This is a genomic window from Catenulispora sp. MAP12-49, assembly GCF_041262705.1.
Classification (GTDB): Bacteria; Actinomycetota; Actinomycetes; order Streptomycetales; family Catenulisporaceae; genus Catenulispora.
The window spans coordinates 110,481-197,717 of the sequence record NZ_JBGCCP010000020.1 but is presented as its reverse complement, the minus strand read 5'-3'; the positions used below and the strand labels follow the sequence as shown (position 1 = coordinate 197,717).

62 protein-coding genes (1 of these 62 cut by a window edge) are annotated in these 87,237 nt (G+C 71.5%); 24 read left to right on the top strand and 38 right to left on the bottom strand.

Features of this window, described 5'->3' with window-relative positions; translation table 11 throughout:
* Positions 1-303: 303 nt before the first annotated feature.
* Positions 304-1,320 (bottom strand): cytochrome d ubiquinol oxidase subunit II, encoded by a 1,017-nt coding sequence (gene cydB, locus ABIA35_RS31530; protein WP_370360293.1) that lies wholly within the window; start codon positions 1,318-1,320, stop codon positions 304-306.
* Between the two features lie 27 nt (positions 1,321-1,347).
* A complete protein-coding gene (locus tag ABIA35_RS31525) occupies positions 1,348-2,730 on the bottom strand; it encodes a cytochrome ubiquinol oxidase subunit I (protein ID WP_370360292.1) in 1,383 nt (460 codons plus the stop codon).
* Between the two features lie 245 nt (positions 2,731-2,975).
* On the opposite strand from ABIA35_RS31525, the gene zwf reads away from it, so the two are divergent.
* Both zwf and ABIA35_RS31515 read left to right on the top strand, forming a co-directional pair.
* Entirely contained in the window at positions 2,976-4,373 is a 1,398-nt protein-coding gene (zwf, locus tag ABIA35_RS31520) for a glucose-6-phosphate dehydrogenase (protein ID WP_370347343.1), read from the top strand.
* Between the two features lie 140 nt (positions 4,374-4,513).
* A complete protein-coding gene (locus ABIA35_RS31515; protein ID WP_370347340.1) occupies positions 4,514-5,206 on the top strand; it encodes a WXG100 family type VII secretion target in 693 nt (230 codons plus the stop codon).
* 74 nt (positions 5,207-5,280) lie between these two features.
* Here the strand turns inward: ABIA35_RS31515 and ABIA35_RS31510 are convergent, their stop codons facing one another.
* The 15 genes from ABIA35_RS31510 to eccCa all read right to left on the bottom strand — a co-directional run bounded on the left by ABIA35_RS31510 (position 5,281) and on the right by eccCa (position 37,726).
* Complete coding sequence (locus tag ABIA35_RS31510; protein ID WP_370360291.1) at positions 5,281-6,744, bottom strand: ricin-type beta-trefoil lectin domain protein; 1,464 nt, start codon at positions 6,742-6,744, stop codon at positions 5,281-5,283.
* A complete protein-coding gene (locus ABIA35_RS31505; RefSeq protein ID WP_370360290.1) occupies positions 6,744-7,943 on the bottom strand; it encodes a hypothetical protein in 1,200 nt (399 codons plus the stop codon). Before ABIA35_RS31505 ends, ABIA35_RS31510 begins: the two co-directional genes overlap by 1 nt.
* Complete coding sequence (locus tag ABIA35_RS31500) at positions 7,940-18,532, bottom strand: hypothetical protein (RefSeq protein WP_370360289.1); 10,593 nt, start codon at positions 18,530-18,532, stop codon at positions 7,940-7,942. Before ABIA35_RS31500 ends, ABIA35_RS31505 begins: the two co-directional genes overlap by 4 nt.
* Entirely contained in the window at positions 18,529-18,882 is a 354-nt protein-coding gene (locus ABIA35_RS31495) for a WXG100 family type VII secretion target (protein WP_370347333.1), read from the bottom strand. The genes ABIA35_RS31500 and ABIA35_RS31495 overlap by 4 nt, the downstream gene beginning before the upstream one ends.
* Positions 18,883-18,920: 38 nt before the next feature.
* Complete coding sequence (locus tag ABIA35_RS31490) at positions 18,921-19,370, bottom strand: YbaB/EbfC family nucleoid-associated protein (protein WP_370347331.1); 450 nt, start codon at positions 19,368-19,370, stop codon at positions 18,921-18,923.
* Between the two features lie 96 nt (positions 19,371-19,466).
* A complete protein-coding gene (locus ABIA35_RS31485) occupies positions 19,467-22,367 on the bottom strand; it encodes a WXG100 family type VII secretion target (RefSeq protein WP_370360287.1) in 2,901 nt (966 codons plus the stop codon).
* Between the two features lie 107 nt (positions 22,368-22,474).
* Positions 22,475-23,146: a hypothetical protein gene (locus ABIA35_RS31480; RefSeq protein WP_370347327.1), complete on the bottom strand. Its 672-nt coding sequence runs from the start codon at positions 23,144-23,146 to the stop codon at positions 22,475-22,477.
* A gap of 3 nt (positions 23,147-23,149) precedes the next feature.
* Positions 23,150-23,440: a WXG100 family type VII secretion target gene (locus tag ABIA35_RS31475; RefSeq protein WP_370347325.1), complete on the bottom strand. Its 291-nt coding sequence runs from the start codon at positions 23,438-23,440 to the stop codon at positions 23,150-23,152.
* A 32-nt stretch (positions 23,441-23,472) separates the two neighbouring features.
* Positions 23,473-23,817, bottom strand: coding sequence for a WXG100 family type VII secretion target (locus tag ABIA35_RS31470; RefSeq protein ID WP_370347323.1), 345 nt, complete (start codon positions 23,815-23,817; stop codon positions 23,473-23,475).
* A gap of 131 nt (positions 23,818-23,948) precedes the next feature.
* Positions 23,949-24,809 (bottom strand): DUF6065 family protein, encoded by an 861-nt coding sequence (locus ABIA35_RS31465; protein WP_370360286.1) that lies wholly within the window; start codon positions 24,807-24,809, stop codon positions 23,949-23,951.
* On the bottom strand, positions 24,809-28,081 hold the full coding sequence (locus ABIA35_RS31460) for a right-handed parallel beta-helix repeat-containing protein (RefSeq protein WP_370360285.1): 3,273 nt from the start codon (positions 28,079-28,081) through the stop codon (positions 24,809-24,811). The genes ABIA35_RS31465 and ABIA35_RS31460 overlap by 1 nt, the downstream gene beginning before the upstream one ends.
* Positions 28,078-30,846, bottom strand: a complete 2,769-nt coding sequence (locus ABIA35_RS31455) for a hypothetical protein (protein ID WP_370360284.1) — start codon at positions 30,844-30,846, stop codon at positions 28,078-28,080. The genes ABIA35_RS31460 and ABIA35_RS31455 overlap by 4 nt, the downstream gene beginning before the upstream one ends.
* Complete coding sequence (locus tag ABIA35_RS31450; RefSeq protein WP_370360283.1) at positions 30,831-32,306, bottom strand: type VII secretion protein EccB; 1,476 nt, start codon at positions 32,304-32,306, stop codon at positions 30,831-30,833. Before ABIA35_RS31450 ends, ABIA35_RS31455 begins: the two co-directional genes overlap by 16 nt.
* Before the next feature lie 9 nt (positions 32,307-32,315).
* Complete coding sequence (gene eccD, locus ABIA35_RS31445; RefSeq protein ID WP_370360282.1) at positions 32,316-33,731, bottom strand: type VII secretion integral membrane protein EccD; 1,416 nt, start codon at positions 33,729-33,731, stop codon at positions 32,316-32,318.
* Positions 33,732-33,754: 23 nt separating this feature from the next.
* The gene (eccCa, locus tag ABIA35_RS31440) at positions 33,755-37,726 is read right to left on the bottom strand and encodes a type VII secretion protein EccCa (protein ID WP_370360281.1); all 3,972 of its coding nucleotides are present in this window, start codon (positions 37,724-37,726) and stop codon (positions 33,755-33,757) included.
* A gap of 306 nt (positions 37,727-38,032) precedes the next feature.
* Between eccCa and ABIA35_RS31435 the strand changes: the two genes are divergently transcribed.
* Positions 38,033-38,980, top strand: coding sequence for a pyridoxal-phosphate dependent enzyme (locus ABIA35_RS31435; protein ID WP_370360280.1), 948 nt, complete (start codon positions 38,033-38,035; stop codon positions 38,978-38,980).
* 65 nt (positions 38,981-39,045) lie between these two features.
* Here the strand turns inward: ABIA35_RS31435 and ABIA35_RS31430 are convergent, their stop codons facing one another.
* Positions 39,046-39,552 carry a hypothetical protein gene (locus ABIA35_RS31430; RefSeq protein ID WP_370360279.1) on the bottom strand — a complete coding sequence of 169 codons (507 nt, stop codon included), beginning with the start codon at positions 39,550-39,552 and terminating at the stop codon, positions 39,046-39,048.
* Positions 39,553-40,065: 513 nt separating this feature from the next.
* Here ABIA35_RS31430 and ABIA35_RS31425 point away from each other — a divergent pair.
* A complete protein-coding gene (locus ABIA35_RS31425; protein ID WP_370360278.1) occupies positions 40,066-40,770 on the top strand; it encodes a hypothetical protein in 705 nt (234 codons plus the stop codon).
* An 18-nt stretch (positions 40,771-40,788) separates the two neighbouring features.
* On the opposite strand, the gene ABIA35_RS31420 is transcribed toward ABIA35_RS31425, so the two are convergent.
* The 3 genes from ABIA35_RS31420 to ABIA35_RS31410 all read right to left on the bottom strand — a co-directional run bounded on the left by ABIA35_RS31420 (position 40,789) and on the right by ABIA35_RS31410 (position 44,050).
* Positions 40,789-42,183 carry a tetratricopeptide repeat protein gene (locus tag ABIA35_RS31420; protein ID WP_370360276.1) on the bottom strand — a complete coding sequence of 465 codons (1,395 nt, stop codon included), beginning with the start codon at positions 42,181-42,183 and terminating at the stop codon, positions 40,789-40,791.
* Between the two features lie 40 nt (positions 42,184-42,223).
* Positions 42,224-43,012 (bottom strand): response regulator transcription factor, encoded by a 789-nt coding sequence (locus ABIA35_RS31415; protein WP_370360275.1) that lies wholly within the window; start codon positions 43,010-43,012, stop codon positions 42,224-42,226.
* Between the two features lie 273 nt (positions 43,013-43,285).
* Positions 43,286-44,050, bottom strand: a complete 765-nt coding sequence (locus tag ABIA35_RS31410) for a LuxR C-terminal-related transcriptional regulator (protein ID WP_370360274.1) — start codon at positions 44,048-44,050, stop codon at positions 43,286-43,288.
* 195 nt (positions 44,051-44,245) lie between these two features.
* Here ABIA35_RS31410 and ABIA35_RS31405 point away from each other — a divergent pair, with 195 nt between their 5' ends.
* On the top strand, positions 44,246-44,794 hold the full coding sequence (locus ABIA35_RS31405) for a response regulator transcription factor (protein ID WP_370360273.1): 549 nt from the start codon (positions 44,246-44,248) through the stop codon (positions 44,792-44,794).
* Here ABIA35_RS31405 and ABIA35_RS31400 read toward each other — a convergent pair.
* The 4 genes from ABIA35_RS31400 to ABIA35_RS31385 form a co-directional block, all read right to left on the bottom strand.
* On the bottom strand, positions 44,788-47,736 hold the full coding sequence (locus ABIA35_RS31400) for a BTAD domain-containing putative transcriptional regulator (RefSeq protein WP_370360272.1): 2,949 nt from the start codon (positions 47,734-47,736) through the stop codon (positions 44,788-44,790). The two genes, ABIA35_RS31405 and ABIA35_RS31400, sit on opposite strands and share 7 nt — an antisense overlap.
* Before the next feature lie 296 nt (positions 47,737-48,032).
* Positions 48,033-48,872, bottom strand: a complete 840-nt coding sequence (locus ABIA35_RS31395) for a hypothetical protein (protein ID WP_370360271.1) — start codon at positions 48,870-48,872, stop codon at positions 48,033-48,035.
* Positions 48,873-48,996: 124 nt separating this feature from the next.
* Positions 48,997-49,851, bottom strand: a complete 855-nt coding sequence (locus tag ABIA35_RS31390; protein ID WP_370346718.1) for a HEAT repeat domain-containing protein — start codon at positions 49,849-49,851, stop codon at positions 48,997-48,999.
* A 475-nt stretch (positions 49,852-50,326) separates the two neighbouring features.
* Complete coding sequence (locus ABIA35_RS31385) at positions 50,327-51,376, bottom strand: protein kinase family protein (RefSeq protein WP_370360300.1); 1,050 nt, start codon at positions 51,374-51,376, stop codon at positions 50,327-50,329.
* Here ABIA35_RS31385 and ABIA35_RS31380 point away from each other — a divergent pair.
* The gene (locus ABIA35_RS31380) at positions 51,375-51,941 is read left to right on the top strand and encodes a DOMON-like domain-containing protein (protein WP_370360270.1); all 567 of its coding nucleotides are present in this window, start codon (positions 51,375-51,377) and stop codon (positions 51,939-51,941) included. The genes ABIA35_RS31385 and ABIA35_RS31380 overlap by 2 nt on opposite strands.
* Before the next feature lie 18 nt (positions 51,942-51,959).
* Here the strand turns inward: ABIA35_RS31380 and ABIA35_RS31375 are convergent, their stop codons facing one another.
* Positions 51,960-53,075, bottom strand: a complete 1,116-nt coding sequence (locus ABIA35_RS31375) for an alpha/beta fold hydrolase (RefSeq protein WP_370360269.1) — start codon at positions 53,073-53,075, stop codon at positions 51,960-51,962.
* An 18-nt stretch (positions 53,076-53,093) separates the two neighbouring features.
* A complete protein-coding gene (locus ABIA35_RS31370) occupies positions 53,094-55,220 on the bottom strand; it encodes a SpoIIE family protein phosphatase (RefSeq protein WP_370360268.1) in 2,127 nt (708 codons plus the stop codon).
* A gap of 160 nt (positions 55,221-55,380) precedes the next feature.
* On the opposite strand from ABIA35_RS31370, the gene ABIA35_RS31365 reads away from it, so the two are divergent.
* Genes ABIA35_RS31365 through ABIA35_RS31355 form a run of 3 tightly spaced genes read left to right on the top strand, consistent with a single transcriptional unit; the run spans position 55,381 to position 58,723 of the window.
* Positions 55,381-56,880 carry an FAD-dependent oxidoreductase gene (locus ABIA35_RS31365; RefSeq protein WP_370360267.1) on the top strand — a complete coding sequence of 500 codons (1,500 nt, stop codon included), beginning with the start codon at positions 55,381-55,383 and terminating at the stop codon, positions 56,878-56,880.
* Positions 56,881-56,890: 10 nt separating this feature from the next.
* On the top strand, positions 56,891-58,114 hold the full coding sequence (locus ABIA35_RS31360) for a hypothetical protein (protein WP_370360266.1): 1,224 nt from the start codon (positions 56,891-56,893) through the stop codon (positions 58,112-58,114).
* Between the two features lie 12 nt (positions 58,115-58,126).
* Positions 58,127-58,723, top strand: a complete 597-nt coding sequence (locus ABIA35_RS31355; RefSeq protein ID WP_370346701.1) for a TetR/AcrR family transcriptional regulator — start codon at positions 58,127-58,129, stop codon at positions 58,721-58,723.
* Positions 58,724-58,770: 47 nt separating this feature from the next.
* On the opposite strand, the gene ABIA35_RS31350 is transcribed toward ABIA35_RS31355, so the two are convergent.
* On the bottom strand, positions 58,771-59,427 hold the full coding sequence (locus tag ABIA35_RS31350) for a TetR/AcrR family transcriptional regulator (protein ID WP_370360265.1): 657 nt from the start codon (positions 59,425-59,427) through the stop codon (positions 58,771-58,773).
* Between the two features lie 143 nt (positions 59,428-59,570).
* Here ABIA35_RS31350 and ABIA35_RS31345 point away from each other — a divergent pair, with 143 nt between their 5' ends.
* The 3 genes from ABIA35_RS31345 (at position 59,571) to ABIA35_RS31335 (ending at position 61,593) form a co-directional block, all read left to right on the top strand.
* Positions 59,571-59,954 carry a DoxX family protein gene (locus ABIA35_RS31345; RefSeq protein WP_370360264.1) on the top strand — a complete coding sequence of 128 codons (384 nt, stop codon included), beginning with the start codon at positions 59,571-59,573 and terminating at the stop codon, positions 59,952-59,954.
* Between the two features lie 81 nt (positions 59,955-60,035).
* Positions 60,036-60,632, top strand: coding sequence for a cation transporter (locus ABIA35_RS31340; protein WP_370360263.1), 597 nt, complete (start codon positions 60,036-60,038; stop codon positions 60,630-60,632).
* 61 nt (positions 60,633-60,693) lie between these two features.
* On the top strand, positions 60,694-61,593 hold the full coding sequence (locus tag ABIA35_RS31335) for an oxygenase MpaB family protein (RefSeq protein WP_370346692.1): 900 nt from the start codon (positions 60,694-60,696) through the stop codon (positions 61,591-61,593).
* 277 nt (positions 61,594-61,870) lie between these two features.
* Here the strand turns inward: ABIA35_RS31335 and ABIA35_RS31330 are convergent, their stop codons facing one another.
* Together ABIA35_RS31330 and ABIA35_RS31325 are read right to left on the bottom strand one after the other, a co-directional pair.
* A complete protein-coding gene (locus tag ABIA35_RS31330; protein WP_370360262.1) occupies positions 61,871-62,455 on the bottom strand; it encodes a hypothetical protein in 585 nt (194 codons plus the stop codon).
* 155 nt (positions 62,456-62,610) lie between these two features.
* Positions 62,611-63,060, bottom strand: coding sequence for a response regulator (locus tag ABIA35_RS31325; protein WP_370346688.1), 450 nt, complete (start codon positions 63,058-63,060; stop codon positions 62,611-62,613).
* Positions 63,061-63,337: 277 nt separating this feature from the next.
* Here ABIA35_RS31325 and ABIA35_RS31320 point away from each other — a divergent pair, with 277 nt between their 5' ends.
* A complete protein-coding gene (locus tag ABIA35_RS31320; protein ID WP_370360261.1) occupies positions 63,338-64,927 on the top strand; it encodes an ATP-binding protein in 1,590 nt (529 codons plus the stop codon).
* Positions 64,924-66,111 (top strand): PP2C family protein-serine/threonine phosphatase, encoded by a 1,188-nt coding sequence (locus ABIA35_RS31315; RefSeq protein WP_370346684.1) that lies wholly within the window; start codon positions 64,924-64,926, stop codon positions 66,109-66,111. The genes ABIA35_RS31320 and ABIA35_RS31315 overlap by 4 nt, the downstream gene beginning before the upstream one ends.
* A gap of 38 nt (positions 66,112-66,149) precedes the next feature.
* Here the strand turns inward: ABIA35_RS31315 and ABIA35_RS31310 are convergent, their stop codons facing one another.
* Positions 66,150-67,325: a pyridoxal-phosphate dependent enzyme gene (locus tag ABIA35_RS31310; RefSeq protein WP_370346680.1), complete on the bottom strand. Its 1,176-nt coding sequence runs from the start codon at positions 67,323-67,325 to the stop codon at positions 66,150-66,152.
* Positions 67,322-67,945: a TetR/AcrR family transcriptional regulator C-terminal domain-containing protein gene (locus ABIA35_RS31305; protein ID WP_370360260.1), complete on the bottom strand. Its 624-nt coding sequence runs from the start codon at positions 67,943-67,945 to the stop codon at positions 67,322-67,324. Before ABIA35_RS31305 ends, ABIA35_RS31310 begins: the two co-directional genes overlap by 4 nt.
* 95 nt (positions 67,946-68,040) lie before the next feature.
* On the opposite strand from ABIA35_RS31305, the gene ABIA35_RS31300 reads away from it, so the two are divergent.
* Entirely contained in the window at positions 68,041-69,528 is a 1,488-nt protein-coding gene (locus ABIA35_RS31300) for a DHA2 family efflux MFS transporter permease subunit (protein WP_370360259.1), read from the top strand.
* 91 nt (positions 69,529-69,619) lie between these two features.
* On the opposite strand, the gene ABIA35_RS31295 is transcribed toward ABIA35_RS31300, so the two are convergent.
* Positions 69,620-70,003 (bottom strand): hypothetical protein, encoded by a 384-nt coding sequence (locus ABIA35_RS31295; protein ID WP_370346673.1) that lies wholly within the window; start codon positions 70,001-70,003, stop codon positions 69,620-69,622.
* 174 nt (positions 70,004-70,177) lie between these two features.
* On the bottom strand, positions 70,178-70,909 hold the full coding sequence (locus ABIA35_RS31290; protein WP_370346671.1) for a response regulator: 732 nt from the start codon (positions 70,907-70,909) through the stop codon (positions 70,178-70,180).
* Between the two features lie 223 nt (positions 70,910-71,132).
* Between ABIA35_RS31290 and ABIA35_RS31285 the strand changes: the two genes are divergently transcribed.
* Positions 71,133-71,888 carry a DUF4118 domain-containing protein gene (locus tag ABIA35_RS31285; RefSeq protein WP_370346669.1) on the top strand — a complete coding sequence of 252 codons (756 nt, stop codon included), beginning with the start codon at positions 71,133-71,135 and terminating at the stop codon, positions 71,886-71,888.
* 31 nt (positions 71,889-71,919) lie between these two features.
* On the opposite strand, the gene ABIA35_RS31280 is transcribed toward ABIA35_RS31285, so the two are convergent.
* Together ABIA35_RS31280 and ABIA35_RS31275 are read right to left on the bottom strand one after the other, a co-directional pair.
* Positions 71,920-73,224 carry a nitrate/sulfonate/bicarbonate ABC transporter ATP-binding protein gene (locus ABIA35_RS31280; protein ID WP_370346667.1) on the bottom strand — a complete coding sequence of 435 codons (1,305 nt, stop codon included), beginning with the start codon at positions 73,222-73,224 and terminating at the stop codon, positions 71,920-71,922.
* 32 nt (positions 73,225-73,256) lie between these two features.
* Positions 73,257-74,987: an ABC transporter permease gene (locus ABIA35_RS31275; RefSeq protein ID WP_370346665.1), complete on the bottom strand. Its 1,731-nt coding sequence runs from the start codon at positions 74,985-74,987 to the stop codon at positions 73,257-73,259.
* A 608-nt stretch (positions 74,988-75,595) separates the two neighbouring features.
* On the opposite strand from ABIA35_RS31275, the gene ABIA35_RS31270 reads away from it, so the two are divergent.
* The 3 genes from ABIA35_RS31270 to ABIA35_RS31260 all read left to right on the top strand — a co-directional run bounded on the left by ABIA35_RS31270 (position 75,596) and on the right by ABIA35_RS31260 (position 82,365).
* Entirely contained in the window at positions 75,596-78,394 is a 2,799-nt protein-coding gene (locus tag ABIA35_RS31270; protein WP_370360258.1) for an RICIN domain-containing protein, read from the top strand.
* A gap of 37 nt (positions 78,395-78,431) precedes the next feature.
* Entirely contained in the window at positions 78,432-79,934 is a 1,503-nt protein-coding gene (locus ABIA35_RS31265; RefSeq protein ID WP_370360257.1) for a discoidin domain-containing protein, read from the top strand.
* 187 nt (positions 79,935-80,121) lie between these two features.
* Positions 80,122-82,365, top strand: coding sequence for a beta-galactosidase (locus tag ABIA35_RS31260; protein ID WP_370360298.1), 2,244 nt, complete (start codon positions 80,122-80,124; stop codon positions 82,363-82,365).
* 258 nt (positions 82,366-82,623) lie between these two features.
* Here ABIA35_RS31260 and ABIA35_RS31255 read toward each other — a convergent pair whose 3' ends face one another.
* Positions 82,624-83,151, bottom strand: coding sequence for a hypothetical protein (locus ABIA35_RS31255; protein WP_370360256.1), 528 nt, complete (start codon positions 83,149-83,151; stop codon positions 82,624-82,626).
* Between the two features lie 179 nt (positions 83,152-83,330).
* Between ABIA35_RS31255 and ABIA35_RS31250 the strand changes: the two genes are divergently transcribed.
* A complete protein-coding gene (locus ABIA35_RS31250; protein WP_370360255.1) occupies positions 83,331-84,110 on the top strand; it encodes a class I SAM-dependent methyltransferase in 780 nt (259 codons plus the stop codon).
* A 61-nt stretch (positions 84,111-84,171) separates the two neighbouring features.
* On the opposite strand, the gene ABIA35_RS31245 is transcribed toward ABIA35_RS31250, so the two are convergent.
* Positions 84,172-84,987 (bottom strand): MBL fold metallo-hydrolase, encoded by an 816-nt coding sequence (locus ABIA35_RS31245; RefSeq protein ID WP_370360254.1) that lies wholly within the window; start codon positions 84,985-84,987, stop codon positions 84,172-84,174.
* Positions 84,988-85,128: 141 nt separating this feature from the next.
* On the opposite strand from ABIA35_RS31245, the gene ABIA35_RS31240 reads away from it, so the two are divergent.
* The 4 genes from ABIA35_RS31240 to ABIA35_RS31225 form a co-directional block, all read left to right on the top strand.
* Entirely contained in the window at positions 85,129-85,257 is a 129-nt protein-coding gene (locus ABIA35_RS31240) for a biotin/lipoyl-containing protein (RefSeq protein ID WP_370360253.1), read from the top strand.
* Positions 85,258-85,426: 169 nt separating this feature from the next.
* Positions 85,427-85,648, top strand: a complete 222-nt coding sequence (locus tag ABIA35_RS31235) for a hypothetical protein (protein ID WP_370346652.1) — start codon at positions 85,427-85,429, stop codon at positions 85,646-85,648.
* A 196-nt stretch (positions 85,649-85,844) separates the two neighbouring features.
* Entirely contained in the window at positions 85,845-86,591 is a 747-nt protein-coding gene (locus ABIA35_RS31230) for a hypothetical protein (protein ID WP_370360252.1), read from the top strand.
* 310 nt (positions 86,592-86,901) lie between these two features.
* Positions 86,902-87,237, top strand: the 5' portion of a protein-coding gene (locus ABIA35_RS31225) for a helix-turn-helix domain-containing protein (protein ID WP_370360251.1). Its footprint extends 282 nt past the window's final position; 336 of the gene's 618 nt are visible here — the first part of the coding sequence; it begins with the start codon at positions 86,902-86,904; the stop codon falls past the right edge of the window.

Genomic DNA, 87,237 nt, shown 5'->3' with positions numbered 1-87,237 from the left:
CAGCGTCCGCCGCCTAGCAGCGCGACCCCCACTCCCCGGAGCGAGGCCGCTCGCCGCGCAGGCGCCGCCGGAGGCGCTCTTGACTGTCGCTCTTGCTCTTGACTGCCGCAGTAGAGCCGCCCACCTACCCACACCACCACCGCCCCACGAAACCAGCGCCGCCCACGACCCGCGCCACCAACGGATCCCGCCAACCATGCGCGAAGCCGTCAAGAAACGCCTGTAAACCACCCACCCCAGCCGCACCCGCACCCGCACCCGCACCCGCACCCGCACAAGGAACTGACCACTCCTACACAGCAATCAGTCATGCGCGGCTCCCGGACCCTGGAAGCGCTCGGCGGACACCCGCATGCGGAAGACGTGATAGGTCCAGGCCTGATAAAGCAGGACCACGGGCAGCAGCACCGCGACGATCACCGTCATGACCTTCAGCGCGTACTCGCCCGACGCGGCTCCCTGCACCGTGAGGTTGTACGCGGGGTTGGTGCTGGAGACCATGACGTCCGGGTAGAGCTCGACGAACAGCGAGGCGATGGTGGCGGCCATCGCCACGGTGGTGGCGGCGAACGACCATCCCTCGCGGCCGGTGGCGGTCAGGGCCGCGGCGGCGAAGGCGGCCATGATGGCGATCAGTTCCGGCACGTTGACCAGCACGCCCTTGCCGGAGACGGCGTGCGTCCAGGCGAGGAACCCCAGCACGGCCGCCGCGGTGACCGGTGCGACCCGCCGTCCGATCAGGGCGGCGCGTTCGCGCACCGCGCCGGTGGTCTTCAGGGTCAGGAAGGTCGCGCCGTGCACCGCGCACAGCAGGGTGATGGTGATGCCGGCGAACACCGAGTAGCCGGTGAACAGGTCGCCGAGGTTCCCGGTGTATTCCCGATCGGACCCGATCGGCACCCCGTGCACGAGGTCGGCGAGCGCGATCCCGATCACCAGCGGCACCAGGACGCTGCCCGTGGTCATCAGGGCGTCCCACGTGGTGCGCCAGCGGTGGCTGCCGATCTTCCCGCGGAACTCGAAGGAGACCCCTCGGATGATCAGTCCGGCCAGGAGCAGGACGATCGCCAGGTAGAACCCTGAGAACATCGTCGCGTACCAGTCGGGGAAGGCCGCGAACATCGCGGCGGCGACCACGATGAGCCAGACTTCGTTGCCGTCCCACAGCGGGCCGATGGTGTTGATCGCGGCACGCCGGCCGGCCTCGTCGCGGGCCACCACGGCGTGCAGCATGCCCACCCCGAGGTCGAAGCCCTCCAGGACGAAGAAGCCGGTCCACAGGACCGCGATGAGGATGAACCAGAAGGTGGCGAAGGCCATGGGGACCTCGGGGGCGGCTCGGGCCGGTCAGTAGGCGACGGCGGGGACGGGTTCGTCGAGCGCTGGCGGCGGCGCCAGCTGTTTGCGCGCGTAGCGGATCATGAGGATCGCGGCGACCACGGCCAGTGCGGCGTAGATGAGGAAGAACGCGATGATGCTGATCGTGACGGTCGCGGTGTCCACCGACGGCGACACGCCGTGTCTGGTCAGCTGCAGGCCCTGCACGACCCAGGGCTGCCGACCGCTCTCGGTGAGCAGCCAGCCGGCGGTGTTCATCAGGAAGGGCAGGATCACCGCCCACGTGGCCACGCGCAGGAACCAGGCCTTCGTATACAGGCGCTCGCGGCGCAGCAGCCACAGGCCCACCAGCCCGATCAGCAGCGCGATCGCGGCCAGGTAGGCCATCACCCGCATCGACCAGTACTGGATGAACACGTTGGGCACGTAATATCCGGGCCCGTACTGCTGCTGGTATTGGGTGTTGACCTCGTTGAGCCCCACGACCTGCCCGTTCCAGTGGTTGGTGGCCAGCAGCGAGAGCAGATGCGGGATCTCGATGATCTTCGTGGGGGTCTGGTCCCGGTTCCCGCCGCCGACCTGGATCACCGAGAACGAACAGGGCTGGCAGGTCGTCCACTGGGCCTCGGCGGCCGCGATCTTCATCGGCTGGTACTTGCCCTCGGTCACCCCCAGCTCGCTGCCGACCAGCATCGCCAGCAGCAACGCGGGCACCAGGACGGCCAGGGACAGCTTCGCGGCCGGCCGGAAGGCTTCGCGGTCGCTGCCCCGCCGCAGCTGCCAGGCCGCCACGGCGAGCATCACCAGCGATCCGGTGACCAGGGAGGCGAGCAGGACATGGACGTAGCCGCGCAGGAAGACCGGGTTGGTGAACAGCGCCCACACGTCGTTCAGCTGCGGGCGGCCGGTGGCCGTGTTGATCTTGTAGCCGACCGGGTGCTGCATCCAGGAGTTGGCGGCCATGATGAACAGCGCGGACAGGGCGCCGCCGAAGGCCACGGCCCAGATCGTCGCCAGGTGCACGCCCCTGGGCAGCTTGTCCCAGCCGAACAGCCACAAACCGAGGAATGTGGACTCCAGGAAGAACGCTGCCAGGCCCTCCATCGCCAGCGGCGCACCGAAGACGTCACCCACCGTGCGGGAGTACTGCGACCAGTCCATCCCGAACTGGAACTCCTGGACCAGCCCGGTGACCACGCCGACCGCGACGCCGATGACCAGCACGGTGCCGAAGAACCTGGTCAGGCGCAGCAGTTCCGGACGCCCGGTGCGGTGCCAGCCGGTCTGCAGCAGCGCGGTCAGGAACCCCAGCCCAATGGTGACGGGCACGAACAGGAAGTGATAGATCGACGTCATGGCGAACTGCAGCCGGGCCAGGTCGAGTTGGCTCATCGTTCGCTCTCCGACTCCCCTCGGGCGCTCCCGCACCGGGACCGCCCTGCTGTGGCGACTACGCCGACCTGCTCGAATTCGCCCAGCCCTTTTTAGGCGGGAACCGTCTTCGGGAACGGGCAGCCACGCCGGGAGCGTCGGGGGCCGAGGCGGAAATCACCCGGCTGGAGTAAGCCGGGTTTAGTGGCACGGCGACCGGCCATAGGCTCGAACAGCTGACCTCGGGAAACCTGAGAGGAAGGCTGATGATGGAACACTCTGGCTCGGTGCGATCAGACGACGTCGATGCCCTCGTGATCTTCGGTGCCACCGGCGACCTGGCGAAACTCGAGACTTTCCCGGCCCTGGTCGGCCTGGTGGAACGCGGCGCGCTCAGCGTGCCCATCGTCGGAGTGGCCAAGAGCGGCTGGGACCTTCAGCAGTTCCGTGACTACGCCGTGGCCTCGCTCAAGCTCAACGGGATGGACCCGGGCAGCCCCGCGGCCGTGAAGATGCTCGGCCTGCTCCGCTACGTCGACGGCGACCTGGACGACAACGCGACGTACGCCGCGATGTCCGAGGCGATGGGCCCGGGCGACCGTGCCCTGTTCTACCTCGAGGTGCCGCCGGTGCTGTTCGGACGCATCGCCCACGGCATCGCCTCCGCAGGCCGCGCCGACGGTGCCCGGGTGATGGTGGAGAAGCCGTTCGGCCACGATCTGAACAGCGCCATCGACCTCAACACCACGATGCACCAGGTCTTCCCGGAGGACGCGATCTACCGCGTCGACCACTGGCTGGGCCTGGATCCGCTGGAGAACGTGCTGTTCACCCGTTTCGCGAACTCGGTTCTGGAACCCCTGCTCAACCGCACCCACGTCGACAGCGTCCAGATCACCATGGCAGAGTCCTTCGACGTCTCGGACCGCGGCGCGTTCTACGATCACACCGGCGCCGTCCGCGACGTCCTGCAGAACCACATGCTCCAGGTCCTGGCCAGCGTGCTGGCCGAGCCTCCGGACAGTCCCGGTGCGGGCGGCACGTGGCCGCGGGACAAGGCGCGCCTGCTGGCCGCGATCAAGCCCGTCTCACCGTCCCACGCCGTCCGCGGACAGTACGAGGGCTACCACGACGTGGCGGGCGTCGCGCCCGGATCGACCACGGAGACGTACATCGCCGTACGGCTGGCCGTCGACTCGTGGCGCTGGGAGGACGTGCCGGTCATGATCCGCGCGGGCAAGTGCCTGCCGGTGACCGCCACGGACGTCACCTTCCACTTCCGCAAGCCGCCGCACGACCTGTTCGGACTGCACCCCTCGGCCACGGCCAACGCACTGCGGTTCCGCATCTGGCCCGAGGCCGCCGTCGCCTTCACGCTCGCCGGCAAGAAGCCCGGAGCCGGATGGCAGGCCCAGCGCGAGGACCTCGTCTTCAGCCAGCAACCGGGCTCGGACATGCGGCCCTACGACCGGCTGATCGGAGCGGCGCTGGAAGGCAAGCGCTGGCTGTTCACGCAGCAGGAGGCCGTCGAAGCCGCGTGGGAGATCGTCCAGCCCATCCTCGATGGAGATTCGCCGCACACCTACGAGCGCGGCGGCTGGGGACCGAAGGAAGCCGACCAGCTGCTGCCCGAGGGGATCGTCTGGCACGACCCTCAGGCCTGAGCCATCAGCCACCGGGGTGCCGATTCGGGCAGCCTTCGATGACTCGACGGCCCATATCCGGGCCGGCGTACTGCTCCCGCCGGCGAAGCGCACCTAGTGTGCGACGGGCGTACACAGGTTCCGGGGAACGGAGGGTCGTTGTGACGACCTCGGTCGACGTCCAGGGCATGCAGCTGGCCCAGGAGGACTTCCAGCAGGCGCTGGACCAGATGAACTCGGTCTACAGCGCGATGAGCGAGGAGGCGGACAACCTTTCGGCGAGCTGGTCCGGGATGGCGGCGTCGGCGTTCGGGCAGGCTTTGGGCGCCTGGTTGGACGACCTGTACCAGATCCGGCAGGAGCTGGTGGTCATGACCGAGAGTCTGTCCACGCACACCGGGATCTACAGCGACGCCAACGAGTCCTCGCAGGAGGTCGTCAACGCCTTCCAGCACGGGCTTCAGGGTCTTGAAACGCTGCCGGCCCAGCCGATGGTCGCGATGCGGGCCGTGGAGGACCGGCTGGCGCCGGAGAAGGGCGTCCTGGCCCGGCGGGAGACGGTGCAGGGCAAGGTGCTGCCGGCGCTGCCGGCTCGGGAGGACGTCCCGCAGACGCGGAACCTGCCGTCGCAGGCCGTGCTGGACGACTCGGTGGAAGGCACGCCGGAAGGCGTCGTCACCTCCGAGATACAGCCCACGTACATGGACCGCGAGCAGGCCTTCCTGCCTGCCCGGCGGTTGGAGGACATGCCGGAGCAGCCGCTGCTGCCGGAGGAACCGCTGCAGCCGACGAGGCTTCTGCTGCCGGAGGAACCGCTTCGGCCGGTCCTGCGCGACCTGCCTGTTGATTCCTGACGCGGCAACGTCGCCGGTCCGCAGGCTGACCCGCGGACCGGCGACGTTGTGGACCGGCGGACCGGCGGACGGCCTTACGGCAGCTGCCACCGCTGGTTGTTGCCGCCGTTGCAGTCCCAGATCTCCAAGGCGGTCCCCCGGTTCGTGGAACCCTGCGGGTCGTCCAGGCACTTGCCGGAGTTCGGGTTGAACAGCGTCCCGTCCGAGCGCGGGATGAAGACCTGCGCACTGGTTCCGTTGCAGTGGTAGAGGTCGACCGTGGTCCCGTTGTCCTTGCCCGAGCCCTGCACGTCCAGGCACAGCCCGAGCAGGTGCAGGGTGGACCCGGACTCGACCCACGAGAAGGACTGTGCGCCGGTGCCGTTGCAGTCCCACAGGTCGATCTCGCTGTAGTCCGCGGTGTTCGACGCGTAGTCGTCCACGCACATCCCGCCGATGCCGGTGATCTGGCCGGTGGCGTTCGGGACCGAGATCGCCACCGGGCCGGTCGGCGCCTTCACCGGCGCCTGGACGACCGGCTTGCTGCTGCTGGCCGGCGGCGGGGCGGCCTTGCTCTTGGTGACCGACGGCGGGGCCGCGGTCTTGGTGACGAAGACCCGCACGGCCGTGATGGTCGGGTCCGGCGTCCCGGGCAGGTGCGTCGTGACCACGACCGGCGGAGCCTGCACGACGGAGACGGCCGTGGAGGTCGCGGTCACGGTCACCACCACCGGCGGCACGGCGGCGGACGGCGCACCGCTGGTGGCGTCGGACCCCGCGGCGGCCACGGACGAGGACGTGGAACCGCTCGACGCCGCCGCGAAACCGTCGCCCGCCAGGCCCGCGGCCGCCCCGGAGGTGGACCCGCCGGGTCCGGCCTTCGCCCCCTGGGCGGCCTGGTGGGACGACGACCCGCCGCTGCCGACCGCGGCCGCCACACCGACCGCGGCCAGCAGCAGCACTGCCGCGCCGCCGACGGCGGCGACGCGGGAGACATTGCCGGAAACATTGCCGAAGAAGGAATTGGGGGCGGCGGTGTCCGAGCCCTGATCCGAGGACTCGGCGTCATCAGGGGCCTCACCGCCGGGGAGCACGAGGACGGCCTCCGGCGCGGCGCCCTTGCCCTCGCCCTCGCCCTCCCCGAGCGGAGCCGAGGCCCGCAGATCGGCGAGCACGGCCGCCGTCCCCTGGGCGACCGTCTCCGGCGCCGGGAGCAGCAGGTGCGGATTGCCGTCCAGGGCCAGGTCGGTCAGCTCCAGCGTCCCCAGCTGCCAGGGCACCTCCACGAGCCGGTTGCGCCGCAGGTCGAGCACCCGCAGCTCCGGGAACGTGGCGATCCACGGCGGCAGGGCGGTCAGCTCGTTGTCCGACAGGTCGAGCTCGCGCAGGCCGATCAGGGCACGCACCTCGTCCGGCAGATCGCGCAGACCCAGACCGGACAGCACCAGAGCCGGGTGACCTCCGGCGCTGGCCTCCTCTACGCGGCGCAGCGCGGTCTGGACGGATGCGGCGGCAGAATCGGTATCAGTCCCGGTGTCGGTACCGGCTTGGGCTTCCATCACTGGCTCCTGTCAGGCGGGCGGGTCAAGGCGGCGGTGGCGCGGAACAAGGCGACGGCGTCCGGCGGCGCCGACGGTTCCGTTCGCCGGCGGTCGAGGTGTCCGAGCAGGTCGGCCACCGGCGCGACACCGTGGGCACGCAGGTAGTAGGCGACGGCGTCGCTCCAGACCCACGACCCGTCGGTCCGGAAGCCGGCCGGCACCCGGCCCCGGCCGTCGGCGGGGTCCAGAACGTCGTCCAGGCGGGCCGTGGTGGACATCAGCACGCTGCCGCCGTCCAGCGCCGCCGCGACCGGCTCGCGCTCGGGCGCGGTGAGGCGCGCACGGTCCAGGTCGAACAGGGGTGTGCCGTCGGCGGTGACCCCGTCGTAGACCGGCGCGAGACGGATCGGCTCGGGGCGGCCCGGGGTCCACAGCAGGGCCGAGCGTGCGCGGGCCGAGCGTTGGTAGGCCGGGAGGTCTTCCTCCAGGGCGAAGGCCTCGACCTGAGGATCGGGCTCGCCGAGGTCGGCCAGGGCCTGCTGAAGCGCGGCGGCGGCTTGGAAGGGCTCTGCCTGCGCGGCCAGGGCCAACAGGAAGACGCGGCGCGGCGGCGGCCACGGGGAGCCGTCGGACGGCGTGCGCCAGGTGCGCCAGAGCGCGGCGGCGCCGGGGAGGTCTGCTGCGGCGGCGACGGCGGCGCGGTCCAGGTCGTCGGTGAGGTCGGCAGCGCGGTCGGCAGCTCGATCCAGGTCATCGGTCAAGGCCGCAGCCCGGTCGGCGGCGCGGTCCAGGTCGTCGGTGAGGTCGGCAGCGCGGTCGGCCGCCACATCCCCAGCACCACCGCCCTCGGTCAAGTCCAAGCAGGGCCCGAACTCATCGCCCCGCACCGCCATGACCTCGGCCGCGGCCGGCGTGAAGACGTGGGCGACAACCCCCTCGGCCGGATCGAACCCGGTCTGGACCGGGATCCGTGCCACCACCGCGACGTCCATCCCGGCGCCCGTGAGAATCCAGCCCAGCAGCCCGGCGTCCTCGGCGGCCAGGGTCAGGCGCGCCGCCGCCGCGTGTGAGGCTACCGCGCCGGCCATGCGCTCCGGTTCCAGCGCGGCCAGCCAGGTCCGGCTTTGGCTCAGCAGCCCGTCCGGGACGCGTCCGGCCAGCCGCAGCAGCATGCTGTGACAGGCGTCGGTCAGGGTGGTGACCTCGATGTCGGTCACGGCTGTCCTCCGATCCAGGGGCGGCGGGGCACCTTCGGCGGCGCGTCGAGAGCGGCCAGCAGGGAGGCGAGGTCCGGGTAGGGCGCCAGGCGCACCGGCCGCCCGTTGCGGTACACCACCAGCCCCGGCGAGTTCGCCCCCTGGTTCAGGAAGCGGTCGCCGAGTCCGGTGACCCACCCGGTCCAGGTCCCGCCGTCGGTCAGCTGCGCGACCGTGCCCCGCACGCCGACCACGTCGACCGGCGGCAGCACCGCCTCGGGCGCGCCGCCGGCGGGCAGGGCCTGGTTGGCCGCCGTCCGCCGCTGGTTCTCGGCGCTGATCGCCCGCGCCAGCGCCGCGCTGTTGTCGCCCTCGATGAAGATGCGGCGCGGCACCGGGTCCGGCGAGGCGGCCAGCTGCTCGATGATGGCCGCGGCCATCTCGTCGCGGGTGGCGGCGGCGCCGCGGATCGAGTAGTTGCCCGCCGCGTTGGGCGGGGCGCCGATCGAGACGGTCAGTGTCTCGTGCTGCTGCGGCCGCTGCATGGCATTGGCCAGGTCGGTGTTGTCGCGCGGCACTGCGAAGCCGGAGGGGGTCGACTGCCAGGCGGCTTGCACCGCGGCCTGCGGCGTGGCGCTGCCGGACAGGTCGTCGCGGTGTTCGGCGGTGGCGGTCTGCGCGGTGCCGGTGGCGTGGGCGGCGCCGGTCGAGCCGGTGTGGCTGGTCGCGGCCTGGGCGGCGGCGGCCGGGATCTCGTCGAGGCTGGTCTGGGCCGCGTCGACTTGGTCTTGGGCGGCCTGGTTCTCGCGGTTCGCGGCGTCCACGGCCGGGGCGAGCCTGGTGACGTCGCCCTCCAGCGCCGCGCGCTCACCGGCGATCCGCTGAGCCTGCTCGAGCTGGCCTCGGGCGTCCTGTTCGGCCTGGACCAGCGCCGGATCGGCCGGCTGCGGCGGATCCTGGTTCGCGCGGTTCGCCGTGTCCCGGTTCAGGTTCTGCGCGGCCCGCTGATGGGCCTGGTCGAGGTTTGTGACGTGCTGGTCGAGGTCTCCGGGGTACTGCGTCCGGTGGTCCTGCAGGGCCTGGTCGGCGTCGCGGCCCTGCTGCAGGGTCGGCGCGTTGCGCAGCTGGGTGTCCTGCTGGGTCTGCTGCTGGTCGCGCAGCGCCTGCTGCCGGGCGGGCTGCTGGGCGTCCAGGGTGCGCTGGTGCGCGGCGTCGTTCACCGCGCCCTGGTGGCCGGGGTCGGCCGGGTCGAAGACGTGGTGCTCCAAGTGGTGGGCGCCGCCGCCCTGGTAGTGCACCAGCGTCAGGTCCACCGACCGGCCGGAGGCGATGGCCAGGTCGCGCGCGCCCCGCAGGTGGTCGTCGGCCGTTGAGGTGCCGTTCAGGTCGGCGACGACCCGGTGCGGCTGGCCGTCCGGCGGCGGGGTGGCGGCCAGGGCCGTGATCTCGTCGGTCCGGGCGGCCGGGTCGTCGGACAGCGGCCGGGCGTGCGGGTGGACGACCTGGGTCGGATGGTTCTGGGCCAGCTCGACGGCCCAGCCCTCGGGCAGCAGCCCTTCGAAGTCCCTGGTGGAGTCGATCTTCATCGACCAGTCGTGGGGGCCGTTGAGCAGGTAGGAGACCTTGCCGCCGTAGATGTGCGAGTCCTGCGCGTACATCCGGTTGTACTCGACGTAGTCGCCGATGTTGGCCTCGGTCTCCACGCCCCGGCGGCGGTCGGCGTCCCCGCCGGGGACCCCCGCGCCGTCGTTGGTCTTGCCGCCCATCGACAGGTCGGCGGACCAGCCGCTGCCCTTGCTCTCGCTGAAGGTGGGCTCGTCGGCGCGCTCGGTGAAGGTCATGCCGTTGTACTTGGCCGGCTTGCCCAGCGGCCTGATCACCCCCTCGACCTGCGCGCCCAGCTTCGCCGGCTCGCCGTGCGGCGAGGGCAGCCCGAACTCGCCGCGGAACAGATCTCCGGAGTTGTCGCGGACGTTGCGGTTGGCCAGCGAGGTGTTCAGCCGGATGCCCAGGTCGTTGTGCAGGGCGTAGCGGCCCAGGTGCGGCGGCGCCGGCGTGCCGCCGAGCCCCGCGCCGCTGCCGTCCATGTAGGGCGCGGCCTTGGCGCGCGGCAGGGTCACGGCCGGAGCCCAGGCCGCGACGTGGCCCAGGTCCGGAAAGCTCAGGCCCTGCAGATGCTCGGCGAGTTCGTGGTCGAGCGTGCTGGGCTTGGTCCGCTCGCCCGGCCCGGCGGCGCGGACGGCGGGCTGGCGCGGCGGCGCGGGGGCGGCACGGGCCGGCGGGGGCGGCGGGCCCTCGTCGGCGAAGTGGTGCGGCACCACGTTGCGCATCGTGATGTGCGAGCCGGGCGCGGTCCGCAGCGTGACCGCCGGGGTCGGCGGAGTCCGCGAGACGCTGGTGTTGGGAATGCGGGCCAGCGGCTCGGGGATCTCGTGGCCGACGTAGATCTCGATCTTCAGGTTCAGCTGGTGCGCGAACTCCTCGCCCTCGCCGGAGGTCGGGGTGCGCTCCTCGCGGATCTTGGTCTCCTCGGCGCTCTCGTTCTCCTTACGCTCCGGGGCATCGCCGCCCTTGGCCCGGACCGCCGCCGAGGTCCGGCGGATGTCGCGGATCACGGCCTGCGTACCGGTCGACTTCTCCACCCCGGTCGACCACTTGATCCCCAGGTCGGTCTGGCCGCCGCTGTGGCCGTCCTTGGTGAACTGCCCCTCGACCTTGCCGGTCACCGAGAAGTCGTGCGCCGAGTTCTTCTGCGAGCCGTGCTGCTTCAGCGACTGCCCGCCGAAGGTGACGGCCCCGCGGTCCCGGGAGCGGACGTGGTCGGTGTCGACGCGCTCGGCGGTGACCCGCACCGTGACCTGCGTGGTGCTGCCGGCCGGGCCGGGGAACTCCGAACGGTGGACCACGCCGGTGTCGAACAGGTCGTCCGGGTGGGTCTTCAGCTCGCCGGGGTCGTACTTGTGCGAGATCGACCGCCAGATGTCCGAGGCGTCGGTCAGGTGCTCGTCGCCCACCGAGCCGGTGGTCTGCAGGCCGTGCTTGATCGCGCCGAGGATGCCGCCGCCGGCCGGCAGCGGCACCGCTCCCCCGGGATGCTTGGGCCCGCTCTCCTCGAACACCGCGCTGTGGTCGTCGAAGTGGGTGGCGAAACCGGCCGCCATGGCCGCGCCGTACCGGGTCAGGTGCAGCGGCTGCTCCGCCTTGGGCGGCGGGTCCAGGTGCGTCGGCGCCGGCGGCACCGGCGGGTTGGCGTGCGGATCGCCGTGCAGGGTGCTGACGTCGTGGTGCAGCGTCGTGCTCATCGACAGCTCGGCGGCGTGCTCGATGAGCAGGTGGTGGAACTGCGGCGTGCTGTCGTACGCGGACTTGCGCAGGTGCCGGCCCAGGAACCCGTTGATCATCCCGGCGTCGACCGGCTGCCGGTTCGAGGTGACCTCCAGGACCAGGTGCGCCCGGCTGAACTGCTGGCCGGTGTTCTCCGTCAGCAGCGAGACGTCGATGCTGCCCTTGGTCGTGGAGTCGGTGTGGCTCTTGATGGTCCCGGAGGCCTCGACCCCGATCGAGGCGCCGACCTGGTCGGCCACGCCGCGCTTGGTCGTCGAGGCGTGCTGGCCGTCGCCGGGGTCGCTCCCGCTGGGGTCGGAGGTCTCGTCCTTGCCTCCGGCGGCTGCGGCGTCCTCGACGTTGTGCCGGTAGGCCCCGCCGATCGCGCCGGAGACCTTGTAGTTCACGTGCGTGGTGTCGTTGTCGGTCTGCTTCAGGTCGTGCTCGGCGTAGCTCTCGTTCGCGGCATCGGGCGCCTCGTGGCCGGCCGCCGGGTCGGCCCGCAGGAAGAACCCCTTCACCGTGAACGAGCGCTCGTAGTTCGGCAGGCCGGGGCCCCAGTGGAACTCCTTGGGCAACGGGATCGGGATGCCGCTGTCGCCGAGCAGCCGGGGCTGGTTGGAGCGCAGGAAGCCCTCCGACAGGGCTCGTTCCACCTCGGCGACGTATGTGGGGTGCTTCCACGCCGAGGCCGGAATCTCAGGGTGCTGAGCCCGGGCCTGGGAGATCACGAAGTCGGCGGAGGAGCGCACCGCCTTGTCCAGTCCGGCGAAGGTCGCGTGCAGGCCGTCGGTGCCGGACTTGCCGAAGTCGATGACGTCCGGGTGGCTCTTCAGGTCCTGATATTCGGTGCGAGTCAGGACGCTGGTACGCCCGATGTTCGCCGCGACCGCCTTGTGCGCCTGCGTGTAGGCCGGCTTGGCGGCGTCCTCCGCTTTCGGCCGCAGTACTTTCGGCACCAGCGCCGGAACGGTGGCGCCGTCCCCTTCGATGATGCGGCTGACCGTGCGCTGGGAGGTGAACCCGAAGCGGGACTTGGTCTCGGTGACCGTGACCTGGTACCGGGCCCCGTACTCGGGCCGGAACGCCTCGCCCTTCGGCGCGCGCAGCCGGGAGTAGTTCTTGGAGGCGGAGCCGTCGGACTCGGCGTGCGTCTTGCCCCCGGACACCCCGCCGCTGAAGTCGCCGATGTCGATCGCGCCGCCGTGCGGGAGCTCGACGCGGCCGGCGATGCCGCCGCCGGTGCCGACCGTCCAAGAGCGCTTGGTCGTGGTGCCGCTGCCCCGCGTGCCCTTGGTCTGGTGGTCGATCGCCACGTCGGCTTCGGAGGGGATGTCGCCGTGCGGGCGGTTCAGCATCACCTGCTCGACGGAGATCTGGTACTTGCGGCCCCGGTAGGTGATCTCGTCCTGGTGCCCGGCGTCGAAGCCGCGGCCGCGCGCGCCGCGCAGCTTGGGCGTGCCCAGGGAGAGCTGGAGTTGCTTGTCGGCGCGGTAGCGCAGCCGCGCCGCGTGGTTGTCGTGGCGCGAGGTGGCTTTGGGGTCGTTGGAGGCCAGACCCCGGCGCATGCCCTTGTAGTTGGAGGACAGGTCTGTGATCATCCCGCGCGCGGTCGCGTGGATCTGCTCGCTGCGCGGCAGCTCCTTCACCGCCGCGCTGCCCAGGCCGACGCCGGCGACCAGCTCAGGAGTCTCCTTCTCCGGGTCGGACTCGTGGACGGCGCGGCGCACGTGAGGGGCCTGTGTCCCGTCGTCCTTCCACGTCACGGTCCGCAGCGGCGCGCCGTCGGAGGTCCGGATCGCGCGCTCCTCGCCGAGCTTCAGCGAGGTGTCGACGTACTTGTCCGAGACCACCTCGGTGTGCCGGCCGATCTGGTTCCCGGTGTCGTCGACGTCGGCGACCTCGCGGACCGTCTCGCGGGTGTTGAGGTCGTGCGAGGCGATGCCGTGCTCGTCGACGATGCGGACCGAGCGGTCCGAGACCAGCATCTTGAGCAGGTCGTCATGCGGCAGGCGGTCCAGGCCCGCGCCGTCGTTCTCGCGCGCGGTGCTGATCCGGTTCTGCAGGTCCCGGCGGTCGTTGAGGGCCTGCTGGTCGGTGTGCCAGTCGTCGTTCGGGCGCAGCGCGGTCGCGGCGTTGCGCAGGTCGGTCTCGAACCGGCTGCCGCGCGGCACGACCAGTTGCAGGCCGGTGCGGCCGGCCTGGCGGGTCAGGTCGACCAGCGCGGCGTGGCTTCCGGCGTCGTCGGCGCCCCAGGTGTGCGGGCCGCCACCGCGCCAGCCCCAGACCACGTGGCCGGCGGGGTTCACGACGTAGCCCTCGTCCGGGAGGTGCGGGCTGCCGAGGATGTCGTGCTCCGAGGGCAGGTTCGTGACGGTGACGCGGTCGTTGGTGCGCACCCTGTTCAGCGAGGTCTGCAACGCGCCGCCGGGACGCGCCGGGGCGACCAGGCCGAGATCCCGGGGCGGTGCTGCCGGCGGCGCGCCCCGGGAGCCGAGGTCGGCGACGGTGTGGATGCTCTCCACCGGCGGCGCGACACGGGCCGGGGGCGGCGTGACCCGGGAGGGGTTCGGCTGCGAGAAACCCTTGTCGCTCCAGCCGTCGGTGACACCGTGGTCGTCCAGGTGGTAGCCGCGGGGCTGGGAGAAGGCGGCGGCGTGGTCGGAGGCGGCCCAGCCGGTGGTGTAGCGCGGCAGATGCGGGCCGAGCGGGATCGACCCGTCGGGCAGCGGAGCCGGCGGCGGGTTGTGGGTGACGGTGAGCTCGCGGGGCTGGCCGTGCGGATCGGCCGGGACTTCGAAGACGCGGACCCCGTGGCCGTTCTGCACGGTGTGGATGTGGGCGAGTTCGGCCTCGGTGAAGGTGTGGCCGGGCCGGACGTGCACCGCGGCCTGGCCGCCGGAGGTCCGCAGATGCTGGTAGAGCACGCGGTTGTCGGTGCTGTCGCGCAGGCCGTTGTGCGGGAAGGGCGAGGGGCGGGACTGCACGGCCGCGTTCAGCTTCACCAGCTTCTGGTAGGTCTTCGGGTGGTTCACCGCGGTGATCTTGTTCAGGCCCGGGGTGCGGGTCGGCGCGCCGCCGGTCCGGTTCATGGCCCGGCGCGCGCCCGCGGCGGTCACCGGTTCGCGGTGCGGCACCGGGGCCGGGGTGGCGGTGCGGACGATGTCGCGTTCGAAGGCGGCGGCCTGGTGCTCGGGCACCATGAGCTCGCCGGTGACGTCGGAGTGGAAGTTCACGACCGCCGGGGAGCGGCTGAGGTCGGACTGGATGCGGCGGTCGGCGTCGACCCGGCCGGTGACGCGGAAGACCGCCTTGTACCTGACCTTGTCGCCGTCGTGGGTGACGGCGGTCTTGGCCTGGCCCTGGACCTGGTTGCCGCGGGCGTGCTTGGAGGCCATGCCGCCGCTGAAGGCGTCGACGGTCGCCGTGACGCCCTCGACGAAGCCGAACTCCGGGCCGACCCTGATCCCGACGCCCTGGCCGTGTTCCGTGGTGTGCTTGATGGTCACGGTCTCGGCGATGTCGTTGCGGATGCCGCCGTCCTTGGTGCTGCCGACGCGCTCCACGGAGACCAGCTCGGCCTTGAGCCCGGTGTATCCGGCGAAGCCCTTCGTGCGCACGAAGTTGGCCGGCAGGGAGTCGGTGAAGGCGGCCTGCGCGCGGTCGCGGAACGACTTCTCGTCCAGGACCTCCTCGGCGGCGCCGTGCACGACCTCGGCGGCCCGGTGCGGGGCGACCTTGCCGGGGCCGATCAGGGCCTTGAGGTAGGCGTCCTCCAGCGGCTTGGTGTCCAGGGCGCCGAGGGTGTAGTCGTAGCGCTCCATCGCCTTGGGGTCGGTGGCGTGGATGACGTTCGCACCGTCGGGGGTGCCGGCGCCGTACGCGGCGGGATAGGCGGCGGTGACGTTCTTGCCGGTGACGTCATGGGTCGCGGCGGCGGTGTGCCCGGCCGCGGTGTGCGCCTCGACCTCGATGCGGACCTGGTGCGTGACACCGACCCGGGCGCCGTTGGTGGCCCGGCTGCCGAGCTGCACCTCGTGGGCAAGGCCGTGCATGGTCTTGGAGGTGACGCTGACACCCGGGCGCACCATGATCGTCAGACTGGAGAGCTTGGAGACGAAGGTCTTCATGTACTCGGCCAGGAAACCCATGCCGCGTGAGGTGTCCACGACATCGGTCTGGTCCTGCGCGATGTCGCCGTACTTGGACAGGAACTCGCGCAGCACCGGATCGGGATCGCGAGCCACCGGCGCCTCGGCCCCGCCGGTGAGGCGGAAGCGGGCGCGCAGGACGGTGTCGCCGTCACCGACGGTGATGCCGGAGCGCAGGTGCTTCTCCCACTCCCGGGGATCGGTGGTCTCCAGGGCCTTGGCGACTTCGTGCTCGAAGTCGCGCGCCAGGCGCGGAGTGATGTGGCTGCCGACAGCACCGGTGTCGGCGCCGGCGGCGTTGGTGAGGCGAGCGGTCTTGACGTTCTCCAGCAGGGTGTGGCTCTGCGCGGCCGGATCGTGCGGCCGGTCGGTGTTGACGACGGACATGTCGCCGAGCGCATGGGTGCCGCCGGCCGCGCCGGGGCGGTTGTACCAGGGGACGAGGGGGTCGGTCAGGGCATTGTTCTCGTCGCGCACGGCCGGTTCGTAGGGCCGGGACCATTGGACGACATCGCTCTGCCAGCGGGGGTGCCCGGCGCTGTCGGTGAGGGCCGCTTCGGCGGGGTGGTGGGTGGTGTCGGGGAGGGTGGGGGGCTGGTGTGCCCCGGCGGGCGGAGGCGCCTGCTTGGTCGCCGGATCGGTGATCTGATGATTCGGCTGGTGGCTGGGGAGTTGGGGCGCGGGCTCGGTGGGCTGGTGGCCACCGGGCTGGCGCTGGGGTTGCGACTGGGGTTCGGTCCCGGGCTGACGCCGAGGCGCGGGCTCAGTGGCCAGGTGATCGCTCGCCTGACTCCGGCTCTGACTCCGGCTCTGGCTCTGACTCTGGCTCTGACTCTGGCTCTGACTCCGGCTCTGGCTCTGGCTCGGCGGCTCGGAGATCCGGTTCACCGCGGGCGGGGTGTTGCGCGCCGGCTCCGGCACCTGGCCGGTCGGCTCGGAGGTTCGCTCGATCGCGGGGGCGTGGTCGGGCGCCGGTGCGAAGTCGTGGAAGGCGCCCTGCGAGCCGTACTTCGGGAAGCCGGGGCGCAGCGGGTCCGGTGCGGCGACCATCGCCACGCCGTCGTGGGAGGTCCAGACCTTGTTGTCGGGCGCCGCCACGTGGATGCCGAGCTCGGTTGCGACCTGCTGGGCGTACGCGTGCTGGCCGTCGGCCGGGGTGGCGCCGGTGTCGCAGATGATCAGGCGCAGACCGGACTGCTGGATCTGCTCGAAGTCCGGGTGCTCGCGGATCAGTTGGGCGAAGGCCTTCGGCCCGAGTTCGTGGCCGCCCACGGTGACGCTGCCGGAGTCCCCGTGCGCCGCGACCGTGAGCCGACCGTTGGCGTCGGGGATGAGGGAACGCGCCGCGCGTGCCTGGTCGGCGGCACCGGGCGCGGACTCGTCCTGGAGATGAAGGGTGCCGCCATGGCCGGAGCCGTAGTGGGACAGGAAGGACGCGGCGTGGGTGGCGTTGTCGAACGTGTCGATGTGCTGAGACGCCGACTCCGGACGGGAGGTCCAGGTGTGCGGATCGGCGGCCGGTGGCGGGAAACGATAGCTGGACGGGGCGCCGGACCTGTTGGAGCTGACGGGCAGCGGGGCCGGCTCGGTGGAGTGGACGACCGGCGGGTTGGTGACCGGCGTGGTGCTCTGATGCTGGGTGCTCTGATGCTGAGTGGCCGCCGGGGGCTGCGCAGGCTGCTGGCGAACCTCAGTGGCCTGCGGCTGCTGGCGCACCTCGGAGGCCGGAGGTACCGCGGATTGCTGCTCATGAACTTCAGGAGCAGGCGGCGGCTCCTCCGACTGCTGCCGAACATCAGAGGCGGGTGGAGGTACCTCGGATTGCTGCCGCACCACCGATGTCGGCGGCACCTCAGCCGGCTGTTCCTCAGCCTCCTGCCGAACTTCAGGGTCCGGCAGCGGCTCCTCAGCCTCCTGCCGCACCTCCGTATCCGGCAGCGGCTCGTCCACCCGCGCCACCGGTTCCGGTCCCACGACCGGCTCCGGCACCTCCCTGTCGACCGGCGCGGGCTCGACCGGCCCGGGTTCAACCGGCACAGGCTCGACCGGTTCAACCCGCTCGACCGGCCCCGGCTCCGGCTCCGGCTCAACATGCTCAGGCGGCTCCGCCGTCCTCCGCACCGGCTCCGGCTCGAAGCCCGGCAGTCCACCTCCGCCGCCGCGATTGTCGTTGCCGCCAGGGTTGTCGTCGCTGCGGTTATCGCCGCCACCTAGGGGCCTGTTATCCGTCACACCTTCCAGCCCCGGCCCGGGCTCCTTGATCTCATGCGCCAGCGCCGCCAGCTTCGCCAGGGCGCTGGTGTCGATCGGCGGCTCCTTCGGCGGTTCCTTGCCGCCTTTGCCGCCGCGGCCGGCGAACATGCTGCCGGCTGCTCCCGAGGCGAAGGCCAGGCCCAGGTCCTGGTTCGCGCCGAAGGCGCCGTTGGAGATGCCGGCGACCGTCACGCCGGTGACGCCCGCCAGGATCAGCTTGCCGCCGAGGTCCTTGGTCAGGTCCGGGGCGACGATGTGCGCCACCTCGTGCAGGGCTCCGCCGACGCCGCCGGCCAGGGCTCCCATCTCCACCGCGCCGATGGTGCTGGAGGTGTCCCAGTGGTCGCGGTCCTTCAGGATGAACATCTGGAAGGCCTGGACCAGGACGTCCATGCCGGTCTGGATGGCGGTCGCGGAGATGACCGACATCGCGAAGCGTTTGGCGATCTGCTGGATCACCAGGCGGCCGACGGCTTCGATCTCCGGGACCACGGCCAGGCCCCAGATCGTGCTGGACCACTCGATGATCTGCTCGGCCATCCACATCAGCTGGGCCAGGATCATCAGCTTGGAGTACTGGACCTGGACGGCGGTGTCCTTCGACATGCCGCCGAGCTGGCCGGTGGTGTCGACCAGGAGCGGCATGGTGTCGTTCAGCTGCTTGACGAAGGAGCCGAACTGCTCGGCGGCCGGTCCGCTGAGGCTGTCGGACAGGCCGGCGGCCATCGGCGCGATCTGGGCGTTCACCGTCGAGAGCTGGTCCCGGGCGTTGTACCAGACGTCGCCCTGCTCGCTGAGCTGGTCCTCGTCACCCTGGGGCCAGGACTGGCCGGCGGCGATCTCCACCACCCAGTTCAGCTCCGGGGGGATCTGGATGCTCACGGCTTCGTGTGGCCCCCGGGCTTGTCCGGCGGCGGGTTGTCGCTGCCGAAGTGCGGCACGGTGTTGTTCTCCTCGGTGGACTCATAGCCCCGCACCATGGTGTGGATGCCGGTGACCATGCCGTCGGCGATCGTGCAGAAGTCCAGCAGCGCGCCGAGCACCATGTCCCGCGTGGGGTTGTAGGACTCGTAGAACGCCTTCGCGGCGGCGTCGTCGGTGCCCGCGGCGTTCGACAGCGGGGCGAGCTGGCCGACCAGGCCGGTATGCACGCCCTTGGTCTGGTCGCTCAGGTGCTCGACCTGCGGGATCACCGTCCCCATGTGGTCGGTGTCGACCCAGACCTCACTCATCGCGGACCTCGATCATTGCTGCCCCACCCGTCGCTGCCTCACCCATCGCCGCCTCCCGCTGCTCGTCCCGGCATCCGGCCGGAGTCGATGTACTCGCGCACGGCCTCGGGCATCGGCGGCTCGTCGGGCAGCGCCTTGGTCATGTCGGCCCGGCCCTGCAGCAGGTCCGCGACGTTCATGCCGCGCGGCAGCTCCGGCTGCATGAGCTCGCTCAGGGCCTCCAGCGCCTTGCCCTTGGCCTCGGCGACGGCCGCCATGACGGCCTCGGCCAGCTCGTTGGGCGCCATCCGCTTGTACGCGCCGGTCGGGAACTCCAGCGCGAGCAGGCCGCCCTGGGCGTCGACCTTCACCTTGACCGTCTGGCGCGGCGTGACGGCGGTACCGGAGATCTCACGGATCTGCCGCTGGAGCTCGGCGGTGCGGGCCCGGCGCTTGCGGTACTCGGCCATCAGCGCTTCGAGCTCGCTGTCGAAGGGCAGGCTGCTCATGGCTCCCACGCTAGGACGCGCTCCGGGACCGATCACGGTCCCGGAGCACGCCTTGCCCGAACAGACATCACCGTCTTCCTTTTCCGGTCGCGCCGCTCACTCCAGCGAGCTCAGGTCGTCGGTGCGGCGGCCGTTGCCCCGGCCCCACGTCGACGAGTCCTGAGTCAGCAGCTTCGCCGCGACGGTGCCGGCGTCCTCCTCCGATTCCTCGTCTTCCCCCTCCAGGAGTTCGTCTTCCTCCTCCGGCGGGGCAGGCGGCACGTACCCACGCGGGAAGCGGCCCGAGCGCAGGTCCTGACCACGGCTCGCGGTGACCGGCGCCGCGCCGCCGGCGGTCCGGCGCCAGGTGGCCATCTCGGGTTCGCCCTCCGGCGGGGCGACCGGCGGGTCGTCGTCGATCCAGGCGTCGGTCTCGGAGGAGATGATGCGGGCGTCGATCTCGCGATCGTCGGGGTCGCCGCTTCGAAGCAGACCGCTGAGTCCCAGCAGCGCCGAGGCGGCCGAGGCGCCGACCTCCCAGGAGCTGTGGTCCTCGCCGCCGGCGGGCTGGCCAAGGACCGGGACGATGTCGGGCGCCGGACCGGACTTGGGCGCAGCCTTCTCCTTGGCCTTCTCCTTCGGCTCCTCCATGGGCTCCGTCTCGCCCTCGCCCGCGCTCACCGCACCGGGGAGCCATCCGGTGAGCCCCACTCCCCCGGCGACGGTCCCGTCCTGCGAACCCGCCTCGCCGGCGACCGCCTCGACCCCGTCGCCGGACCACGGCTCCTGAACCCCGCCGAGCAGCCCCGAGGAATCAGAGCGCTCGGTATTCGAGTTCTGCGATCCGGCGCCGGAACCCGGCGGCATCATCGGCATGCCGGGCTCGCCCGCGCCCGGACCGCTGCCGGTCAAAGATTCCTCGCCGGGCAAACCGGATTCGTTCGGCAGGCCTTCAGTCGGAAGCGCGGACTCCGTCAGCGGGCCGTCCTGCAAGCCCTTCAAGCCATTCAAGCCGTTCAGGCCCAGCCCGCCGGAAGGCGCCCCGCCCTCGGCACCCGGCTCCTTCACCGAACCCGGCGCCGCCGACTCCAGCCACGGTGCCGCGCCCTCGCGCAGCAGCCCGGCGGCATCCGGACGCTCGTCCTTGTTCTGCGAACCGTTCTGCCCGCCCATCGGCGGCATCATCGGCATCCCGCCCTCGCCGGAGCCCGGACCGCTGCCGGTCAGGGACTCCTCCGTGGGCAGCCCGGACTCGTTCAGCCCGTTGGGCAGCTCGGACTCCGTCAGCGGACCGGTCTCGACCGGCCCGGCTGGAACCCGGCCCGTGGCGTCGTTCAACCCCAGGCCGCCCTTGGGCGCCCCGAGCTCCGACCCGGGCTCGTTCACGGACCCGGGCGGCGCGGACTCCAGCCACGGCGCGATCGACGACCGCAGCAGGCCCGAGGCGTCCGGACGCTCGTCCTTGTTCTGCGAACCGTTTCCCCCGCCCATCGGCGGCATCATCGGCATACCGCCGGCGTTGCGATCGGTGGAATCCGGACCGGTGCTCTGCAACGGCACGTCCAGCGGAGGGCTCAGCGGACTGGTGACAGGAGGCTTGGTCAGCGACAGGTCCTTGGGCAGTCCGTCCGCCCCGACCCCGTTGTTGTTCCCGTTCCCCTTCAGCGCGTTGCCCGGGTTCAGCACCGAGTCCATGTTCGGATCCAGCGTCCCGGGCGCGTGCACGCCGGAAACCCGGTCCTCCGGCAGGTTCTCCGGGTTCGGGAGGCTCCGGTTGGTGGTCACCGGCAACGGCACGCCGTCCGGGCCGACGCTCTTCACCGGCGGCGGCACGACCGAGAGCGGAGGCGGCAGCTGGTTGCCGGCGCCCGAATTGGACCCGGTGGAATCGCCCGGCGGCGGCACGACCTTCGCCGGGGGCACGGAAACCCCGTCCGGCGGCGGCACGACCGAGCCCGGCGGTGGCACGACCGATCCCGGGGGCGGCGCGATCGCCTTCGTCTGAAGCGGAGGCGGCACGACCGAACCCGGAGGCGGCACGACCGATCCCGGAGGCGGCGCGATCGCCTTCGACTGCAACGGCGGCGGCACCACGGAGCCCGGCGGCGGCACCTTCATCGGAGGCGGCACGGTCTCCCCCGGCGGCGGCACCTTGGCCGGCGGCGGTACCTGGGGCGGCGGGGGCACCTTCGCCGGCGGAGGCACCTGCGGAGGCGGCGGCACTTGGGGCGGCGGCGGAACCTTCGGAGGCGGCGGTACCTGCGGCGGCGGGGGTACCTGGGGCGGCGGCGGAACCTGCGGCGGGGGCGAGATCGGCGGCTGCTTCGTGGGGTCGTTGACCGGCGGCGGCGCGTGCACGCCGTCGATCGTCACCTGGTAGTCGGCGGCCAGGTCGGTCAGGACCTTGCGCATGTCGCTGGTCATCATCTTGACCAGCTCGGGCTTCTCGTGGATCATCACCAGGCCGTTGACCACCGAGGCCGGCGGCTGCATGTTCAGCGCGGCGTTCGCGTAGTAGTTGTCGATCGACGACATCTGCGACTGGGCCCAGCTCAGATAATTGCCGTTGTTCACCAGCTGGTTCGGGACCGAGTCGGCCCCGGTCGGCCCGCCGGCCAGGGACTGCGCGACGGCCAGCACCTGGTTGGAGAACGTCGTCATCGCGGTCAGGAACGCGTCGGCGGCCGCCCCGGTCCACGGGCCGTTAGTGCCGGCCAGCGCGTTCGCCTGGTCGATGATGCTCTGCCCGACCATCTGCAGCGTCGCCTGGACGTTGTAGAAGTCGTAGCCGGCGTCGATGAGGGTCTGCGGATCGGCGATGCCCTGAGCCCGCGACTGGGCGTCGGTGTCGCCCGGCGGCAGCTCGGAGCCGCCGAGGATGGCGGCCTCGATCTGGTGCCAGTCCCAGCCGGCGTAGTCGTTCTTGGACCCGTGGGTCGCGGGGTTGCCGAACAACCCCCCGTTGGGGCCCTCGACGAACCCGCCGCCGCTGGTCTCGCTGTTGCTGCTGTCGCCCATACCCTTCCGTCTCTCACTCCGCTGTCCCTGCCGCCGCGCCAGGGCCGCGGCACACCGTGCCCGACCATCCGGCGCGGCGTGCCGCGGCCCGGTCTGTCCGGTACCGCTCAGCTGCCGCCCGGCGGGCTGCCGCTGCCGCCGGTGTCGCTCACCACCCCGCTGAAGTACCCCTGGGCCCCGTTGAAGGCCTTCTGGACGTCCCCGGCGTCGGCCTTGTTGGCCTCCTCCGTGGTCTTGTACTTCAGGGTCAGCGCGCTCACGGCGTTGTGCACGCTGATCAGGCCGTTGCCCAGGTCGCTCAGGGCCGTGTGGTACTTGGCCTGGATGCCGCCGTCGCCGTTGTCGCCGCTGATGTTCGTGCGGATCGCGTCGGCGTGGTAGAAGGCGCCCGGCTGCACCGGGGTCATCTTCTTGAGCGTCGTCACCAGGTTGTTGACCGGGTCCTGCAGGGATTTGATGTTGACCGCGAACGCGTCCAGCGACGGCGTGTCGACCGAGGTGGTGCTGGAGTTCGTCTTGCCGCCGGGGATCTTCGGCGGGTTGGGGCCGGTCCCCTTCGGCAGCGAGGACGGCGGCGGCCGGTTGGCGTCGTTCGGCGACCACTGCAGGTTCGGAGGGTTGAGCCCCTTGGGGGGATCGCACTTCTCCCAGTCGTAGTAGCCGCCGGAGTCGCCGAACCCTGGCTCGTACGTGTTCGCGTACCAGGTCTTATCGGTGTAGTCATACAGGTACTGGCCGTCCGGGGACAACCAGTTCATGTCGCTGGTGGGATCGCTCACGGCTCACTGCTCCCAGAGGCCGAGCCCCTGGTACTCGGCGTTGGCGTAGGCGTCGTTGATGTTGCTCAGCGAGTTCATGGCGTTGCCGGCCTGCACCGCCATGTCGGCGGCCTTGGCGTCCCAGACGGCCTTGGCGGCGTAGTACGCCTGCTGGGAGTCCGACGTCCACTGCGCCAGGTGCATCTTCGAGCCGTCGTCGAGCTCGGAGAGCAGCTGCTGGATGTGCTGGGAGATCACGCCCATCTGCGCGGCGACCTCCTGGACGTTGCTCATGTTGACCGTGTACGTGGCCATGGATCAGTACCTTTCGGTGTCGGGCGCCGGGCTCACAGGCCCTGCAGGCCGGGCAGGCCCTGCATGAAGGCGGAGGCCATCTCGGAAGACTGCTCGTGGGTGTTGGTGTAGACGCCGGTGTGGGACGAGAGCTTCTCGCACATGCCGGCCAGCTGCTTCTGCACGATGCCCAGGTCGTCCAGGTAGGCCGCCAGGGCCCGGCCGAAGGTCGAGGCGGCCTCGCCGGTCCAGTTCGCCATCAGCGTCGACTGCTCTTCGGACATGTCCTGGAAGGCCGTGTTGACCTGGTCGAGGGCGTTCTGGAAGTCCTGCTGGGCCGAGACCATGCCCTGGACGTCGACGGAGGTGTTCGCGGAGCCCGTGGTCGGGGTGGACACGGGGCCTCCTTCCTGTGGAGGGACGCGGCCTGCGGGCCGCTTGCCGAGTTCATGGTCGGGCGCGCGCCGGGGCGGGGACCACGGGTTGCGGGCAGCCGTGCCCGACTCACCATGGAGCCCTGCCCAAGCGGTCACCGGTCGCCGTGCGGCACGGGCGGCCTTCCGCAGGACGGCGCCGGCGGCGGCTCGGCGGCGCCGACGGGCTCCGGCGTGAACTCCCGCAGCCGCAGCCGGCGCTGGTGCTCGGGGAAGCGCCCGCCCTCCGGCGCGGTCCCGGCCATGTAGTCGCGCTGCCACTGCGGCCCGTTCGGATCGGCGCCGGGCAGCTCGCGGCCGACGAGGAAGTCGAAGCGGCTCGCGGTCCAGGCCCGGTAGGCGGACTCCTCGGGCATGGCCTCCATCGGGACCCGCGTCGGTTCGAAGAGCTCCAGGTCGCCCCGGCGCTGCGGGACGATCATCGCGAACGGTTCCCCGGCCCGGAACTCGATGTCGGCGTCGGGCCGGGTGAGCTTCCAGTTCATGGTGAACGTGGCGACCGCCCAGTCGGTCTCGACCACGCCCTCCAGCGGCCAGGCGCCGTCCTTGGACAGGTTGGCCGGGCCGCGCACCAGCAGGTTCCAGCCCGGCGGGGTGCGGATGAGCGCCGGAACCCGCCAGGTGACGATGCCGTACCCGAAGTGGCTGGAGGCCTCGTGGTGCCGGGCCACGCCCTCGTACTCGATGTGCAGGCTGGAGACGTTGTCCCCGCCGTCCCAGCGGGCGACGAAGGTCTCCGAGTTGATCAGCCACCAGCCGGACTGGTTGGCGATCAGCAGCGGCAGGCAGCGGTTGACGAAGCGCTCGCTGGTCGCGTCCATCCACTCCCGGCGGATCGGGGCGGCCGTGATGTCCAGGTGGGTGCGCGAGACGCGGTAGGCGATCAACGGCAGCGAGTCGTCCCCGCTGCCCTCGGGCAATTCAAGGTTCTCCGGCATCTCGGTCTGTCCGGGCATCAGGACACCAACTCCGGCCGGCGCTCGGACATGTGCTCAACGGCCCGCCACACGTCCTCGGGTTCCAGGACCGGCGATCGCGCCAGATCCCCGACCCGCGCGGCCAGCGCGAAGGCCTCGGGCACCCCGGTGTCGGCGGGTGTGTCGGCGAAGCACTCGGCCAGCGCCGTCATCCCGGCCTCCCCGATCTGGTATCCGCGCCGGGCCAGATGGCGCGCGCTGAGCAGAGCCAGGTCGGGCGGGGAGTAGTCGGCCAGGACCAGCGACTCGGCGAAGCAGTCGAGCAGATCGGCGCGGCCGCGCAGCAGATCGGCGGCGTGCTCCGGCTCGACGGCCAGCACCACCGCCACCCCGGGGTGGTCGGCGACGGCCCGCGGCAGGGCCTCCAGCACGGCGGCGCGGGCCTGCTCGCCGGACGCGGCGAACGCGTCGTCCAGCCGCAGCAGCAGCACTCCGGCCTCGGCCTCGGCGAACACCGACCGGGCGAAGAACGCCGGCTGGCCGGCCCAGCGTGCCGGGAACTCGCTGAGGGCGGCCTCGTGCACCGCGCGGGAGCGGATCAGGCCGAGGTCGGCCAGACAGTGTGCGTAGATGCGGGCGACAGCTCCGCGCCCGGAGCCGGGGCGTCCCTCCAGCACCAGGTTGGCCAGGCCCGTGGTGGGCTGGCCGCTGTCGCGCAGCCGGACCAGTCCGGCCAGCCGGGCCCGCAGGGCTTCGCGCACCTGGTCCAGCCCGGCCAGCGCGGCCAGGCGGCGCATGCCGGGGGTGTCGTCGAAGCCGTCGCGCAGCCCCGCCTCTCCACCGCTGGCGGCTGCCGCGCCGAGGTCGGCCGCGGTGAAGCGGCTCAGGTCGGAGTCGTGCGCCTCGGGGTGCGAGGCCAGCCGGGTGGCCTGGTTGCCGACCATCTCCTCGAAGACCTTGCGCGCGACGCGGCCGTTGCCGAACGTCGGGCCCTTGGGGGCCTGCTCGAAGTAGCGCGTGAGCGCGGCGAGCGTGTCGTCGCCGAGGTCGTACCGGTGCGCGGCGCACATGCCGCGCACGATCGTGACGAGCTCGGCGACGCTGTAGTTCGGGAACTCGATCGTGCGCGAGAAGCGCGAGGCCATACCGGGGTTGGAGCTCAGGAACTGCTCCATGTGCTCGGAGTACCCGGCCGCGATGACCACCAGCTCGTTGCGGTGGTCCTCCATCATCTTCATCAGGGTCTCGACCGCCTCGCGGCCGAAGTCGGGGCCGGCGCCCTTGGACTGGTTGGTCAGGGTGTAGGCCTCGTCGATGAACAGCACGCCGCCCAGCGCCTTGGTCACCACCTCGGTGGTCTTGATCGCGGTCGCGCCGACGTACTGGGCGACCAGGTCGGCGCGGGCGACCTCGATCATGTGGCCGCGCGGCAGCACGCCGAGCTCGGCCAGGACCGCGCCGTAGATGCGGGCGACGGTGGTCTTGCCGGTGCCGGGAGGGCCGGCGAAGACCAGGTGGCGGCTCATCGGCGGCATGGGCAGGCCCATCTCCTCACGCCGCTGCGCCATCTTGATCAGGTCGATCAGGCCGTTGACCTCCTGCTTGACGTTGGTCAGGCCGACCAGCCCCTCCAGCTCGGCCAACGGGCCGGTGCCGATGTGGCGGGCCAGGCCGGGGGCTTTGGGGGTCTCGGGGCTGTCGGGGTCGTCGGGGTCGGCAGAGTCGGCGGAGTTGGCGGAGTCTTTGGGCAGCTCACGGACTTCGCGAATCTCACCGGCCTGGCGGACCGGCCGCGACTTCCGCGCTTCGCCGCCTTCGCGCCCTTCGCGGATCTCGCAGTCGCTCAGGTCGACGGCGCCCTCCGGGGCGTGGACGGCCTCGTCCTTGTTCCCCGCGATGCGGCAGCCCCGCAGCTCGGCGCGGCCTCCGTCCTGGACGTCCAGGCCGTGGCCGCCGGCACCGGTCAGGCGGCAGTCGGTCGCGGTGAACGTCGCGCCCTCGTGCACCGTCACGGCCGAACGCGGGGCGTCGCAGAACTCTGTGTCGTGGGCGGTGACGGCCGAACCGGTGGCTGTGAGGCCGCAGGCGCGCAGCACACACGATTCCAGCTCGGCCTTCGCGTCCTCGACCGCGATCAGGCCGTTGCCGTCGGCGGCACGGATCTCGACCCGGCCGAGCTCGACGCTCGCGCCCCCGGACAGATCCACGCCGGGCCCTTGCGTCCGCAGGTCGCCGCCGCGGACCTGGAGCACCGCGCCGGCCTGCGCGCGGATCCCGGAACCGTCGGCCACCACCGTCAGCTCCTCGAACTGCGCGGTGGCCGCGCCGGTGGCGAACACGGCGCTTTGCGCGGCGTCGCGGATCTCCACGGCGATGAACAGCCCGTCGCTGCCGCCGTCGACCAGGACGCCGATCGGGCAGCCGGTGATCTGCCAGCGGTCGAAGCGGGGCCGGGCCTTGCCGGTGACGTAGACCGCCCCGGCGGCGTCGGCGACGGTGCAGTCGGTGAGGACCGGCGCGGCGGATTCGGCCACGTAGACGGCCTGGCCGGCGGAGCCGGTGAACCGGCAGCCGGTGACCTCCACCTCGCCGCGGGAGGCGATGTAGAGGTCGAGCGCGGCGCCGCCGCTGACCCGCACCGCGGTCAGGCGCGCGCCGGCGGCCTGCTCGACGGCCAGCGCGGGCTTGCCGCACGCGGTGAGTTCGCAGTCCTCGACGACGGCCTGCGCGTTGCCGTTGACGACGATCCCGTTGCCGACCGGGCCGGTGACCGTGCAGCCCTTGGCGGTCAGCCGGCCGGTCTCGGCGACCACGATCGCCGAGGAGCCGACGTCCTCGATCACCGTGTTCTCCACGATATTGGCCAGGCTGGCGCCGCCGGAGGTCACCACGATCCCGGCGCCGGTGCGGTTGGTGACCCGGCAGCCGCGCACCGCGAGCGTCCCGAGGTGGTGCGCCAGCATCGCGGCCCACGCCGCGCCGCCGACCTCGCAGTCGTCGAACGCCGCCTCCCCGCGCCGCACCTCCACCGCCGGCGCCTGGTCCCCGGCGCCGATCAGGACCAGGCCGGAGAGCTGGACGGCGTCGGCGTCCACGATCAGGGCGCTGCCCTCGGGCCCGCCCTCGATCCGCACGCTGCCCGCGGCCTGCTCGGCGGCCAGGGTGACGACCCGGTCGAGCACGACCTGCTCGGGGTAGGTGCCCGGGGCGATGGAGACCAGGGCGCCGTCGCGGGCCTGGCGCAGCGCGGCGGCGATGGTCGGGTAGGCGTCGGCGCGGTCGGGGGCGACCACGAGCTTCTGGCGGGTCATGAGGCCGTGCCTCCAGGTGCGGTGGCCGGGGGCCGGTTGGTGGTTGCGGTGGCGGTTCTGTTTTCGGTCGCGTCCGCGGCTGTGGTCGCGGCTGTGTTCGCGGCCGTGTTCGCTGTTTTGTCGGAGCCGGTCGGGGCGATGACGATGAGCCCGGGCGGGCTGCCGAAGCGTCCGTGCAGCGCTTCGGGCAGATCCTCGGACGACTCCTCCTGCCGCCACCGCTCCCCCGCCTCGGCCAGGCCGGCGAGCGCCACGTCGTCCAACGGCACCCGGCCCGGCTCGATCCGGCCGTCGGCGCCGACCTCGGACGCGGACAGCTCCCGCAGCAGCACCCGCGGACCGTCCTCGGTGGTGGCACTGAGCACCTTGAAACTGGTCCCGGGCAGGAAGACGACCTGATCCGGATGCTCGGGGGCGACCAGATGGGTCCGCCGGGCGGTCATCGACCAGATCAGCACCTCGGCCGCGCCGGGCAACCGCAGCCGCCCACCGGTGACGCAGGGCGCGAACCCCCACTCGGTGACCACCTTCCGGCCGCCGTACCAGCGCACATCCCGCTCCCCCAGCGCCGCCCGCACCAGCACCGGCCCCCGATGCGAAGGCAGCCGCCGCAACCCCGAGGCGATGCACCGCGCCAGCGGCACATGCGGCCCACCGGTCGCCGAGCGCACCAGATCGTCGAAGCGCCGGGTGTGCCCGGCCAGGTAGAGCTGCACCGCGACCAGGTCGACCAGCACATCGGCGGTCGGCGCACCACCCGCGCGCAGCCCGGGGAACTCCGACAGGATGCGGGCGACGGAGCCGACGGTGGCGTCGTACTGCCCGCCGAGGTTGCGCCGCAGCCACTGGCGCTCCAGATCCAGGGAGCGCGACGGCGGGACGGCCGTGGTCTCGGCGCTGGGGACGGGCTGGACGCGCGCGCCGGTGCGAGGGGCGGCGGGCGCTTTGGGTGTTTTGGGCGCCGGAGGCTGTGCCGGCGCGGCCGGCACGCGGATCGGTTCGGGAACCGGCGGCGCGACGACCTCGGTCGGGGCGATGGTGTGGCCTGGGGCAAGGGGCTGCGAGACCGGAGCCGCGACGGCGGTCGCGAGGACGGGAGCCGGTGCCGCGGGGGCGGGCAGTGGGAGGTCGAGCGTGGGCGGACCGCTTTCGAGGCTGAAGCGGCCGATCGGCGGCAGGGCGGAGGCCGGGCGCGCGAGGATCGGCGCGGCGGCTACTTCGGGGACTGTCTCGGCAACCGGCTCAGCAACCAAGCCAAGAACCGGGACCGCTTCGGAAGACTCCTCGATAGTTGCTTCGGCAAGCGCCGGGACCGGTGCTCCTTCGATATCTGCGACAGCTGGCCCCGCAACCAGGCCAAGGGTCGGAAGCGCTTCGGCAGGCTCTTCAACAGTCGCCGGTTCGAGAGCTTCTTGCTCTTCCGCCTCCCAGGCCGCCACCGCCCCCGCAGCCGCCGGATCGGCCGCGGCCCGGATCAGCGTGATCGCCGCCGTCGAGGGCAGCACCTCGGCGAGCTTGCGCACCTCGGTCTCCAGGCGCGGCAGCACCTCGGCGGCCAGCCGTCGCATGCGTTCCGCGACCGCTGCGGTGCCGGTCGCGGCATGGAACACGCGGCTGCGGCCGGGGTCGATCGGTGCGGAGCGCACCGCCGAGGCGTCGCGGGGTGGTTCCGGGGGCCGCATCCACAGGCCGCTGCGGGTCACCTCCAGGACTGCGTCCGGGGCGTACTCATACACGCCCGAGGCGACCTCGGCCAGGCCTTCGATCGGCGCGCGATAGCCGACCGGTTCGGGGTCCTGGGCCTTGCCCTCGGCGCGCGGGAGGTAGCGCAGGTCCCAGACATAGGGCCGCCAGTGCATCGCGCCGTTCGGCAGCAGTACGCGGATCCGCGAGCCGCCCGAGCCCCACGGTGCCAGCACCGGGACGCCGGTCGCCGCCACGACCGGGGTGGCGAACAGGTCCGCGAGGGCCTGGCCGAACGAGTCGGCGCCTGGGTCCGTCGCGCCGTCGGCCAGTTCATCGGCGGAGTCCGTCGCGCCGAACTCGGCGAAGCGCACCATCGGCTTCGTCTGCTCGTCGAGCTGCTCCCAGAAGTCCTGGACCGCGGCGAGCGGCACCGAGGCGGGTCCGGGATGGCCGACCACGACCCGCGGGTAGCCCGGATCCATCTGCAGGCCGCCGGTCAGCCACTTGCGGAGCGAATCAGCAGCCTGCGGCGCTCCGGGCCCGGTGATCCAGGCGCCGGCCGGCAGCGGTTCGACGCGTACGCCGCCGCCGAGTTCGCGCGGCTCGGCGAAGGGCCGGCCCTCCCAGGCCGGGGTCGGCAGTCGGCGGGAGTGCGCGACGGGGATGCGGCCGGGTTCGTAGCGGGTCCAGCCCGCGCCGGCGGTGGCCGGGACGAACCAGCCGTCGGCGACCTCGGTCGCGTCGCCGTCGGGGGCCGAGACCGAGCGGCCCAGCAGGTGCGAGAGCCATTCGGCCAGCGTCGCCGCCGCCGTGCGGTCCTGCCCGACCGGCACCAGCCGCAGCTCCCCGGGCCGATCGGCCAGGCACGCCGCGACGGCGCCCCGGTCGCGCACGCCCGCCGTCGGCGGCAGGTCCAGGAAGACGAGCGTGGGCTCGTGCCGTGCGGCCAGATCCGCGCACCGTTCGAGCACCTGCGGATCCGGACCGGCCACCGGATGCAGCAGCACCGCGCCGCCCAGGTCCGTCCAGGCCAGCGCGGCCGACCCGCCGCGGCGCCGCGTGCTCAGCCCGCGGACCACGGCAGCTCCTGACGGGCCGCGGCGACGCTGAGCGCGGGCCCGGCCGGCAGCAGGCTGAGGATCGGGTCCGGCACGGCGTGCCCGACGGCCCCGGTGTACCCCAGCGCCCCGATCGAATCGCTGCCCTGCAGCTCGAACCGCTTCCCGGCGTCGGTGATCAGGAACACCCGCGGCGACCCGGTCTGCGGGTCCGCCTCCGCCGTCTCGGCCAGCAGCCCGGCCCCCGCCGGAACCTCCACCGGGGTGTTCGCCGGCAGCAGCCGGTCGGCCTCGGTCACCAAGGTGATCGGCGGCATGCTCTGCTGCGAAGCCGACGTCGGTATCGGCGGCGCCGGTTGGAGCACGCACAGCCGCACACCGTCCGGCGTATAAGGAGTCGAGGACAGCACATCCGGCAACCGCCGCAGCAGCGTCTGGTCCGACGACGCCGGCGCGGCGGCGATGTCGGCGGGCCCGACCTGGACCGGCGGATGGTAGCCCGGAGCCGTGGCGAACAGCGCCGCCTCGGTCCGGGTGATCGGCGCCAGACCGTCGGTGCGCAGGACGTAGAACTGCGCGACCCCCGCCGCCGTCGCCTGGAACAACTGCCCGACCGTGGTCGGCGCCCCGGCGATCTTCGGCCCGCGCGAGCCGGCGCCCGGAATCGTCGCCGGGCCGATGGGATCGCCGGTGTCGAGCACGGCGAGCCACGCCGCGTCCGCCGGCACCGGCGCCTGGTCGCCGAGCCCCAGCGCCGCCAGCACCGAGGCGCTGGGCACCGGGTACTTCTTCGCGCCCCAGAGCACGTACTCCCCGGCGATCCCGGCCGTGCCCAGCGCCGTCTTCGAAGCCGCCGCGACCGTCGTGACCAGGATCGGCCGCTGCGGCGCCGGGTCGGTGCGTCCGGCCGGGGCCAGATCGGTCACGGTCCCGCCGGACGCGGGCCCGGACCCGGCACCAGACCCACCACCGGGCCCAGCACCGGAACCAGCACCGGACCCAGCACCGGACCCAGCACCTGCCGGACCCAAGCACAGCGCCCACGCTCCGTTCAGCAACGCGGTCGGCGCCGGCAAGCCCTCCGGCGCCCCGGCGATCCCGATCCGCGACCCGACCGGCGTCCCGGCCAACGCCGAGTGCGCGACCATGCTCACCGGCTTGGAACTGCCGGCCAGCCGCGCCGAGGCGTAGTTCGCGGCCGGCCGCAGCGTCCCGCCGAGCAGCACGTACCGGCTCCCGGTGTCCTTGTCGACGATGATCGAGCCCTGAGCACGCCAGGAGAAGTCCGGCGCCGGAGAGATCAGGCCGAAGACCACCGCGCCGCCGGACAGCAGCACGGCACTCACCAGGCCGAGCACCACACCGAGGTTGGCACGCCGCATCGGCTGCTCCCCGGTCCCGGGATCGCCGGCGGTCAGCGCGTGGACCAGGCGGCCGGTGGCGAACTGGTAGGCCTGGATGTGGTCACGTCGGGTCTGCATGCGGCCGCCCTACTTGATGAGCGCCCGGAAGTGGGCATAGACGTGGAACACCTGGAGCAGCAACGGAAGCAGGGCCAGGGAGCTGAGCAGCTCCAGGTTGTCGGCGAGCTGGCCCCAGATCGGGAGCAGACGCCGTCCGGGCAGCTCGCCGGAGGCGGCCAGCAGCCCGACGGCGCACAGCAACAGCACCAGCAAGCCCGGCGTGCGCCCGGACGAGCCCAGACCCGAGATCACCTTCAGCGCCACCAGCGCCAGCCCGGCCGTCCCGGCCAGCGCCAGCGGCACGCGCTGCCAGGCCAGGTTCAAGCCTCGGGCCCGCAGCAGCACCGCCACGCCCAACGCCGCCGCCAGCGTCACCCCGGCCCAGCCCGGCTGGCGCACCAACTGGACGAAGGCCGCGCCGTACACCAGCGCGCAGGTGATGAACAGCGCGTCCAGATGCGCCACCGCGCGTCCGGTCTGCTTCGTGACCTGGGCTTCGGGCACCGGATCGATGTCCTGCTGAAGCTCCTCGGCGGTGCGTGGAAGCAACGCGACCCGCAGCCGGGCCACGCGCAGCGCGATCCGCAGGTTGACCGTCGTGGCCGCGAACAGCACCACCGCCAGGATCGCGGCGATCGCCGTGGCGCTCGCGCCGAACGCCGTGGCCAGCGCCGCACCGCCGGCGGCGCACACCCCGGTCGCGGCCACCGCGCCGAACGCGCCGGTGGGCAGCCGGCCGCCGACCGCGACGCCGATCGCGACCGCCGCGACCGTGCAGCCGGTGATCATCAGGGCCTGGCGGTCCACGGTGAACAGCCCGTGGACCCCGTGCCGGGCGGCGAACCCGGCCAGCGCGGCGAACCAGCAGGCGCCGAGCCCGACGACCGTGGGGCCGATCCGGTCGGTGCCGCGCCGGTTCTGCACCACGGCCCCGGCCGCGAGCAGCACGCAGGCCAGCGCGTACAGCGTGATCCGCGTGGAGACCGTATGAACTCCGGCGACACCGATCGCGAACGCGGCCGCCGCCAAGGCCGAGACCGCCGCCAACAGCACCCTGCTGAAGGCCGGGCGCCACCGGTCGGCGCGCGCCGTGACCGCGTGCGCGACGCCGACGCTCACGTCGTCGAAGTCGAACTCCGGCAGCGGCGTGCTCTGCGGGCTCAGATACAGCACCTCGCCCTCGTGCAGGTCGAGGGATTCGGCGGTGGCGCCGAAGTCGAGCACGGCCCCGCCGAGCCGTTGCAGCACCCACGCCCGGTCGGCGGCGTCGGGCCCGGCGGTGTGCCGGACCATGACCGGCAGCAGCTCGCCGACCGTCGCGCTCGCCGGGATGGCGAGGTCGACCCGGCGTTCGGGGCCGGCCACGGTGATGCGGCACTGGTCGGTCCCGCCGGGGGCGAGCCGGGGCGTGGCGGCGCCGGCGGTGGGGGCAGCGGCGTTCATTCAGGTCTGCTCTCTCAAGGCTGTCAGGAGTCGAGGCCGACCAGGCCGGTCTGGATCAGCCGGATGTCGCGGCGGGTGACCAGCTGGGCGCGGCCCGGCGGCAGGGAGCGGGGCTTGGCCTCGCCGATGAACTTGCCCTCCTCCTTCGGGTAGGAGAGCAGCACGGCCGGGGTGTTCAGCTCCCACAGCCGGCGCAGAACGGGGTCCATCATGGCCCGCATGGCGCCGGAGGCACTGCGCGCGAGCACGATGCGCAGCCCGATGTGCGCGCTGCTGCCGAGCAGCCGCACCAGCGGACCCATCGGGCCGCCGGCGCCGTTGCCGGTGGTGAACAGGTCGTAGTCGTCGATGACGACGAACAGCTTGGGCCCGTGCCACCAGTCGCGGCGTTGCAGCTGCTCGGGGGTGACGTCCGGGCCGGGCAGGCGTGCCGTCATCGACACCGCGGCGCTGCCGGCCAGGGAGGCCAGGGAGTCGGTGTCGACGGCGTACCCGACGCGGTACTCCTCGGGCACCATCTGGTGCAGCCCGCGGCCGGGGTCGCCGAGCAGGATCCGGGCCTCGGTCGGGGTGTAGCGGCCGGTGATCGCCTTGATGGCCAGGCGCAGCGCGTTGGTCTTGCCGGTCTGGTCGTCGCCGAACACCAGCAGGTTCGGGGAGTTCTCGAAGTCGTGCCACACCGGCTGCAGGCGCTTCTCGTCCCAGCCCAGGCACATGCGCAGGTCGCCGGTCGGGGCGGGCAGCCGGTCGGCCGGCAGCCGGGTCGGCAGCATGCGCACGCCCGGCGCGCGCGGCCCGGTCCAGAACAGGTCGAGCTCGCCGGCGGCGGTCTTGGTGGCGGTGGTCAGGTCCTCGGTTCCGGCGGCGCCGTCCAGGCGCGGCAGGGCGGCCAGGAAGTGGTGCCCGGACTTGGTCAGGCCGCGGCCGCTCTGCTGCGGCACGGTGCCGGCCGGCCGGCTGCCGATCTCGGACTCCATCGGGTCGCCCAGGCGCAGTTCCAGCTTCGTGCCGAACAGGTCGCGAAGCCTGGGCCGGAACTCCGACCAGCGCACCGCGGCGGCGGCCAGGTGCACGCCGAAGGACAGGCCGCGCGCGGCGATGTCGTTGACCCGCGCCTCCAGGTCCTCGAAGTCCTGGCGCAGCGTGGCCCAGCCGTCGATGACCAGGAACAGGTCGCCGAAGGGGTCCTCGAAGTCCCCGCGCGCCCGGGCCGCGCGGTAGGCGGCCATCGACTCCAGGCCGAGCTCGGCGAAGCGGGCCTCGCGCACCTCGATCAGCGCCGCGACCTCCTCCACGGTGCGCAGCACGCGGTCGCGGTCCAGGCGGGTGCCGGTGGAGCCGACGTGCGGCAGGCCCGCGGTGGAGACCAGGCCGCCGCCGAAGTCCAGGCAGAAGAACTGGACGTCGCGCGGGGTGTGGGTGAGCGCCAGGGAGAGCATCAGGGTACGCAGCAGGGTCGACTTGCCGCTCTGCGGCGCCCCGGCGATGCCGACGTGGCCCTCGGCGCCCATCAGGTCCGCGACCAGCAACTCCCGGGACTGCTCGTAGGGCCGGTCGACGATGCCGACCGGGACCCGCAGCGCGCCCAGCGCCGGATAGCCGGTGGCGTGCAGGCCGCGCGCCGGGTCCGGGACGATGCCGGGCAGCAGCTCGTCCAGGCTCGCCGCGCTGGTCAGCGGCGGGAGCCAGACCTGGCGGGCCGGGGGGCCGGCGTCGGCGAGGCGGTCGACGAGGACTTCCAGGAGGCTGTCGGCGTCTTCGGCGGCTGCCGGGTCGGTTTCCGGGGTTACTTCGGGGGCTGCGATGGACGGCAAGGGGCTCGCCGGAGCCAGCCGGGGCTGAGGCCGGCCCACGCCGAACTCCGCGACCTCGGCGGCGACCGCGTCCGCGGGGTCGCCGGCGCCGGCCGTCTCGGGCGTGGCCGGACAGGGCCCTGAGACGTAGGCCGCCTTGAACCGCACCAGGTTCGTCGTGTCGATCTTGAGGTAGCCGTTGCCCGGGGCCGAGGGCAGCTCGTACGCGCTGGACACGCCGATGACGCTGCGCGACTCCATCGAGGAGAACGTCCGCAGCGCGACCCGGTAGGACAGGTGCCCCTCGACCCGGTGGATGCGGCCCTCGTCCAGGCGCTGGGAGGCCAGCAGCAGGTGCACGCCAAGGCTGCGCCCGACGCGGCCGATCGTCACGAACAGCTCGATGAACTCCGGCTTGCTGGCCAGCAGTTCGGAGAACTCGTCGACGACCACCAGCAGCGAGGGCAGCGGGGCCAGCCGCGCACCGCCGGCGCGGGCCTTCTCGTAGTCGAACTGGGAGGAGTAGCCGCTCTCCCGCAGCAACTCCTGGCGCCGGATCACCTCGCCGTTGAGCGAGTCCTGCATCCGGTCCACCAGGTGCAGCTCCCCGGCCAGGTTCGTGATCACCGCCGAGGTGTGCGGCAGGCGGTCCATGTGCATGAACGTCGCGCCGCCCTTGAAGTCCACCAGCACCAGGTTCAGGACCTCGGAGGAGTGGGTCGCGGCCAGCCCGACGATCAGGGTGCGCAGCAGCTCGCTCTTGCCGGAGCCGGTGGCGCCGATCAGCAGGCCGTGCGGGCCCATGCCGCCCTGCGCGGACTCCTTCAGGTCCAGCTCGACGACCTCGCCGGCCTCGGTGACGCCGATCGGCACCCGCAGCCGCGCCGCCTGCACGGCCCGCGGGCGCCACTTGGCCGCCACGTCGAAGGCACGCGGGTTGCGGATGCCCAGCAGCGTGGTGAGCTCGAAGTCGCTCTCCAGCGGCTTGTCGGTGAGGTCCACCGCGCCGCCGGTGCGGAACGGCGCCAGTACGCGGGCCAGCGACAGGGCCGCGCCCGGGGTCAGGGTGTCGGCGTCGGCCTGGGCGGTGTCGTCCCCCACCGGGAAGTCGACACAGCCCTCGTTCATGTGCAGGCGCAACACTTTCGGTCCGCCGGTCATCGCGCCGGTGGCGTCGAAGAGCACTGTGTTGCGCAGGCCCGAGCCCAGCAGCCGGGAGGTGCCGGGCAGCGCGGTGCGGTGCGCGACCACCACGACGAAGGGCTCTGCGACCCCGGGCACCGCGGCCCGGTCGTGCTCGCCGCGCTCGTCGACCTCGGGGCCGAGCAGGTCCACGAGGGTGTCGTGGTCGGTGGTGACCAGGGCCAGCGGGCCGGCGGCGTCCTCGCGCCGGGGGTGCGCGGCGTGCGGGAGCCACTTGACCCAGTCCCACTCGGCCAGGCCGGGCTCGTCGGTGAGCACGGCGATGCGCAGCTCGTCCGGCGAGTGGAAGACCGCCAGCTGGCCGAGCATCGAGCGCATCAGGCCCAGGGCCGCCGCGCCGTCCCCGGCGAACTCCACGGAGGTGAAGTTGCGCAGCCCCAGCGCGATCGGCACCCCGGCCACCGTCTGGTGGGCCCGGCTGAAGCGGCGCAGGGAGATCGCGCAGAGTGGTTCGAGGTCTTCGATCGGCTTGGTCTGCGGCGGCACGAACTCCAGCGCGGCCCGGCGCTCGCCGAGCCCGATGCGCACGCGGGCGAAGTCGTCATGCGTACCGCGCCGCTCCCACAGCCGGGGCCCGACGGCCAGCGACCACAGCGCGGCCGGATCCGGATGGTCCCAACCCACCGCCGCCCGCTGCGCCTCGGCCGCCTCCAGCGCCTGCCGCCGCAACTGCGCCAGATAGCGCAGGTAGTCACGACGCTCGGCGCGCATCCGCCGCTTGCGGTCCAGACCCTGCCGCCCGACCTGCCCCAGCCCCATGAAGACCATGGAGCCGCCCATCATGCCGGACATCAGGTACGTACTCGTCGACCCCTTGGCCGCCGAGAACATCAGGGCCATGGTCCCCATCCCCAGGGCCATCGGCATCATGCCCAGCATCGACCCCAGATCGGCGGTGGCCGGCTCGCCGAGCACCGGCGGCTCGGCCAACTCCACCTGCCCCTCCGGCAGCGCAGGTGCGGCCACGCGCGGAGGCCGCTTCACGATGATGGTGCCCATAGGGTGATGTGGCCTTCTGGCAGTGGGGATCTCGACGCCGACGCCGACGCTATGCGCCGACGCGGCCGCTTTGGTGTTCCGGCCCGAAGGGTTGCCCGATCGGACACCGGCCGGTGCCCGGCTGCGCGCGGCGGGGCGGGCGGACTGCGAGCGGCGGGCCGTGCGGACTGCGCGCTCATGCACGCCGACGGATCCATACCGAGCTATCCGTGCAATCGCCTCGCAATCGCCACGCGGTCGACCGGCCCTACCGTGATCCACATCGGGCATCACTCGGCCTTCCAGCACCGACCCGAAGAGGTGGACATGCACGAACCAGGACCCGAGGACCTCACGAAGGCGGCCGATCGGCTTGCCGGCGTCGTCAGGCCCCTGACCGTCCTGCGCGCCGACGCCGCGACGGTGCCGGGGGCACGCGTGCACCTGGCGCTGGAGTTCCTGCAGCACACGGGTTCCTTCAAGGCGCGGGCCGCCGCCAACCTCGTGGCCGCGCTGCTGGAGGACGGATCCATGCCGGCCGCCGGCCTGGTGACCTCCACCGGCCGCAACGCCGACCTCGGCGCCGCGTGGGCCGCACAGCGGTACGGGGTTCCGCTCCGGTCCTACCTCGGCGAGAGCGCCGCGCCGTCGATGGCCGCGCGGCTGCGCGCCCACGGTGCGGACGTGCGGATCGTCGGTGCCTCACAGACCGACGCGCAGCGGATCGCGGCGGACTACATCACCGAATCCGGGGCCGTCGACGCCTACACCCACGACGAGCGCCTGACCTCGGCCGGCGCCGGCACCATCGGTCTGGAGCTGATCGAGACGCTCCCGGACCTGGACACCGTCGTGGTCGCCGTCGGGGCCGGCGGGATGTTCTCCGGGATCGCCGCGTCCGTCCAGCCGCACGGCCTCCTCATCGTCGGCGCCGAGCCCGAGGGCAGCCAGGCCCTGCGGGCCGCACTGGACGCGCACGAGGTCCGCGACGTCGACGTCGACTCGATAGCGGCCGATTCCCTCGGCGCGCCACGGATCTCGGCGGCCGCGCTGAACTGGGCCCTGACCGCGAACGTGCGCTCGGCGGTGGTGGACGACGCCGCGATCGTGGCGGCCCGGCGCCACCTATGGGACCGGTACCGGCTGGTGGTCGAGCACGGGTCGGCGACGGCGCTGGCGGTGCTGCGTGAGGGTGCGTACGTGCCGCGGGACGGGGAGCGGATCGGTGTCGTGCTGTGCGGCGCCAATACCGATCCGGCCGATTTGAGATTATGAGGCGCCTCTGACCGGGTATCTGCGTTACGCCGTATATTGCGGTACGCCGATGGACGTGGCAGGCCCTATCGGTACAGAAAGGTGTCGCCTGAGCCAATGACGCGCAGGCCCATACTTTGCAGTGACTTGTCTCTGGGCTGACGTGCATCGAAGTCGCGGAACGTCGCTTGCGCGCCGGTGGGCAGGTCCGGGCCGACCACATCGAGAAGCTCGCCCATGCTGCGGCCGAGCACGTCCGCACTGTGATTCACCGCCGCCAGGACAATCAAGTTGCTTCGGTAATCCTCGAGCCTGCCGTCGGCCAAGCCCATGGCGATGAGCCCACCCATCAGGATGTCCACAGACTGGGTTCGAACGGCCATCGAGGCAGCCCGCTGGCCATAGCAAGACAACACCCCGGCGACACGCGGAGTGATCCGATCAAGGATCTGACGCCGTGTGGCATCCGCGCCGCCCCGATAGTCCTCCACCACGCTTACGACGACGGAGTCCAGCTCATGCGGCAGCCTGATTCGCAGGTACCCGTTGAACTCTCTGCCCAACAACCGACTGACGGTACTCAGCTCGAACACCCCCCGAACCTGTTCTCCACGACGCCCGCGACCAGGGTAGCGGCGCGATCCCGGCCGAACCAGCCACGAACCGTCTTTAGAGGCGCCGCCCTGATGTATGCGTGGGTCGGGTTGGGGGCGCTGGTCCGGTTGGTGGGTGGGTTTTTGAAGGCTTTTACGGCTTCGCGCATGGTCTGCGGGATCCGTTGGCGGCGCGGTCGTGGGGCGGTGCTCATCACGCGTCGGCGGCTGATGGTCTGGGTAGGTGGTGCTGTCTACTGCGATAGTCAAGATCAAAAGCGACAGTCACAGGCCACAGTCACAGGCGACAGTCAAGGGCGCCTCCGGCGGATCCCGTAGACCATGCGCGCACCAGCCAGCCGCCAGGAGCCGTGCTCAGAGCACCGATACCGATGAGCTGCCGGCGACCACCGGGACGCTATGGGCAATCGGCTCAAAGTGAATCAGAATGCTGATGAACCTCGTTCGGTTCGCAGCAAGTGCGGAGCTCCCTCAAGAAAGAGGTAGAAGCACATGCACAGTCTCAAGGCATTCGCCGTAGCGGCGGCCGCGACCCTGCTGGCCACGGGTGCGGTGATCGGGACCGCCGCCGCGGCCGCCGCGCCGGCCGCCGCCGCCCCGGTCAACGTCCTCACCTACGGTGCCCCGGGGCCGGGTGGCCCCAATGTGCCGCCCGGTCACGTCCTGACCGGTAACCTCCAGGCCGGGACCCAGGCCACGTTCCTCACCGCCCCCGGCGGTCCCGTGGGTACTCGGTGCTCGGTGTCGAACATCGGGGTGCAGGTCCTGGGGAATCCGGTGGCGCCGGGGGTCGCGACGACCAGGCTGTCCGCCCTCGGGTTCGGCGGGTGCGTCTCCACCATTCCCGGGTCGACGGTGTTGGGCGTGACGGAGAACAATCTTCCGAACAACAACGTCCTGTTCAACGACGCGGCCGGGTTCCCCGTCCAGTTCGTTCCGGCCGGTGCGCCGGTGCAGCTCACGATTGTGGAGTCCGTGCCGGGCGCCGTGCTCAACTGCGTGTGGCAGCCGGTGGGCAGCATCTACCAGGGGAACTTCGCGAACCCCGGGAACCGGCTGATCGTCGCCAACCAGAGGATTCAGCTGGTCGGCGGGCCCGCTGGACCGTGTGGCGGACCGTTGCAGTTCATGTCGTTCACCTACCAGCCGGTGGTGGAATCGAGCATCCCTGGAACCCCGCCGGTGTTCGCGAACTAGCCGCCGGGACGCAGTCAGTCAGCTCCCGGAGACCGCCCCGCCGTCGAGCGCCGCCAGGAACGCGCGGACGTCCTCGGCTTCCGGAACGGACAAGGCGGTGTAGCAGCTCAGCGCATCCTCGGCCGCGGCACGCGCCGCCGTGAGCTCGCCCAGAACCCGGTGGGCCCGCGCCAGACCGTCGTGGGCGCGGGCCTGCTCGGGGCGGTTGCCCGTGTCGCGGGCCAGGGTGAGGGCCGTGCGGTGTTCGGCGATGGCGCGGTCGGGATCGCCGGCTGCCAGGGCTGTCTCGGCCACGCCGTTGCGGGCGGCGGCCTCGTCGCTGCGGTTGCCGATGCGGCGGTAGAGTTCGGCCGCCTCGCGGTGCCGGGCGTCGGCCAGGCCGTACTCGCCGCGGCCGCGGTGGTTCAGGCCGAGCTTGTCCAGTACCAGGGCCTCGCCGCGCTGGTTGCCCAGTTCGCGGTGCAGGGCCAGCGCCGCCGCGGCGGAGGGGTCGATATCGCGCCCCGGCACCAGGCCCAGAAGCCGGAACATCCCCCGCTGCCCGGCGGTCAGCTGCTGATAGGACAGCGTGAAGGCGGCGGCCACGCCGCGGTCGGCGGTGGACAGCTCGGTCAGCCGGCGGCGTTCGTCGCGCAGCCGGTCGGCGAGGTAGGCCACGGTCCAGCGCGGCCGGTGGTTCAGCCGGGCCGCGGCGATGCGGACCGCCAGCGGCAGGAATCCGCACAGCTGCAGGACATCCAGGACGGCCAGCGGCTCGGCGTCGGCCCGCCGCCCCACGACGCCGCCGAACAGGGCGACCGCGTCGGCCGGCGGCAGCAGCTCCATGGACAGCGCCCGGGCCCCGTCCAGGTCGACCAGGCGCCGGCGGCTGGTCACGATCACCACGCTCGCCGAGGCGCCCGGCAGCAGGGGCCTGATCTGGTCGGCGTCGGCGGCGTTGTCCAGGACCGCGACGACCCGGCGCCCGGCGAGCCACACCCGCCACAGGGCGCTGCGCTCGGCCGTCGAGGCCGGGATCCGGTCGGCCGGGACGCCGGACTGCCGGAGCAGCACCTCCAATGCCGCCCCGGGCGTGACCGGCGTCTGGCCGGCGGTGTGCGCCCGCAGATCGACGAACAACTGCCCGTCCGGGTATCGGTCCGCGAGCCGGTGCGCGGCGTGGATCGCCAGGGCCGTCTTGCCGATGCCGGCCATGCCGTCGATGGCCGCCACCGTCGCGCACGGAAAGGAGTGACCGGACTGCTCGGCGTGCGACGTCCCAGTGGAGAGCAGCCGATGCAGTTCCTCGGCCCGGCCGGCGAAGTCCGGGATGTCGTAGGGCAGGAAGTTCCAGCGGTGGTTCTGCGCAGCCGCAGAACGGCGTGGTCGTCGACGAGCGGTAGCGGTGTCGGATCCACGGGGCGTCTGCCGCACCCGCGCTCGAGGGGGAGCGCGGGTGTGGCGGACGCCTGCCTCAGATCGCCCCGTTGCGCAAAGCGAAAGCGACAGCGTGCGCCCGGTTCCGCAGCCGCCACCGCGTCAGCACCCCGTGGATGATGTTCTTCACGGTCCGCTCCGAATAGTTCAACCGCGCCGCGATCTCCGGCGTCCCCAGCCCTTCGGCCAGCAGCCGCAGCACGTCGGCCTCCCGGGCCTCCAGGCCCGCCGCGGTGACGCCCAGCGGCTCCAGCACCTCGTTCTGGATCGCCCGGACCTGGTCGACCAGCCAGCCCAGGGCCACGTCCGGCATCTCCAGCCGGTCGGCGCGCACGGCCTGGATGGCGCGCAGGATGCGCTCGAAATCAGCCTCCTGCCGCGGGATGACGCTGACCAGGCCGTAGGTGACCGCGCGCAGCACGTCCGGCCCCCGCACGCCGTCCCCGACCAGCACGAACCGCACCTCCCGGCGCGCCCGGTCGGCGGCCTGGCGCATCCATTCCAGGGCCTCCTCGGTCACCCGCGAGACCAGGATCAGCACCACCTCGGCCTCGTGCTGGCGGTCCACCGGCAGGACCCTGACTCCGGGACTCGAAGACAGGAACGCCGCGGCGCCCTCGCCGGTGATCGGGTCGCCGGCGAGCACGGCGACGGTGACCGGGCCCGCCGACACCTTCTCGGCCGGCGCCGGCGGACGCGGGTGGGGCGGCGCGGTCGGCAGCTTGGCCGGTGGCTCGGCCGCCAGCTGGGCCACCGCAGCCGCCGGAGCCACTGGAACCGCCGGAGCCACCGCGGCCACCGCGGGGGCCGGCACCGGGGCCGGCATCCGCGGATGGTCGGCGGGTCGCGGTGTGCGCTGACGGATCATCGGCGTGGTTTCCATCACTGCGGTCGAACCCTCCCAAGCCCTCGGCATCTCACGATCATGGTGCGAGGCGGCGGCAACTCAGGCGTGTCAGTGAGCTGTCTTGCCATGAAACGGGTGAAGGCCGGGAAATGTCTACAAGCTCGCGCACATTTCTCAAATGTTTTGCAAAGTGTTAATCCAGGCCCGGACTCGCAGGGTGCCGCACCCCACGCGGCGGCGCCTCACTGCGCCTCACAGCGCACCGCTGCGCAGCGCGAAGGCGACGGCGTGCGCGCGGTTGCGCAGCCGGCACCGGGTCAGCACCCCGTGGATGATGCTCTTGACCGTGCGCTCGGAGTAGTTCATCTCCTGGGCGATCTGCGCGGTGTCCAGGCCCTCGGCGAGCAGCCGGAGCACCTCGACCTCCCGGGTCCCCAGCCCCGCGGCGGTCAGCCCGCGCGGCTCGAGCACGTCGCGGTGGATGGTCTGCAGCCGGGCGACCAGCCAGCCGACGGCGTCGTCGGGCAGCTCCAGCCGGCCCTGCGGGACCCCCACGATCGCGCGCACGATGCGGTCGGTGTCCGCGTCCCGCCGGGCGATGACGCTCAACGGTCCGTGCGCGATGGCGCCGAGCAGGTGGTGCGCCCGCAGGCCGTCGCCGACGAGCACGAACCCGACCTCGTGCGAGGCGGACACCGATTGCCGCATCCGATCGAGCGTGCCGTCGGTGACCTGCTCGGCCAGGACCAGCACCACCCGCGCGGGATCGGCATCGACGCTGTTCAGGACCCTGATTTCCGGCCGGGGCCGCAGACAGGCGAGCATGGCGTCCCGGGTCACGGCGTCGTCGGCCATGACCCGGACCGGGATCGGCGCCGGGACTGGGGCCGCGCCGCGGGACGCCGTCGTCCCGGCCCCGATGAACACGGGATCGGCGGGGAAGGCCGGCCACACCGGATCGGCGCCCGCCTCCGCACCGGAGGGTGCGTAGCCGCGCAGCGTGGCACGATGCGGCACAGTCAGCACCCTGTCATCCCCTCGGCGTCAAGGATCGTCGTACGGGACGGCGGGCCGTCCCCACCGATGGTGGGTTGCCTGCCCGAGCGGCGTCAAAGCACGTTTGGGGGGTTTTTAGGCCCTTGGACCCACCGGCGGAGCCGCCGTGGAGGATCCGTGAAGAATGCCTGAAGCCCGATACGGAACGCTGGTTCCATGACAGTCGCCGCGCACCGCGCACCGAACGGCGACGGACACCTGCGGATCGCCATCACGAGCCCCGACATCCTGGCGCAGATCCGGCGCGTGTTCGCCGGCAAGAACCTGGCCGTGGACATCGTCGGCATGCCGTATGTCGAGGTCACCGTCCGACCCGCCGGCGGCCCGGTGAGCCCGAGCACCAGCACGAACCCCAGCCCCAACCCCAACCCCACGGTGCTGCGGGCCGAGTACCAGCTGAGCGTGATCCCGGCCTACGACGCCTCCGAGGACCGGCCCGAGGGCACGTACCGGCTCCCGGGCCCCGACGGCCGCGAGATCACCCTGTCGCAGCGCCAGCGCGAAGTCATGACCCTGATTTCCCGCGGCGCGCGCAACGCCGAGATCGCCGAGACGCTCCACGTCACCGAGAAGACCGTGAAGAACCACATCAACCGGATCTTCCGGGAGCTCGGGGTGGACGGCCGGGTCGAGGCGGTGTTGCTGTGGCAGCGTTTGCAGGCACCGGCCGGTGGCGCCAGGCGCTGGGACGGAGAAGGTCAGTAGCCTTCCAGCTCGCGCAGGAACTCCGCGACCTCGTCGACGTCTTCGGCATCCAGGTCCTGCAACAGCACCAGCGCCCGCCCCGCCAGGTCGGCCGCCGCCGACCGCCGCCCTTCGGTCCGGTGCACCCTGGCCAGGCCCAGCAACGCCCTGGCCGCGTGGTAGTCGTCCCCCGATTCGCTGACGGACAGCGCCTCTTGGAAGTGCTCGACGGCCGTTTCGGCGTTGCCGAGCCCGTGCTCGGCCGCGCCCATGGCTATCAGGATATTGGCTTCCAGCATGGGAGTCTTGCTGGCCCGGGCCGCTTGTCTGCCCGGCTCCCCCACGCGCAACGCCTGGGCGAACTCGCCGAGTTCGACGTAGAGCTCGCACAGGACGTCGGCCGTGCCGGCCTCGTAGTAGGGCAAGCCGTTGCCCCGGGCCAGCGCGGCAGCCTGTTCGGCATAAGGCAGGGCCGCCGCGTAGTCCTTGGCCTCCCGGAGCGTGGAGGCCAGGTTCCCCAGGATGCTGATACGCAGCCCGTCCCTGTCGAGGTTCTCCGCGAGCGCCAAAGCGCTGCGCAGCTCGCGCACCGCGGCGTCGTTCTGCCCCAGCCGGGAGTAGGCGACGCTGAGATGGTTGTGCAGCACGGCCTGGGCCAGCCGGTCCTGGAGCAGGTCGGCGCTGCGCAATCCGAGTTGCACGATCTCGGCCCAGTCGCGGGCCTGCCCCGCCGCGTAGAAGTACTCGAAGAGCAGGTAGCACAACTGCCACGCGCGGTCGTGGCGTCCGATCTGCCGGGCGGCGACGACCAGCGCCATGATGTTGTCCCGCTCCTGGCCGCACCAGGCGACCCGTTCCCCCTGGCCTTCCAGAGCCGCCACCGCATAGGGAAAGTCGTCGTCGAGGGTGAAAGGGATCCGGACGGAGCCGTTTTCGTAGCGTCCCGCCAGGAGCCGGACGTACCACTCGAGCAGCCGTTCGAGGGCCTGCCGCCGGGCGTCCTCCGGCTCGCCGAGGCGGGCGGCCTCCTCGGCGTAGATGCGCGTCAGGTCGTGCATCCAGTAGGTGTCCGTGGTGGTCCCCAGCAGATGCTGCCCGACCATGTCCCGCAGGATGTCCGCCGCTTCCGCCGGCGCCAGCGCCAGCAGCGCCGCGGCCGGCTCGGGCCGGATGCTCACCCCCGGGACCAGGCCCAGCAGGCGGAACGCGCGGGCGGTCTTGGCGTCGAGCCTGGTGTACGACCAGGACAGGACACCGCGTACCGAGGACAGTTCGTCGTCCGGCAGTTGCAGGGCGTCCAGCCGGCCCCGCACGTCCTCCAGGTCGTCGATGACGTCGCCGATCTTCACCGCGGGCCCCGCGGACACCTGCTCGGCGGCGATCCGCAACGCCAGCGGCAGGTGGCCGCACAGCTCGGCCAGCTCCCGGGCCGCCGACAGCTCTCCGGCCACGCGAACGCTGCCGATCGAGGTGAACAACAGCGTCAGGGACTCGTCCGCGGACAGCGGGCTCAGGGCCACCCGGCGGGCCGCGTACCGAACCGACAGACCGCTGAGACGGTTGCGGCTGGTCACGACGACGAAGGAGGGCCCGCCCCCGGGCAGCAGGTCCTCCACCTGCTCGGCGGACTCGGCGTTGTCCAGCACGATGAGCATGCGCTTGTCGCGCACGATGCTGCGCCACAGGGCGGCCCGCTGGTCCAGGCCCTCGGGGATCCTCCGCACGTTCACGGAGGCGAGCAGGTGGTGCAGCACGTCCGCCGAGGAGCGCGCCGGGTGTCTGGGGTCGAAGCCGCGCAGGTTCACGTGGAGCTGGCCGTCGGGGTAGGCGGCGGCCAGCAGGTGGGCACAGCGCACGGCCAGCGCGGTCTTGCCAATGCCGCCGGGACCGACGATCAGCACGATCTGCGGGCCGTCGGCATCGGCGTCGCCGTGGCCATGGCCGTGGCCGGTCACTGCTGTCGCTGCGGCGCCGTCCCCTGCCGCGGCGGTGCGGGCCGCCTCCAGCACCTGATGGATCGCCGCGACCCGGCCGACGAAGTTCGCGTCGACGCGCGGCAGCTGCGCCGGCCGGACCGGCGGAGCCTGCGGCTGTGGCTGTTGCTGTGGCTGGCGCTGTTGCTGGGAAGGCTGCGGGGAAGACGGTGTGACGACGGCGGCCGGCTTCGGCGCGGCGGAAGCGTTACCGGTGTTACCGACGTTCCCCGAGCTACCGGCGTTGTCGGCGAGGATCGCGGCGTGCAGCGCCTGCGACTCCGCGGACGGATCGATCCCGAGGTCGTCGGCGAGCAGTTTGCGGAGCTCGCGGTAGTGCGCGAGCGCGTCAGCGGTCTGCCCGCTGCGATGCAGCGCGCTCATCAGGAGTCCGCGCAGCCGCTCGTGGTACGGGTTGGCACGGACATGGTCCTGAAGCTGCTCGGCCACCGCGGCGGGCCGCCCGAGCTCCATCGACACCTCGGCGCGCTCCACCAGGAGCCGCAGCCGCAGATCGGCCACCCGCGCCCGGTGCTCGGCGGCGAACGGACCGGGCAGCCCGCCGAGCGCCGACCCCGGACGCCAGCACGCCAGCGCCTCGTCGAACGCCGCGACCGCACCGGGCAGATCCCGCTCGGCCCGCGCGGCGCGCGCCCGCGCCGCGACCCGCTCGGCCACCACGACGTCGAGCCCGTCGGCACCGAGCCGCAACGAGTAGCCCGACCCGGAGCTGCCGACCGCCTCGCCCCACGGACCCAGGGCCCTGCGAAGACCGGACATGTACGTGTGCAGATTCCCGGCGGCCGTCGCGGGCGGCGACTCGCCCCAGACGTAGTCGATCAGATCGTCGCGCGCGACGACGTTGTTCCGGCTCACCGCGAGCACAGCGAAGACCGCCCGCTGCTTCGGCGGCCCGAGCACCACTTCCCGCTCGCCGACGAACGCACGCAGCGGCCCAAGAGCCTCAACCCTGAGGCGCCCGTCCTCCATGCCAGTTCAACGTCCTGCCATAGTGCACTCGCTCTGCACGTGTTTCTTGTCGCGCCTGCATGGTCTCCGAACATTGCGGATGGGAAGGAAACAGCCCGCGACAAACAGGCGAAGACGGATTCCCTCCAACCCGGCGCGCCCCGAGGGCTCGACCGGCACCTCAAGATACACCCGGGTCCGGTCGGCCACTGAGCGCGGCCAGGACGAGTCCGTCACACCCAGGCCCGAACAGCCGGGTCGCGCTGGTCCAGCCCTCCCGACGGAGACTTTTCAGCCTTGAGGAAGCGGGCTGGGCCCTATTCGCGACGGAACACGATGTCGCAAGGGCTGTCGAGGTCGGCTTGCGCACACAGGTAGTCGATCGATGAGGCCTGATACAGGGACAGTTCCAGGAAGCGGTCCTGGGATGGCCGGAGCTCGACCGAGTCCAGACGATCAGTTCCGGAGTCGGTCAGATCCCATTGCCCGGTCCCAGGAGGGAAAAGCGTGTTGTCGTCGAAGTTCGCCGCCGTCAGGTCCGAGGCGCTGTAGGTGCCGTCGGAGCGGAGGGTGATCGTCATGCCGCCGGCGCGCCAGTCGCCGACGACCGCAGAGCCCGACGCCCCCGACACCGGGTGCAGTTTGGCGGCGTGCGCCCTCAGTCCCCACGCCGATCCGGCGACGGCGACGGGCACCGCAAGCACCGCGGCGACGATCCGCGCCGCGATCAGGCGACGGCGCGCGTTCGGGTCCGCCGGCTTCGGCCAGATCTGATCCTTGCGTGCGAGGCGCCGAGGCCAGACCGCGAAGGCCACCGCCGCTGCCGTCACCGGCACGGGCCAGACGTAGCCGAGCCACACCCCCGCCAGACACCACCCCACCCGCGCCGACGATCCGGTCCCGCCGAAGCGCGTCGTCGCCCGAGCACCCCAATACAGGCCGAAGATCCCGATGCCGACACTCCACACGGCCCCGACCACCAGGTACCAGTCCCAGCCATGGTCTGCCCCCGAAATGGGGGCGTGACCGGATGTCTTCGCCCCGGCGTAGGAGAGGCACAGCAGCACGATGTGCACCGCGATGCTGATGCCCGCCAGGATCGACAGCGGGCGCGGTATGACGGGGCCGCCGTCATCTGTTTTCGCGAGAGTCGTCACACCCCCAGGATGATCACGCTCCAGGGGGCGGCCTTACCTGCGGGTTCTGCTTTCACGAATCCCTTACAGCGACCGGCAGGCGGCCGGCAGGCTGCTGGCAGCCGACCGTCGGGCGACCGGTGGCTCAGGACTCTGCCTCCACCGGCTCCCCGAGCGACTCCAGAGCCTCGGCGAGCATCCGCCGGGCCGAGGGCTTGAAGTCGTCCCGGCGCTGCCACAGACGGCGCAGCGGCGGCAGCGCGTCGTTCGTCTGTGCGATGGCGGCGGCCTCGAACAGCAGCGTTCCGGGGGCGATGGTGTCGCCGTCGGCGAGCTGGTGCAGCTGGTCGAGCAGCGGGGCCGTCGCGCGCGGGTCGCCGCGTCGGGCCAGGCCCATCAGGGCCTCCTCGCCGGCGTCGTCGCAGCTGTCGTCCAGCCGGGCGGCGAGGGCTTCGCGGATCTCGGGGCCGTCGGCGTCCAGTTGGGTGCCGAGCCCGAACGTGGCCCAGTCGCGCACCTGCGGGTCCTCGTCGCGGGTCAGCGTGATCAGGGCGTCCACGGCCTCCGCGAGCGGCTCGTCGGGGTCGGTCAGCGCCGGCACCGCGACGGCCACGGCGAAGCGGACCGCGTCGCTGGCGTGCCCGACCCGCTGGAGCACCGCCGCCAGGCCGCGCGGGTCGCCGACGTGGCCGAGGGCGGTGACCGCCGAGGCCACGACTTCGGCGTCCGCGTCGCCGACCGCGCCGAGCAGGACCGGCACCGTCTCCTCGGCGAAGGGACGGTTCGCCGCGTAGCCGATCTGCCCGAGCGCGTCCAGCGCCACCAGCCGCCGCGCCCGCTCATCGGACCCCGCGGCCGCCACCACCGCGTCGAACGCGTCCCGGCCGGTACTGCGATGCAGCTCGCCGATCAGCTGCCAGCGCGCCTCAAGGTCGTCTTCGGCGGCGTCCGGACCCGCGTCGAACGCGGCGGCGCGGGCGATGACACGCTCGTAGTCCACCGGGGCAGCCTACTTATGGCGCCAATAGAGTGAACACACCCCGCCATCCACGGTGCTTCGTCCTCACCCATACGGAGTGTTGATCCAATGGCGCATACCCGCAGTGAGGAACCGAACGCGGCGCGACCACAGGATCAGGGGTAAACATATGAAGTTGAAGCTCCGCATCGGGCGGCAGCGGACCGAGCCCGTCCGAGCCGACGAGGTTCGGACCGACGGCAGTCTCACCGACCGTGCACAGCCTCGACCCGTGACCGACGTCGCCGCACCCGTTCCCGCCCCCGCACCCGCTCTCGTTCCGGCCCCCGCACCGGTACCGGTCCCCCGCGCGCAAGAACGCCGTGTGGTCCGCGCCGGCTCCTTCTGCCGCGCGAGCGAAGTCGGCCAGAGCGCGGTGACCGAATCAGGGCGCGCCGTCGTCTCGGTCCCCACCGCACGCTGCGGCCGATGGGTCTTCGCCGACCAGCGGTGAGCCTTATGCCGCCGGGTAGGGCGCCTGCCTGCTCTCCTTCATCAACCGACGCAGGAAGTCCGTCATCACCACGGCGGTAGGCGCGTCGCGGACGACCATCGCCGCGGCCGTCTCGGGAATCCCCGTCGGCACCTCCCCTTCGGCGTAGGCACGCAGCCGCGCTTCACGGTCCTGCGCCCCGGACCCGAACAGTTCGGTGACCAGCCATTGCGCGCGATACATCGCCGCGAAGCGCCGGTCGTAGTCGTGGTGCTGCTCGAAGAACGCGGTCTCGTCCCGCGACAGCGCGAACCGGGAGGAGATCGCCAGCCCGTAGTCCGCGAAATACAGGCGCCTGCCATCGGTCAGCAGGTTCTCGAAATGGGCGTCGAAATGCAGCAGGCCCTGCGCGTTCATGAACGAGATCCCCGCCGCCAGATCGCGGTCCACCAAGGCGCAGGCCCGCTCGGCGGCCTCACCGCCGATGCCCAGCTGCTCGCCGAGCCACCGGAACACGTTCTGCGGGACGTACTCCAGGAACAGCGCGATGCTCGCCGAGGAGTCACGCAGTTCCTCAAGGCGACGGCGCACCTGCGCCCCGCCACCCCAGAAGTCGACCACGGCCTCGACGTCGGACAGCTCCTCGGGAAGCGGCGTCGAATCCGGGACCACCCGCCAGTGGTACATCAACGGAAACCCTTCGCAGTCCCCGGCAAGCACCCAGTCGGTCGTCATCGTCTGCACGGCCAGCTCCCGCCACGCCCCGAATCCGGGCCCGCCGATGCCGTAGTGGCAGAAGGCCGGCAGCTCGAACAGATTCGCTGTGGAGCGAACGTTCTCCGGCCGCCGTTCCAGATCGGTCAGCGGGACCCGCTTGACGAAGACGGGCGTCCCGGCGACGTCCAGCAGCGCCGACTTCCCGCCGATGCCCGATCCGATCGGGTCCGCCGCGTCCAGCATCCGCTGCGCGTCGCGATCGCTGAGCAGCGCCAGGGATGTCGAGACGCCACGGTAGGCGGCCAGACGCGAGGCGCGGGACGAGGCATCGGGCACGGAATCGATAATATGGATCATGCCTTCACGCGTCCCGCGCAACGCCCCGTTGGCGCCTTTCGCGCCTTCGACCGCCAATGCCGCTAGAGCGCTTAATGTTCACCTTCAGGAGACTAGTCACGGTTCCCTGTCTCTGCGCTACGTTCTCGACGCGGACCTTTCCCAGATACGGATACCGGCTACACGCACACCGCGCCAGGCGGACGAATTATGGGAACACACCTGCTTCGAGGCGTTCATCCGCACAACAGCGGACTCCCCCGCCTACTACGAGCTCAACGTCTCGCCGTCGACGGAGTGGGCGCTATACAAGTTCGACGACTACCACCTGAACATGACACCGATTACTCCGGACCGGGCCCCTCGGATAAGCGTCACCCGCGACGCTCACCGGCTGGAACTCGAAGTGGATCTGGATATTCTCAGCCCCGGCCCAACACCAACACCAACACCAACACAGACCGGCGCTCTGGCACTGGCGGCGGTTGTCGAGGACGCCGACGGCGAACTCGATTACTGGGCACTGAACCACCCCGCACCGAACCCTGATTTCCACCACCGCGACAGCTTCATCATCTCGGCCTGATCGCCACGGGTCCCGCCGTCAACCGGCGCGCGTCTCCAGCGCCGCGACCGCCTCGGCGACGGCTTGCGGACTGTTCACCGAGGTGAGGTGCGCAGCCCCGGGGATGATCGTCGGGGCGGGCGCTCCGATGCGCGCGGCGGTGCTCTCGGGCGAGTTCGGATCGTAGGCGGAGTCGGCGCCGCCGAACACGACCGCCTTCGGAAGCGGCATCGTGGCGAGCTCGGCCAGACGCCCCGGCGGCAGTCCCGCGACCCCGAGATCCACCATGCTCCACAACGATTCCTCGGCGCCCGGGACCTGCAACGGCCGACGCCACTGGTCCAGCCCGGCGGCGTCCAGCTCGGGACACGTCGGGCCGCACGTGGCGCCGTAGATGGCGCGGATGACCGAGTCCGAACGGATCGCCAGCCGCATCAGGGTCGTGCGATAGGGGTTGAGGAACAGGTGTGTCATCGGCGTCTTCTGGCCCGCGCCGGTCGCCAGGCCGTCGCCGTCGAGGAACATCAGGCCGGAAGCGTCGGCGGGCTTGTCCAGGACGGCCAGGGCCGCCACGGCGGCGCCGCTGGAGTGGCCCACGAGAACCGGATGATCCAGGTGCAGCGCCTCGATGAAGGCATCGAGCTGGCGTGCCTGATGGCCGACGTCGAACGGCCCCACGCGCTGGGTGTAGCCCCAGCCGTCGATGTCCAGGGCGTAGACCCGATGCCCCTGCGCGGCCAGGATCGGAGCGAGGTACTGCCAGGTGTCCGCGTCCTCGATGAAGCCGTGGACCAGGACGATCGGCGTGCCGCTGCCGCCCCATTCGCGGTACCGGGTCAGCACGTCGCCTGCCTGCACGTACGTCAGCCCGGCCGGGACCGAGGCACGCGCGTCGGTGGCGGCGTTGTACACGGTCGACAGGAAGGTGCCGGCGACGAACAGCACCGCGACCGTCTTGGCCAACCGCCGCAGCCAGCGTCGCCGGCGACCGCGGTACGGGATCAGCGGTGCGACGTCATCGGGCAGGGCGGCGGCCACCGGATCGGCGTCATCGGGCAGGGTCCCTGCCACCGGATCGGCCTGATCGGGCAGGGCCCCCGCCACCGGATCTTCGGGCACATCCTCGTTGAGCAGACCCGGCGCACTCACATCCACCCGCCCGACGATAGTCCCTCAGAAGAAGTCGCCCACGGCCAGACCGATCTCGGCCCAGATGGTCTTCCCGACGGCGTGGTGCCGCGCCCCCCAGCGCTGCGCCACCTGCGCCACCAGCAGCAGCCCGCGCCCGCCTTCGTCGAAGGTCATGGCCTGCCGCAGGTGCGGGGAGGTGTTGCTGCCGTCGGAGACCTCGCAGATGACCGCCGCGTCGCGGATCAGGCGGAGCTGGATCGGCGGGGCGCCGTGCCGGATGGCGTTGGTGACCAGCTCGCTGACCACCAGCTCCATGGCGAAGTCGGCCTCCTCCAGCCCCCACTCGGCCAGCTGCCGCGCCGCCCAGGCCCGGGCGTCGGCCACCACCGCCGGGTCGCTGGGCAGGTTCTGGACGGCGACGTGGGACGGACCCAGGACCCGGGTCCGGGCTATGAGCAGGGCGACGTCGTCGGTGGGCGGAGCCGGCAGCATCGCGTCCACCACCGCCGTGCAGGTCTTCTCCAGCGTGTCCTGGGGCTGCTCCAGGCTGCGGCGCAGCAGGTCCAGCCCGGTGTCGATGTCGCGGCCGCAGGCCTCGATGAGGCCGTCGGTGTACAGCACCAGCAGGCTGCCCTCGGCGACGTCGAACGTCATGGCCTCGAACGGCAGGCCCCCGACGCCCAGCGGCGGACCCGGCACGACGTCGACGACGTCCACCGATCCCTCGGGCGTGACCACGGCCGGCGGCAGGTGGCCGGCGCTGGCGACGGTGCAGCTGCGCGAGATCGGGTCGTAGACGACGTACAGGCAGGTCGCGACGATGTCCGAGACGGTGTCCAGGTCCGGGTCGATCACCTCGTCCTCGGTGGCCGCGAGGTGGGTGACCAGGTCGTCCAGGTGCGTCAGCAGCTCGTCGGGCGGCAGGTCGACGTCGGTCAGGGCGCGCACCGCCGTCCGCAGCCGGCCCATCGTGGCCGAGGCGTGCAGCCCGTGTCCGGCCACGTCGCCGACGACCAGGGCGACCCGGGCCCCGGACAGCGGGATCACGTCGAACCAGTCGCCGCCGATGCCGGCCCGGGAGTCGGCGGGCAGATAGCGGAAGACCGCCTGGACCGTCTCCTGCCCGGTCAGCCGCTGCGGCAGCAGGCTGCGCTGCAACGCCAAGGCCGTGCTGCGCTCGCGGGTGTAGCGGCGGGCGTTGTCCACGGCCACCGCGGCCCGCGCCGCGATCTGCTCGGCCAGGAGCAGGTCGTCGGGCCCGAACGGAACCGGGTTCTGGTGCCGCACGAGCAGGCTGACCCCCAGGACGGCACCGCGGGCCCGCAGCGGGACGATCATGATCGAATGGATCCCCCGGGCCTGGAGCACCGCCGCCCGCTGCGGATCAGCGGCCTGCCACTTGGTGACCGCCGTGTCCGGGACGTTGTGCAGCGCTGACTTCCCCGTGGCCAGGCACTGGGCCGGCGGCGAGTGCTCCGGGTAGTAGTCGACCTCGCCGGGCTCGATCAAGGCCTCCGGGGTCCCGGGCAGGACGGACTGGTGCGCGGCACGCCGCAACACCACCCCTTCGCCCGAGGACTTCGGCTCCAGCCCCCGGAACAGGGAGTCCAGCAGGTCCACGGTGACGAAGTCGGCCAGGCGGCCGACCATCACGTCGGCCATCTCGTGCGCGGTGGTGGCCACGTCCAGCGTGGTGCCGACCTTGACGCTGACCTCGTTCAGCACCGCGAGCCGGTCCCGGGCCTGGTGCAGCTCCGTGACGTCGACCGCCGTGAGCTGCACGCGGTGGACCCGCCCGGCACGGTCCCGCAGGGGCGACAGGGTGACGGACCATGCCCTGGGGCCGCCTGCGGAGGTGCCGGTGCCGGTGCCATCGCGGTCGCCGGCGCCGTGCACCCGCACGTCCAACTGGTCCGACACGCCGGTGTCGAACACCCGGAGTATCCCGTCTTCGACTCCGGCACTGGCCGGACCGAACAGCGCGCCGACGCCGCGGCCGGCCCGGACCTCGTCTTCGGTGAGCCCGGCCTCCCGGGCCATACCCCGGCTGGCCCGCACGATCCGGAGCGCGCCGTCGTAGATCGCCGCCGGGATCGGGCACTGGGCGAACGCCTCCTCGGCGGACCCGTCGTCTGCCTGCCCGTACTGCTGCTCTGCGGGTGTGGCCACGGTTGGGGCTCCACGGTCGACGGCCGAACCTGCGGGTCTAGCTTCACTGTCTATCGCTTTTTCAGCGTTCCCGCAGTCCGAATGCCGCTTCGGCCATGGCTCTTGACCTCTCCCGCCGCCAATCATACATTCACTCACTGGTTGTATGATTGGAGTGGAGATGAGCCGGGAAACGGCGGTCGTGCTGGGCGGCAGCGTCGCGGGGCTGTGTGCGGCCGGAGTACTCGCCCGGCACTTCGAGAAGGTGATCGTCCTCGAGCGGGACCTGCTGCCGCCCGATGCCGAGCACCGGCGGGGCGTGCCGCAGAGCAAGCACCCGCATTTCCTGCTGAACTCGGGACGGCGGGCCATCGGGGAGATCTTCCCGGGCTTCCAGGACGCCCTGATCGCCGCGGGCGGGATGCTGCTGATGCCCTCGATGGACGCGGCCTACTGCGAGGACGCCGGCTGGGCACCGCGCAAGAGCGGTTCGATGACCATGGTCTACAGCTCCCGGGTGCTGATCGAACGAGTGCTGCGCGCCATGCTCCGCGAGCTGCCCGGCGTCGAGCTGCGCGAGGGCGTGACGGTCACCGGACTGCGATCCGCCGGCGGCGGCACCGCGAGCGGGCGTGTCACAGGCGTCGAATACCGGACGGCCGCCTCTCACCATGACGCCCACCATGACGCCCACCATGACGCCCACCATGACGCCCACCTGGCCGCCGACCTCTTCGTCGACGCGCTGGGCCGCGGGTCCTCGACCGCCGACTGGCTCGCCGCGGCGGGCTGGACCGCACCCCCGGAGAAGACCCTGGACGCCCGGGTCACCTACAGCTCGCGCTGGTACGACCTGCCGCCGGCCGGCGAGCGGCCCGCGGCGTGGTGGTGGAAGCACCTGGTCATCGCGCCGACCCAGAACGCGGGCAGCCACCCGGCGGAACACGAGTTCCTCAGCAACTTCTTCCCGATCGAGGGCGGGCGCGCCATCGTCTGCATGGGGTCGTGGGGCATCCCCATGCCGCGTGACGTGGACACCTTCGAGACCGCCGCGGACCGGGTGCGGGCCACGGCCTTCGGCCGGGCGGCGCGCGCCTGCACCCCGGTGTCCCCGGTGCACCTGACACGTTCGACCGGCAACAAGTGGCGCCGCTTCGACCTGCTCGACACGCCGCCGATCGGACTGGTCTGCGTCGGGGACTCGATCTGCGCGTTCAATCCCTTCTACGCGCAGGGCATGAGCTCGGCGGCCCGGTCGGCGCTGATCCTCGGCGACCTGCTGGGCGAATACGGGGTCTGTGATGCGGCGTTCTTCCGGGAGTTCCTGGCCCGCCAGCGCAAGTCGCTGGCCGTGCCCTGGATGCTCGCGATGGCCCGCGACCAGGCGTACGAGTTCGCCACCGGAACGGAGACCGCCCCGCGCTGGCGCCGGCGGCTGACGGCCCGCCTGAGCTGGCCTGTGTTCAACGCCATCAACGCCGCCAGCCGCGAGGACGCCTACGTCGAGCGCACGTTCGCGCAGGTGTTCAACATCGACAAGTCCCTGCAGCAGTTGGCCGCCGACCCGCGCTTCTGGTTCGGCGTGCTCCGGTACAAGCTCCGGCAGCGGCTCGGCCGCACGGTCGTGCCCAGCGGGTTCGACCCCCGGCAGGATCCGCCCGGCACCGACTACACCCGCTGAGGAGCCCGCGGTGGACCAGAGCTGCGATCAGACGGCCGAGCGCATCGCCGAGGGCCTCGGATTCTCCTGCCGTCACGCCGATCCGGTCGTGACCTTCCGGGACCCGTTCAGCCTGGCCAACGGCACCATGCCGGTCCTGGAACTGCTCATCATCGGCGGCGCGGTGTTCGCCCTGGTCCACGCCCGGCGGCGGTGGCGGCACGACGGCGACCCGGTCAACCTCACGCTGTGGTTCGCCTCGGTCGCCTACCTGGCGGTCATCGAGCCGCCGTTGTACTTCCCGGGCTGGTTCGGCCTGGACAAGCAGGTCGGCTTCATCTTCTCGCACAACGTCTTCACCGTGCAGTTGATGTACGACCGGCTGCCGCTCTACATCGTGGCCTTCTATCCGGCGCTGTCCCAGCTCGCGTACGAACTGGTGCGGGCGCTGGACGTGTTCGTACGGCGCGGCGCCGTGGCCGGCGCGCTGGCCGTGGCGTTCGTGTGCCAGGTCTTCTACGAGGTCTTCGACCAGCTCGGCCCGCAGCTGCGGTGGTGGGCCTGGAACCCCGGCGACACCAAGGTGAACCAGCCCGCGCTGGCTTCGGTGCCGATGAACAGCATGTTCCTGTTCGCTTCCGTGTCCTTCGGCGCGCTGGCTTATCTGGTCGTCCGGTTGTGCGGATCCGGAGGTGGGACCGGAGCTGCGACCAGAGCTACGACCGGAGCTACGACCGAAGCTAGAACCGGAGCTAGAACCGGAGCTAGAACCGGCGCGGGGATCGCCTGGCGGTCCGTGGCCGCGGGGGCTCTGGCGCCGCTGGCGATGGTCGTCGCGGGTGCACCCGCGGGCCTGTTCCAGGGCGGCGGGCACCTCGGCGTCCAGCGGGCGATCATCGGCGTCGAGCTGGGCGTCGTCTGGGTCATCGGGCTGTGTCTGCTGACGGACGCCTGGCGGGCATCGCGCACCGGAGCCATGGTTCCCATGCCCCTTATGCCCTCGCCGACGTTCGCCCGGACCTATCCCCCGTTCTACCTCGGTGTGCTGATGGCCTTGTGGCTCATCGCATTGCCCGACTACCTGGCCTCATCCGGCGGCCTGACCAAGCAGGGAGCCCCGATCGGCAGCCTGTGGTACTCCACGCTGTGCGCGGCCGCGGCGGCGGGCGTCATCCTCGCCGCACGCCGTGCCACCGCCTCAAGCCCTGCCACCTCTAGCCCCGCCGCCTCAAGCCCTCCCGCCTCAAGCAGCTAATATCCTGATTCCATGGCGCACCACGGTTGGGGCGGCCGCCCTCCGGCGACGGAGGCCGAGGCCCGGCAACGCATCATCGATGCGACCGCCCGCTGCGTCGACCGCCACGGCGTCGCCAAGACCACCCTGTCCGACGTCGCGACCGAGCTGGGCGTCACCCGGCAGACCGTCTACCGGCACTTCACCGGCATCGGCGACATCGTCGGCGAGGTCGCGGCCCAGGGTGCGGACGCGTTCGTGGAACGGATGCTGGAGCACCTGCGCAACATCACCGATCCGGCCGAGGCCGTGGTCGAGGGCATGGTCTTCTGCGTCCAGACCATCCCGGCCGAACCCCGCGTGAGCCTCCTGCTCCACCTCGGCGACCCCGACGCCTTCGGCCGCGGCGCCACCACGGCCACCACCATCGGCTACGGCGCACGCATGCTGCGGCGCTTCCCCGTCGACTGGACCACCGCGGGCCTGTCCGACGCGGACCTGCCCGGCCTCGCCGAGATCATCATGCGCCTGCTCACCTCGCTGCTCCAGCACCCCGGCACCCCGCCCCGGGACGAAGCCCAGCTGCGCGCCTTCCTCGAGCGCTGGCTGGCACCCGCACTGCGCGGGTAGCTCCGGGCCGGCTGCTCCCCTGGCCGCTCGCCAGCCCGCTCACCCACTCAGCCCTCGGCATCGCGCGCCGCGTCCGTCCCACTCTCGGCGATCGCCGCCGCCACCAGCGCCCGCGCCCCCCAGATCACCGCCTCCAGCTCCGCCTGCGGGTCCAGGCCGCGCACGTCGCGCAGGGCGACCTGCGCCTCCCAGCCGACCACCGTGCACAGTGCCGAGATCAGGCGCTCGAAGGCCTCGGGGCCGAGCGGTTCGCGCAGCGGTTCGCAGGCCTGCTCCAGCCAGCCGATGCGCCGCGGGCTGCGGCGCGGGGCGGTCTGGGCGCGGGAGGCGTCCGGGGGCGGGTCGACGGTCAGGCGGATCAGGCGGCGGCCGAGGGGCAGCGAGTCCGGTTCGGCCGGCAGCAGGGTTCTGATGAGCGTCTCGACCCGGGCCGCGGCGTCGGTCGCCACGGCGGGGTCGGCCAGGGCGGTCTCCACCGCGGGCTCGTTCAGTGCGCCCAGGGTCGCCTCGATCAGCAGCTGGTCGAGGCTTGGGAAGTGCAGGTAGACCGTGCGGCGGGAGACGTCGGCGGCGGCGGCGATCTCGTCGATGGACGGGGCGCCGCCGTCGGCGCTGAGCCGGACCGCGGCGTCCACGATCGCCTTGCGGGTGCGCCGGCGCTGGGCCTCGCGACCGCCGGGACGGGCCGGGTCGGTGGTGGTCATCGCGTTCCTCTCACTGGGCGGGCCGCACCGGCGGCTGCTTGACCGGTGGCCCGGGAGAAGAGTATACCTTCATGCATTCAGTGCACAGTAGTGTAGTGAATGCACAGGACTGCTACCAAAGCACACCGTTGAAGGGAAGACCCGTGAACCTCGCACTGTGGATCGGCGCCGCGCTGCTCGCCGTCGTCGCGTTCGTCGGCGGCATGAGCAAGACGTTCGTGCCCAAGGAGAAGCTGGCCACGGTGCCCGGCGGCGAGTGGACCGCCGGGGCCGGCGCCGGATTCGTCAAGACGCTCGGAGGCCTGGAACTGCTGGCCGCCATCGGCCTGATCCTGCCCGCCGCGCTCCACATCGCCCCGGTGATGGTCGCGGTGACGGCCACCTGCTGGGTGGCCCTGATGGTCGGCGCGATGATCACCCACGGCCGCCTGGGCCAGGCCAAGTTCGTCGCCCTGAACCTGGCCTACCTCGCCCTCGCCGCGTTCATCGCCTGGGGCCGCTTCGGCCCCGGACACTTCACCGGCTGAGCGCTCCGACGCAGTGTCAGCAGTGTCAGCAGTGTCAGCAGACGTGACCACGCCGTGACCCAGGCCTGGGATGATCCACCCGTGAGGACCACGGACACCGAACACTCAGCCCTGCTGCGCCGCGGCTTCAGGCTGGAGTACGCGACCCTGGCCTGGAACCTCGTCGGCATCTGGATCCTGGCCGTCGCGGCGATCAGCGCCAGGTCCGTGGCGCTGGCCGGGTTCGGCCTGGACTCCCTGATCGAGATCGGCGCCTCCACCGTCGTGATCTGGGAGCTGTCGGGAACCGGCGAGGACCGGCAACGGCGGGCGCTACGGCTGATCGGGACCGGGTTCGCCGCCCTGGCCGCCTACCTTCTCATCCAGTCCACCTGGGTCCTGGCGGCCGGATTCCACCCGCGCCATTCGCCATCGGGCATCGGGTGGACCACGATCACCGCCGTCACGATGTTCGCCCTGGCATTCGGCAAGGCCACCACCGGAAAGGCTCTGCAAAATCCCGTGCTGCAGACGGAGGGCCGGGTCACACTCGTCGACGGCCTGCTGGCGACGGCGGTCCTGCTCGGGCTGGCCCTCAACGCCTCCGCCGGCTGGTGGTGGGCCGATCCACTCGCCGGATACGTCCTGGTCTACTACGCGCTCCGCGAGGTCAGGGAGATCTTCACCGGCGAGCACTGACCGGCTGTGTGTGCCGCCTCCGGCACCGGCGTTCGCGAGCCCGCGAAGTTAGCATGGGTGAATGCTGCTGGTGTCGAACCTGCCGGGCGCTCAAGCCGTCCGGCACCGGCTGCGGGCCGAACTGTTCGGCCGGGTAGCCGGTCCCGAGGGCCCGGCGGCCCGGACGCGCATCCACGACACGCCCGGGCCCCGCTGGTTCGCCCCCGACAGCCCGATCCGCACCGTCCACGGCGACGCGTCCATGTTCATCGGCGGCCTGCGCGCACTGCTGTTGCAGTCCCTGCACCCGCTGGCCATGGCCGCCGTCGCGGGGCACTCCGGCTACCGCAGCGACCCGTGGGGCCGCCTGCAACGGACGAGCACCTTCCTGGCCTTCACCACGTTCGGCACCGCCGAGGACGCACAACTGGCCGTGGACAAGGTCCGCGCGGTCCACGAGCGTGTCCGGGGCACGGTCGACGGCCAGCCCTACCGCGCCTCGGACCCGCACCTGCTCGGCTGGGTCCACGTCGCCGAAGTCGACAGCTTCCTGCGCGCCTACCAGCGCTACGGCCGTCATCGCCCCCTGAGCCCCGCGCAGGCAGACGGCTACATCGCCGACGCCGCCTTCGTCGCCAGGGCACTCGGCGTGCTCGACCCGCCGACGAACAGGGCGCAGCTCGTTGAACAGATCCACGCCTACCGGCCCGAGCTCAGGGCGACTCCGCAAGCCCGTGACGCCGCGCGGTTCCTCCTGGCGGACCCGCCACTGCCCTGGGTGGCCAGGCCGCCGTACGCCGTCTTGGCCGCCAACGCTGTCGCGCTGCTGCCCCGCTGGGCACGCAAACCGCTGCGTCTGCCATACCTGCCGGTCGCCGAACGCGCCGGGGTGCAGCCGGCGGGCCGGGCGCTGACGGGCCTGATCCGCTGGGCGATGGAGCCGCCGCCGGCGCAGGGCCGGTCCGCAGCCGCGGGACCATGAACTCCCGGGCGAAGCGCTGGAACTGGACGTAGCGCATCGGGACCTCGGTCCCCCACCGTCTGACGTGCGCCTCGTAGACCGGCGCGAAATCGGGATGGCGCTGCGAGAGGAACTCGCCCACGTTGGCGTCCGTGATCACGTGTGCTCCAGGGCCGGTCAGGCTACGGGGTCGATTTCTGGGATCTCCGGCAGTTCGCCACCAGGGTCGATATCCCCACCGTCGCCGCCTTCGTTCACCGCATTCGCCGGCGGAGCCGGTGGCAGCCGGGGCAGGCCGTCAGCCGAGGACCAGTCGTACTCGCCCGGGTCTCCCATGATCGTCGCCTGGGATCTGCGAGGCCTCGCCAGGCCGTACGCCCTTGCCGCCGGCCTGCTTCGTGATCCGGGACGCCATCGCCGTCGCATCGTGGATGGCGTCCAGGCACGCTTTGCGCGCCGTGGCCGTCTGGGCGATCAGCGTCTCCAACTGCCCGCGCCTGAGGCCGGCCGCGTCGATGACATGGGTCCGGACCTTGTCGGCCGCGCCGCTGAGGAACCGGTCGGCCCCCAGCGAGCTGTGCGGCGCGACCGCCATGAGGGTGCCAGACAGCTGATCGGGATTCATGATCAGCCGCCTGGCGTCGGCCGCGGGCAACCCGCCGTCGTTCTCGATCCCCTGGAGTAGGCCGAGACACCGGGTGCACAAGCCGTCGAACTGCGGCTGCGGGTTCCGGACCCGGCCGCTGAAGACCTCCCAGGCGTCGCCGATCTCCCGGTAGGCCTCGGTCGCGGTACCGAGCATCGCAGGGTACGGAGTCAGGACGTCGAAGAACGCCTGCCCCGACTGCCCGAGCCACCCGGTGACGTCCGTCGGGCGCGCCATCACAACCCCCGCCGCCGATGCTCGTGACCGCTGTGAGTGATCGGAAGATCTCACTCGGTAGTCACCGTAAAGACGCCGGGGAAACCCGTCAATTAAAACTAAGCGCCGATATAAGGACTCTGCTTAAAAGCGACACCGCACCGGGATGCGCGCCGTCAGAAAGTCTCCTTGCCCGCACGCGGCACCCGCGTCGCGGTGTCCAGGAAGAAGGTGTCGATGCTCTGCACCGCCGAGACGAAGTCGTCCAGGTTCACCGGCTTGGTGATGTACGCGTTCGCATATCCCTCGTACGCCGCGCTGACGTCGTCCGGCGCGGCCGAGGTGGTCAGGACCACCACGGGGATCGACTTCAGGGCCTGGTCCGCCTTGAGGACCGCGAGGAGCTCGCGGCCGTTCATGCGCGGCATGTTCAGGTCCATCACGATCAGGTCCGGGTGCGCCAGGCCCGGGTCGTTCAGGTGCGCCAGGGCCGCGACGCCGTCCTCGACCTGGGTCACCACGTGCTCGGTCGGGCGCTCCAGCAGGGCGTCCTGGATCAGCATCGCGTCGGCGGCGTCGTCCTCGACCAGCAGGATCCCGTAGGACCGGGTGGCGGCGAAAGTCATGTCTGGCTCCCTCGGCGGCATTCGCCATGGTCGGATCGGGTGACGCCTGCGAATTCGCCGGGAGTCCGTGGAACGGTGGTCGGCCCGTCCTCCCGGTCGGCGAGCAAGTTCACGAACAAGGAGGTCGGCCCGCGCTCAGGGTAGCGCCGCCGCGGCGCCGGCGACAACGGACGTCCGCAGGCCCGGGGTACCCGCGCCCTCGAACATCGGTATCGTTTCCGACGCCGTCGTGCCCGTGTGGGCCGCGCGGTCCGGCCTTGTGAGCGATGGAGTGTGGATGGCGGCGCCGCGCACCACCCGGTACTGGCTGCGCCTCGGCACGGCGGTGGCCTCGCTCGTCCTGGCGGCGCTGGCCGGCCTGGCCGTCGCGGCGTCCTCGCACGCCTCCGACGCGACGCACACGATGGCCGACCGCGACTCCCCGGCCCTGACCGCCGCGGTGAGCCTGGGGTCCGCGCTGGTCAACCAGGAGACCGGGGTCCGGGGTTACGGCCTGTCCGGCACGGTCGACTTCCTCCAGCCCTACCAGCAGGGCATCACCGACGAGCAGAGCGCGGTGGCGGCCCTGCGCAGCGCGGCCGCCGGCGGCGGCGAAGGACAGCAGCGGCTGGAGGCGGTCCTGGCCCTGGCCCAGTCCTGGCAGACGTTCTACGCCCAGCCGATCGCCGCGGCCGCCCCGGCCCAGGCCCGCGCCCTCAGCAACGAGCGCCTGGACCGGGCCAAGACGCAGTTCGACGCGCTGCGCACGGCGATGAGCGCCCAGCAGGACCAGCTCCAGCGGACCGAAGAGGCGGCGCGCCGGGACCTGGCCGACGCCGAGCAGCTGCGCGACGGGGTCTTCATCGCCGTCGCCGGGGCCATCGTCATCATGATCCTGCTGGTCTTCGAAGGCCTGCGACGCGGCGTGACACGTCCGCTCACGCAGCTGTCCGCCGACGCCCGCCAGGTCGCCGCCGGCGATCTGACCCATCCCATCTCCCCCAGCGGCCCGGCGGACCTGCGGGCCCTGGCCGCCGACGTGGAGGCGATGCGCCGACGCCTGGCCGGCGAGCTGGCCGCCGTCGAGCAGTCCCGCCGGATGCTGGACGAGCAGGCCACGGAGCTGGAGCGCTCCAACGCCGAGCTCGAGCAGTTCGCCTACGTCGCCTCGCACGACCTGCAGGAGCCGCTGCGCAAGGTCGCCAGCTTCTGCCAGCTGCTGCAACGGCGCTACGCCGAGCAGCTCGACGAGCGCGCGAACCAGTACATCGAGTTCGCCGTCGACGGCGCCAACCGCATGCAGACCCTGATCCAGGACCTGCTGGCGTTCTCCCGCGTCGGCCGCACCTTCGACGCCGACGGCGTGGTGGACCTGGAGGCCGTCTTCGACCGCGTCCTGGACACCTTGAGCATCACGATCGAGGAGACCGGCGCGCAGGTCACCCACGACCGGCTGCCGACCGTCACCGGCGACCAGACCCAGCTGGGCATGCTGCTGCAGAACCTGCTCTCCAACGCCGTGAAGTTCCGCGATCCCGAGCGCCCGCCGCGGATCGCGGTCACGGTCACGCGTGCCGAGGCCGACGCCAGTGCCGGTGCCGGTGCCGGTGCCTACTGGGAGATCGCCGTCACCGACAACGGCATCGGCATCCCGGCCGAGTACGCCGAGCGCGTCTTCGCGATCTTCCAGCGGCTGCACTCCCGGGACGCCTACCCCGGCAACGGCATCGGGCTCGCCGTCTCCCGCAAGATCGTGGAGCTGCACGGCGGCCGGATCCTCATCGACCCGGACCAGAAGACCGGCACCCGGATCGTCATCACCTTCCCCGTCCGCGAAGCAGAACCGGGCGAACCCGGCGAGCCCGATGAAAGCGCCGAAACGCCGTGAACCTCGAGAGCGCGAACCGGCCGGACACCGGCCCGCCCGCCGACGACGGCTTCCACGTCCTGCTGGTCGAGGACGACCTCGGCGACATCGTCCTGGTGGAGGAGATGCTCGCCGACACCGGACTGCGCCACACCCTGACGGTGGCCCGCAGCCTGGCCGAGGCCCTGGACCGGCTCGGGCGCGAGTCCTGCGACTGCGTCCTGCTGGACCTGCACCTGCCCGACGCCAGCGGCCTGCCGCTGCTGCGCGCGGTGCAGCAGACCGTCCCGGACGCCGCGGTCATCGTCCTGACCGGCTTGGCCGACCCGCACAGCGGCGAGGCCGCGGTCGCCGCCGGCGCCCAGGACTACCTGTCCAAGGGCCAGGTGGACGCGCAGATCATGCGGCGCGCACTGCGCTACGCGGTGAGCCGCAAACTGGCCGAGCGCGCCACCTCCGAGCTGATGCGCAACCAACTGCGCGCCGAGGAGAACGTCCGCCTGGAGCGCGGCCTGCTGCCGGCGCCTCTGCTGGACTCCCCGCGCGTGCGGGCCACGACGCGCTACCTGCCCAGCCGCGAGGCGGCACTGCTGGGCGGCGACTTCCTGGACATCGTCCAGGACGCCGACGGCGCGGTGCACGCCGTCATCGGCGACGTCAGCGGCCACGGCCCGGACGAGGCGGCCCTCGGCGTCTGCCTGCGCATCACCTGGCGCGCGCTCACCCTGGCCGGCCACCGCGACCTGGAACTGCTCGCGCTGCTGGAGCAGGTCCTGGTCGCCGAGCGCACCCACCCGGCCATGTTCGCCACCTGCACGATCCTGAGCGTCGACCCGCACTCGGGCACCGCCTCGGCGATCCTGGCCGGCCACCACGAGCCGCTCCTGATCAGTCCCACCAAGGCCGAGAAGGTCCCCGCCAAGTACGGCATGGCCCTGGGCATAGCCCCCGGCCACGGCTACTGGCACCGCACCGAGTTCGCCATGCCCGCCACCGGTGCCCTGCTGCTGTACACCGACGGGCTCATCGAAGGCCACGTCGGCCAGGACGGCGAACGCCTGGGCACGACAGGGCTGGAGGACCTCATCACCCAGGCGCCGCCCCTGGAACCGGGCGATCTCCTGGACCACCTCATCGCCGCCGCGCAGACGCTGAACGCCGACCGGCACGCCGACGACGTCGCGATACTGCACCTGGCCTGGTAGACAAGAGCACTGATTTAGCGGAGAAGGTCCGAGCTTCTTCAGCCACGCGTCCCGACACCGATGTCCTTGAACCCGCTGGACGTGCTGATGCACACCACCGGACCCTCGATATCACCGGCCTCACCGGCCTCGCCAGCCACACCGATGTCACCAACCTGCCTGAGCCCTGCCAGACCCGCGGCACTGGACACCTCGACCCACAAACCGACTCGCCCCAACTCAGCCTGCGCCGCCCGCATCTCGCCGTCGTTCACCAGCAGCGATCTCCCGCCGCTGTCCCGGACCGCGACGACCGACCGGTATCCCCCGACCCGGCAGTTGATCGCATACGCATCCGAAGGCGTGCGGGAGACAGCCGCCGCCGGGACGCCCTCGGCCAGGGCCCGATGCAGCGCCCCGGCAGTGGCCGGCTCGCAGGCGACCATGCGCGGCGTGGCCACGGCGAGTCCCAGGCGCTTCAACTCCGCGAAACCCTTCCACACACCGAAGAGCAGCTCGCCGTATCCGGTCGGTACGAACACCGCGGCCGGGACACCGATGTCCTGAAAGATCTCGTACGCGATGGTCTTGTAACCCTCGGGGCCGAATCCGTGCCCGGTGTGCGTCGAAGTCAGGTTGCTGACCGGGTGATATCCGAGCTCTGCGACGATACGCCGCACCACCCCGACACGCTCCTCCGCCGGCGCCATCAACACCTCCGCGCCGTACGCGCCGACGAAGTCCATCACCGCCGGCGGTGCCCCGTCCGAGACGACGACCACGCACCGCAGCCCGGCCCGCGCCGCGTATGCCGCCGCCGAGGCCCCATGGTTCCCCGAGGAGGCCACGACCACGCCCCCGGATCCCGCACCCACGGCAGCGCTGACAGCACAGCGATTCAGCCTGTCCTTGTGGCTCCACGTCGGATTCCTGGACTCGTCCTTGATCCAGACACCGTCGCCGATCTCGACCAGCGGCGTGCCGCCCTCCCCGAGCCCGGGCGCGAGCAACGGCGGAAGCAGCGGCGCCCAGCGGTCGAGGCCCTGCCCTGAGTGCCCTCTGGCATCGAAAAGAGAAGAGTCCACCCGGTCGTAGTCATAGTCGACCTCCACCGGAAAGGAGACCTCTGCCGTACTGGTCACCGGACAGCCCTCCACGAGGGCCGGCCACAACGGAAACCGGACGGCCGGATCCCCGAGCGATTTCTGGCCCGATGCCAGGGATCGCTGCGTCACAGGTCGCCCACCTGCGCTCGAGCCCCGTCGATGAAGACCTTCATCCCGTACTCGAACCGCTCCTCCTGGCTCGCCTTCGCCAGCTCCAGCAGCGTCTCCTGATACAGGTCGCCGCGATACCCCGGATCCTTCATGATGCGCGCGGCCCAGTCGTGCTCGGGCCCCAGGGCGGCCGCCGCCTGTTCCTCGATCACGTGGCCGAGGACGAAGTGGAACATCGCGAAATGCAGCGCGCCGGCCTGGCTCGGCTTGAAGCCCGCGTCGGACAGGATCTGGAACGCCAGCCGGCCGACGGCCTGGGTGTTGGGCCCCGAGGTGTACGTCCCGGCCACGACGCGCGCGGCGTCGCGCCGCGTCAGCAGCTTCTGGCGCAGGTGGCGGCCCAGGAACCGGAGCCGCTCGGGCCACGGGTCGTGCGGCCGGTCGGCGTCGGCCACCCCTTCGAGCAGCTGCTCGGCCATCGCGTCCAGCAGCGCCTCCTTGCTTGGGAAGTGCCGGTAGAGCGCGCCGCCCCGCACGTTCAGCCGGGCGCCGAGGCGCCGCATCGTGAGCCCGTCGAGTCCGTCCTCGTCCAGCAGCTCCAGGGCGCCCTGGAGCACGTCCGGCTGGTGCAGCAGCATCCACCTTCTCCTCGGTGTGCGAGTTGACCGGCTCCCAGTATAGGCCTAACGTGAACGGCGTTCACGGTGAACGCTGTTCACGTTGGGAGGTCCCCATGTCCGTCCAGCCCGCGCCCTTGTCCGGCCACACCCAAGACCCCTCGTCGACCACGTCCGCACCTCCACCACCGACGGCCCGTCCCGCGGTCCGCCCCGTCTCACCGGCCGTGGTCACGGCGGTCGGCTGCATCGCCCAGTTCATGATCGTTCTGGACTCGACGATCGTGACCGTGGCGCTGCCGGCCATGCGCTCGGCCCTGAACCTGTCCGCCACCTCCCAGCAGTGGGTGGTGAACGGCTACCTCATCGCCCTCGGCGGCCTGCTCCTGCTCGCCGCCCGGCTCGGCGACCTGTTCGGCCACGCCCGGATGCTCCGCGTCGGCGTCGTCCTGTTCACCCTCGCCAGCCTGGTCGGCGGCTTCGCCCCGAACGGCGCGTGCCTGATCGCGGCGCGCGTCGTGCAGGGCGTCGGGGCGGCGATCCAGGCGCCGACCGGCTTGAGCCTGATCAACACCGCGCTGCACGACGATCCGCCGCGCCGCGCCAAGGCGGTCGGCCTGTGGTCGATGATCGGCGGCTTCGCCGGCGCGGCCGGCGTGGTGCTCGGCGGCGTGCTCACCGAGTACCTGGACTGGCGGTGGGTCCTGTTCGTCAACGTCCCGATAGGCGTCGGCTTGTACGCACTCTGCTTCAGGGGGCTGCCTTCGGCCCCGCGGGGCACCCGCCGCTCCGGCCTCGATCTGCCCGGCGCGCTGACCGTCACCGTCGCGAGCGCCGCGCTGGCCTACGGAGCCTCGCAGGCCTCCGCCGACGGCTGGGGCTCGGCCACGGTGCTCACGGCGCTCATCGGTGCGGCAGTCCTGTACGCGGCGTTCGCGCTCTTCGAGGTCCGCAGCCCGCGCCCGCTGGTTCCGCCGGCCTTCATCCGCCTGCGCGGCCTGGTCTTCGGCAACTTCGTGGCCCTGTGCCTGGGCGCGAGTATGACCTCGGGCATGGTCTTCATCTCGATCTACCTCCAGCAGACCCTGGGCTTCAGCGCCCTGCGCACCGGCATGTGCCTGCTGCCGATGACGGCCGCGCTGGTCGCCGGCGGACTGCTGGCACGCCGCCTGGTCGCCACGGTCGGCCCGCGCGTGCTGGTGCCGGTCGGGAGCCTGGTCACGGCGGCCGGCCAGGCGTGGACCGCCTTCCTGCCGGACCACTCGGCGTACGCCTCGCACGTCCTCGGCCCGACCGTGGTCATCGGCCTGGGCGTGAGCTGCACCCTGCTGGGCGTGACCGTCGCCTGCACCGCGGGCATCGCCCCGCAGTACGCCGGCTCGGCCGCGGGCCTGCTGAACACCGCACGCCAACTCGGCGGCGCGATCGGCCTGGCCGCCCTCAGCACCATCGCCCTGACCGCCGCCGCCCACGACCACGCGGCCGGTCCGCTGGACGCTTCCGTGCACGGCCTGCGCGTCGCGCTGCTGACGAGCGCCGCGGTCATGGTGGTCGCCGCGGCGGGTTCGCTGGCGCTGCCGCGGCGGTCGGCGGCGGGGCGGTAGCTCAGTTCAGCTCTGCTCGGCTCAGCACGCCGAAGCCCGCCGAAGGGTGACCACGTCACCCCGGCGGGCTCCGGCCACACCCGGCCCCGGCTCAGCCGCAGTTGTCGGTGAACTGGTGGAACGAGTTGCTCGACCCGTCCGGCGAGAAGATCGGCCCGACCTGGTAGGTGTTCGGCGTCGTCCCCACGCAGTTGTACGTGACCCCGTTGTGCGGGTAGGGCGAGTTGCTGTCGGTCACGTACTGCCAGCCGCCGCCGGCCGTCTGCCGCTGAAGGATCATCCACGGCTGCGGCGCGGTGCCCCCGCACTCCCACGTCGCGGTGACCTGGATCTGGGTGCTGTTGATCGAGTAGTTGTACGACCAGTCGTAGCACGACGCCGACTGCGCCCGCACGGCGGCGTGCGCGCCGGCGGCAGAAGTGAGGGCCGAGGCGCCGAGCGCGACGGCGAACAGGACGGGGGCTGTGCGTCTCATGAGTACCGACCTTCGTGGCGATGGGAGGTGCGGGAGGCGCGGGAGGGCGGGTTGCAGCCCTCTGCGATGAGGACGCTAATGCAGTCGATACAATCGCGCAATAGATGAGCTGCACGCTGCAAATTGCCGACATCGACTCCAAATAACTGGACAGTTCACGGGCGCACCGGGCGATCAGTCACAGGCTGCCGCGTCAGAGGCGGCCACAACCGGCGCCCCCGGAACGAAGCGGTAGCCGGTCCCGAACTCGGTGAGCAGGTGCACCGGGTGCTGCGGGTCGGCTTCGAGCTTGCGACGCAGCCGGGCCATGTGGAAGCGCAGGTGACCGCCGTCCATGGAGGCGCTGTGGCCCCACACCTCCGCCAGGATCCGGCCTACGGTGACCAGCTGGTTCGGACGCCGCATCAGCAGCTCCAGCACCGCCCATTCGGTCCGGGTGAGCCGCACGTTCTCACCGTCGCGGGTCACGGTGCGCCGCGCCAGGTCCACCTCGCTGGTGCCGATGACGTAGTGCGCGACGGCCGGCACCGCGGCCTCGGCGCCGAACTCACGACGGCGCAGCACCGCCCGCAGCCGGGCCAGCAGCTCCCCCATCGCGAACGGCTTGGTGACGTAGTCGTCCGCGCCGGCGTCCAGGACCCGGACCTTGTCGGACTGGTCGGCGCGCCCGGAGAGCACGACGATCGGCAGGTCGGTCCAGCCCCGCACGCCGAGGATGACGTCCAGGCCGTCCATGTCCGGCAGGCCGAGGTCCAGCAGCAGCAGGTCCGGCGGCCGCCGCGCGACGGCCGCCAGCGCGTCGACCCCGCGCTCGACGGTCTCCACCTGGTAGGAGCGGGCTTTCAGATTGATCCGCAGGCCCCGCAGGATCTGCGGCTCGTCGTCCACGACAAGGATGTGCGTCACGGCGCCGTTGCCTTCCGGTTGCGGGCTTTTCCCTTTCAGTGAACCTGTTGTCACTGGTCGCGACCGTCCTGCTCGCACAATGCAAACGGAGTCCGCGGGGATGCACTCGCCCTGCCCGCGCGGCGAACGTCCCAGGGGTCAGGCCGCCGGCCATCAGTGGACGCGGGGAAACGCACACGCGACGCAAACAGCCGGCCGGCCCCGGCGGAGGTACACAGGAGGTATGAGGTATTTCGGTCGTGCGTACCGCGACCGGTGGGCACTGTTCGGCGCCGTCGTGGTGCCGCCCGCAGTGGCGGCGGTGCTGGTGCCGTGGCGTTCGTCGCTGGCCAACACCGATGTCGCGCTGCTGCTCGTGGTGGTGATCGTGGCGGTCGCCGCGAACGGCCACCGGCTGGCCGGAGTGCTGACCGCCCTGTCGGCCGCGGTCTGGTTCGACTTCTTCTGGACCCAGCCCTATGAACGGTTCACGATCACCCACGGCGCCGACGTGAGGACGACGGTCCTGCTGCTGGCCGTCGGCGCCGCGGTGAGCGAGCTGGCCTTCCGGGGCCGCCGTGCCCGCCGCACCGTCGCCTTCGACACGGCTTATCTCAGGGAGCTGCGCTCGGTCTCCGATCTCGTCGCCGAAGGCGGCGACCCCCTGGCGGTCGCCGAGCACGTACGGGGACTGCTTGTGGCGCTGCTCGGGCTGCGCGAGGCGCGTTTCGAGCGCGGACAGCTGCTGGGGCACCCGCCCCAGCTCGCCGAAGACGGCAACCTGCGCTGGGGCGGCGCGGTCTGGAAGGTCGAGGAATACGGCCTGCCTGCCGAGGACATCGAACTTCGCGCACGGTCGGCGGGCACGACGGCCGGCCGCTACATGCTGACGCCGACACCCGGAACCGTGCCCTCGCTCCAGGCACGTCAGGTCGCGTCAATGCTCGCGGCATACGTCGGCGTGGCGTTCACCCGGCAGCACTCGCGGCTCGCCGTCTGAGGTCTTCCTCGCCCGTCCGTCACGCCGTCCGTCACACCACGGCCCCGATCGCCCCGACCGGCTCGACGCCTTCTTCCAGCAACAACTCGCCGCGTTCGGCGTCGTACTCGAACAGCTCGGCGTAGCGGCCCCAGTCGATGGCGATGTCCAGCTGCCGCCGCGCCTCCTCGGCGGAGAACCCGCGGCGCAGCAGGTCCAGGAAGAACCCCTCGCGCAGGGAGCCGTCGGCGGTGGCGTGCAGTGCCTTCTCGATCGCCCCGACCAGCGGCGCGTGGGCCGCGGCGGCCTCGGCGAACAGCCGCTTGCCGGTGTCGATGTCGGCCGCGGCGAAGGCCAGGCCGGAGTCGGCGATCGTGATCTGGGCTCCGCCGACCGTGGCCATGCCGAGCATCTCCGCGGCGTCGACCAGCGGCAGCAGGTCGTCGATCTCGAAGGTGAAGTCCTCGGCCAGCTCGGCCAGGCCGGCGGTGCCGCCGCGGGCGGTGAGGATCTCCAGCAGGCCGGACAGCCCGCCGGCCGAGACCTCCGGCAGCGGCAGATCCGCCGGAGTCGGAGCGTGCACGACGGGGTGGCCCGTGGACAGGACGGCCTCCAGCTCGTCCTCGCGCCCGGTGAGGATCCCGTACACCGTGTCGACCAGAGCTTCGAACCTAGGGTCGCGGCGGTCCCGGGGCCGGGCCATCGGGACGTCCAGCTCGGCACGGATGCGGCCGGGGTTCGAGGACAGCACCAGGATCCGGTCGGCCAGCTGGACGGCTTCCTCGATGTTGTGCGTGACGATCAGCACGGCGTTGGTGGGGAACTCCCCGCCGGCCCACAGGCGGGTCAGCTCGCCGCGCAGGTTGCCGGCCGTCAGGACGTCCAATGCCGAGAACGGCTCGTCCATCAGCAGCGCGTCCGGGCGGACGGCCAGGCCCCGGGCGAATCCGACGCGCTGGCGCATGCCGCCGGACAGCTCCTTGGGGTAGGCGGACTCGAAGCCGTCCAGGCCGATCAGGTCGATGGCGGCCAGCGCCCGCGCGGTGCGCTCGTCCTGCGGCACGCCCCGGGCCTGCATCGCCAGCTCGACGTTCTGCTGCACGGTCAGCCACGGCATCAGCGCGAAGGACTGGAACACCATGGCCACGCCCGGGTTGGCGCCGTTCAACGGTGTACCGCGGTAGCTGACCGTCCCGGACGTCGGCGCGATCAGCCCGGCGATGCACCGCAGCAAGGTGGACTTGCCGGAGCCGGATTTGCCGAGCAGCGCGACGATCTCACCCTCACACACCTGCAGCGAGATGTCGTCCAGCACGGTCAGCTCCCTGCCGTCCGGGGCCGGGAAAGACTTGGTCACGGTGTCAACGCTGATGATCGTGCGATCGGCGGTCACAGGGAATACCTCGTCTCTGCCAGGGCGTACAGGCGCCGCCACACCAGGCGGTTCAGGCCCACGACGTACACGCTCATCACGGACACCCCGACCAGCACCTCGGCCAGGTCGCCCGAACCGGCGGCCTTCGCGATGTAGGCGCCGAGGCCGGTCGCGGTCAGGTGGTGCGGGCCGTAGTCGACGACCTCGGCGACGATCGAGGCGTTCCACGCCCCGCCCGCGGCGGTGATGCCGCCTGTCACGTACGCCGGGAACACCGCCGGCAGGATGAACCGGCGCCAGCGCAGCGAACCGCGCAGCCCCATGCTGCGGGTCGCCTCGCGCAGGTCCGACGGGATCGCCGAGGCCCCGGCGATGACGTTGAACAGGATGTACCACTGCGCACCCAGGGCCATCAGAAGGATCCCGCCGATGTTCAACGACAGCCCGGCGGCGACGAAGAACGCCGCGGCGAACGGGAACAGGAAATTGGCCGGGAAACTGGCCAGCACCTGAACCACCGGCTGGGCGATGCGCGAGACGCCGGGGTTCATCCCGATCCACACCCCGATCGGCACCCAGACGACGCTCGCGACAGCCACGAGCACCACGACCCGGCTGAACGTGATCGCCCCCAGGACGAACGCGTGACCGAACTCGCTCAGGCCGGTCCGGGCGTCCACGTAGGACAGCGCCCGCCACGTCCCGAACGCGACCGCCGCGGTGAGGGCACCGGCGAAGACGAGGTCGCCGGTGCGCCGGCGGGACTCGGGCACGAGCAGCGGATGCTCCGCCAGGCCGAACGGGCGCGTCGCCCGGTCCAGGAACCGGCCCACCGGACGCGCGGGGCGCGCCGCCAGGCCCGGCAGCGCCGAGCGCCGCAGCAGGTCCAGGACGGCGCTGCGGGACTTGTCGCCGGAGGAGGAGTCCTCCACCCGGAACCGTTCGGCCCAGGCGACCATCGGCCGCCAGAACAGCACGTTGACCGCGATGACCATGACGACCATCACGACGATCGCGATCCCGACCTCGGACAGGTCGCCCCGCTGCATCGCCGCGGCGACGTAGGAGCCGATGCCCGGCAGCGCGTAGGTGTGTCCGAGCACGGAGATCGACTCCGAGGCGGCCAGGAAGAACCAGGCCCCGCCGAAGCTCATCATCCCGTTCCACACCAGCGGGATCATCCCGCCGGGCACGTCGAGCTTCCAGAACCGCTGCCACTTGGTCAGCCGCATGACCCGGGCGGCCTCGTCCAGATCCCGCGGCTGGGCCATGAGCGAGTGGTAGAACGCGAACGTCATGTTCCACGCCATCGCGGTGAAGATCGCGAAGACCGCCGCGGCCTCCAGCCCGAGCGAGGAGCCGGGGAACAGGCTGATGAAGAACGTGACCACCACGGTCAGGAAGCCCAGCACCGGCACCGACTGCAGGACGTCCAGCACCGGCACCAGGACCTTCTCGGCCCGGCGCAGCCGAGCAGCGGCCTCGGCGTAGGCGAAGGCGAACACCACCGACAGCACGAGCCCGACGAACATCCGCAGCAACGACCGCACCGCGTAGTACGGCAAATGCGACGGCGCCGTCGACACGGTGGAGGGAGCCCGGCCCGGCAGGAACGGCGCATCGAGCGCCGGGGCCAGGCGGACCAGCCCGAACAGCAGGACGACCAGCCCAGCCAGCACGACCACGTCCACCGGACGCGGGGCCGGCCGGCGCCACACACCACGCGACGGGAAGACCGACGCCATCCAACACCTCCGCACCCGACGCACTCGACGCACCCGACGCACTCGACATAGCGATCACCCACGACCGCGCACACACTCTCATGCCGCAACGGCCGGACGGCGGATGTCCGGCCCGCTCAGATCCACCGTCTGCGCAGGTCACAGCATTTGATAGGGCTGAACGGGTCAGCGCTCGGACGAAACGCAAACACCAGGCTCGCGGCGGCGCGACGCTTCGCACACGCGGAAGCCTTTGGCGGCGGCTCACGGCCTTCAGTTCGCGGGCACGGCCACCAGCACGCCGACTCGCACCAGCACCCTGCCCGCCGCGCAAAAGATCGGAGCTTTGCGTATCGGCGGGATGTTCCCGGGGTGGCCATGCCAGCCAAATTCCAGGTAGACGGCTGACATTCGTTAACCCTCAGTACTAAATCATGCGGGTTGACGGTTAAGACATCGGAGGTTAACGTCCGCTGCGGCGCTCGCCCATTTCCCTCGATGCCGAGCGAGCCCCTCTCCTCCAACGGTTCTCTCCCATGCCAGGAGACCTCATGACGCAACCGCACTCGTCGGATCCACAGCGCCCTGAGCCGGGCCCGTCCCGCAGAACCCTGATACAGGGTGCTGCGATGTTCGGGACACTGCTCGCCGTACAAGCTCCGGTCTTCACGCCCCGTGCGGCGGCGAGTCCGCTGGACGCCGCAGCCACCCCCGCCACCCCGGCGGTGCCGGTGCCCGCCGGCCAGGCGATCACCGTTTGGTACACCTCGCCGGGCACCGAATCAACGATGACCGCCACCGGCCTGCCGATCGGCAACGGAAGGATTGGCGCCCTGCTCACTGGCGATCCGAGCCATGAGGCCTATTACGTCACCGACGTGACGTGCTGGGCCGGCGGCGCGAACGCGTCCCTGGACACCGAAAGCGGCCTGACCGGCCAGTTCCCTTACGGCACCGGCGATTTCGGCACACAGCAGATGCTGGCCAAGGCCTACCTGAGCATCCCCGCGCACACGGCCTCGGCGATCAGCGGCTATCAACGGCAGCTCGATCTGAGCAACGGCCTGGTGTCGGCGTCGTACCAGTACAACGGCGTGACCTACCGCCGCGACGTGTACGCCAGCCATCCCGACGACGTCATCGTCGTCCACCTCAGCCAGAGCGGCGGCGGCACGTTCACCGGCAGCCTGGCGCTCAACGGCACCCGTTCGGAGAGCGCGGCGACCGATGCCTCGGCCGTCACCGCGTCGTTCACCGGGACGCTGGCCAACGGTCTGCGCTACGCGGCGCTGGCCCAGGCCTCCAGCACCGGCGGGACGCTCGGCGTATCCGGAGCTGGCACGTCCGGTGCGACGGTGACCTTCACCGGCTGCTCCGAGGTGCTGCTGGTGCTCAGCGGCGGCACGAACTACTCGGCGGGCGCATCAGGGTTCATGGATACCTCGATCGTTCCGAGTGCCATCGCCAGCAGCCAGGCGTCGCGGGCCACAACGCTCGGGGCCTCGGCGCTGCTCGCCAACCACCTGGGCGACTACCAGGCTCTCGCCGGGTCGATGTCCGTCAACCTCGGCGTGTCCACTCCCGCCCAGCGTGCGCTGCCCACCGACCAGCGCCTGGTCGCGGCGGCGGCCTCCGGCTCGGCACCGGACCCCGAGCTGCACGCCGCCTACCTGCAGTTCGGCCGCTACCTGGCGATCTGCGGCTCGCGCAGCAGCCTGCCGATCAACCTGCAAGGGCCATGGCAGGACTCGAACTCGCCGGCGTGGATGAGCGACTACCACACCGATATCAATATCCAGATGAACTACTGGCTGCCGGACCGCACCGGGTTGTCCGCCTGCTTCCCGGCGCTCGCGAACTACTGCGTCAGCCAGCTCCCGTCGTGGACGCAGCACACGCAGGCTCTGTTCAACGATCCGAGCAACGGCTTCCGCAACTCGACAGGCCGCGTCGCCGGTTGGACCGTGGCGATATCAACGAACCCTTACGGCGGTCTGGGCTGGTGGTGGCACCCGGCTGGAAACGCCTGGCTGTGCAACGAATTGTTCGACCACTACCTCTACACCCAGGACTCCACTTACCTGGCGACGGTCTACCCGCTGCTCAAGGGCGCCTGCCAGTTCTGGGAGGCCCGGCTCATCACCACCACCTACACCGATCCGGCCGGGGTCTCCCATGCGGTGCTGGTCGACGATGCCGACTGGTCTCCCGAGCACGGGCCGACCAACGCGGTCGGCATCACCTACGCCCAGGAACTCATCTGGCAGCTGTTCGCGAACTACCAGAACGCCGCCCGGATCCTCGGCCAGGACTCGAGCTACGCCGGCGTCATCGCCTCGTTGCAGAGCCGGCTCTACCTTCCCCAGGTCAGCACCGTGACCGGCTGGCTGGAGGAATGGATGACCCCGAACAACCTGGACACCTCCGACATCACGCACCGCCACCTGTCGCCGCTGATCGGCTTGTTCCCCGGCGATCGCATCACCGCCGACGCCAGCCCGCCCGCGCTGCTGACCGGGGTGACCAACCTGCTCACCGCGCGCGGCACGGCCAGCTACGGATGGGGCCTGGCCTGGCGCGCCGCCTGTTGGGCCCGGCTGAAGAACGCCGCCAACGCCTACCAGTGCTTCGTCAACGGCCTGACTCCGTCGAGCAACGGCTCCACCGGCACCGCCGGGAACATGCTGGACATCTACGGCTCCGGAATCTTCCAGATCGACGCGAACTTCGGCCTGCCCTCGGCGGCCGTGGAGATGATGGTCTACTCCCGGCCGGGACTGCTCCAGCTGCTGCCGGCGATGCCGTCGGCGTGGTCGGCGGCAGGGGCCGTCACCGGTATCGGGGTGCGCGGCGGATTCACCGTCGACTTCACTTGGAGCGGCGGACAGGTGATCTCGTTCACCCTGCACAACGTCGGTCCGACGACGGCGACCACCACGGTGACCTCCGGCGCCTGGAGCAAGCAGGTGAGCGTGGCCGCCGGCCAGAGTGCCGCCTTCGACACCCTCGTGCTGATCAACCGCAACAGCGGCAAGGTCATCGACGATCCCGCGGCCTCCACCGCCCCGGGCACCTCGCTCATCCAGTACAGCCGCAATCAGGGCACGAACCAGTCCTGGCGCGTCCAGCAAGCGGGCCAGGCAGGCACAGGCGTGTTCAGCCTCATCAACGCATCCTCCGCCCTGGCGATGGACGTCTTCGGCGGCGGCACCGCCGACGGCGCGCTGATCTGCGAGTACACCCCGAGCGGTGCGACCAATCAGCAGTGGACGCTGCAGGACGCCGGGAACGGCTACGTGCGGGTGATCAGCGTGCGCAGCGGCAAGGCGGTCGGCGTCGTCGGATCGTCGACCGCTGATTCGGCACGCCTGGAGCAGGAGACCGTCTCGGCCGCGGCCGGTCAGCAGTGGCAAGTGGTTCTCGTCTGACCGTCGCAAGGCAACCTCGCCGACCGTGGAGGTACTCATGCGCAACCGCTTGCTCCTCGCCGCCGCCACAGCCGCGGCGCTGCTCGGCTCCCTCATCGGCTCCGGTCCGGCCGGCGCCACCACCAACCCGCCGCCGAACCCGATGGTCACGATCAACCCCTCCGACACCCAGGCGCAGATCCTGGCCAAGGCGGTGCAGGTCACGCCGACCGCGAGGCAGCTGGCCTGGCAACGCGAGGAGCTGACCGGCTTCGTTCACTTCGGACCGAACACCTACACCGGCAGCGAGGTCGGCAGCGGCACCGAATCGCCGAACCTGATCCAGCCCACCAGCCTGGACACCGACCAGTGGGCGAACGACTTCAAGAACGCCGGCTTCAAGAAGGTCATCCTGATCGCCAAGCACCATGACCAGCTGCTGCTGGACGTGCCGCCGGACCAGTCCGGCCGCTTCGACGCCGCCGACGAGGCGGCGCTGGCCGGGTTCGGGCAGAAGATCTCCTCGACCTTCGCCACCGACCTGGCCCGGGGCGCGACCGCGAGCAACGACGCCGGGACCGCCGGCACGGCAGGCAACGACCCGGCGAACGTGGTCGACGGCGACGACTCCACCGCCTGGCAGCAGGCAGCCACCGCCACCACCATCGGCTACCAGCGTCTGGTGCAGCTGCCCAGTCCGGTGATCACGTCCAAGATACGGCTGCGGATCACCGGATCCCGCTCCCTGCCGCCGGCCATCGCGACGGTCGGGCTGTACTACGACGGCCGGGTCGCGGACCTGGCCGCGGGGACGACCGCGACTCAGTCCTCGAACACCCAGCCCGGCGGCGACGCGGCCCACGCCGTCGACGGCAACACCGACGGCGACTTCTTCGACGGCTCGGTCTCCCACACCGGGGACGACGCCGACGCCTGGTGGCAGACCGACCTCGGATCCTCGCAGGCGATCGGCAGCATCGCGCTCTGGAACCGCACCGACTGCTGTTCGAACCGCCTGAGCGACTACTGGGTCTTCGTTTCCAACAACCCGTTCACCACCGCGCTGACCCCGCGACAGCAAGCGGCACAGTCCGGCGTCTGGTCGAACCACCAGACCGGCCAGGCCGGGACACCGACCGCGCTGAACGTCGGCACCACCGGCCGGTACGTGATGGTGCAGCTGTCCGGGACCAACTACCTGTCGCTGGCCGAAGTGCAGGTCTTCTCCCCCGCCGACGACTTCTCGATCTCGGCCGGCCAGCCGATGGCCTCCGTCCCGGCCGGCACCGGAACCACCTCGACCATCACCACCGCGAACACCCTCGGCACCGCCGGCAACGTGGCCCTGTCCGTCTCGGGTCTGCCGGCCGGCGCGACGGCGTCCCACACCCCGGCCACCGTCACCGCCGGCGGCGCCTCGACGCTGACCATCCACACCGCGAGCACCCGGCGCCACCGTCAACGGCCTCACCGGTCTGGTCCAGCAGAGCACTCCCCCGGCCTGGACCTTCGCCAAGGTCGGCTGACAACCCCATGGCCACCAATATGGCTCAGCCGATGAGGAGATGCCCGTGAACCGCCGCTCCTTCCTGTCCGTCAGCATGCTCAGCGCCGCCGCCGCGATGTCGGCCACCCCGGCTCTCGGCGCGACGGCCTCCGGTACTACGCCCGGTACCACGTCCGGTACCACGTCCGGCACGACCTCCGGCACGACCTTCGGGTTCGCCCCCGACGGCAGCGCGTTCCTGATGAACGGCAAGCCGTTCCAGATCCGCTCCGGCGAGATGCACCCGGCGCGCATCCCCGTCCAGCACTGGCGTCATCGGATCCAGATGGCGAAGGCCATGGGGCTGAACGCGGTGTCGATCTACGTCATGTGGAACTACATCGAGGAGTCCCCCGGAGTCTTCGACTTCACCACCGACCGCCGGGACATCGCAGCGTTCGTACAACTGTGCCAGCAGGAGGGAATGTGGGTTCTGCTGCGCGGCGGGCCGTATGTCTGCGGCGAGTGGGATCTCGGTGGTCTGCCTCCGTACCTGCTGGCCTATCCGGACGTCCAGCTGCGGGTGAACTCCGCCACCGATCCGCACTACATGGCCGCCGTGAACCGGTACATCGCCCATCTCGCGCCGATCGTCAAACCCCTGATGACGGCGGCCGGCGGCCCGATCCTGATGGTGCAGATCGAGAACGAATACGGGTCCTTCGGCAGCGACGCCGCCTATCTGGAGGAGATCCGGCAGGCCTGGATCGCGAACGGCATCACCGGGCCCTTCTACACCGAGGACGGCCTGTCGCAGGTGGAGGGCAACAAGACGAATGTGACCGGCGGTGCGATAGCCCTGTCCGGCGGCGACGCCGCGCAGATCGCGTCGGCCCGTCAGGCGTTCCCCGCGGTACCGGCGATGGCCGGAGAGGTCTATCCGGGCTGGTTGACGCACTGGGGCGACAGCACGTTCCAGGGCACCGGCAACGACATCTCCGGCACCCTCAAGGCCCTGATGGCGGCCGGCCTGTCCTTCAACCTCTACATGGTCCACGGCGGCACGAGCTTCGGCTTCTTCGCGGGCGCCAACGCCGACGACCAGTCCGGCGACTACCAGCCGGACATCACCAGCTACGACTATGCCGCCCCGATCACCGAACAGGGCGCCGCCACACCCCGGTACAGCGAATACCGCACCCTGATATCGGGGTACCTGAGCAGCCCGCCGCCGGCCGTCCCGGCGCTGGTCCCGACGATCGCTTCCGGGACCGGTCAGATCACCCCGGTCGCGTACGCCTCGATCTGGGACAACCTGCCGGCGCCCCTTCCGGCGGCGCAGACGGTGAACCCGCAGCCGATGGAGACCTACGGGCAGAACTCCGGCTTCATCCTGTACAGCAAGCAGCTGTCCGGCTACTCCGGCGGGCAGCTGGCCATCCAGTGGGTGCACGACTACGCGACGGTCTGCCTCAACGGCGCCTACGCCGGAGGCCTGTACCGGCAGACCCTCCCGGCCGCCGTCACCAGCGCTTTGAACATCGCGACCGCCAACGCTCCGTTGACACTGCCCACCGGCACCGCGATCGGCGGCAGTCCCCGGATGGACATCCTGGTCGAGGGGCTCGGACGCACCAACTACGGACACGCGATCGTCGATCGCAAGGGGATCCTGCAAACCGTCGCCCTCCAGAACGCCGGCTCGCTGACCGGCACCCTCACCGGCTGGCAGGTCTACTCGCTGCCGATGGACGACACGTTCATCAGTACCCTGAAGAAGACGGTGACCGACGCCCACCGCCCCGGGATCTTCTTCAAGGCCGCCCTCACCCTGACCGCGCCCGGCGACACCTACCTGGACCTGTCCGCATGGACCAAAGGCGTGGTCTGGGTCAACGGCCACAACCTCGGCAGGTACTGGGAGATCGGCCCCCAGCAGCGGCTCTACTGCCCGGCGGAGTGGCTCACGGCCGGGACCAACGAGATCCTCGTCTTCGACCTGCACCTGACCACCCCCGCGCCGATCACCCTGCACGCGATGCTCACCAGCGCGGCCATCCCGGTCTCCGGCTGGAAGCTCGTCCACGTCGACAGCCAGGAACTCGTCGCCGAGAACGGAGCGGCCACCAACGCCTTCGACGGCAACGCCGCCACGATCTGGCACTCGCGGTGGTCTCCGGCGCCGGGGGACCCCCTCCCCCACGAGATCCAGATCGACCTCGGCGCCCGCCACCAGCTCGACGGCGTCGGCTACCTCCCCCGCCAGGACGGCAACGCCAACGGCCGCATCGGCGCCTACGAGATCTACGTCTCGGACTCCCCGACCGCCTGGGGCAGCGCCGTGGCCACCGGGACCTTCCCGGACACCGCAGCGCCGAAGACCGTGTTCCTGGGCTCCGCGACCGGCCGCTACCTGCGCCTGCGAGCCCTCACCGAAGCCGGCAGCCGCGGCCCCTGGACGAGCGCGGCGGAGATCTCCGCGACCGGCGTGCTCGCAGGTTCCTGAGGCAGCCAGACCGGCGGCGCGATCCAGGACAACGGCGGCGACCACTACGACGCGACCATCACAGGCTCCACGACCCTGACGCCCGGCGTCACCGGGTCCCTCGGCGATGACAGCGCGGTCGAAGCCGGGCTGTACATCACGCGCGGAACACTGGTGACCCTGCCCGACGGACAAGTCGTGAAAGCGATTGCCGTGGCAGTCGTCGACCTTCGCGGGGTTGAACAGCGCATTGCACGACTGAGTCTCTTCGCGCTTGCTCTATGCGTGGACGACCAGGCCGGGATGGAACCGGCTCATCGTGGCGACTACCTCGTCCATCGGCACCGGGAACGCCTCGGCCTGCATTCGGATCGGTCCGAAGCCGCGGGCGATCCCAGCCCGTGCGTGGCGGCGGTGGTTGTAGCTGATCCGCCCGAGATAGGCCTCCGGGTCGCGGAGCTCGACGCCGATGAAGCCTTTCCACGCCACCCCCGATGTTCCGGGGAAGACCGCGACGGAAGCGACTTCGTCCCAGGACACGTGGCTGCCGGATTGGAACCTCATGCCCTCGCCGGAGAGGACGACGGCCGGATGCCGGAGTGCGGCCCGCACGATGATCCGGACGAAGAGACGGCCGAAGAGCACCGCCCCCACCGCCGCGCCGGCGATGGCCGGGCCGTGACCCGCGATGGCGAAGTAGGCGAAGAGGGCCGTCATCACCGCGAAGAAGGCCGCCGACAACGCGACGGTCCGGAACGGTATCTGGTATTCGACGACCCCGGTCGTCCGACGATCAGCTGATGTCACGAGGAGACAGGGTAATGCCACGCGACGTCGAGCTGCCGTACTACCGCCGGAGTAGCGACATTGTCGTCGAGCAACGGATGTGCCGGCTCCGGCCCGGTGGAGATGCTAGGGAGAGAGCAGGGCTACAGAGAGCAGGGCCGCAGCCTTCTCGCCTGCCCGAGACACGGAGGTACGTTGCCATGAACGAGCCACGGCGCCTGTCGGCGGAGTACTTCGATCAGTGGTACTCGAACATGGCCGGGGAGAGTCCGGGAGACGCGATCAAGCGGCGGCATCTGGGGTTGCCGGCGCACTTCCTGTCGTCGAGCCTGCTGCCTTGGGAGGGCATCGGCGAGGTGGCTGAGGCCCTGCGTCTGCGGCCGGGCGACCGGCTGGTGGATCTGGCGTGCGGGCGTGGCGGGTACGGGCTGGAGATCGCCGGGCGGACCGGAGCGTGGCTGACCGGCGTCGACTTCTCCGCCGAGGCGATCGACCAGGCCACGGCGCTCGCCCGGCGGCTGGGCACCAGCACCGGCAACGGCGCCGGCGCCGAGTTCCGGGTCGGCGACCTGGCCGACACCGGACTGCCGGCCGCGTCGGCCGACGCCGTGGTCTGCGTCGACTCGATCCAGTTCAAGTCGGACGACGCGTCGTTCCGTGAGATGCACCGGCTCCTCGCGCCGGGCGGACGCGTTGCCCTCACGATGTGGGAAGCGCTCGATCGCTCCGACGAACGCGTTCCGGCGCTGATCCGCGTGGTCGATCCCGGGACCGCCTTGGAGCGGGCCGGATTCGTCGATGTCGAGGTCAGTGATCGGCCGCACTGGCGTCCGCCCGAGCGCGCGCTGTGGGAGGAGGCGGCGGAACTCGATCCGGGCGACAGTCCCGCCCTGCGATCCCTGCACGACGAGGCCGTCCGCGTGTTGCCGGTGTTCGACCTGACGCGCCGGATTCTCGCGACCGCGAGCGTGGGTCGCTGAAGGAGCACCGATCACCAGTTCGCTGGTCAGCGGTCAGCGGTCAGCGGTCAGCGGTCAGCGGTCAGCGGTCATCAAGCGCGAAACGCATATAGCGCTCCGCCGAGCGCCGCAGAGCCCCCATCCCGTCGATCTTGACGGTCCGCCCCCAGAAGGCCGCGTAGATCCGCTCGAACGCGAACGGCTCCAGTGCCTCCATCGCCTGGCGGATCACCCGCGGCCGCTCGGGGATGTGGTTCGGGAAGCTGTACATGAACGTCGTCCAGCGGCGGTCCATCGAGACCATGATCGTGTCGCCGGTGAGTAGTGCGCCGCGCCCCTCGGCGCCGTCGCGCCAGTGCAGGACCGCTGCGCCGTCGAAGTGCAGGCCCAGGTTGATGAGCGTCAGGCCCGCGGCGAGTTCGTGGGTGCGGCCTTCCCAGAGCCGGACGGCCGGGTCGGGGCGGCCGAGCCAGGCGCGATCGGCCGCGTGGACGTACACCGGTGCGTCGAAGGCGCGGCTCCACTCGATCATCGAGCCGTAGAAGTGGGGATGGCTGATGGCGATCGCGTCGATTCCGCCCAACGCCGTGATCTGGTCCACCATGTCGTCATCCAGGTAGGGAACGCAGTCCCACAGGATGTTTCCGCTCTTACCCCGGACCAGCAGCGCTCGCTGGCCGACGGCGACCGCCGGCTCGGCACCGATACCGATGACGCCCGGACCCTCTTCCTCGATCCGGCCGCGATGGCCGGCGGCGTGGAGGTCGGCCAGCGTCGTCCACTGCTGGCCGTTCCAGCCGACGTACTGGCGTTCGTCCTCGCAGACCGGGCAGTTCGCGCGCGGCGCGTCGTACTGCACTCCGCAGGTCCGGCATAAGGGCAGGTCGCTGAATGTCATGACCCTCAGTGTCTGTGTCCTGGTGTGGCGCCGCTTCGGTCTGGAGACCCGGTATATCCAGGACTTTAGACCTAAACCCGATCAGACTCGGTAGCAGCGCCATGGAGGGAGTACGTATTCTTCGACGCAATCAACGAACCGTTGGTCGAGGTCTGCACCGACAAAGTCGACACCGAGATCCCCTACCCCGCCGCCGGCGTGCTGATCAGCATCGACGTCGCGGAAGACCAGAACGCCGCGATCGGAGCCCGAATCGCGGTCATCGGTTAGCCGCCGGGCCGAGGGGCGCCACATATCAGCCTCCTGTCTTCCATGAACACGTCACCCGCCCTTCCTCGGCGGTTCACCCGGCGGCTCCGGTCACGCGCCTCGGCCGGTGGTCTGATCTCGGGGGGCCATTCGGCTTCGAGACCACTCGTGCTGTGAGAGGGAGATCCTCATGTCCGAGCGTTCCACTCGCCCGGTGAGCCGCGGTCGGCGCGTCGCGTTCGCGGTCACCGCCTTCGTCGCGGCGGGCAGCTGCGCCGCGGTGACCATGAGCGGCGGGGCCGCGCAGGCCGCGCCCGGCAAGACCCCGGTCGTGCCCGGCGACCTGCTGGTGAGTCGGGTGCACTACAGCCACCGGCCGGTACTACACCGCCGGCAACTCCAACAACGGTGAGGTCACCTCGGTCCCCGGCGTCATCTTCGGGACCGGCGCGCAGCTGATCCAGCCCGCGTATGTCCCGGAGCAGGCGCAGAGTCCCGGGAGCCCGACGCCGGTCGGCGGGTTCAGCGTCACGCAGCTGCCGCAGTACACGAAGGCTGACAAGCTCGGCAAGGACACCAACTTCGCCGAAGTCGGCCTGTACGACAACGTGCTGTACTACACCAAGGGCAGCGGCGGCAACGGCATCGACACCGTCTACTTCGTCGACACCACCGGGAAGGCCTGCCCGGCCGGCGTCGGACTGCCCGTTCCCGGCGCGCCCCTGCCGACGCAGGCCGACGCCTACGACCCCGCCACCGGGCAGCCGGCCGGCGACATGTGCGTCCTGGCCGGCTTCCCGACCGGCCTGGCGAAGTCCATCAAGACCCCGGACACCGGCGCGCCGGCCAACACCGCCGACTTCGGCTCGCTGTTGTTCGCCAACCCGACCACGCTCTACGTCGCCGACTCCGGCAACGGCAACGACGCCTACAGCAACGGCACCTACACCGCCGCCGCGGCCCAGAACCTCTCCGGCATCCAGAAGTGGTCCCTGGTCGACGGCGCGTGGACGTACGACTACACGCTCAACGCCGGCCTCGGCCTGGGCCAGCCGTACACGGTCGCGGGCCTGCCGACCGGGACCAACACCGTGACCAACCGCCCCTGGACCCCGGCGGTCGACGGCATCCGCGACTTCACCGGCAAGACCAACCCCGACGGCTCGGTCACCCTGTACGCCACCACGACCTCCGTCGGCGGCGTGTCCGACTACGGCGCCGACCCGAACAAGCTGGTGACCGTCACCGACCAGGCCTCGGCCACCGCCGCCCCGGCCGGCGCGCAGTTCCGGACGCTGCAGAGCGCGGCGGCCGGCGACGTCCTGCGCGGCGTGTCCTTCACGCCGGGCAGCTGAGGCAGCTGAGGCCGCTCAGACAGCCGAGGGCGGCGACGCGTCGCCAATGAACAGGTGACGCTGCGCCAACGACACCACCGGCGCGCCCTGAAACCCTGATCATCAGCACCAGCGAGGCAACGGGGGTTGTAGGTCGCGGGATCACTGCGAGGTGGTCTCGCGACCGACAGGCGGCGCGGAGCGGCGGCCGTCCCGCCGCGCCGTCTCGCGAACGTGCGTCCCAGCAGGTCAGCACATCCCGCATCCCGCATCAGAGTCATTGCGGGCCGGGGTGTCGACGCCGCCGGGTCGGCCTTCGAAAGATGGCGCCATGAGCATGACCATGAGCATGACGGTCTCGACGGCGCCCTCCGGCCCCGAGCGTTACCAGCTCAGCTTGAGCGTCGGCCTCGGGAAAGTCATCATGCTGCATTTTCCGAAGGCCGCACTGCCGCTGAGGGCGCCGGGACTGGAACCCCTGTTCGCGCGCCAGCTGCCGACGGATGCCGAACTGGGCGCCATCCTCGCGCGGTATCTCACGAGCGTCGCCTCGGCTCTGGAGAAGAGTGAGGTGGCCGGTGGCGACGAGCTCGCAGCGCCCGAAGCCCGCCGCCGAGCGCTGGTGGCGAAGATCGAAGCGTTCATCGAGGGCAATCTCGGCGACCCC

Excerpts from the sequence above, each read along its gene's own strand:
- cydB (WP_370360293.1), bottom strand. The coding sequence starts at position 1,320 with ATGGCCTTCGCCACCTTCTGGTTCATCCTCATCGCGGTCCTGTGGACC.
- ABIA35_RS31265 (WP_370360257.1), top strand. The coding sequence starts at position 78,432 with ATGCGCAACCGCTTGCTCCTCGCCGCCGCCACAGCCGCGGCGCTGCTC.
- ABIA35_RS31400 (WP_370360272.1), bottom strand. The coding sequence starts at position 47,736 with ATGGAGGACGGGCGCCTCAGGGTTGAGGCTCTTGGGCCGCTGCGTGCG.
- ABIA35_RS31485 (WP_370360287.1), bottom strand. The coding sequence starts at position 22,367 with ATGGGCGACAGCAGCAACAGCGAGACCAGCGGCGGCGGGTTCGTCGAG.
- ABIA35_RS31525 (WP_370360292.1), bottom strand. The coding sequence starts at position 2,730 with ATGAGCCAACTCGACCTGGCCCGGCTGCAGTTCGCCATGACGTCGATC.
- ABIA35_RS31285 (WP_370346669.1), top strand. The coding sequence starts at position 71,133 with ATGAGGTATTTCGGTCGTGCGTACCGCGACCGGTGGGCACTGTTCGGC.
- ABIA35_RS31405 (WP_370360273.1), top strand. The coding sequence starts at position 44,246 with ATGACAGTCGCCGCGCACCGCGCACCGAACGGCGACGGACACCTGCGG.
- ABIA35_RS31330 (WP_370360262.1), bottom strand. The coding sequence starts at position 62,455 with ATGGCGCGCCCGACGGACGTCACCGGGTGGCTCGGGCAGTCGGGGCAG.
- ABIA35_RS31365 (WP_370360267.1), top strand. The coding sequence starts at position 55,381 with ATGAGCCGGGAAACGGCGGTCGTGCTGGGCGGCAGCGTCGCGGGGCTG.
- ABIA35_RS31475 (WP_370347325.1), bottom strand. The coding sequence starts at position 23,440 with ATGGCCACGTACACGGTCAACATGAGCAACGTCCAGGAGGTCGCCGCG.
- ABIA35_RS31235 (WP_370346652.1), top strand. The coding sequence starts at position 85,427 with ATGTCCGAGCGTTCCACTCGCCCGGTGAGCCGCGGTCGGCGCGTCGCG.
- ABIA35_RS31320 (WP_370360261.1), top strand. The coding sequence starts at position 63,338 with ATGGCGGCGCCGCGCACCACCCGGTACTGGCTGCGCCTCGGCACGGCG.
- ABIA35_RS31355 (WP_370346701.1), top strand. The coding sequence starts at position 58,127 with ATGGCGCACCACGGTTGGGGCGGCCGCCCTCCGGCGACGGAGGCCGAG.
- ABIA35_RS31245 (WP_370360254.1), bottom strand. The coding sequence starts at position 84,987 with ATGACATTCAGCGACCTGCCCTTATGCCGGACCTGCGGAGTGCAGTAC.
- ABIA35_RS31275 (WP_370346665.1), bottom strand. The coding sequence starts at position 74,987 with ATGGCGTCGGTCTTCCCGTCGCGTGGTGTGTGGCGCCGGCCGGCCCCG.
- ABIA35_RS31490 (WP_370347331.1), bottom strand. The coding sequence starts at position 19,370 with ATGAGCAGCCTGCCCTTCGACAGCGAGCTCGAAGCGCTGATGGCCGAG.
- ABIA35_RS31385 (WP_370360300.1), bottom strand. The coding sequence starts at position 51,376 with ATGATCCATATTATCGATTCCGTGCCCGATGCCTCGTCCCGCGCCTCG.
- eccD (WP_370360282.1), bottom strand. The coding sequence starts at position 33,731 with ATGAACGCCGCTGCCCCCACCGCCGGCGCCGCCACGCCCCGGCTCGCC.
- zwf (WP_370347343.1), top strand. The coding sequence starts at position 2,976 with ATGATGGAACACTCTGGCTCGGTGCGATCAGACGACGTCGATGCCCTC.
- ABIA35_RS31415 (WP_370360275.1), bottom strand. The coding sequence starts at position 43,012 with ATGCCGGCCCCGGTGCCGGCCCCCGCGGTGGCCGCGGTGGCTCCGGCG.
- ABIA35_RS31460 (WP_370360285.1), bottom strand. The coding sequence starts at position 28,081 with ATGACCCGCCAGAAGCTCGTGGTCGCCCCCGACCGCGCCGACGCCTAC.
- ABIA35_RS31350 (WP_370360265.1), bottom strand. The coding sequence starts at position 59,427 with ATGACCACCACCGACCCGGCCCGTCCCGGCGGTCGCGAGGCCCAGCGC.
- ABIA35_RS31510 (WP_370360291.1), bottom strand. The coding sequence starts at position 6,744 with ATGGAAGCCCAAGCCGGTACCGACACCGGGACTGATACCGATTCTGCC.
- ABIA35_RS31260 (WP_370360298.1), top strand. The coding sequence starts at position 80,122 with ATGAACGGCAAGCCGTTCCAGATCCGCTCCGGCGAGATGCACCCGGCG.
- ABIA35_RS31335 (WP_370346692.1), top strand. The coding sequence starts at position 60,694 with ATGCTGCTGGTGTCGAACCTGCCGGGCGCTCAAGCCGTCCGGCACCGG.
- ABIA35_RS31295 (WP_370346673.1), bottom strand. The coding sequence starts at position 70,003 with ATGAGACGCACAGCCCCCGTCCTGTTCGCCGTCGCGCTCGGCGCCTCG.
- ABIA35_RS31305 (WP_370360260.1), bottom strand. The coding sequence starts at position 67,945 with ATGCTGCTGCACCAGCCGGACGTGCTCCAGGGCGCCCTGGAGCTGCTG.
- ABIA35_RS31465 (WP_370360286.1), bottom strand. The coding sequence starts at position 24,809 with ATGCCCGGACAGACCGAGATGCCGGAGAACCTTGAATTGCCCGAGGGC.
- ABIA35_RS31300 (WP_370360259.1), top strand. The coding sequence starts at position 68,041 with ATGTCCGTCCAGCCCGCGCCCTTGTCCGGCCACACCCAAGACCCCTCG.
- eccCa (WP_370360281.1), bottom strand. The coding sequence starts at position 37,726 with ATGGGCACCATCATCGTGAAGCGGCCTCCGCGCGTGGCCGCACCTGCG.
- ABIA35_RS31325 (WP_370346688.1), bottom strand. The coding sequence starts at position 63,060 with ATGACTTTCGCCGCCACCCGGTCCTACGGGATCCTGCTGGTCGAGGAC.
- ABIA35_RS31495 (WP_370347333.1), bottom strand. The coding sequence starts at position 18,882 with ATGAGTGAGGTCTGGGTCGACACCGACCACATGGGGACGGTGATCCCG.
- ABIA35_RS31435 (WP_370360280.1), top strand. The coding sequence starts at position 38,033 with ATGCACGAACCAGGACCCGAGGACCTCACGAAGGCGGCCGATCGGCTT.
- ABIA35_RS31380 (WP_370360270.1), top strand. The coding sequence starts at position 51,375 with ATGCCTTCACGCGTCCCGCGCAACGCCCCGTTGGCGCCTTTCGCGCCT.
- ABIA35_RS31450 (WP_370360283.1), bottom strand. The coding sequence starts at position 32,306 with ATGCAGACCCGACGTGACCACATCCAGGCCTACCAGTTCGCCACCGGC.
- ABIA35_RS31270 (WP_370360258.1), top strand. The coding sequence starts at position 75,596 with ATGTTCGGGACACTGCTCGCCGTACAAGCTCCGGTCTTCACGCCCCGT.
- ABIA35_RS31425 (WP_370360278.1), top strand. The coding sequence starts at position 40,066 with ATGCACAGTCTCAAGGCATTCGCCGTAGCGGCGGCCGCGACCCTGCTG.
- ABIA35_RS31250 (WP_370360255.1), top strand. The coding sequence starts at position 83,331 with ATGAACGAGCCACGGCGCCTGTCGGCGGAGTACTTCGATCAGTGGTAC.